The sequence below is a fragment of the Deefgea piscis genome (genome assembly GCF_019665785.1).
Classification (GTDB): domain Bacteria; phylum Pseudomonadota; class Gammaproteobacteria; order Burkholderiales; family Chitinibacteraceae; genus Deefgea.
Genome location: NZ_CP081149.1, coordinates 2,534,953 through 2,642,129, shown reverse-complemented (window position 1 = coordinate 2,642,129; position 107,177 = coordinate 2,534,953). Strand labels below are relative to the sequence as shown.

143 protein-coding genes (2 of these 143 only partly in view) are annotated in these 107,177 nt (G+C 49.7%); 78 read left to right on the top strand and 65 right to left on the bottom strand.

From position 1 onward, the window contains the following. Together dapB and K4H25_RS12320 are read right to left on the bottom strand one after the other, a co-directional pair. Window positions 1–787: the 5' portion of a 4-hydroxy-tetrahydrodipicolinate reductase gene (gene dapB / locus K4H25_RS12325; protein WP_221020789.1), read on the bottom strand. It extends 14 nt beyond the left edge of the window; the window shows 787 of its 801 coding nt (coding positions 1–787); its start codon is at window positions 785–787; its stop codon lies beyond the left edge, outside the window. Window positions 788–790: 3 nt separating this feature from the next. After that, the gene (locus K4H25_RS12320) at window positions 791–1,252 is read right to left on the bottom strand and encodes an outer membrane protein assembly factor BamE (RefSeq protein ID WP_221020788.1); all 462 of its coding nucleotides are present in this window, start codon (window positions 1,250–1,252) and stop codon (window positions 791–793) included. 107 nt (window positions 1,253–1,359) lie between these two features. Between K4H25_RS12320 and fur the strand changes: the two genes are divergently transcribed. The 8 genes from fur (at window position 1,360) to K4H25_RS12280 (ending at window position 10,638) form a co-directional block, all read left to right on the top strand. Further along, on the top strand, window positions 1,360–1,785 hold the full coding sequence (gene fur / locus K4H25_RS12315) for a ferric iron uptake transcriptional regulator (protein ID WP_221020787.1): 426 nt from the start codon (window positions 1,360–1,362) through the stop codon (window positions 1,783–1,785). Window positions 1,786–1,805: 20 nt separating this feature from the next. Then, on the top strand, window positions 1,806–2,498 hold the full coding sequence (gene aat, locus K4H25_RS12310) for a leucyl/phenylalanyl-tRNA--protein transferase (RefSeq protein ID WP_221020786.1): 693 nt from the start codon (window positions 1,806–1,808) through the stop codon (window positions 2,496–2,498). Window positions 2,499–2,516: 18 nt separating this feature from the next. Beyond that, a complete protein-coding gene (locus K4H25_RS12305; RefSeq protein WP_221020785.1) occupies window positions 2,517–3,245 on the top strand; it encodes an arginyltransferase in 729 nt (242 codons plus the stop codon). Between the two features lie 130 nt (window positions 3,246–3,375). Beyond that, window positions 3,376–3,876, top strand: coding sequence for a DUF697 domain-containing protein (locus tag K4H25_RS12300; RefSeq protein ID WP_221020784.1), 501 nt, complete (start codon window positions 3,376–3,378; stop codon window positions 3,874–3,876). Between the two features lie 48 nt (window positions 3,877–3,924). Continuing rightward, the gene (locus K4H25_RS12295) at window positions 3,925–4,926 is read left to right on the top strand and encodes a nucleoid-associated protein (protein WP_221020783.1); all 1,002 of its coding nucleotides are present in this window, start codon (window positions 3,925–3,927) and stop codon (window positions 4,924–4,926) included. A gap of 195 nt (window positions 4,927–5,121) precedes the next feature. Beyond that, window positions 5,122–5,496, top strand: coding sequence for a hypothetical protein (locus K4H25_RS12290; protein WP_221020782.1), 375 nt, complete (start codon window positions 5,122–5,124; stop codon window positions 5,494–5,496). 146 nt (window positions 5,497–5,642) lie between these two features. Beyond that, window positions 5,643–7,310: an energy-dependent translational throttle protein EttA gene (gene ettA / locus K4H25_RS12285; RefSeq protein WP_221020781.1), complete on the top strand. Its 1,668-nt coding sequence runs from the start codon at window positions 5,643–5,645 to the stop codon at window positions 7,308–7,310. Between the two features lie 271 nt (window positions 7,311–7,581). After that, window positions 7,582–10,638 (top strand): bifunctional diguanylate cyclase/phosphodiesterase, encoded by a 3,057-nt coding sequence (locus K4H25_RS12280; RefSeq protein ID WP_221020780.1) that lies wholly within the window; start codon window positions 7,582–7,584, stop codon window positions 10,636–10,638. On the opposite strand, the gene K4H25_RS16970 is transcribed toward K4H25_RS12280, so the two are convergent. Further along, complete coding sequence (locus tag K4H25_RS16970; RefSeq protein ID WP_255587602.1) at window positions 10,627–10,749, bottom strand: hypothetical protein; 123 nt, start codon at window positions 10,747–10,749, stop codon at window positions 10,627–10,629. The two genes, K4H25_RS12280 and K4H25_RS16970, sit on opposite strands and share 12 nt — an antisense overlap. Before the next feature lie 39 nt (window positions 10,750–10,788). Beyond that, window positions 10,789–11,055, bottom strand: a complete 267-nt coding sequence (locus K4H25_RS12275; protein ID WP_173531816.1) for an acyl-CoA-binding protein — start codon at window positions 11,053–11,055, stop codon at window positions 10,789–10,791. Between the two features lie 139 nt (window positions 11,056–11,194). Here K4H25_RS12275 and dat point away from each other — a divergent pair, with 139 nt between their 5' ends. From dat to K4H25_RS12250, 5 genes are all read left to right on the top strand, one after another. Continuing rightward, window positions 11,195–12,070: a D-amino-acid transaminase gene (dat, locus tag K4H25_RS12270; protein ID WP_221020779.1), complete on the top strand. Its 876-nt coding sequence runs from the start codon at window positions 11,195–11,197 to the stop codon at window positions 12,068–12,070. Window positions 12,071–12,075: 5 nt separating this feature from the next. Next, window positions 12,076–12,375: a YbeD family protein gene (locus K4H25_RS12265; protein WP_182076863.1), complete on the top strand. Its 300-nt coding sequence runs from the start codon at window positions 12,076–12,078 to the stop codon at window positions 12,373–12,375. Window positions 12,376–12,384: 9 nt separating this feature from the next. Continuing rightward, a complete protein-coding gene (gene lipB, locus K4H25_RS12260) occupies window positions 12,385–13,020 on the top strand; it encodes a lipoyl(octanoyl) transferase LipB (RefSeq protein ID WP_173534541.1) in 636 nt (211 codons plus the stop codon). A gap of 22 nt (window positions 13,021–13,042) precedes the next feature. Next, window positions 13,043–14,035: a lipoyl synthase gene (gene lipA, locus K4H25_RS12255; protein ID WP_221020778.1), complete on the top strand. Its 993-nt coding sequence runs from the start codon at window positions 13,043–13,045 to the stop codon at window positions 14,033–14,035. Window positions 14,036–14,252: 217 nt separating this feature from the next. Next, a complete protein-coding gene (locus K4H25_RS12250; RefSeq protein ID WP_221020777.1) occupies window positions 14,253–14,708 on the top strand; it encodes an acyl-CoA thioesterase in 456 nt (151 codons plus the stop codon). A gap of 321 nt (window positions 14,709–15,029) precedes the next feature. Here the strand turns inward: K4H25_RS12250 and K4H25_RS12245 are convergent, their stop codons facing one another. The 6 genes from K4H25_RS12245 to K4H25_RS12220 form a co-directional block, all read right to left on the bottom strand. Next, window positions 15,030–15,926 (bottom strand): ankyrin repeat domain-containing protein, encoded by an 897-nt coding sequence (locus tag K4H25_RS12245; RefSeq protein WP_221020776.1) that lies wholly within the window; start codon window positions 15,924–15,926, stop codon window positions 15,030–15,032. Between the two features lie 125 nt (window positions 15,927–16,051). Then, entirely contained in the window at window positions 16,052–17,665 is a 1,614-nt protein-coding gene (locus tag K4H25_RS12240) for a sensor domain-containing diguanylate cyclase (RefSeq protein ID WP_221020775.1), read from the bottom strand. Window positions 17,666–17,673: 8 nt separating this feature from the next. Beyond that, on the bottom strand, window positions 17,674–18,090 hold the full coding sequence (locus K4H25_RS12235) for a hypothetical protein (protein WP_221020774.1): 417 nt from the start codon (window positions 18,088–18,090) through the stop codon (window positions 17,674–17,676). Window positions 18,091–18,096: 6 nt separating this feature from the next. Then, a complete protein-coding gene (locus tag K4H25_RS12230) occupies window positions 18,097–19,374 on the bottom strand; it encodes a porin (RefSeq protein ID WP_221020773.1) in 1,278 nt (425 codons plus the stop codon). A gap of 166 nt (window positions 19,375–19,540) precedes the next feature. Further along, entirely contained in the window at window positions 19,541–21,181 is a 1,641-nt protein-coding gene (gene groL, locus K4H25_RS12225; RefSeq protein WP_221020772.1) for a chaperonin GroEL, read from the bottom strand. Between the two features lie 86 nt (window positions 21,182–21,267). After that, on the bottom strand, window positions 21,268–21,552 hold the full coding sequence (locus tag K4H25_RS12220) for a co-chaperone GroES (protein ID WP_173531806.1): 285 nt from the start codon (window positions 21,550–21,552) through the stop codon (window positions 21,268–21,270). A 307-nt stretch (window positions 21,553–21,859) separates the two neighbouring features. Here K4H25_RS12220 and K4H25_RS12215 point away from each other — a divergent pair, with 307 nt between their 5' ends. Then, window positions 21,860–22,360 (top strand): TlpA disulfide reductase family protein, encoded by a 501-nt coding sequence (locus K4H25_RS12215; protein ID WP_221020771.1) that lies wholly within the window; start codon window positions 21,860–21,862, stop codon window positions 22,358–22,360. A 194-nt stretch (window positions 22,361–22,554) separates the two neighbouring features. Here the strand turns inward: K4H25_RS12215 and ltaE are convergent, their stop codons facing one another. Then, window positions 22,555–23,583 carry a low-specificity L-threonine aldolase gene (ltaE, locus tag K4H25_RS12210; protein ID WP_221020770.1) on the bottom strand — a complete coding sequence of 343 codons (1,029 nt, stop codon included), beginning with the start codon at window positions 23,581–23,583 and terminating at the stop codon, window positions 22,555–22,557. A 218-nt stretch (window positions 23,584–23,801) separates the two neighbouring features. On the opposite strand from ltaE, the gene bioA reads away from it, so the two are divergent. After that, the gene (bioA, locus tag K4H25_RS12205) at window positions 23,802–25,133 is read left to right on the top strand and encodes an adenosylmethionine--8-amino-7-oxononanoate transaminase (RefSeq protein WP_221020769.1); all 1,332 of its coding nucleotides are present in this window, start codon (window positions 23,802–23,804) and stop codon (window positions 25,131–25,133) included. 18 nt (window positions 25,134–25,151) lie between these two features. Further along, entirely contained in the window at window positions 25,152–26,717 is a 1,566-nt protein-coding gene (locus tag K4H25_RS12200; RefSeq protein ID WP_221020768.1) for a hypothetical protein, read from the top strand. Window positions 26,718–26,846: 129 nt separating this feature from the next. Here the strand turns inward: K4H25_RS12200 and K4H25_RS12195 are convergent, their stop codons facing one another. From K4H25_RS12195 to dusA, 14 genes are all read right to left on the bottom strand, one after another. Then, window positions 26,847–27,818, bottom strand: a complete 972-nt coding sequence (locus K4H25_RS12195; protein WP_221020767.1) for a tyrosine recombinase XerC — start codon at window positions 27,816–27,818, stop codon at window positions 26,847–26,849. Beyond that, window positions 27,815–28,528, bottom strand: coding sequence for a DUF484 family protein (locus tag K4H25_RS12190; protein WP_221020766.1), 714 nt, complete (start codon window positions 28,526–28,528; stop codon window positions 27,815–27,817). Before K4H25_RS12190 ends, K4H25_RS12195 begins: the two co-directional genes overlap by 4 nt. Before the next feature lie 15 nt (window positions 28,529–28,543). Beyond that, a complete protein-coding gene (dapF, locus tag K4H25_RS12185) occupies window positions 28,544–29,374 on the bottom strand; it encodes a diaminopimelate epimerase (RefSeq protein WP_221020765.1) in 831 nt (276 codons plus the stop codon). Window positions 29,375–29,519: 145 nt separating this feature from the next. Further along, entirely contained in the window at window positions 29,520–29,951 is a 432-nt protein-coding gene (locus K4H25_RS12180) for a CoA-binding protein (protein ID WP_221020764.1), read from the bottom strand. Window positions 29,952–30,039: 88 nt separating this feature from the next. After that, window positions 30,040–30,399, bottom strand: a complete 360-nt coding sequence (locus K4H25_RS12175; protein WP_221020763.1) for a DUF3147 family protein — start codon at window positions 30,397–30,399, stop codon at window positions 30,040–30,042. Continuing rightward, complete coding sequence (locus tag K4H25_RS12170; RefSeq protein ID WP_221020762.1) at window positions 30,392–30,781, bottom strand: Rid family detoxifying hydrolase; 390 nt, start codon at window positions 30,779–30,781, stop codon at window positions 30,392–30,394. The genes K4H25_RS12175 and K4H25_RS12170 overlap by 8 nt, the downstream gene beginning before the upstream one ends. 490 nt (window positions 30,782–31,271) lie before the next feature. Beyond that, complete coding sequence (locus K4H25_RS12165) at window positions 31,272–32,483, bottom strand: ammonium transporter (protein WP_221020761.1); 1,212 nt, start codon at window positions 32,481–32,483, stop codon at window positions 31,272–31,274. A gap of 304 nt (window positions 32,484–32,787) precedes the next feature. Beyond that, the gene (locus K4H25_RS12160) at window positions 32,788–33,354 is read right to left on the bottom strand and encodes a flavin reductase family protein (protein WP_221020760.1); all 567 of its coding nucleotides are present in this window, start codon (window positions 33,352–33,354) and stop codon (window positions 32,788–32,790) included. Between the two features lie 390 nt (window positions 33,355–33,744). Further along, window positions 33,745–34,929, bottom strand: coding sequence for a radical SAM family heme chaperone HemW (hemW, locus tag K4H25_RS12155; protein WP_221020759.1), 1,185 nt, complete (start codon window positions 34,927–34,929; stop codon window positions 33,745–33,747). A gap of 122 nt (window positions 34,930–35,051) precedes the next feature. Next, window positions 35,052–35,576, bottom strand: coding sequence for a hypothetical protein (locus K4H25_RS12150; RefSeq protein ID WP_221020758.1), 525 nt, complete (start codon window positions 35,574–35,576; stop codon window positions 35,052–35,054). Window positions 35,577–35,658: 82 nt separating this feature from the next. Next, entirely contained in the window at window positions 35,659–35,880 is a 222-nt protein-coding gene (locus K4H25_RS12145; RefSeq protein WP_173531793.1) for a hypothetical protein, read from the bottom strand. Next, window positions 35,877–36,476: an RdgB/HAM1 family non-canonical purine NTP pyrophosphatase gene (gene rdgB, locus K4H25_RS12140; protein WP_221020757.1), complete on the bottom strand. Its 600-nt coding sequence runs from the start codon at window positions 36,474–36,476 to the stop codon at window positions 35,877–35,879. The genes K4H25_RS12145 and rdgB overlap by 4 nt, the downstream gene beginning before the upstream one ends. Beyond that, window positions 36,477–37,136, bottom strand: coding sequence for a retropepsin-like aspartic protease family protein (locus K4H25_RS12135; RefSeq protein ID WP_221020756.1), 660 nt, complete (start codon window positions 37,134–37,136; stop codon window positions 36,477–36,479). A 4-nt stretch (window positions 37,137–37,140) separates the two neighbouring features. Next, window positions 37,141–38,145 carry a tRNA dihydrouridine(20/20a) synthase DusA gene (gene dusA, locus K4H25_RS12130; protein ID WP_221020755.1) on the bottom strand — a complete coding sequence of 335 codons (1,005 nt, stop codon included), beginning with the start codon at window positions 38,143–38,145 and terminating at the stop codon, window positions 37,141–37,143. Window positions 38,146–38,312: 167 nt separating this feature from the next. On the opposite strand from dusA, the gene K4H25_RS12125 reads away from it, so the two are divergent. Beyond that, window positions 38,313–39,470 (top strand): integrase, encoded by a 1,158-nt coding sequence (locus K4H25_RS12125; RefSeq protein ID WP_221020754.1) that lies wholly within the window; start codon window positions 38,313–38,315, stop codon window positions 39,468–39,470. Here the strand turns inward: K4H25_RS12125 and K4H25_RS12120 are convergent. Beyond that, entirely contained in the window at window positions 39,438–39,689 is a 252-nt protein-coding gene (locus tag K4H25_RS12120) for an Arc family DNA-binding protein (protein ID WP_221020753.1), read from the bottom strand. The two genes, K4H25_RS12125 and K4H25_RS12120, sit on opposite strands and share 33 nt — an antisense overlap. 220 nt (window positions 39,690–39,909) lie before the next feature. Here K4H25_RS12120 and K4H25_RS12115 point away from each other — a divergent pair, with 220 nt between their 5' ends. Then, window positions 39,910–40,140, top strand: coding sequence for a hypothetical protein (locus K4H25_RS12115; RefSeq protein ID WP_221020752.1), 231 nt, complete (start codon window positions 39,910–39,912; stop codon window positions 40,138–40,140). A 66-nt stretch (window positions 40,141–40,206) separates the two neighbouring features. On the opposite strand, the gene K4H25_RS12110 is transcribed toward K4H25_RS12115, so the two are convergent. The 21 genes from K4H25_RS12110 to K4H25_RS12020 form a co-directional block, all read right to left on the bottom strand. Further along, the gene (locus K4H25_RS12110; RefSeq protein WP_221020751.1) at window positions 40,207–40,926 is read right to left on the bottom strand and encodes a Rha family transcriptional regulator; all 720 of its coding nucleotides are present in this window, start codon (window positions 40,924–40,926) and stop codon (window positions 40,207–40,209) included. A gap of 399 nt (window positions 40,927–41,325) precedes the next feature. Continuing rightward, window positions 41,326–41,949 (bottom strand): hypothetical protein, encoded by a 624-nt coding sequence (locus K4H25_RS12105; RefSeq protein ID WP_221020750.1) that lies wholly within the window; start codon window positions 41,947–41,949, stop codon window positions 41,326–41,328. 11 nt (window positions 41,950–41,960) lie between these two features. Further along, the gene (locus tag K4H25_RS12100) at window positions 41,961–42,416 is read right to left on the bottom strand and encodes a hypothetical protein (protein WP_221020749.1); all 456 of its coding nucleotides are present in this window, start codon (window positions 42,414–42,416) and stop codon (window positions 41,961–41,963) included. Between the two features lie 17 nt (window positions 42,417–42,433). Continuing rightward, window positions 42,434–42,670: a hypothetical protein gene (locus tag K4H25_RS12095; protein WP_221020748.1), complete on the bottom strand. Its 237-nt coding sequence runs from the start codon at window positions 42,668–42,670 to the stop codon at window positions 42,434–42,436. Next, window positions 42,660–42,851, bottom strand: a complete 192-nt coding sequence (locus K4H25_RS12090; protein ID WP_221020747.1) for a hypothetical protein — start codon at window positions 42,849–42,851, stop codon at window positions 42,660–42,662. Before K4H25_RS12090 ends, K4H25_RS12095 begins: the two co-directional genes overlap by 11 nt. A 265-nt stretch (window positions 42,852–43,116) precedes the next feature. Further along, a complete protein-coding gene (locus K4H25_RS12085; protein ID WP_221020746.1) occupies window positions 43,117–43,518 on the bottom strand; it encodes a hypothetical protein in 402 nt (133 codons plus the stop codon). Next, a complete protein-coding gene (locus tag K4H25_RS12080; protein ID WP_221020745.1) occupies window positions 43,515–44,081 on the bottom strand; it encodes a 3'-5' exonuclease in 567 nt (188 codons plus the stop codon). Before K4H25_RS12080 ends, K4H25_RS12085 begins: the two co-directional genes overlap by 4 nt. 163 nt (window positions 44,082–44,244) lie before the next feature. Beyond that, complete coding sequence (locus K4H25_RS12075; RefSeq protein WP_221020744.1) at window positions 44,245–44,850, bottom strand: hypothetical protein; 606 nt, start codon at window positions 44,848–44,850, stop codon at window positions 44,245–44,247. Further along, window positions 44,847–45,080 carry a hypothetical protein gene (locus tag K4H25_RS12070; protein WP_221020743.1) on the bottom strand — a complete coding sequence of 78 codons (234 nt, stop codon included), beginning with the start codon at window positions 45,078–45,080 and terminating at the stop codon, window positions 44,847–44,849. The genes K4H25_RS12075 and K4H25_RS12070 overlap by 4 nt, the downstream gene beginning before the upstream one ends. Beyond that, window positions 45,077–45,208 carry a hypothetical protein gene (locus K4H25_RS16965; protein ID WP_255587597.1) on the bottom strand — a complete coding sequence of 44 codons (132 nt, stop codon included), beginning with the start codon at window positions 45,206–45,208 and terminating at the stop codon, window positions 45,077–45,079. The genes K4H25_RS12070 and K4H25_RS16965 overlap by 4 nt, the downstream gene beginning before the upstream one ends. An 89-nt stretch (window positions 45,209–45,297) precedes the next feature. After that, entirely contained in the window at window positions 45,298–45,552 is a 255-nt protein-coding gene (locus K4H25_RS12065; RefSeq protein ID WP_221020742.1) for a pyocin activator PrtN family protein, read from the bottom strand. Further along, window positions 45,549–45,989, bottom strand: coding sequence for a hypothetical protein (locus K4H25_RS12060; protein WP_221020741.1), 441 nt, complete (start codon window positions 45,987–45,989; stop codon window positions 45,549–45,551). Before K4H25_RS12060 ends, K4H25_RS12065 begins: the two co-directional genes overlap by 4 nt. Continuing rightward, window positions 45,976–46,185, bottom strand: coding sequence for a hypothetical protein (locus K4H25_RS12055; RefSeq protein WP_173531774.1), 210 nt, complete (start codon window positions 46,183–46,185; stop codon window positions 45,976–45,978). Before K4H25_RS12055 ends, K4H25_RS12060 begins: the two co-directional genes overlap by 14 nt. Continuing rightward, the gene (locus K4H25_RS12050; RefSeq protein WP_221020740.1) at window positions 46,182–46,358 is read right to left on the bottom strand and encodes a hypothetical protein; all 177 of its coding nucleotides are present in this window, start codon (window positions 46,356–46,358) and stop codon (window positions 46,182–46,184) included. Before K4H25_RS12050 ends, K4H25_RS12055 begins: the two co-directional genes overlap by 4 nt. 110 nt (window positions 46,359–46,468) lie before the next feature. Continuing rightward, complete coding sequence (locus K4H25_RS12045; RefSeq protein ID WP_221020739.1) at window positions 46,469–47,350, bottom strand: DUF2303 family protein; 882 nt, start codon at window positions 47,348–47,350, stop codon at window positions 46,469–46,471. Between the two features lie 15 nt (window positions 47,351–47,365). Then, window positions 47,366–47,566 carry a hypothetical protein gene (locus K4H25_RS12040; protein WP_221020738.1) on the bottom strand — a complete coding sequence of 67 codons (201 nt, stop codon included), beginning with the start codon at window positions 47,564–47,566 and terminating at the stop codon, window positions 47,366–47,368. 14 nt (window positions 47,567–47,580) lie between these two features. Continuing rightward, window positions 47,581–47,955 (bottom strand): hypothetical protein, encoded by a 375-nt coding sequence (locus K4H25_RS12035; RefSeq protein ID WP_221020737.1) that lies wholly within the window; start codon window positions 47,953–47,955, stop codon window positions 47,581–47,583. A 17-nt stretch (window positions 47,956–47,972) separates the two neighbouring features. Next, window positions 47,973–48,095 carry a hypothetical protein gene (locus K4H25_RS16960; protein ID WP_255587593.1) on the bottom strand — a complete coding sequence of 41 codons (123 nt, stop codon included), beginning with the start codon at window positions 48,093–48,095 and terminating at the stop codon, window positions 47,973–47,975. A 9-nt stretch (window positions 48,096–48,104) separates the two neighbouring features. Continuing rightward, window positions 48,105–48,863, bottom strand: a complete 759-nt coding sequence (locus tag K4H25_RS12030; RefSeq protein WP_221020736.1) for a hypothetical protein — start codon at window positions 48,861–48,863, stop codon at window positions 48,105–48,107. Window positions 48,864–48,994: 131 nt separating this feature from the next. After that, on the bottom strand, window positions 48,995–49,276 hold the full coding sequence (locus tag K4H25_RS12025) for a CCDC90 family protein (RefSeq protein ID WP_221020735.1): 282 nt from the start codon (window positions 49,274–49,276) through the stop codon (window positions 48,995–48,997). 29 nt (window positions 49,277–49,305) lie between these two features. Beyond that, window positions 49,306–50,001, bottom strand: a complete 696-nt coding sequence (locus K4H25_RS12020; RefSeq protein ID WP_221020734.1) for a helix-turn-helix domain-containing protein — start codon at window positions 49,999–50,001, stop codon at window positions 49,306–49,308. Between the two features lie 95 nt (window positions 50,002–50,096). On the opposite strand from K4H25_RS12020, the gene K4H25_RS12015 reads away from it, so the two are divergent. From K4H25_RS12015 to K4H25_RS12000, 4 genes are all read left to right on the top strand, one after another. Continuing rightward, window positions 50,097–50,294, top strand: coding sequence for a Cro/CI family transcriptional regulator (locus K4H25_RS12015; RefSeq protein WP_221020733.1), 198 nt, complete (start codon window positions 50,097–50,099; stop codon window positions 50,292–50,294). 111 nt (window positions 50,295–50,405) lie between these two features. After that, entirely contained in the window at window positions 50,406–50,858 is a 453-nt protein-coding gene (locus K4H25_RS12010; RefSeq protein WP_221020732.1) for a phage regulatory CII family protein, read from the top strand. Between the two features lie 132 nt (window positions 50,859–50,990). Then, window positions 50,991–51,197, top strand: coding sequence for a hypothetical protein (locus tag K4H25_RS12005; RefSeq protein WP_221020731.1), 207 nt, complete (start codon window positions 50,991–50,993; stop codon window positions 51,195–51,197). Beyond that, complete coding sequence (locus tag K4H25_RS12000) at window positions 51,194–51,379, top strand: hypothetical protein (protein ID WP_221020730.1); 186 nt, start codon at window positions 51,194–51,196, stop codon at window positions 51,377–51,379. The genes K4H25_RS12005 and K4H25_RS12000 overlap by 4 nt, the downstream gene beginning before the upstream one ends. Here K4H25_RS12000 and K4H25_RS11995 read toward each other — a convergent pair. Then, a complete protein-coding gene (locus tag K4H25_RS11995) occupies window positions 51,365–51,706 on the bottom strand; it encodes a hypothetical protein (protein ID WP_221020729.1) in 342 nt (113 codons plus the stop codon). The genes K4H25_RS12000 and K4H25_RS11995 overlap by 15 nt on opposite strands. A gap of 45 nt (window positions 51,707–51,751) precedes the next feature. On the opposite strand from K4H25_RS11995, the gene K4H25_RS11990 reads away from it, so the two are divergent. From K4H25_RS11990 to K4H25_RS11820, 35 genes are all read left to right on the top strand, one after another. Beyond that, window positions 51,752–52,915, top strand: coding sequence for a primase/helicase family protein (locus K4H25_RS11990; RefSeq protein ID WP_221020728.1), 1,164 nt, complete (start codon window positions 51,752–51,754; stop codon window positions 52,913–52,915). Continuing rightward, on the top strand, window positions 52,897–54,336 hold the full coding sequence (locus K4H25_RS11985) for a primase-helicase family protein (RefSeq protein ID WP_221020727.1): 1,440 nt from the start codon (window positions 52,897–52,899) through the stop codon (window positions 54,334–54,336). The genes K4H25_RS11990 and K4H25_RS11985 overlap by 19 nt, the downstream gene beginning before the upstream one ends. Before the next feature lie 417 nt (window positions 54,337–54,753). Further along, window positions 54,754–55,230 carry a hypothetical protein gene (locus tag K4H25_RS11980; RefSeq protein WP_221020726.1) on the top strand — a complete coding sequence of 159 codons (477 nt, stop codon included), beginning with the start codon at window positions 54,754–54,756 and terminating at the stop codon, window positions 55,228–55,230. Between the two features lie 44 nt (window positions 55,231–55,274). After that, window positions 55,275–55,985, top strand: coding sequence for a hypothetical protein (locus K4H25_RS11975; protein ID WP_221020725.1), 711 nt, complete (start codon window positions 55,275–55,277; stop codon window positions 55,983–55,985). Between the two features lie 234 nt (window positions 55,986–56,219). Next, window positions 56,220–56,729 carry a DUF1441 family protein gene (locus tag K4H25_RS11970; RefSeq protein ID WP_221020724.1) on the top strand — a complete coding sequence of 170 codons (510 nt, stop codon included), beginning with the start codon at window positions 56,220–56,222 and terminating at the stop codon, window positions 56,727–56,729. A 49-nt stretch (window positions 56,730–56,778) separates the two neighbouring features. Next, window positions 56,779–58,668, top strand: a complete 1,890-nt coding sequence (locus tag K4H25_RS11965) for a phage terminase large subunit family protein (protein ID WP_255587589.1) — start codon at window positions 56,779–56,781, stop codon at window positions 58,666–58,668. Further along, a complete protein-coding gene (gene gpW / locus K4H25_RS11960; protein ID WP_221020722.1) occupies window positions 58,661–58,885 on the top strand; it encodes a gpW family head-tail joining protein in 225 nt (74 codons plus the stop codon). Before K4H25_RS11965 ends, gpW begins: the two co-directional genes overlap by 8 nt. Window positions 58,886–58,893: 8 nt before the next feature. Beyond that, window positions 58,894–60,462 carry a phage portal protein gene (locus K4H25_RS11955; RefSeq protein ID WP_221020721.1) on the top strand — a complete coding sequence of 523 codons (1,569 nt, stop codon included), beginning with the start codon at window positions 58,894–58,896 and terminating at the stop codon, window positions 60,460–60,462. After that, window positions 60,455–61,057, top strand: coding sequence for a phage baseplate assembly protein V (locus K4H25_RS11950; protein ID WP_221020720.1), 603 nt, complete (start codon window positions 60,455–60,457; stop codon window positions 61,055–61,057). Before K4H25_RS11955 ends, K4H25_RS11950 begins: the two co-directional genes overlap by 8 nt. Window positions 61,058–61,276: 219 nt before the next feature. After that, complete coding sequence (locus tag K4H25_RS11945; RefSeq protein WP_221020719.1) at window positions 61,277–62,539, top strand: S49 family peptidase; 1,263 nt, start codon at window positions 61,277–61,279, stop codon at window positions 62,537–62,539. Between the two features lie 3 nt (window positions 62,540–62,542). Then, the gene (locus K4H25_RS11940; RefSeq protein WP_221020718.1) at window positions 62,543–62,902 is read left to right on the top strand and encodes a head decoration protein; all 360 of its coding nucleotides are present in this window, start codon (window positions 62,543–62,545) and stop codon (window positions 62,900–62,902) included. Window positions 62,903–62,914: 12 nt separating this feature from the next. Then, window positions 62,915–63,934: a major capsid protein gene (locus K4H25_RS11935; protein ID WP_221020717.1), complete on the top strand. Its 1,020-nt coding sequence runs from the start codon at window positions 62,915–62,917 to the stop codon at window positions 63,932–63,934. Window positions 63,935–63,944: 10 nt separating this feature from the next. After that, window positions 63,945–64,151, top strand: coding sequence for a hypothetical protein (locus K4H25_RS11930; protein ID WP_221020716.1), 207 nt, complete (start codon window positions 63,945–63,947; stop codon window positions 64,149–64,151). Beyond that, window positions 64,148–64,519 (top strand): hypothetical protein, encoded by a 372-nt coding sequence (locus K4H25_RS11925; RefSeq protein ID WP_221020715.1) that lies wholly within the window; start codon window positions 64,148–64,150, stop codon window positions 64,517–64,519. Before K4H25_RS11930 ends, K4H25_RS11925 begins: the two co-directional genes overlap by 4 nt. Further along, window positions 64,476–65,015, top strand: coding sequence for a Gp37 family protein (locus tag K4H25_RS11920; RefSeq protein WP_221020714.1), 540 nt, complete (start codon window positions 64,476–64,478; stop codon window positions 65,013–65,015). The genes K4H25_RS11925 and K4H25_RS11920 overlap by 44 nt, the downstream gene beginning before the upstream one ends. After that, window positions 65,012–65,245, top strand: a complete 234-nt coding sequence (locus K4H25_RS11915) for a hypothetical protein (RefSeq protein ID WP_221020713.1) — start codon at window positions 65,012–65,014, stop codon at window positions 65,243–65,245. The genes K4H25_RS11920 and K4H25_RS11915 overlap by 4 nt, the downstream gene beginning before the upstream one ends. Beyond that, window positions 65,235–66,653, top strand: coding sequence for a phage tail sheath subtilisin-like domain-containing protein (locus tag K4H25_RS11910; protein ID WP_221020712.1), 1,419 nt, complete (start codon window positions 65,235–65,237; stop codon window positions 66,651–66,653). Before K4H25_RS11915 ends, K4H25_RS11910 begins: the two co-directional genes overlap by 11 nt. Window positions 66,654–66,665: 12 nt before the next feature. Beyond that, window positions 66,666–67,181, top strand: a complete 516-nt coding sequence (locus K4H25_RS11905) for a phage major tail tube protein (protein ID WP_221020711.1) — start codon at window positions 66,666–66,668, stop codon at window positions 67,179–67,181. Then, window positions 67,182–67,475, top strand: coding sequence for a hypothetical protein (locus tag K4H25_RS11900; protein ID WP_221020710.1), 294 nt, complete (start codon window positions 67,182–67,184; stop codon window positions 67,473–67,475). It begins immediately after the preceding gene. Window positions 67,476–67,645: 170 nt separating this feature from the next. Beyond that, on the top strand, window positions 67,646–69,985 hold the full coding sequence (locus K4H25_RS11895) for a phage tail tape measure protein (protein ID WP_221020709.1): 2,340 nt from the start codon (window positions 67,646–67,648) through the stop codon (window positions 69,983–69,985). Next, entirely contained in the window at window positions 69,985–70,530 is a 546-nt protein-coding gene (locus K4H25_RS11890; protein WP_221020708.1) for a phage tail protein, read from the top strand. Before K4H25_RS11895 ends, K4H25_RS11890 begins: the two co-directional genes overlap by 1 nt. Further along, window positions 70,530–70,751: a tail protein X gene (locus K4H25_RS11885; protein WP_221020707.1), complete on the top strand. Its 222-nt coding sequence runs from the start codon at window positions 70,530–70,532 to the stop codon at window positions 70,749–70,751. Before K4H25_RS11890 ends, K4H25_RS11885 begins: the two co-directional genes overlap by 1 nt. Next, a complete protein-coding gene (locus K4H25_RS11880) occupies window positions 70,739–71,785 on the top strand; it encodes a phage late control D family protein (protein ID WP_255587586.1) in 1,047 nt (348 codons plus the stop codon). The genes K4H25_RS11885 and K4H25_RS11880 overlap by 13 nt, the downstream gene beginning before the upstream one ends. A 3-nt stretch (window positions 71,786–71,788) precedes the next feature. Further along, the gene (locus K4H25_RS11875) at window positions 71,789–72,154 is read left to right on the top strand and encodes a GPW/gp25 family protein (RefSeq protein WP_221020706.1); all 366 of its coding nucleotides are present in this window, start codon (window positions 71,789–71,791) and stop codon (window positions 72,152–72,154) included. Continuing rightward, the gene (locus K4H25_RS11870) at window positions 72,147–73,271 is read left to right on the top strand and encodes a baseplate assembly protein (protein ID WP_221020705.1); all 1,125 of its coding nucleotides are present in this window, start codon (window positions 72,147–72,149) and stop codon (window positions 73,269–73,271) included. The genes K4H25_RS11875 and K4H25_RS11870 overlap by 8 nt, the downstream gene beginning before the upstream one ends. Beyond that, window positions 73,264–73,845, top strand: a complete 582-nt coding sequence (locus K4H25_RS11865; protein ID WP_221020704.1) for a phage tail protein I — start codon at window positions 73,264–73,266, stop codon at window positions 73,843–73,845. The genes K4H25_RS11870 and K4H25_RS11865 overlap by 8 nt, the downstream gene beginning before the upstream one ends. Continuing rightward, window positions 73,845–75,809 carry a hypothetical protein gene (locus tag K4H25_RS11860; RefSeq protein WP_221022985.1) on the top strand — a complete coding sequence of 655 codons (1,965 nt, stop codon included), beginning with the start codon at window positions 73,845–73,847 and terminating at the stop codon, window positions 75,807–75,809. The genes K4H25_RS11865 and K4H25_RS11860 overlap by 1 nt, the downstream gene beginning before the upstream one ends. An 11-nt stretch (window positions 75,810–75,820) precedes the next feature. Continuing rightward, window positions 75,821–76,315 carry a DUF4376 domain-containing protein gene (locus K4H25_RS11855; RefSeq protein ID WP_221020703.1) on the top strand — a complete coding sequence of 165 codons (495 nt, stop codon included), beginning with the start codon at window positions 75,821–75,823 and terminating at the stop codon, window positions 76,313–76,315. An 8-nt stretch (window positions 76,316–76,323) separates the two neighbouring features. Further along, window positions 76,324–76,893, top strand: coding sequence for a DUF7338 family protein (locus tag K4H25_RS11850; protein ID WP_221020702.1), 570 nt, complete (start codon window positions 76,324–76,326; stop codon window positions 76,891–76,893). Between the two features lie 6 nt (window positions 76,894–76,899). Next, window positions 76,900–77,181, top strand: a complete 282-nt coding sequence (locus K4H25_RS11845; protein ID WP_221020701.1) for a phage holin family protein — start codon at window positions 76,900–76,902, stop codon at window positions 77,179–77,181. A 63-nt stretch (window positions 77,182–77,244) separates the two neighbouring features. After that, on the top strand, window positions 77,245–77,679 hold the full coding sequence (locus K4H25_RS11840; protein WP_221020700.1) for a M15 family metallopeptidase: 435 nt from the start codon (window positions 77,245–77,247) through the stop codon (window positions 77,677–77,679). Next, entirely contained in the window at window positions 77,676–78,242 is a 567-nt protein-coding gene (locus K4H25_RS11835) for a hypothetical protein (RefSeq protein ID WP_221020699.1), read from the top strand. The genes K4H25_RS11840 and K4H25_RS11835 overlap by 4 nt, the downstream gene beginning before the upstream one ends. Window positions 78,243–78,423: 181 nt before the next feature. Next, entirely contained in the window at window positions 78,424–78,618 is a 195-nt protein-coding gene (locus tag K4H25_RS11830) for a Com family DNA-binding transcriptional regulator (protein WP_221020698.1), read from the top strand. Continuing rightward, window positions 78,581–79,381 carry a DNA adenine methylase gene (locus K4H25_RS11825; protein ID WP_221020697.1) on the top strand — a complete coding sequence of 267 codons (801 nt, stop codon included), beginning with the start codon at window positions 78,581–78,583 and terminating at the stop codon, window positions 79,379–79,381. The genes K4H25_RS11830 and K4H25_RS11825 overlap by 38 nt, the downstream gene beginning before the upstream one ends. A 400-nt stretch (window positions 79,382–79,781) precedes the next feature. Next, window positions 79,782–80,903: a tyrosine-type recombinase/integrase gene (locus tag K4H25_RS11820; protein ID WP_221020696.1), complete on the top strand. Its 1,122-nt coding sequence runs from the start codon at window positions 79,782–79,784 to the stop codon at window positions 80,901–80,903. A gap of 33 nt (window positions 80,904–80,936) precedes the next feature. Here the strand turns inward: K4H25_RS11820 and K4H25_RS11815 are convergent, their stop codons facing one another. From K4H25_RS11815 to K4H25_RS11735, 17 genes are all read right to left on the bottom strand, one after another. Further along, on the bottom strand, window positions 80,937–81,686 hold the full coding sequence (locus tag K4H25_RS11815; RefSeq protein WP_221020695.1) for a phosphoadenosine phosphosulfate reductase family protein: 750 nt from the start codon (window positions 81,684–81,686) through the stop codon (window positions 80,937–80,939). Window positions 81,687–81,696: 10 nt separating this feature from the next. Then, on the bottom strand, window positions 81,697–81,888 hold the full coding sequence (locus tag K4H25_RS11810) for a hypothetical protein (protein ID WP_221020694.1): 192 nt from the start codon (window positions 81,886–81,888) through the stop codon (window positions 81,697–81,699). Between the two features lie 16 nt (window positions 81,889–81,904). Further along, a complete protein-coding gene (locus K4H25_RS11805) occupies window positions 81,905–82,273 on the bottom strand; it encodes a DUF7673 family protein (protein WP_221020693.1) in 369 nt (122 codons plus the stop codon). A 153-nt stretch (window positions 82,274–82,426) separates the two neighbouring features. Beyond that, window positions 82,427–82,678 (bottom strand): pyocin activator PrtN family protein, encoded by a 252-nt coding sequence (locus tag K4H25_RS11800; protein ID WP_221020692.1) that lies wholly within the window; start codon window positions 82,676–82,678, stop codon window positions 82,427–82,429. 1 nt (window position 82,679) lies between these two features. Continuing rightward, window positions 82,680–83,288, bottom strand: coding sequence for a hypothetical protein (locus K4H25_RS11795; RefSeq protein ID WP_221020691.1), 609 nt, complete (start codon window positions 83,286–83,288; stop codon window positions 82,680–82,682). Continuing rightward, window positions 83,285–83,797, bottom strand: a complete 513-nt coding sequence (locus K4H25_RS11790; protein ID WP_221020690.1) for a hypothetical protein — start codon at window positions 83,795–83,797, stop codon at window positions 83,285–83,287. The genes K4H25_RS11795 and K4H25_RS11790 overlap by 4 nt, the downstream gene beginning before the upstream one ends. Next, window positions 83,794–84,438, bottom strand: coding sequence for a deoxynucleotide monophosphate kinase family protein (locus K4H25_RS11785; protein WP_221020689.1), 645 nt, complete (start codon window positions 84,436–84,438; stop codon window positions 83,794–83,796). The genes K4H25_RS11790 and K4H25_RS11785 overlap by 4 nt, the downstream gene beginning before the upstream one ends. After that, complete coding sequence (locus K4H25_RS11780) at window positions 84,435–84,575, bottom strand: hypothetical protein (protein WP_221020688.1); 141 nt, start codon at window positions 84,573–84,575, stop codon at window positions 84,435–84,437. The genes K4H25_RS11785 and K4H25_RS11780 overlap by 4 nt, the downstream gene beginning before the upstream one ends. Window positions 84,576–84,651: 76 nt before the next feature. After that, window positions 84,652–85,554, bottom strand: a complete 903-nt coding sequence (locus tag K4H25_RS11775) for a DUF2303 family protein (protein ID WP_221020687.1) — start codon at window positions 85,552–85,554, stop codon at window positions 84,652–84,654. A 14-nt stretch (window positions 85,555–85,568) separates the two neighbouring features. Then, window positions 85,569–85,943, bottom strand: a complete 375-nt coding sequence (locus K4H25_RS11770; RefSeq protein WP_221020686.1) for a hypothetical protein — start codon at window positions 85,941–85,943, stop codon at window positions 85,569–85,571. Between the two features lie 207 nt (window positions 85,944–86,150). Beyond that, window positions 86,151–87,938 (bottom strand): SNIPE associated domain-containing protein, encoded by a 1,788-nt coding sequence (locus K4H25_RS11765; protein WP_221020685.1) that lies wholly within the window; start codon window positions 87,936–87,938, stop codon window positions 86,151–86,153. Between the two features lie 117 nt (window positions 87,939–88,055). Next, window positions 88,056–88,472 carry a hypothetical protein gene (locus K4H25_RS11760; RefSeq protein WP_221020684.1) on the bottom strand — a complete coding sequence of 139 codons (417 nt, stop codon included), beginning with the start codon at window positions 88,470–88,472 and terminating at the stop codon, window positions 88,056–88,058. Beyond that, a complete protein-coding gene (locus tag K4H25_RS11755; RefSeq protein ID WP_221020683.1) occupies window positions 88,459–89,271 on the bottom strand; it encodes a hypothetical protein in 813 nt (270 codons plus the stop codon). Before K4H25_RS11755 ends, K4H25_RS11760 begins: the two co-directional genes overlap by 14 nt. 183 nt (window positions 89,272–89,454) lie before the next feature. Further along, the gene (locus tag K4H25_RS11750; protein WP_221020682.1) at window positions 89,455–90,270 is read right to left on the bottom strand and encodes a hypothetical protein; all 816 of its coding nucleotides are present in this window, start codon (window positions 90,268–90,270) and stop codon (window positions 89,455–89,457) included. After that, entirely contained in the window at window positions 90,257–91,012 is a 756-nt protein-coding gene (locus tag K4H25_RS11745) for a hypothetical protein (RefSeq protein ID WP_221020681.1), read from the bottom strand. Before K4H25_RS11745 ends, K4H25_RS11750 begins: the two co-directional genes overlap by 14 nt. A 19-nt stretch (window positions 91,013–91,031) precedes the next feature. Next, the gene (locus K4H25_RS11740) at window positions 91,032–91,439 is read right to left on the bottom strand and encodes a hypothetical protein (RefSeq protein ID WP_221020680.1); all 408 of its coding nucleotides are present in this window, start codon (window positions 91,437–91,439) and stop codon (window positions 91,032–91,034) included. 21 nt (window positions 91,440–91,460) lie between these two features. Further along, complete coding sequence (locus tag K4H25_RS11735; RefSeq protein ID WP_221020679.1) at window positions 91,461–91,973, bottom strand: helix-turn-helix domain-containing protein; 513 nt, start codon at window positions 91,971–91,973, stop codon at window positions 91,461–91,463. Between the two features lie 85 nt (window positions 91,974–92,058). Here K4H25_RS11735 and K4H25_RS11730 point away from each other — a divergent pair, with 85 nt between their 5' ends. The 21 genes from K4H25_RS11730 to K4H25_RS11630 all read left to right on the top strand — a co-directional run. Beyond that, a complete protein-coding gene (locus K4H25_RS11730; RefSeq protein WP_221020678.1) occupies window positions 92,059–92,295 on the top strand; it encodes a transcriptional regulator in 237 nt (78 codons plus the stop codon). 110 nt (window positions 92,296–92,405) lie between these two features. Beyond that, window positions 92,406–92,882: a phage regulatory CII family protein gene (locus K4H25_RS11725; protein ID WP_221020677.1), complete on the top strand. Its 477-nt coding sequence runs from the start codon at window positions 92,406–92,408 to the stop codon at window positions 92,880–92,882. After that, complete coding sequence (locus tag K4H25_RS11720) at window positions 92,879–93,043, top strand: hypothetical protein (RefSeq protein WP_221020676.1); 165 nt, start codon at window positions 92,879–92,881, stop codon at window positions 93,041–93,043. Before K4H25_RS11725 ends, K4H25_RS11720 begins: the two co-directional genes overlap by 4 nt. Next, window positions 93,040–93,210 carry a hypothetical protein gene (locus K4H25_RS11715; protein ID WP_221020675.1) on the top strand — a complete coding sequence of 57 codons (171 nt, stop codon included), beginning with the start codon at window positions 93,040–93,042 and terminating at the stop codon, window positions 93,208–93,210. Before K4H25_RS11720 ends, K4H25_RS11715 begins: the two co-directional genes overlap by 4 nt. Then, window positions 93,207–93,398 (top strand): hypothetical protein, encoded by a 192-nt coding sequence (locus K4H25_RS11710; RefSeq protein ID WP_221020674.1) that lies wholly within the window; start codon window positions 93,207–93,209, stop codon window positions 93,396–93,398. The genes K4H25_RS11715 and K4H25_RS11710 overlap by 4 nt, the downstream gene beginning before the upstream one ends. Beyond that, window positions 93,391–95,808, top strand: a complete 2,418-nt coding sequence (locus K4H25_RS11705) for a VapE domain-containing protein (protein WP_221020673.1) — start codon at window positions 93,391–93,393, stop codon at window positions 95,806–95,808. The genes K4H25_RS11710 and K4H25_RS11705 overlap by 8 nt, the downstream gene beginning before the upstream one ends. A gap of 366 nt (window positions 95,809–96,174) precedes the next feature. Beyond that, on the top strand, window positions 96,175–96,657 hold the full coding sequence (locus K4H25_RS11700) for a hypothetical protein (RefSeq protein ID WP_221020672.1): 483 nt from the start codon (window positions 96,175–96,177) through the stop codon (window positions 96,655–96,657). Window positions 96,658–97,198: 541 nt separating this feature from the next. Beyond that, entirely contained in the window at window positions 97,199–97,924 is a 726-nt protein-coding gene (locus K4H25_RS11695; protein ID WP_221020671.1) for a hypothetical protein, read from the top strand. Window positions 97,925–98,072: 148 nt separating this feature from the next. After that, on the top strand, window positions 98,073–98,648 hold the full coding sequence (locus tag K4H25_RS11690) for a hypothetical protein (protein ID WP_221020670.1): 576 nt from the start codon (window positions 98,073–98,075) through the stop codon (window positions 98,646–98,648). A 28-nt stretch (window positions 98,649–98,676) separates the two neighbouring features. Next, the gene (locus tag K4H25_RS11685) at window positions 98,677–98,961 is read left to right on the top strand and encodes a co-chaperone GroES (RefSeq protein WP_221020669.1); all 285 of its coding nucleotides are present in this window, start codon (window positions 98,677–98,679) and stop codon (window positions 98,959–98,961) included. A gap of 4 nt (window positions 98,962–98,965) precedes the next feature. Beyond that, complete coding sequence (locus K4H25_RS11680) at window positions 98,966–100,966, top strand: phage terminase large subunit family protein (RefSeq protein ID WP_221020668.1); 2,001 nt, start codon at window positions 98,966–98,968, stop codon at window positions 100,964–100,966. 4 nt (window positions 100,967–100,970) lie between these two features. Continuing rightward, window positions 100,971–101,177 carry a phage head-tail joining protein gene (locus tag K4H25_RS11675; protein WP_221020667.1) on the top strand — a complete coding sequence of 69 codons (207 nt, stop codon included), beginning with the start codon at window positions 100,971–100,973 and terminating at the stop codon, window positions 101,175–101,177. Between the two features lie 2 nt (window positions 101,178–101,179). Beyond that, entirely contained in the window at window positions 101,180–101,350 is a 171-nt protein-coding gene (locus tag K4H25_RS11670) for a hypothetical protein (protein WP_221020666.1), read from the top strand. Between the two features lies 1 nt (window position 101,351). Further along, window positions 101,352–102,821 carry a phage portal protein gene (locus tag K4H25_RS11665; RefSeq protein ID WP_221020665.1) on the top strand — a complete coding sequence of 490 codons (1,470 nt, stop codon included), beginning with the start codon at window positions 101,352–101,354 and terminating at the stop codon, window positions 102,819–102,821. A gap of 16 nt (window positions 102,822–102,837) precedes the next feature. Beyond that, complete coding sequence (locus tag K4H25_RS11660; protein ID WP_221020664.1) at window positions 102,838–104,811, top strand: prohead protease/major capsid protein fusion protein; 1,974 nt, start codon at window positions 102,838–102,840, stop codon at window positions 104,809–104,811. 83 nt (window positions 104,812–104,894) lie between these two features. Beyond that, complete coding sequence (locus K4H25_RS11655) at window positions 104,895–105,227, top strand: DUF2190 family protein (protein WP_221020663.1); 333 nt, start codon at window positions 104,895–104,897, stop codon at window positions 105,225–105,227. After that, the gene (locus tag K4H25_RS11650; RefSeq protein ID WP_221020662.1) at window positions 105,227–105,520 is read left to right on the top strand and encodes a hypothetical protein; all 294 of its coding nucleotides are present in this window, start codon (window positions 105,227–105,229) and stop codon (window positions 105,518–105,520) included. The genes K4H25_RS11655 and K4H25_RS11650 overlap by 1 nt, the downstream gene beginning before the upstream one ends. Further along, on the top strand, window positions 105,517–105,933 hold the full coding sequence (locus K4H25_RS11645; protein WP_221020661.1) for a hypothetical protein: 417 nt from the start codon (window positions 105,517–105,519) through the stop codon (window positions 105,931–105,933). Before K4H25_RS11650 ends, K4H25_RS11645 begins: the two co-directional genes overlap by 4 nt. A 43-nt stretch (window positions 105,934–105,976) precedes the next feature. Beyond that, window positions 105,977–106,621, top strand: coding sequence for a phage tail protein (locus K4H25_RS11640; protein ID WP_221020660.1), 645 nt, complete (start codon window positions 105,977–105,979; stop codon window positions 106,619–106,621). A gap of 89 nt (window positions 106,622–106,710) precedes the next feature. Next, window positions 106,711–107,022, top strand: coding sequence for a phage tail assembly chaperone (locus K4H25_RS11635; RefSeq protein ID WP_221020659.1), 312 nt, complete (start codon window positions 106,711–106,713; stop codon window positions 107,020–107,022). 62 nt (window positions 107,023–107,084) lie between these two features. Further along, window positions 107,085–107,177, top strand: the start of a protein-coding gene (locus tag K4H25_RS11630) for a DUF1799 domain-containing protein (RefSeq protein WP_221020658.1). 192 nt of this gene lie beyond the right edge of the window; only the first 93 of its 285 coding nucleotides appear in the window; its start codon is at window positions 107,085–107,087; its stop codon lies beyond the right edge, outside the window.

Below are 107,177 nucleotides of genomic sequence, written 5' to 3'. Positions count from 1 at the left end.
ATACTTCTTGCATATCGTAAAGGCCAGTTGCTTTATGCTGTAAAAACCGAGCAGCACGTAGGCTGCCTTGGGCATAAATAGTGCGGTTGCTGGCTTTGTGAGTGATCTCAATCCGCTCACCTTCTCCTGCAAAGACAACCGTATGATCACCAATCACATCGCCACCGCGTAGCGTTGCAAAACCAATTTTGCCATCTTCGCGTGGGCCAGTAATCCCTTCTCTAGACCACACCGCAATCTCGTTGAGTGACTGATCCCATGCTTTGGCAATCGCTTGTCCCATGGCAATCGCAGTGCCTGAAGGCGCATCAACTTTATGTTTGTGATGCATTTCAACAATTTCTGCATCATAACCATGGCTCAGTGCACCAGCAGCAATCTCAAGTAATTTAAACACCAGATTGACGCCAATGCTCATATTGTAAGCTGAAACAATCGCGATTTTCTGGCTGGCGGCTTCAAGCATGGCGCGACCTGCTTCATCAAAACCGGTGGTGCCAATAATCATTTTTACGCCGTATTGTTGGCAAACAATTAGGTGTTCAAGTGTGCCTTCTGGACGGGTAAAATCAATTAAAATATCCGCATTTTGCAATGCCGATAATTGATCGGTAATTAAAACCCCACAATTTTTTCCTGTATGCGCGCAAGCATCTTGGCCAATAGCGCCGCTACCGACGCGATCAAGGGCGACGCTCAGTTCAACGTCATCCGCAGCGTGTACTGCTTCAATGAGCATGCGGCCCATACGACCGCTACTACCAGCAATGGCGATTTTAATCGTCATGGTTTAAAACCCTTCATTTAATAGCGGTTTCACTTCGATGATTTTTGAGTCAGGATTGCTCGGGTCGACTGCCATCAATAAATTATCATTGGTAGGTGGCAATGGCCGAGTTTTCTCAGCTGGTGTTGCTGTTGGATCCGGCAAATAATCGCCATCCCAGCGTACTAGGCTGTTTTCATTAAAGAAAACCACAAAGTTTTTGGCCTCTTTAACCTTTCCACCTCGGGTGTCCCGATAAATATAATCCCAGCGATCTTTATGAAATGGATCGGTCAGCAAGGGTGTGCCAAGGGCAAAACGAACTTGCGAACGGGTCATTCCTACGCGCAGCAACGCAACTTGCTTGGCGGTGATTTCATTGCCCTGCGGAATATCTAATTTATAAGGGGTGATAAAATTGACCACGCTGCAGCCACTTAATAATAAGCTGCCGGTCACAAATGCGGTAAGTAGTCTGGCCTTCATCTTGGTTTGATTCGCTCGTGGATGCCGGTGCGCGTCACCGGGAAACGCTATATCATAACCGGATTGTGTAACTCCCGCACGATTGGGGAACAAAGAAGGGTAGAACAATGAGCAAAGCGTCTGAATTAAAAGGCATGGGTTTGAAGGCAACAGGGCCAAGATTAAAGATCTTGAATCTGTTTGAAACCAGTGGCGCTCGCCACCTGACTGCCGAAGATGTTTATCGCATGTTATTGGTTGAAGAAATTGACGTGGGTTTGGCAACCGTGTATCGAGTGCTCACTCAGTTTGAGCAAGCAGGGATTTTGGAGCGTCATCATTTTGAAACAGGCAAAGCCGTTTTTGAATTAAAACAAGAAGAGCATCACGATCATTTGGTTTGTGTGAAATGCGGTGCGGTTGAAGAGTTTTTTGATCCAGAAATCGAAGCCCGCCAAGACGCGATTGCACTTAAGCATGGGTTTGAAATTCAAGATCACGAAATGTATATCTATGGGATTTGTAATCCTTGCCAAATTAAAGCCAAGAAATAGTTTTTTGTGATCTCCCTACTATGATCCCGTGGTTAGATCATCATTCGCCTTTTCCGCCGTTAAGTTTGGCGCTCAAAGAACCCAGTGGTTTATTAGCGGCGGGGGGCGACTTGTCGTCAGAGCGCATTTTAATGGCGTATCGGCAGGGCATATTCCCGTGGTTTATGCCCAATGAACCGATTTTGTGGTGGAGTCCCGATCCACGCATGGTCTTGTTTAGCGCTGAACTGATTATTCCGAAATCGTTACGAAAAGTATTGCGTCATCGTCCGTATCGTGTGACTTTTGACACGGCATTTAGTGCGGTGATGCAAGGTTGTGCCGCCCCGCGGGGCGGTGTTGCGGCAACGTGGATTAGTGATGAGATGTTGGCTGCATATCGTGCTTTGCATCAACAAGGGCTGGCACATAGCTTTGAATGCTGGATGGATGATGAGCTCGTCGGCGGTTTATATGGCGTGGCCATTGGCAAAATGTTCTATGGCGAATCCATGTTTGCGCGTCGTTCAGACGCGTCAAAAATCGCCTTTGTGCACGCGGTGCAATGGCTCGCTGCGGCGGGTTTTGTCATGATTGATTGTCAAATGCATACTGAACATTTGGCGCGATTTGGGGCGAGAGAGATTGCTCGTGATGAATTTATTGCTAAGCTAGAAGTTCAGCTTGCCCAGCCTAGTCCACTCGGGCCGTGGTCATACTCCCATACCAATTAGCTTGTCTATAGGTGTCGCATGAACGATACATTTCGTAAGCATACAGTTCAATTGCAGTTTTATGCCACCGCCCCATATCCTTGTAGTTACTTAGAAGATCAGGCTGCCCGCTCACAAGTTGCGGTGCCTTCTGAGTTGATTTCCACTGGCGCTTATAGCCAATTAGTTCAGCAAGGTTTTCGTCGTAGTGGTTCGTTTGTGTATCGGCCGTGGTGTGATCATTGCCAAGCCTGCGTTGCAGTGCGTTTGCCGGTACTGGATTTTGTCGCTAGCCGAAGTCAGCGCCGTGCATTAAAGCGCAATGAATCGCTCAAGGTGCGGATTATGGAACTTGAGTTTCGCGAAGAGCATTTCTTGTTATACCAACGCTATCAGCAATCTCGGCATAGCGGTGGCGGTATGGATCAGGACGGGCATGAGCAATACCGTGGCTTTATTTTAAAAAGCCAAGTGGCGAGCTTTTTGGCCGAATTTACCGAAAACGGCGTGGTCGTGATGGTTAGTTTGATCGATCAACTCGATGATGGGCTGTCGTCGGTCTATACCTTTTTTGATCCCGATTTACCCGAGCGTAGTTTGGGGGTTTTTAATGTGTTATGGCAGCTTGGTTTGGCCAAGCAGCTGGGTTTGCAATATGTGTATTTGGGGTATTGGATTAAAGATTGCCGCAAAATGGAATACAAAACCCAGTATCGACCGATTGAAGGTTTGCTCAATGGTAAATGGCAGCTATTGAAGGGTATATAGTTCTGTACGAATATTGATATAGCCTAGAGATAAATACCTACTTAAGTCCTTTGAGTGGGTGTGGCTTTGTAGGAACTCTTGGCTGTGTGTTGAGTCTATCGGTCAGTGATTTTTGAAAAAAAGGCCCCCAATGCAAACGATGACTTTGTCTGAAATCGAACAACTTCGAGTTGAATGCCGCGCCTTGGTGGCCAAGCAGTCAATGGTGTCGGGCGCGATTGCCATTGTGCCGATTCCGGGGCTCGATGTCGGTGCCGACGTCGCGATTATGTCGCGGATGATCGATCAGATTAATCAAAAATTTGGCTTAACCCCTGCGCAAATTGAGCAACTTAATCCATTAATGAAACAGCGTGTTTTCGTCATTGTCAGCTCCTTAAGCTCGAGTTTAATTGGTAAATACCTCTCCAAAGAGCTGTTGCTGTTGGCGCTGAAGCGTGTTGGGGTGCGACTGGTGAGTAAACAAGCTGCTAAATTTGTACCATTTTTAGGTTCGGCCATTGCGGCCGGAATTAGCTATGGTGCGATGCGTATGCTGGGTAACGCCCATATTGATGACTGCTGCCAAGTGCTGATTCAGCTGCAAGGCAATACGACCTTTGAGCATGAAACGACAGCTCGCGATATCTAGTCACTGCATTCGGTGGGATAATAGGGAATCTGATTTAAGGATTCTTGCATGTCGACCTCACCCAATACCATCCAGCATTTAATCATTCATCAATTACATAAAGAGCCCAATGGCCCAGCGCGAGTGGCATTAAGCTCGACTGAAATGCCCATCAATAGTGCGGCGCAGCGTTTGGTCGACCATCTATGCCAGCTATACGGCAGTCGCAATGGCAAAGGCTTTGGCAAGTTTGAAGAAGATGAGCATGAATATCCGATGCCGGCCTTGGTTCGTCGCTACGTAGATGATGCCGATTTCCTTGGGTTTTCTCAGCAGGCGATCGCGCAGTTGCAAGTGCGCGCTGAGCAAGAGCCAGAGGCCAGCGGCGCTTATGTCTTGATGGCTCACGTTAGCAATAGCGCGATGGACTTTCTCTTTTTCGCCTTGGTCGGCGAAGTGATTGGTACTGCCGTCAATGCCGATATGCACCTTGAAGACAGCATTCACTTGGATATGGATCATTTGCGCGTTGCAGGGCGAATTGATTTGGGCGTATGGCAAGCCGGTGGTGAGCGTTATGTGAGCTTTTTGCGCGGGCGTGGCGATGTGGCGGCGTATTTCAAATTGTTTTTAGGCTGTAACGATATGGTGACGCCGCTTAAAGAAACTCAAAAGCTAGTTAAAGGGCTGGAACAGTTTGTCGAGCAGCAAGCCTTAAGTGCGCAAGATCGTGACGAAGTTTTTCAGCGTGCGCACAATTTACTCGATGAAATGGGTAATGAGCAGGGCGAAGTGAATTTAGCCGAGGTCGCCAGCCAAATTTATCCTGATGCGCCACAGGCATTACAGGACGCACTGCAGCATGACGATCTTGGGCTCGTCGATGGTTTTGTTCCGGATCGCCGAGCGATTAAACCGTTGATGCGCTTTAAAGCGGCAGCGCCAGAATGGAAGCTGGAGTTTGATCGTGCCAGCTTGCGCTCGGGTGCGGTGATTTACGACAAGCACAGCGATACGCTGGTGCTGTCAAATATTCCAGACAAACTCAAAAAAGCTTTATTAGAGCAATAATGCCATTTCCTGTGGGTATCTGCTGCTTGTTCTTATGTATAGAGGCTTGGCGGCAAATACCCTAATAAGGTGGTGTTTGATTCACCAATACCTCTTGGCGGCGGTGTTGTTTTGTAGAACAAACGTTCTTTTTTGGCTTGCGCTGACGGCGATGCTCTTGTATTGTGAACGTACGTTCTATATGGAGTCGCCGTCATGTCAATTCGCTTTCGCTTGTCCGACCATGCCTTTTTGCAACAACAAGCTTTACGTATCCCGTTAGCACTGCTTGAAGCATGGGTGCAACCGGCTTGGCGTGGCTCGGCGCAACTTTTATCAGCGAGGCATATTGCCCAATTGCCCGCAGCATTACGTCCGATGGCGCGGCGTTTTATCGGGCTGTACATCGTCAGTGATGGGCATGGCACGATCACGCACATTGCGCAAATGACGCATCGCCTCGCGAACCCAGCACAAGACCTTGATTTTATTTCTGCCTCACGCGCAATCAAGCTGGCTAATGCGTTCAATGGCACTCAAGTTATGGCTTGGGGGAGCACGCCATTCAATGGCTCAGGTATTGCTTGCTGAGCAATTTAAAGTAAAGGCCACCGAGCAATACAGCACTGGTACTTCCAAATAAGCCATGGCTGAGACCGATATGAAAGATAGCGCGGCATGGACTGGGACTGGTAAACTCTAGCCCTATTATATTTCCGACTTTTTATAGGTTACTCATGGCTCAATATGTGATGTCTATGCTCCGAGTGAGCAAGATTGTTCCGCCAAAACGTCAAATTATTAAAGATATTTCATTGTCTTTTTTCCCCGGCGCAAAAATTGGTTTGCTGGGTCTGAATGGCTCGGGTAAATCGACTGTTCTGAAAATTATGGCTGGGGTTGAAAAAGAATTTGAAGGTGAAGTTCAGCATTTACCCAACATCAAAATTGGCTACTTAGCTCAAGAACCCGAACTGAATGCTGAAAATACCGTGCGCCAAGAAGTTGAAAGTGGCTTAGGTGAAGTCTTTGAAGCGCAAGCTAAATTGGAAGCGGTTTATGTCGCTTACGCCGAAGAAGGCGCTGATTTTGATGCCTTAGCCGAAGAACAAGGTCGTTTAGAAGCGATTATTTCTGCTGGTGCTGGCGATAATTTAGAGTTGCAACTGGAAATCGCTGCTGATGCACTGCGTTTGCCAGAATGGGATGCGATCGTTGGCCAGTTGTCTGGTGGTGAAAAGCGCCGCGTTGCTTTGTGCAAATTGTTGTTGTCTAAGCCAGATATGTTGCTGCTCGACGAGCCAACCAATCACTTGGATGCTGAATCGGTTGAATGGTTAGAGCAATTTTTGGTGCGCTTCCCAGGTACCGTCGTTGCCGTAACGCATGATCGTTATTTCTTGGATAACGCTGCTGAGTGGATTTTGGAGCTGGACCGTGGTCATGGTATTCCTTGGGAAGGCAATTATTCAACTTGGTTGCAAAAGAAAGAAGAGCGCCTCAAGTTAGAAGAATCACAAGAGTCGGCACGGCAAAAAGCCTTAAACAAAGAATTGGAATGGGTTCGTCAAAATCCAAAAGGGCGTCAAGCGAAATCAAAAGCACGTATTGCGCGCTTTGAAGAACTCTCTAGCTTTGAACATCAAAAGCGCAATGAAACGCAAGAAATCTTTATCCCGGTTGCAGAGCGTTTGGGCGATAAAGTCATCGAATTTAAAGGTGTCAGCAAAGCCTTTGGTGAGCGTTTATTGATTGATGATTTAAGCTTTAATGTACCCGCTGGCGCGATTGTCGGCATTATCGGGCCTAACGGTGCTGGTAAATCAACCTTATTTAAGATGATCGCAGGCAAGGAAGCGCCCGATAGCGGCGAAGTTGATATCGGTCAAACCGTGCAAATGGCGTTCGTTGAACAAAGTCGTGAAGGCTTAGAAAACGACAAAACGGTGTTCCAAGACGTTGCCAATGGCAATGATGTGATCAGCGTCGGCAAATTTGAAATGAGCAGCCGTGCTTATTTAGGGCGCTTTAACTTTAAAGGCGGCGATCAAGCTAAATTAGTTGGCAATCTATCGGGTGGTGAGCGCGGTCGTTTGCATTTGGCTAAAACGCTACTCAAAGGCGGCAATGTATTGCTGCTCGATGAGCCATCGAATGATTTGGACGTTGAAACACTCCGTGCCTTAGAAGATGCCTTGCTGGAGTTTGCCGGTACTGTGTTTGTTATTTCGCATGATCGCTGGTTCCTTGATCGGATTGCAACGCATATCTTGGCTGCGGAAGGTAATTCACAATGGAATTTCTTTGACGGCAACTATCAAGAATATGAAGCGGATAAGAAAAAACGTTTAGGTGAAGAGGGTGCAAAACCAAAACGAATTCGCTATAAGCCAATTACACGTTAATCGTATTGGTTAAAACAAGGAAGGGTGATCCCTTCCTTGTTTTTTTTTGCCGATCAATCGCTAATCCAATGTAGAAAATGAAATCAGCATTGATTTTATTGCAATAATTCTAGTTTTTTTTGTAGCGTTTTTTATTTGCAAGAAGCAGTCGCGTTGCGATTCATTGCTAAAAAACCATGACTGATGGGTAATAGGTGTTTTTATATTCAGAATAAAGCACAATCTTGCTGCACTGAGGTTTCACTTTATTTATTTCATCGAGAAAGACTGCGTGGCCAATACCCTTTCTAATCCTGAGCAAGAAGAATCAAGAGATTCTTTAGGGCGAATTCGTCATGTTCTAGTTGCTGTGTTTATCTGTGTTTTTGTTACCACCTTGGCGATACAGGGCATTTCAATCTGGCGCAGCTATCAGGCGGCACTGGCTAAGGCTGAGCAAGAAATGCTGCTGCTAACGCGTGCGTTTGAAGAGCATGTCGGTCGCACGATGGAGTCGACGATGTTTGCCTTGTCGACGATTGAGCAAGATGAAGTATTTCAATCGTGTGTCACCGCTAAAGATGCTGCGTGTTTACATGCCTATTTGCAACGCGCGGTCATTCGTTATCCACAGCTCAGTAGCATGGCTTTTGCTCTAGATTCTGGCGAAATCGCCGCCTCAAATGCCAAATACCCCATTGAAAAAGTTAATGTATTCAATGCGCAGTTTTTTCGAGTGGCTCGCTCGAACCCCGCTACGCAATACTATATTGCCGAGCAACAGCGCGACCCGATTACGCAACAAAATGTTATTCCATTTGTCACCGCCGTCGTGGATAAAAAGTCGAATTTTTCAGGCGTGATCATTGCGGGTTTAAATCCGGATTATTTTCAAAAATTTTATAATTCGATGGCCAACAGTAAAAATATCGTGATTCGCTTGTTTCGTGATGATGGTATTTCTTTGGCGCGTTATCCATTTTTGGCCAGCGAAGTTGGACGAGATATTTCGCATCAAGATTTCTTTGAGCGTGTTTCTAGCGGCACCGAAAATGGCATTTTTTATGAGCCCGCTGCTTTGGATCAAGCGGCTCGAATTTATGGTTGGCATCGGGTTGTTGGCTGGCCAATGGGCGTCTCAATTGGTATTGATCGAGACGCGGTGCTGGCGACATGGTGGCGCGAAACGTATATCACGCTTGGGATTGCATTGACGCTGCTTTTGGCCGGATCGGCTTTACTCATTTATGTGTTGCGGCAATTAACCCGATTAGAAAGAACTGAAGCCGATTTATATTTAACCAAAGTGGCGATTGAAAACGGCGCAGATATGGCCATTTGGCTTGATCCCGCTGGGCATATTCGCTATGTGAATGCCACGACATGCCATCGTTTTGGTTATTCAGAGCAAGATTTATTGGCGATGCGTTTTCGCGATATTAATCCCAACTTTAAACCGGATAGCTGGCCTAAATTTTGGAATTTATTGCGGCAAGATCGACATTTATTTGATGAGGTTTGCTTGAAAACTCGCACAGGAGAAACATTTCCGTGTGAAGTGCATTCCAGTTATATTTTATTTAAAGGCCAAGAATACAATTGCGCCGTGGTGCGCGATATTTCGGAACGGCGAATGCAAGAAGAGGTCATTGTAAAGTCCGAACAGCAATTGCGTTTGGCTTTAGAGGCTTCGAGTACCGGTTTATTTGATATGCCATTAGATGGCCGCCGCACGGCAATTACCAGCCCGGAATATGATCGTTTATTGGGTTATGAACCGGGAGAATTGATCGAGACTTTTGATAAGTGGAAAGAACAATTACATCCCATCGATAAAGAGCAAGCCGTTGCCGCTTATCGTGATTACTATGCTGGGCATTCGGCGCAATTTGCGGTGGACTTTCGGCGCAAAATTAAGCGTGGTGAATTTCGTTGGTTTCAAACCCGAGGCAAATTTGTTGATTTTGATTCAAGAGGTAGGCCTAGTCGTTTAATTGGCACCATGACCGATATTACTGAGCGTAAAGAAGCGCAAAATCGAATTACTGAATTGGCCAATTTTGATAGTGTTACCGGTTTGGCCAATCGCAATTTATTGCGCGACGAGTTGCGTTTGGCCTTGGCCAGTGCGGAAAAATACAATCGAAAACTCGCTGTATTATTTTTAGATTTAGATCGCTTTAAAACCATTAATGATTCCTTAGGTCATTCTGCTGGCGATATGGTGTTATCACAGCTGGCTACGCGTTTAAGGCAGATTGTCGGCAAGCAAGATATCTTATCTCGCCTTGGTGGCGATGAGTTTGTTTTAGTCTTGGCTGACTTACCTAATCCCTTGATTGCTGGCGATGTGGCTGACCGGATTTTGTCGTCGTTTCAGCAATCATTTACTTTAGAAGCGGGTAATTTTGCAACGTCGACGTCGATTGGGATTAGCGTTTTCCCCGATGATGGTCATGATCCCGATGTTTTGATCAAAAATGCCGATGTGGCGATGTATCAAGCTAAAGCCAATGGCCGTAATAATTATCAATATTTTACTGCCGATATGAATGCCAGGGCTTCTGAACGTTTAATTTTAGAAACTAGCATGCGTCATGCCTTAGATAATAATGAATTTGAGTTGTTTTTTCAGCCGCAGGTATGTCTTGCGACCGGTGTGGTGATTGGCGCTGAGGCGTTAATTCGTTGGCATCATCCAGAGAAAGGTCTGGTTTCTCCAGTAAAATTCATCCCCATTGCCGAAGAGTCGCGAATGATTTTGCCAATTGGCAATTGGGTGATGTTCGAGGCATGTCGTTTGGCGGCAGAATGGCAACGCGCTGGCTTGCCAGCAATTACCATCGCGATCAATATGTCGCCGATGCAGTTGCATCAAGCTAATTTATTGCAACTGATTCAATCAGCGCTGGATCAATCCGGTCTAGAAGCGAGATACCTCGAAATTGAAGTGACTGAATCGGTCATGATGCAAGAGGTGGAGCAGGTGATGCTTACGTTGCAGGGGATTAAACGGCTTGGCGTTAAGCTTTCATTGGATGATTTTGGTACCGGCTATTCTAGCTTGGCGTATTTAAAGCGGTTTGCATTTGATAAGTTAAAAGTTGATCAAAGCTTTGTCAGTGATATTGGAACAGACCCCAATGATGCGGCGATTGTGATGGCCATTATTGGCTTGGGCAAAACGCTGGGAATGTCGGTGTTGGCCGAAGGGGTCGAAACTGAGGCGCAATTAGCATTTTTGCGTTCGGCAGGAACTGATTCAATTCAAGGCTATTTATTTAGCCAACCGATCACTGCCGCGCAATTTGAATTAATGCAAATACAAAAAAAGGCCTTAACGCTTTAAGGTTTGCTGGCTTTTGGCTTGATGCTGCATTGCAAAGCGCTGGCGTAAAATGACTACGCCAGCGCTTCGAGTTTTGCCTTCGGCCAAATGATGCATAAGCGCGGTTGGCAAAGCAAACGTCAACCGCCTTAGTTAATACCCTCTAGGGGTTTATTCGTCTTTGGCTTTTAAATCTTCAACTAGCGCAATATACGTCTCCATTGCGCTGTCAGTGCTGGTGCCAATTAATTTGGCCCAGGCATCGTATTTAGCTTGCGCAACAAATTGAATCGCAGAAGGGCGATCGCCACTCACGTCGCCTTCGCTACCTTGTTTGTACAGTGCATAAAGGCGTAGCTTGGTTTGAACGTCGGGTGCATCATTGAGATTCACTACTTCATCTTGTGCGGTTTTGAAACGGGCTGCTAAGTCGCTCATGGATCCACCTTATGAAACGTTTGTTTGAAAATACCGCTGAGTATAGACTGAGAATACAAATCTCTCCAAGCCCTTGCGAAGCAATTGCGCCACATTGCGACGCAGTGTCGTAAAGGCGCTTTATTTGATAGGATCTGCCATGCAAATACCTCATAAAATTGCGTTTTTAAATGGTCAGTTTTCGCCGCTGGCGGAGTTAAAAATCTCGGTCATGGATCGTGGATTTTTATTTGGTGATGGCGTTTATGAAATGATTCCGGTTTATCAGCGGATTGCATTTCGCTTGGATGAGCATTTGGCGCGGCTAGCCAATAATTTAGCCCAAGTTCGAATTGAAAATCCGTATTCGATGCAAACGTGGCGCGAGCATATTCAAGCCCTGATTCAAGCGCAAACCTTTGTCGATCAATCGATTTATTTGCAAGTTTCGCGTGGCCCAGCCTATCCGCGCCAGCATGCTTTTCCTGAGCACGCCACCCCCACGGTGTTGATGTTTGCCGATGAGCTTGAACCGCCACCGGCGCAGGCCGTTGAGTGTGGCGTGAGTGCCATCACTTGCAATGATGTTCGCTGGCTGCGCTGTAATATTAAGGCCATTTCTTTATTGGCCAATGTGCTTGTCAAGCAACAAGCAGTGGATGAGGGCGTTGCCGAGGCGATTTTATTACGTGATGGTGTACTCACTGAGGGGGCCGCGAGCAATATTTTTATCGTTAAAGACGGCGTGATTTATACGCCAGCCCCGTCCAATTTAATGCTCACAGGGATTACTTATGACGTGATTTTAGAGCTGGCTCAGCAGCATGATTTACCACTTAAGCTCGAGCCGGTCACGGAGCAGATGTTGCGCGATGCTGATGAGGTCTGGTTGACGTCTTCATCCAAAGAAATCCTCGCCATTGTGAACTTAGATGGACAAGCAGTAGGAAATGGCCAAGTCGGCCCCATATATAAAACAATGTATGGTTTGTATCAAAATTTTAAAATGACGGTAATGCACCGTGGACAGGAGTAAGCATAATGGTTGGTTTTACAGATATACCGAGTCAGAAGCTGGAAGATTTAGTTACGTTTCCAGTCTTAATTCCGGTAAAAGTGGTGAGTCATAAAAGCATTAGCCATGCTGAATTTGTGAAAGAAATTGTCCAAGTCACGCAAGGATTAATCGCCGATTTTGTTGAAGACAAAATCGAACACCGCGCTTCCACCAGTGGTAATTACCATGCTTTAACGTTGATGATTACCTTTGAAAATGTCGAGCAAGTGCACGCGCTTGACGCCGCTTTACGCGCGCATCATATGGTTCGTATGGTGCTTTAAGTGCCAGATTTGATTGTAAAACAGTTAGGGCAAGTCGATTATTTGCCCACCTTTGAGGCGATGCAAGCATTTACCAGTCAACGGGATGCCACCACGCCAGATGAGCTGTGGCTACTTGAGCATCCGCCGGTATTTACCCAAGGTTTGGCGGGTAAACCGGAGCATATTTTGAGCCAAAGCGCGATTCCGATTGTGCAGATCGATCGCGGTGGACAGGTGACTTATCATGGCCCCGGGCAGCTGATTGCGTATTTATTGCTCGATTTACGCCGGCATAAATTGGGCGTGCGCGACTTGGTGCGCTTGCTCGAAAACAGCGTGATTGCGGTTTTAGCTGATGAGGGCATTACCGCCTATGGCAAAGTGGATGCGCCGGGCGTGTATGTGATGCTGCATCGTGAGGGCTTTGATTTTGAAGCTAAAATTGCCAGTTTGGGCTTACGGATTAAAAATGGCTGTTGTTATCATGGCTTGGCATTGAATGTCAGCATGGATTTGGCACCATTTCAGCAAATTAATCCATGTGGTTATCAAGGCCTGCAAGTCACGCGCATGCTCGATATGGGGATAAACAAGACACCCGCAGATTTGTTCGGTAAAATGGCCGACAAAATTCTTCAACAAATCAAGCAATTACCCACATAAAAAGTATGGTAATTCGGACGATATGACAGATCAAACCAAAGAAGGGGCCAGCGCGCCCATCAGCAAACCGGCAAGTAAAGAAATCGGTGTTAAGTTAAAAGGCGAAGCAAAAACCGCCCGTATTCCGATTAAAATCGTTCAGCTTGAAACCAAAATCAAAAAGCCCGAATGGATTCGTGTGCAAGCGGCTAGCCATAACAGCCGCTTTTATGAGATCAAACAGATTTTGCGTGAGCAAAAACTGCATACCGTTTGTGAAGAAGCGACGTGCCCGAATATTGGTGAATGTTTTGGTAAGGGTACCGCTACCTTTATGATTATGGGCGACATCTGTACGCGGCGCTGCCCGTTCTGTGATGTGGGCCATGGTCGGCCGAATCCGCTCGATGAGAACGAACCGCGCCATTTGGGCGAAACGATTGCCGCGCTAAAGCTCAAATACGTGGTCATTACCTCGGTCGATCGGGATGATTTACGCGACGGTGGCGCAGCGCATTTTGCTGAGTGCATTCAAACCACCCGTCAATTGAGCCCAGAAACGCAAATCGAAGTGCTGGTTCCAGATTTTCGTGGTCGTGTCGAATTGGCGCTAGAAACATTCAAAGACGCTTTACCGGATGTGATGAATCATAATTTAGAAACTGCACCGCGCCTGTATAAGCAAGCGCGCCCGGGTTCGGATTACCAGCACTCATTAGATTTGCTCAAAGAATTTAAACGTCTGTATCCAGCCGTTAGTACCAAATCAGGCATTATGGTCGGCTTAGGTGAGACCGATGAAGAAGTATTCCAAGTGATGGCCGATATGCGCGCGCATGATATTGATATGATCACCATCGGTCAGTATCTGCAACCATCGAACGGCCATTTGCCGGTGCTGCGTTATGTGCATCCAGATCAATTCAAAGTCTTTGAAAAACACGCTTATGAACTGGGCTTTAAGCATGCGGCAGTAGGCGCAATGGTTCGTTCTAGCTACCACGCCGATCAGCAAGCGCATGGTGCAGGGGTTTAACAACCTTTAAACGGTCTTGAAATATGATTGAGTTTAAAAACGGCGCTGCTTTTGCATAGACAAAAGCGCGCCGTTTTTTATGTATATCGCAATATACGTGCATGAATACCAATGCATGTTGCTTTTTGTTCATGATTTAATCCCTCGGTTTTATGGGGTATAACGCTCGTTAGTTTTTCGATGTTAAGCTGGCGGTATATACCTTGAGGTTTTGATTATGCATGACGGTCCAAAGCATCAAATCAGCATGACGGTGTTAATGACGCCTGATATGGCTAATTTTTCGGGCAAGGTGCACGGTGGTGCTTTATTAAAGCAGCTCGATCAAGTCGCTTATGTGTGTGCCAGTCGCTACGCTGGTGCGTATGCGGTGACTTTGTCGGTGGATCAGGTGATTTTTAAACAGCCGATTTATGTCGGTGAGTTAGTGCATTTTTTAGCCAGTGTGAACTACACCGGTCGAACTTCGATGGAAATTGGCATTCGGGTGGTGGCAGAAAACATTTGCGAGCAGACCGAGCGCCATACCAATAGTTGCTATTTTACGATGGTGGCAATGAATGCCGAGGGGCAATCGCTGGCGATCGAGCCTTTAACTCCGGCCGATGATGAAGCGATGACGCGCTGGGAACAAGCCAAAGCACGTCGCGAAGTGCGCTTATTGAAAAAATAAGGCGTGTTTTAGGCATTTAACATTGTTTTTGCCATCAAATCGGTGCGATTTTTTGCTTGAAACAAGGCATGAAACGCGCCACATCGTCATGCGATGGCTGCGCTGCGTAAAGCAGACGCGGGCTAAACGTAAAGAGTCTAAGCCGTAATGCCGTTCACTTAAGTCAAGTGAGCGGCATTTTTTTCCTCTACTTCATTGCTGGTGTCGCTTTTGACGCAAAGGTACAGAGAAAATCAATCGAAAAACCCTGAATTTCCTCCGCGCCTCTTCGCCGCTGCGTTAGGTTTTCAGGGCTTGCCGTTAAGTGAACTGTATTTGAGTTTAAGCCGAGATCGGCTGTTGTTTAAGCAATTGCCGGATGGCCTGATTGGGGTGGCGCGTGGCTAAATCAAAAGCACTGCATTGTTCTCGATTTAATAGGTGGGTATCTGCATGATGGTGAATTAATGCCTGAGATACGTGCACATACCCTTGCTCAATGGCCTTGTGCAGCGCTGTGTTTCCTTCGGCATCTTGGGTGTTGAGCGCAACGCCAGCGTCCATCAATTGCATTAAAGCATCGCGCTGCCCGCGGGCTGCCGCTTGAATGAGTGGGGTTTTTCCAGCGTGGCTAGCAAGGTTGGCGTTGGCGCCATGCTCGAGTAAGAGGCGAATCACTTCGGCGTGACCATTGGCTGCGGCCCAATGGATTGCGGTATAGCCGCCGCTATCGGCCAGATCGGTTTGGGCTTGATTGGCCAGTAGTAGGCCAACACAAGCAAGATGGCCAAACGATGACGCCCAAATGAGTGGCGTTTTTCGGTAGTGATCGCGCGCGTCGATTTTCATGCCGGCTTTTAAAAACAGCACTAGCTTTAACGTTTCACCGCGCTCAGCTGCAGCAAAGAAGCTCTCTAAATTAAAAGCAATGCCGCAGGCGTTTAAGTGATTGCGGGCTTGTTTGACATGCTCCCACACGTCTGGTGCTGCTGAGTCGCTAAACCCTTGTTTTTTTTGCTCACAAGCTTGAATTAGCCGAAAGATTTCCGAAATCACAACAGCAGAAAATCCTTGGCGATTGCCGCGTTGATCAATGAGCAAAGAGCGCAAATAGTCTTCAAATTCTTCGCTACCCGATGCCGCAGCAATCAAGTCGTGTAAATGCGGGTGTAGTTGTGCCAAATGATGCGGGTAGTCTGATTCTTGACCATTGAGCAAATCAAGCAATTGCGGGTTCACAGCGTATTTCCATTAAGCGAGCATGCCATGCATTCATGGCGAAACAAACCCTGTATTTTAACGGTTTAAGCGGCGATCGTCACAAAATACATTGGCCTAGCTACTGCCTTGGGATTGAATGGGGACTAAGACTCATGGTCTAAAGAAGGGTTGATATGCTGTGAGGGAAGTTGTGGGGTTAAGCAATGTGGGTTGCCGTAAATACAATAGCCATTACGGCCTGAGCGCTTAACTTGATACATGGCTTGATCGGCTTTGTTGATTAGCATATTGCTGCTAGTGCCATGCTGAGGCGCTAATGCGATGCCAATGCTGGCGCCAACCCGATCAAAGCACTTGTTGCTGATTTCAATTGGCCGATTAATGCTGTCAATCAGCGCCTGCACCATGATCGTGAGTTGAGCTGCATCTTCAAAATAAGCCACAATCATAAATTCATCGCCACCTAAACGGGCAATTAAATCTTCTTCACGGGTAAAGTGCTGTTTCATACGGCTGGCGCTTTCTTGCAGCACTTTATCGCCGGCTTCATGCCCATACGTGTCATTGATGTATTTGAATCGGTCTAAGTCAATCATAAAAATTGCTAGCTGATTTTTACTGGCAATGGTGTTGCTGAGTAAATGCGCTAAGATTTTTTCGCTGGAATGGCGATTATGCAAACCAGTGAGGTGGTCATAGTCGGCGCTACGCCGCATTTGTTCTTCGCGTTTTTTTCGATCGCTGATGTCATAAATTAAGCATTGGTAATAAGGGATCTGTTCGTCGTTATAGCTGGCCGAAATAATCACGTGTAGCCAATCATTGCAGGTTTGCAAATCGTTAGTTGTCGCTTGATTGCGCTCGAGGCTGGCGTAGATTTGCCCCCAAAGTCGATACGGCTGGGCAAATAATCGATCAATCCATTGGCCACTTTGTTGTGCTTGGGCATAAATGGTTTCGCCAAGTAGTTTGGCAAACGCTGGGTTGGCTAAGATGAGCCGACCTGATTCGTCCAGTAGACCAATGCCGACATTGGCACTTTCAAAAATGCCCCTAAATTGCTGCTCAAGCTTGGTAATTTGCAAGCGCAGTTCACGTTCGGCATGAATCACCTCGCTCACCATATTGAGCAGATAGTTAATGTGTTGCGTTAATTGAGTAAGTTCATCATAGGCTTTGTCGTTTAATTTGGGTAATCGATCATCGGTAGCGGGTTGGATGGTTTGTAATCGACTCGATAGCTGGGTAAGAGGCCGGCTGAGCTTAAAAAAAACGACAATATAAACCACTAAGCCAATTAATAAAGACAGGATAAATAAGGAAATTGCTGTATCGATTGACCGTGTTTTGGCACGGAGATTCATTTCAGAAGTGTTGATTTCTATGGTGATATATCCGGCAATACTGCGCTCATCTAACGGCTCGTACAGCGGTAGTTTTAATTCGACATCGTTAGATTTTTTTCCGGCGCTAATGAGTAAGTGATTGTGACCATTGATTGTGGCGTGCCGAATTAATGGGTTGAGAATCAAGCTATTAACGACATCATTGGCGATTTGTTGATTGCCGCTAAAAGCAGCAACGGCGGCGGTTTTTTCAACCGCCGCCATTAGGTTTTTGATGTCTGAATAACTGTGTTTGATTTCGCTGGCGTAATTGAGTTGATACACAATAAAAGAAGAAATTGAGGCCACTAAAATCGCACACAGCGCAATAGTCACTGAAAGTTTGTAATGGATGGTTTGTCGAAAAGCCATATTTATTCTTATTCCAGTTTAAGAACGACTTTTACCCCACTATTGCTGGGTAAGCTATTGGCCTCGATAAATCCGATTTGATTTTGATTGAGGCTAATGCTTTTTATGACTGAAGTTTGATCAGCCAGCCGCCGTGGCGGTTTTTGTTGACCGGCAAATTGCAGTCTAGCCCAATATGCATCAATTTTAACTAAAGGTTTGCCAGTGAGCGCAAAGTAAAAACGGCGTCGCAATTCATCTGAATTAATTTCAATGGGCTGTAATGGCGTGTTGTTGCCCAGTAGTCGGCCTAAATAGACGTCACTGACTTGTTGAGGGGTTAAGGTTGAAACGTTACTTTGCTGATGGGTAATCACCCAAAGTTCTGCGTTGGCTGAATTTATACACAGGGCCATCAGTGTGATGAGTAGGCTATTTTTCATCATGTCGGCCTAAAATAAACCGTCAAATGAAAGGCTAAAGACATTGGCTTTTAATCGCCCTGGCTGAGCATTGCCATTATCCCATAAGCCTTTACCACCATCGGCCGCGTGAATTCGGTCGTATTGAAATTTGAGTGCCATTCTGGGGTGAAAATCCCAGCGAATACCAATCGAGTAAGTCTGTTGATCGGTGTATAAACTATTCAGAAATTGGTTGGTACCCGCAGCTAAATTTTGACTTGCCATTGCTAACTGCGGGGGTAATGGCCCTTGAGGTAATGGTGCACGATAAGGCGCATTTTTCGATTTGGCTTGGCTAAGTGTGATATAGGGTTGAAAAGCATCAATGCGATAAGCTGCGCTCAGATAAGCACCCTCCATATGCCCATAAATTGCTGCTTCCGATTGCATACGGCCCCATTCGCCTTGGAACCACCAAGGGCCATTGTCATAACTGGCCCCCAGTAATAAAAACTTAAGCCGCCCTTTAATTTTTAAATCGTGCTGAATTTGCGCGGCACTGGGCCAAAATGGGCTAAGTTGGCCTAGGCCACTAGACAGTAAATCACTGCCTGGCACTTTGCCCTGCAAATTCATTTGTCCGACCGAGGCACGTAGATGAAAGCGCTCATCGCTCCATTCGAATGAAGCACTGGCTAAGTCATCACCATGAACTCGAAAATCACCCACACCACTGCGTAGTGTTGAACTAATTCGACCTAGATTTCCTTTGAGTTTGAGCTCGCCATCGCCTAATTGTTGACGAAATTGCAGGTCGGCACCGTTGTATTGAAAAAATGGGATTAAGCCATAAAAATCTTGCACTGGCCGCACCCAAGGATAGGTGTAGCCCACGTTGCGAAAATCAGACAGCATAAACATGTCTACGCTGAGTCGGCCGACACGCAGGCTCCAGTTTTCATTGGGACGATAGCGCAAAAAAGCCCAATCGACGGCATCTCCATTGGCATAGTCAACGCCTTCACGTGCTGTAACTTGCAGAGCCGCGCTCCATTGTGGTGTGAAATCGGCAAGTAGTTGTACACCGACTCGGCTATCGGTTCGGGCCGATGTCTGGCTGTGATTGGTTCTTGACTGCGAAAGGTCGCGAATATATTGACTTTGGCTGTCATTGTGATTGATACCCAAGGTATAAAAGCCACTTACACTGAATATATCGGCAGAGCTGAGGTCTTTCTCGTCAAGATTAAGGTCGGGTTGATTTTCTTCTGCACTCGCGGTGGCGGCACAGAATATTAAAAAACTGAGGTAAATGAGAGTTTTCACAACTCAGCCTTGTTATTGAGTTTTACGCTGCTCTCAATTTGGCTGATGAATAACCTATTTTCAAGGTAAGTTTTTGTTTGCTTTGGCGACAGCAATTATTGGCCGTAAAAAAACCGGCACGTTAAAGTGCCGGTTTTTGCATGCGCTTGCCAAGGCAAGACGGGTATTACATGCCCATGCCGCCCATACCACCCATGCCGCCCATATCTGGCATGCTAGGAGCGTCGTCTTTTGGCAATTCAGCAATCATGCAGTCAGTGGTTAACAACAAGCCAGCTACAGAAGCTGCGTGTTGCAAGGCAGAACGCGTTACTTTAGCTGGATCGAGTACACCCATTTCAACCATGTCACCGTATTCGCCAGTCGCAGCGTTGTAACCAAAGTTGCCTTTGCCTTCTAATACTTTAGCCACTACAACGCTAGGCTCGTCGCCAGCGTTTTGTACGATTTGACGCAATGGCGCTTCGATCGCACGTAGAACGATTTTGATACCTGCGTCTTGATCAGCGTTTGAGCCTTTCAATTCGGTGATGGTAGAGCGAGCGCGCAGCAATGCAACGCCACCGCCAGCAACAATGCCTTCTTCAACCGCAGCGCGAGTTGCATGCAATGCGTCTTCTACGCGGGCTTTCTTCTCTTTCATTTCCATTTCAGTGGCTGCGCCAACCTTGATGACTGCAACGCCGCCAGCCAATTTGGCTACGCGCTCTTGCAGCTTTTCACGATCGTAGTCGCTAGTTGAAGCTTCAACTTGTTGACGAATCGTCGCCACACGCGCTTTGATCGCTGCCTCGTCACCTGCGCCGTCGATGATAGTGGTGTTTTCTTTACCCACTTCGATGCGTTTAGCTTGGCCGAGCATCGACAATTCAGCTTTTTCTAGCGTCAAGCCCACTTCTTCAGCAATTACAGTACCGCCAGTCAAGACTGCGATATCTTCGAGCATGGCTTTACGACGGTCACCAAAGCCAGGGGCTTTAACAGCAACAGTTTTCAAGATGCCACGGATGTTGTTCACAACCAAAGTTGCGAGTGCTTCGCCATCAACGTCTTCAGCAACGATCAACAATGGACGGCCAGCTTTAGCTACGCCTTCCAAGATCGGTAGCAAGTCACGGATGTTGCTGATTTTTTTGTCAAACAACAACACGAATGGGTTGTCGAGCAAAGCGATTTGTTTTTCTGGATTGTTGATGAAGTACGGGCTTAAATAGCCACGGTCGAACTGCATACCTTCAACTACGTCCAGTTCATCTTCCAAGCCTGAGCCGTCTTCAACGGTGATCACGCCTTCTTTACCGACTTTTTCCATTGCAGCAGCGATTTTTTCGCCGATGATTTCGTCAGAGTTAGCCGAGATTGAGCCAACTTGAGCGATTTCTTTGCTCGTAGTGCATGGTTTAGAGATGTTTTTAAGTTCAGCCACCAAAGTGATCACGGCTTTGTCGATACCGCGCTTCAAATCCATTGGGTTCATGCCGGCAGCAACGTATTTCATGCCTTCTTGCACGATGGCTTGTGCCAATACAGTGGCAGTGGTCGTGCCGTCACCAGCGATGTCCGAAGTTTTAGAAGCCACTTCTTTAACCATTTGCGCGCCCATGTTTTCGAATTTGTCTTTCAATTCGATTTCTTTGGCAACTGATACACCGTCTTTAGTGATCGTTGGTGCGCCGTATGAACGCTCAAGCACCACGTTACGGCCTTTAGGGCCCAAAGTCACTTTAACGGCATTGGCCAATACATTGACACCAGCAACCATTTTTGCGCGGGCGCTATCGCCAAACATTACTTCTTTTGCAGCCATTTTTTATTCTCCAATCATTATGTAGGGTGGATTAGCGCTAGCTTTGCCTGCGCGTAATCCGCCGAATTTTCGGAATTACTTAAGTCTTATTCAACAATCGCGAAGATTTCTTCTTCGCGAACAACGATGAGTTCTTCGCCGTCGATTTTTACGCTTTGTGCGTATTTGCCGAGCAATACTTTGTCGCCAACTTTAACCGTCAGCGCTTGAACGCTACCGTTTTCCAATACTTTGCCAGCACCTACAGCAACCACTTCACCCATGTCTGGTTTTTCAGCGGCGCTACCAGCGAGCAAAATGCCAGATGCAGTTTTAGCTTCAGCTTCAACACGTTTGATGACCACACGGTCGTGCAATGGACGAATTTTCATGGGTTTAAAACTCCTGAGTATTGAACAGTCGTTAGAGGTATAAATTTGTTTGTACAAGCAGATGTTTAGCACTCTACTTGCCTGAGTGCTAAATGGTAGGGGCGAGGCGGTTCTTTTTCAAGAGCTGGCGCGGTTTTTTTTATTGCACCACGCCGGGCAGCACGCTATTGGGGGTATGGGGCTGAGCCGTAAAAAAATCAATGCAAACCATGCTATACGTTAAGTCGTTTTCCATTCAAAATGGCGCATTGTTTTTCAGTTGAAATGCCAAATACTCAGTACTTTGGTCAAATTAAGGATGCTGTGAATGAAACTCGGTTTCAAAATTGCACTCTCTGCAGCACTGATCGGTGCGGCAGCGCTAGTGTTTAATGCCTTTAGCGCCGCAGAAAAAATGCCGCTCAAGCAAACGATGACCACGATGGCGGGTAAGCCGATTCAAATTGCCGATTATCAAGGCAAGGTGGTGCTGGTTAATTTTTGGGCCACCAGCTGCACCGGTTGTATCGCCGAGATGCCAGGGTTGGTGAATGCGCAAAATAAACTGGGTAAAGACAAGTTAGTCACCATCGCCGTGGCGATGAGTTATGACAACCCGACGTATATTCAAAACTATTTGGCCAAAACGCCGCTGCCTTTTGAAATGGTGTACGACCAAAGTGGCGAAGTTGCGCGCGCCTTTGGTGAAGTGCAATTAACGCCAACTTCGTTTTTACTCGACCCAAAAGGGCGCTTGATTAAAAAAATCGTCGGCGAGCTCAGCGAGCAGCAATTGATTGATATCGTGAATCAGGCGCATGGCGCCTAGCTGATTGAGTGGTGCGAGATGTAAAAAATGGCGCGAAATTCGCGCCATTTTTATTGCTATCAAATGTCAACAGACGAGGCTATGTGCAGATTTGGTGATGATGCTGTGCCGCAGGCACTTACAACCGTCAGCACCAAGTCTGAATATCGCCCCGGACCATTGGGTATTTTAATCTAAACTATTATCAATATAGCTTAGCGAGCAATACCTTGCTCAATTGCTTGGCTGACGCGGGCGAGGTCGGTCTCTTCAATTTGCCAGTGCGTCACCAAACGCATTGCGCCGTGTTCCGGTGGATTGGCTTTAATATTGGCATTGGCCAAGCTTTGCATCAGCTTATCGACATCAATCTCGCGGCTAAAGTTAAACCACACCATATTGATTTGCACCGAATCCAGATCGATGACAATGCCGTCAATTTTTGCCAATTGCGCGGCTAATAATTTAGCGTGGCGATGATCGTCCGCTAGGCGCTCAGTCATTGCATTGAGTGCCAATAAACCGGGCGCGGCCAATACGCCAACTTGGCGCATACCGCCGCCGAGCAATTTACGTTTTTTGCGCGCTTTGGCAATCAGCGCATGGCTGCCGGCCAAGATCGAGCCGACCGGTGCGGCTAAGCCTTTGCTTAGGCAACACATCACGCTATCGCAATATTGGGTGATGGCTTTGACATCGACTTGTAAAGCGCTGGCGGCATTAAATACCCGCGCGCCATCTAAATGCACTGGCACGCTTTCGGCCTGCGCCACTTGCCAAATTTGCTGCATGGTTTCTAGCGCAATTACCCGGCCATTGGAATGGGCATTTTCGACGCAAATTAACGCGGTTTTTGGCTCGTGAATATCTACGCCATGGCGAATTTTTTTGCGGATTTTTTCGGCATTCATCGTCCCTAAGTCGCTATCGATGGTTCTAAGCTGTACGCCACTAATCAAGGCGGCGCCGCCAACTTCATGCCAAACGATATGGCTATCATCGCCAACAATGACTTCGTCGCCCGGTTGGCAGTAGCTCAAAATCGCCAATTGATTGCCAAAAGTGCCGGTTGGCACGAATAAGGCGGCTTCTTTGCCTAAGCGCTCAGCCGCAGCCGTTTCGAGGGCGATGACCGTTGGATCGTCGCCATACACATCGTCACCCACAATGGCCTCGGCCATGGCGGTGCGCATGGCGGCAGTAGGGTGGGTGACGGTATCGCTGCGTAAGTCGAGAATTTTCATTAGAAAGGCCAGAGTGAAACAGAGGAGAGCCTCAGTCTAAAGTTCGCTGCGCGCTGGCGTCAATCATTCTGACGCCGCTTTGCGGGATGAATAATTACACTTGCGGGGGATGTTGGTGTTGGGCTTGCTCGCAGCGCAAACGCAGTTGGCAAGCCAAACGCCAACAGACCCGAGGTTGATGCTGTTAAAATGCGGGAATTGAAATTTTAGGTTTTGTTATGACAGAGCAAACGCTTCCCCAGCACGCCAATCAAGCCTTGTTAGATCGCAGTTTGGCGGCGGTTTGGCATCCGTGCACGCAAATGAAGCGCCACGAAACTTTGCCGTTGATTCCAATCTCCCGTGGCGATGGCGTTTGGTTGTATGACGCCGATGGCACGCGTTATCTGGATGCGGTATCGAGCTGGTGGGTGAATTTATTTGGTCATAATCAGCCACAAATTAAAGCGGCGATTACGCAGCAAATGGATCAACTCGAGCATGTGATGCTGGCGGGCTTTACCCATGAGCCGGTGGTGGCGTTGTCCGAGCAATTGGCCGAGTTGACGGGCTTGGGCCATGTTTTTTACGGCTCGGATGGCGCGTCGGCAACCGAAATCTCACTCAAAATGGCGGCGCACTATTGGCGTAATCTAGGGTTGCCCGCCAAAAACCGCTTTGTGTATTTGCAAGACAGTTACCACGGCGAAACGATTGGTGCTTTATCGGTGACCGATGTGCCGATTTTCCGTCAAGCCTACTCGCCCTTGGTGCGCGAGAATTTTGCCGTACAAAGCCCAGATGCGCGGCAAGCCCAGCCCGGCCAAACTGCGCGTGACGTGGCCTTGTGGGCGATTGAAGACTTGGCCCGCGTGTTGGCCGCGCATCATCATGAGATTGCTGCCTTGATTGTTGAGCCTTTGATTCAAGGCGCAGCGGGCATGGCGATGTACGATCCGATCTATTTACAACAAGCTCGCGTGCTGTGTGATCAGTATCAAGTGTTATTGATTGCCGATGAAATTGCCGTTGGCTTTGGCCGCACCGGCACGATGTTTGCCTGTGAGCAGGCGCAGATCAAGCCCGATTTAATGTGTCTTTCCAAAGGCATTACTGGGGGGTATTTGCCGCTAGCGGCTGTGCTATGTACTGATGCGGTCTATACTGCCTTTTATGCTGATGAATCAGCCAAAGCTTTTTTGCACTCGCATTCGTATACTGGCAATCCATTGGCCTGCGCTGCTGCGTTGGCGACGTTGGCGATTTTTCGCGATCAAGACGTGATTGCGCAAAATCAGCGCAAGGTGGCCGAGTTTAATCGCATTTTTGCGCCACTGGCCGCGCATCCCCGTGTTCGGCATTGGCGAAATTGTGGCATGATTTGGGCTTTCGAAATTGCTGACGCTCCGGCGCAATTTGCCACGCTTTGCTTTACTGAAGCCTTAAAAGAAGGCTTGTTATTGCGACCGATTGGTCATACGGTTTATTTTATGCCGCCATATATTATGACGGCAGAAGACGCTCAATTTCTGCTAGCTGGCACGCTCAAAGCCTTGGCGCGCTGCTGCTAATCACCGAGCTTATTGTTTATGCCGTTATTTCTGACTTTACCTGATTTTGACCCTAAATTAGCGCGCTCTGTGGAAACCAATCCACAGCAGCTGCGGCAATGGCTGATTGCTTTGCCAGTTGGCAATGTGCAAGAAGCCGGACGGATGCTGCTCGATGCCTTGTCGACGTTAAATCGCATTAAGTTAGAGCCCGAAGAGCGGGTTAAATTACTGCAAGAATATCAAAATTCTTTGGAAATGCTGACTGGCGCTTTTGAGTCTGCCTATGCCTCACCCGGCTTGCCAATGAAAGATTCGGCGCGGCAAGCGGCCCAGCTGGCACTGAATTTATGGTGCGAAATTGCTTTGGGTTGGAAGCTGGCGTTAATGGACAAAGTAGAGAAAAAATTCACTTTTTTCACTTCATCCAAAATGCTGCCGGTGCTATTGCAGGCGGTGATGTATAGCTTTTGGCGCATGTACCAAGTGTGTAGCCGTTTGTTTCAACCGATGCCCAGCGGCATGTGGGGCGAGATTCATCAGGTATTTCGCTACGCGGCGGAAAATCGCTTTTTAGATGAGCGCAAAACCGATAATCCCAAAGAAAAATCCGCCCGACCGCTTGCCACTTTGTATAAGCAAATCCTGTTGCTGGCCTTGGCCGATCCGCAGCGATTTTCTGGCGCTGAGTTGGATAAAATTATCGAAATTATTGAAAGCTATGCGATGTATGCACACTTTCAACCGGTGAGTAAATTAAGCTCCAGCGCGGGATTTTTCTTGGTCGAGTTAGAGCTGGATCAACCGCCGCATTTTGTGGGTAATCGCTCGCTCGAGCAATTGCCCGGCCAGTCGATTTTGATTGATACCATTGAGCTGGCCAAAAAACTGCATAAAGCCGAATTGAATGTCGAAGCCAAAGTACCGCTGGCCAATGATAGGCAAAAAGTACAAATGTGGTTAGAAATCTTGCGGCGGGTGATTCGGCAATGGAGTATTTCGCCGCAGCGGCTGTATCAACGGATTCCAGCGCAAAGCCTGGTCGAAGTGGCGCTGGGTTTTCAGGCCACCGTGCAGCAATTGAACGATGGCTTGCCGCTCAGCGCGGATAACACCGCCGACGTTGCCGAGCAATTGGCGGTGATCGGTGATTTAGAGCGCCGCGTCATGCCGTGGCAAGTGGTGAATGAAAGTCCTGGCGGTTATGCCATCTTGGCGCGCGATTTGCCGACCGAGCTGGCTAAACCCGGTGAAGTGGTGGCGATTCGGGCCAGTGGTGGCCAGAGCTGGATGGTGGCGTCGATTCGTTGGTTGCAACAACGCCATGACGGGGCGACTGAAATGGGCTTGCAAGTAATGAGCGCCAAGGCGCAGCCGGTTTTGATGCGGCCATTGCAAAGTGGCGTGGCCAATCAAGTGGCGATATTGCTACCCGCGATTGCGGTGCTACAGCAAGCGCAGCGCATTATTGCGATTAAGGGCAGCTATACCCCGCTGCGTGAATTTATGCTGCTCACCGCCGATGGCGTTAGCATTAAAATCCGTAGTGCAAAGTTGATTGAGCAGCAGATGGGGTATGACTTGTTTGAATATACCAGTGCTTGAGTCGCACGCCAGCGTCTCAACCTCACCCTAACCCTCTCCCATCAAGAGAGAGGGGATGCCGCGAACCTTTAATCACGATCAACACCCAATCTGAACAAGGCAAAAATAATCGATGTATATCGATGTAGGCTATGATTCTTTTAGCTCAGAGTCAGATACGTCGGTATTTTCGTCCGCTATCTTGGCTCTAGGGTGGGCTTTGTCGTAGCTTTCAGATAAATGCTGGAAGTCTAAATGCGTGTAAACCTGCGTGGTGGCGATGCTGGCGTGGCCGAGTAATTCTTGCACGGCGCGCAAATCACTCGACGATTGCAATAAATGGCTGGCGCAGCTGTGGCGTAGTTTGTGCGGGTAGAGCGGCTCGGTTAGGCCGAGTTTTTCTTGCCACTGCCGTAGTCGCAATTGCACCGCGCGCGGCGTGAGCGGCGTGCCTTTATTGCTGACAAAAACGGTCTGCGCATTGGGGTGCGCCAATTGCGTGCGAATCAATAGCCAGCGGCGAATCGCTTCGAGCGCCATTTTGCCGATTGGCACCAGCCGCGTTTTATTGCCTTTACCGGTCACCGTGGCCATGCCATGCAATAGATCGAGATCAATCAGTTTGAGTGACACCAGTTCACTGACCCGCAGTCCCGATGAATATGCGAGTTCAAAAATAGCTTTGTCGCGTGAAGCCAGCTGGTCTTCGTCGGGCATATGCTCTAAAAAACCCACCACATCATCGACATTCATCGCCGATGGCAAGGCTGGGCGATGCTTGGGCGCTTTGACGCCTTCAACTGGATTGCTCGACCAATGAAAGTCGCGGCACATCAGCCGATAAAACGCCCGCCATGCCGATAAAGTGCGGGCAATGGATCGTCCCGATAAACCGCGACTGGCCAATTGCCGCACAAAGCCGCGCACGTCTAGCGGGCTGAGCGACGCTAAATCGCGCGCGCCAACACTATCGGCCAATAGCTGTAAATCATGCTGGTAGGCTTGATGCGTATGGGCGCTGGCGGCTTTTTCGCCGTGTAAATAGCGAAAAAAATGCGCGAAATGCGATGCTGTTTCGGGGTGTTGCTGCGCGGCGCTCGTCGGACGGCGAATCGGTTTCAAGTCAGTTCGGCCTCGACTTCGGCGTCGAGCACGGTGTCGCTCTGGCTCAGTACGGCTTGTGCCGGAACCACGCGGCGAATCACGGCTGAAACCAATTCGGCTAAACGTTGCAAGTACAGCGTGCCCATTTCCGGATAAAAGCGCTCTGCATCAGGGCTGGCCAACACCAAAATCCCAAACGGCAATTCGCCAGTACGCAGCGCGCATTGGGCAAAGGATTTTAGATCGCCCGTTTCCAGTGCAAACCAATTTAATACATCATCAGTCACGTACGGCCCACAATACGGGCTGCTTAGGTTGTCGACCAGCTTGTGAATGCTGTCCTCGACTGGGGTAAATTCCAGTAGATTGGATTCAATATTCGGTAGCCATAAGCGCAGCGCCAAATGCGGTACCGCAAAGCGCGCTTTGAGGTGGTACTCCAAAGTACCGATGATGCTTGGCAAGTCTTCGGCTTTCATTAAATCGACGGTGAGTTGGTGCAGCATGTCTGAGATATGATCGTTTTCGATGCCAAATTGCAGCAATTCACCCAGACGTGCTTCGAGTAAGCGATTTTTATCGCGCAATGTGAGTAATTGTCGCTCAGCCAAAGAAACGGCCTGACCGCGATGATGGTGCGGCACATAGATTTCGGCTAAAGCGTCGGCAAACTCATCAAAAAAAGCGGGGTTTTGTTGTAACCACTGTACGACTTCATTGGCTTGCATCTCAATATCCTTAGGTTAAAGCTCAATCGTGCCGGCAAAGACGGTCACAGCGGGACCGGTCATCATCACGGGGTGTGAATCGCCCGCCCAGCTAATGGTTAAATCACCACCTCGGGTATGCACAATCACCGTGGCGTCGAGTAAGCCACGGCGTATCCCCGCGACGACGGCAGCGCAGGCGCCAGTGCCGCAAGCGAGGGTTTCGCCTGCTGCACGCTCATACACCCGTAGGCGAATTTCATTGCGGCTTAAAATTTGCATAAAGCCAGCATTCACTTTTTGTGGAAAGCGTGGGTGGTTTTCAATCAAAGCGCCATGCAGCGCCACTGGCGCGGTATCGACTGATTCAACTACTTGCACCGCATGTGGGTTGCCCATTGATACCACCGAAATATCATAAACTTGGCCATCCACAATCAAGGGATCAATCATTGCCTCATTGGGCGCAATAAACGGGATGTCTTCGGGGGCAAAGCGCGGCGTGCCCATATTGACCGTGACATTCCCATCGAGCTCGAGGCGCGGGTAGATTACGCCTTTGGCGGTTTCCACGGCGATTTCGGTTTTGTCGGTTAAGCCTTGCTCAACGACAAAGCGCGCAAAGCAGCGTGAACCATTGCCGCATTGCTCAACTTCGGAGCCATCGCAATTAAAAATGCGATAGCGAAAATCGATGCCGGGCGTAGCGCTGCTTTCGACCAGCAGCAGTTGATCAAAACCAATGCCAAATTGCCGGTGGCCGAGCTGTGCAATTTGCTGGTGACTGAGGGCGACGGTTTGGCGCACGCCGTCGATCACCATAAAGTCGTTCCCGAGGCCGTGCATTTTGCTGAAGTTGAGTTTCATGATTTTTGCGATGTTTTAAGGTGTGCTAAGGCTACGCTGAGCCTGCCTGTCAGTGCAAGCTTGTTGAAATAGAATAATGAAAAATGCGGCCAAATTAGCGATTGAGCGTGTTGGCATCGCTTTTAAAGGCGCTGCGCCGCTTATTTTAAAGCATTCTTTCAGGGAATAAACGCTGATATTCGGTCATTAAACAACGATCCATCACGATGCACAGCCCGGCAGCTTGAGCGCGTAAGGCAGCCGCTTCGTCGCCAATCCCTTTTTGCAACCAGATCAGTTTGATGCCCAAAGCAATCGCTTGATCAACAACATCGCCGACGATTTCGCTGCGCACAAACACATCCACGCAATCGATTGGCTTGGTGACGTCGCTTAATTGCCGATGCACCGCTGCGCCTAAAATCTGCGCCTGTGGTTTGGCGGTGATCGGAATGATGGCAAAGCCCCAAGTTTGCATCCGCTGGCTAACGATATAGCTGGCCCGCTGCGGTTTGTCTGACAGCCCAACGACGGCAATTGATCGTGTTGATTGCAGTAGGGCTTTAATTTGGGCGTCGGGTGGGTTTTGGAATGGCATCGTGATTCCTTGGGTATGTGCTGCTAGGTTTTATTAAATAAGCACTTGCAGTAGATACTCATAGGCCTTAGTTTATTGAGCTGCAGTTTTACAATAAATGAATTTGAAAATAGCGGCTGAGTAAAAAACTGTAAGGCAAAAACAACAGCATCGTAGCGATGGCTGCGATACCGAGTGCGGGCCAAAAGCCAAAGCGCGTTAGCAACAATGGAAACGCCAGAAACATCGGTAATGTCGGCAGCACATACCAAAACGTATACCAAGCATGAGCACCAATTTTATCGGCGGGATTTTTTTCAATATATAACCAAATCAGCGTTAAACAGCTAACTAAGGGCAGGGCCGCCAGCAAGCCGCCGATGCGCTCAAAACGGCTGGCTACTTCAGAAATACCGACCACGACCGCCGCCGTGATCAGGTATTTGGCGATCAGGTAGCCGCTACTCATTACGCAGCAAAACCATGACGGCATCGGCTTCAACCAATGCGCCTTTAGGCAGTGCCGCAGCTTGGACTGCCGCGCGCGCTGGAAACGGTGCGCTAAAGTATTCGCTCATAATGGTATTGAGTTGGGCAAAGTTGGCCAAATCGACGACAAAAACGCCCAATTTTACGATGTCGGATAAATCGCCACCGGCTGCTTGGCAAACGGCGCGTAGATTTTGAAATACACGGTGCGCTTGCGCGTCAAAACCTTCGAGCAAGATGCCAGACGCAGGATCAAGCCCAATTTGGCCAGATAAATACACCGTGTCGCCTACTTTAATCGCTTGCGAATACGTGCCGACGGCGGCGGGGGCTTGCTCGGAATGAATAATCGATTTGCTCATTTGGAGCGCTCCTAGAGAGGGAAAAAGTCGCCAGCGGCAGCGGCGGCGATGATTTTAAGCGGGTTTTGTTTGCAGAGTTTACTGTAATTTGACTTGATTTTGACAGTGTTCTACGTAGTAAAAGCCTTTCGCCGACATAGAAGTCGGCTCAAGGCTTTGCGGGCAGCGCCGGTTCAATGGCAATGTTTAGATTGGGTTTGATGCTGTGCCGCGCTCGTCGAGTAGGGGCTTAAAACCCCGTCTAAGCGCACCGAGTGCGGAAGGGAGACAAACAGTTTTATCGTTTGGCTCACGACAATCGAGGGCATCGGGGACCGATGCGCGCTCGGGGCGCCTTTCTTTCCCCCTCTTTCTTTGGCGAGTCAAAGAAAGAGGGTCCCCGTCGCGGACTGCGACTGTAAAACAATGTGCCGCAGGCACTTAAAATCATCAACACGTAATCTAAACACCGCAGCTTCGATCACCCAGCCAGTGAGCCAATCTTATCGCCTTAGTTGTCTTTATCAAAAAAATACGCCCGCTCGCCGTGTAGTGCTTCGTCGAGCCCTTCTTCTTCTGCGGCAACGCTCACGCGTGGTTTGTGGATTAACTTCATAATCACCCAAGTAATGGCAAAGGAATACACCGCCACTAACACCACGGCAATCAATTGAATAATGAATTGATGTAAGCCGCCGTTGATGTCGTCAATCGCACGGTTGGCTAAAATCCCCACTAACAGTGACCCCGTCACACCGCCAACGCCGTGCGCGCGAAAGACTTCGAGCGCGTCGTCGTATTTAAAGCGCGATTGTAAGGTTTTAGCAAAGTAGCATGCCGTGGCGCCAATCGCGCCAATCAGTACCGCTGCCCAAGGCTCGACATAACCTGCCGTTGGCGTAATGGTGGCTAAACCGGCTATGCCACCGACTAAAACGCCAGAAAAACTCGGTTTGTCTTCAAAGCGCCAAGCGAGCATGAGCCAAACCACCATCGCCACTGCACCGGCGACTGCTGTGTTGACAAAGGCATATGCAGCCAAGGCATTGGCGGCATATGCGCCACCAGCATTAAAGCCAAACCAGCCAAACCACAGTAAACCGGCACCCACCGCTACCAACGGTAAGTTGCTGGCTTCTGGCGGGTCATTGGGCGCAATATCGCGGTGTCCCAAAAACATCACCGTGGCCAAGGCAGCAAACCCAGCGGTGGTGTGCACCACTATCCCACCAGCAAAGTCGATAACCCCGAGTTTGGCCAAAAAGCCACCACCCCAAATCCAGTGTGCTACGGGCACATACACGAGTAGCATCCACAGCACGATGAATTTGAGATACGCCTTAAAATCAAAGCGCTCGGCAAACGCGCCAGTAATCAGCGCTGGCGTGATGATGGCAAACATCATTTGGTAGGCAAAAAACATAATAAACGGTATCGATGGCGCGTAATGTGGATGGGGCATGGCGCCAATGCCGCTAAAGCCAAAGTAAGTTAAATCGCCAATCACGCCGCCGATATCGGGACCAAAGGCCAAACTAAAACCACCAAAAATCCACACAATCGAAATCACCCCCATGGAGATGAAATTTTGCATCATGATCGACAGCATGCTGCGGCTGCGCGTGAGCCCGCCATAAAACATCGCCAGCCCTGGCGTCATTAAACACACCATCGCCGTACATAAAATGATAAAGGCGGTATCGCCGGTATTAATAAGGTACATGCTGCTCTCCTATTTACGATTGATCGCTGGGCAACAACGGAGCCGCGCTTAACCACGGCTTTGTGGTGTCGGCTGATGAAGGCTGCTTAGATTATGGTACAGCGCGCATGAAACTGCTGGTTTGGGCAGATTGTAATCTTGAGGCTTTGTAGGCGAAATAAATTATGCGTGTGATTATTGCAATTAATTGTTTAAAGCTTTTTAGGTTTGTAATTAAACAACGCAATGCGCGGGACGAAAAAAAACCGCAACGGCGTAATCGCAGTTGCGGTTTTTTGAATGTTGCTATGAATGAGGCGCGGGATTAGGGCCGCTTATTGGCGTTGATGGCATACGGCTCGGGGTGAACGCGGCCATTGTGTAGCAGATCATCGGCGGTATAAATATGCACGATTTCAATCAGCAATAAATCGGCGGCAATCGGTTGGCCAACTTCGATATGCTGCATTAAACGCCCTTCGAGGGCGACGGCGCAGTTTTCGATGCGCGGGGTTTTTACCGCTTGTGAGGCGGCAAACATTAAACCGAGTGCATCAATCTGCGCTTGGCTCGGCGGGATGCTCGAACCCGTGGCATGCACTGCCGGCGCATGATCATGCGATGGAATATGAATCACGCAATCTCCACCATTGAGTAGGTTTTGCGCCGTGTCTTTTTGCTCGTTCAGTCCGCTTTGATCTTGGCGACGATTGACACTGAGCGACACAATCAATGGCTCGCTACTGACAATATTAAAATAAGAAAATGGCGCGATATTGATGCTGCCGTTGGCATTGGTGCTCGTCACCCAAGCAATCGGCCGCGGCACCACGCAGTCGGTAATCAGATTGTATTTTTCACTTGGCGAGAGCGCCGTAACAGGCCATTCCATTATGTAATCCAGAGGTATATGGCGCTAGCCATTAATGATTAATTGTTAGGTAAATATACCCAGATGTTTAGCCTCAGGCAATTGGCTTAAGCCGCAAATCAAGCCGAGCGCATGGTGGTGTTCACTTAAAAAATCTTTTGACGCAGAGGCGCAGAGACGCGGAGCAAAACCAGAGCAAAACCAAAGTAAAACCAGAGTAAAACCAAAACAAGTCCCAGCTTCACGCTCCGTGCCTACTCGTGGTTTGAATGTAAAATTGGTTTTTCTCTGCGCCTCTGCGTCTCTGCGTCGGCTTTTCGATGTTGACAGCTTGCGTTCTGCTGGCACTCACCACTTGAACCGCAACGATGATGGCATCGCTATGCGGTGCATTGTACTGCGCCTTGCCGCTTAATCTGGTAAAAATCGTTCCATCAGCACATTTAAAAAGCGCTGCCCTTTGAGCGTTGGGCGTACATGGTGCAAATCGCGCTCGAGTAAGCCTTCAGTGCAGGCGCGCTCAATTTCGTAAACAATTTTACTCATTGGCAATCCGGTGCGCTCGCTAAACAGCGCAATCGGAAAACCACCGGTTAAGCGCAGCGTGTTGAGCATAAATTCAAACGGCAGCGCCGATTTTTCGATAATTTCTTCGCTTTGAATCGCCGAGCCCATCGCCATTTTGGCTAAATATTCGGTGGGCTGTTTAAAGCGCGCTTGGCGAATGATTTTATCGTGAAAACTGATTTTGCCGTGCGCACCAGCGCCAATGCCTAGGTAATCACCAAATTGCCAGTAATTTAAATTATGTTGGCTGCGGTGATCTTTGCTTGGGTGTTGCTTATAAAAAGCACTGGTTTCATAGTGGCCAAACCCTGCGGCGGCGAGTTTGGCCTCAATCATTTCTTGCATATCGGCAGCCAAATCGTCATCAGGCAGCGCCGGTGGATAGCGGTGAAACAGCGTATTGGGTTCGAGCGTTAAATGGTAGGCGCTCAAATGCGTTGAGCCGCAGGCAATCGCTTGGTCGATATCGGCCTCGGCCTCGGCCAGCGTTTGCTTGGGCAGGGCATACATTAAATCGAGATTAAAATTATCAAAGTGCAGGGCAGCAATCTCAATGGCGCGCAAGGCTTCGTCGCGATTATGGATGCGGCCTAAAGCACTTAAATGCGTAGCATTAAAGCTTTGAATGCCGATCGATAAGCGATTAATCCCCGCAGCGCGGTAGCCAGCAAATTTTTCGATTTCAAACGTACCCGGATTGGCTTCTAGGGTAATCTCGGCATCGGGGTTGAGCTTGATGCGCGCACGAATCGCCTCTAGCAAGCGGTCCATACTGGCGGCCGAAAACAAACTCGGCGTGCCGCCGCCCATAAAAATACTCGATACCGATCGGCCCCATACTTGCGGCAGATTGCTTTCTAAATCGGCAATCAGCGCATCGATATAGCGCTGCTCTGGAATGCCGTCTTTAACCGCGTGCGAATTAAAATCGCAATACGGGCATTTGCGTACGCACCAAGGAAAGTGAATATAAAGTGCCAACGGGGGCAGGGCGGTTAGGCCCGATTGCGAGAAAGAAACGGTTTGCATAGGGCCTAACAAATTAGGGCTGAGCAAGGCCAGCCCTAAGGTAAGAAATAAAACGAGGTTTAGACGTCAATCAACCGTTGCGTGGTGGCCGTATTGCAGCCCCCAAAAACGGTTATATGGGCTTATTTTGCTTTTTGGCTATTGGCAAAATTGAGCATGTCATTGAGGGTTTTAAAGTCTGGTGAGCCTTTTTTGATGTCCATCTCGCCCGCCGCTAAATAGGTAAAGTAGCGTTGGCAAGCTTGGGTTGGGCCATCTTTTTTGGTCATGTCTTCAATGATTTTATTCGATTGGTCGTTATTGGCTTTGAGTAATTCGCCGCTCACTTTTTTAGCTTCGTCGGCACCGGCGGATTCTTTTACGTAATCGAGAAAGGCAGTGACATAACCATAATGCATACCAAGATAGGCTTTATTGCGTTCGATATAGCCTTTGGTGGCCGAATTGATCAGGCCTTCGGTTTGTTCGATTTTGCAGTTTTTGGCCATTTTTTGCATCACAACCAAAGACGTGCTTAAGTTACCCGCGGCTTTATTACGCTCGGCGGTGAATGGCGATGCGACCTCGGCTTTAGAGGTGTCGCTTGCTTTGGCGGCAAAGCAAGACAGTGGCAACATCAGGGCAAGGGCAAGTAATGTTTTTTGCAATTTAAACTACCTTATTAAAAATGTAACCATCAAGACAGCAACTGGCTAATCCTGCTTAAAGCCGGATCTTAGCTGGCATCACTTATTTTTGATAGGGATTATGCACACTCTGCACGAGGCGCTGTAGTACGTCACGCATTTGGGCTTCGGACACTTCCATCAATACGCCATCTTCAAATAAGTCTTGCGCCATTTGGAGTAGCTCATCGAGGTTTTCGTTCATTACTTTTACTTTTTCGGTGCACGATACCACGCTGCCATCGTCTCTTACCCAGCGGGCCCAACGACTTTCATCCTGACTCACAGCCCAGTTTCCTTCAGTTGTTCAATTAATTTATTAAGCGCTTTGGCGCGATGCGAAATCAGTGCTTTCTCGTTGGCCGTCATTTGCGCCACGGTTTTCGCAAAGTCAGCCCGCCAAAACAGCGGATCATAACCAAAACCGCCGTCACCCAATGGGGTATTTAAGATTTCGCCAATGCAAATACCATCGGCAATCAATGGCTGAGGATCGTGGCTGCTACGCACTAGCACCAAGGCAGCATAATACCAAGCGCGGCGATCAGAGTGCGACACCATTTGCTCGATCAATTTACTATTATTGCGCGCGTCTGATTTGGGCTCGCCTGCATAGCGTGCCGAATACACGCCCGGCGCGCCACCCAGCGCATGCACACACAAACCAGAATCGTCCGCCAGCGCCGGTAAACCCGTCTCTCGCGCCGCATGCCGCGCTTTGGCCAGCGCATTTTCAACAAAAGTATCAAAGGGCTCGGGGCATTCACTCACGCCAAGCTCACCTTGCGGGATGACTTCGAGATCAAAGTCAGCCAGTAAGTGATTGAATTCTTTGACTTTACCAGTGTTATTGCTGGCTAACACAATGCGTTGCTTTGCCATTTAATAGGCCTTTTTACTTAAAATCATCAGTTCTTGTTCGCGCTTCATTTGAAAGCGGTTGAGCGTGCTCATGCCGATTAAAATTGGGCTGTTGTCGTTACTATCACGCACCACCAAATCGAGATTATACAGCGTTACATTACCGATTCTGGCTTTGGGCAACACAATCAGCCACGAGCGAATCACGCCATTGGCGGTGTGGGAGCGCATCGGCTGGCCGTTTTGATAGTTCAGCTTCAGCTGGTTGGCCACATTGGCCGACATCGATAAATGCGTAGCGCCGGTATCAATCACCCCAGTCTGGCTTTGGCCATTAATCGCCACCTCGGCGAGGTAATGCCCGCCTTGGCTGGGCGAGAGCACCACGCTACTGTCGCCATCGCTTGGCGTGGCCGCCGAAATCACATAGCCCTCGCCTAAGCCCAAACGCCGTTGCCGGCCATTACTGGCCTCAATCACCGCCGAATCGGCAGCAATCGAAATCACCTTAATGCCGCCCACCGTTTGGCCGACTTGCAAGGTTTTCTTTTGCCCATTCAACTGAAAAATCGCCTTGCTGCCCATGGTGGCCAAGAGTGTCATTTCATCGGCCATGGCCAACGGTGGTAATGCCAATAACAAGCCAGCACAGAGTGCAGTGAGGGAGCGAATGGGCAGCATGAGTTTAATCCTGACGAGATTCGACAATATTAAGCGCTTCTTCAATTAAGCGCCAATCGGCGTTTTTAAGCAAAGCTGCATCCGACAACATCCGCCGCCAATGCCGCGCACCGGGCCGGCCTTGGTACAAACCTAAAATATGCCGCGCCACATAGCGTAGCGGTGTGCCTGCCGCGAGCTCCGCATCGACAAAGCCGCGTAAATCTTCCATTACCGCGCGGCGCGTGGTTTCAACGTGCGGCGCACCATAAATCGCGGCATCTACTTCGCTTAAAATCCACGGATTATGATAAGCCTCGCGCCCGAGCATTACGCCATCCACATGCTGCAAATGCGTTAGGCTATCGGCAATGGTGGTAATGCCACCATTAATAATAATCTCTAGCGCCGGGAAGTCTTGCTTGAGCTGATAGGCATAAGCATATTTAAGCGGCGGAATATCGCGGTTTTCTTTCGGGCTAAGGCCTTTTAAAATCGCATTTCTGGCGTGCACAATAAACGTGCTGCAACCGGCATCGGCCACATGGCCAACAAAATCGCGAACAAAGCTGTAATCCTCAATCTGATCAATGCCGATCCGGTGCTTCACCGTAACGTCGATACTGCACGCATCGCGCATGGCTTTAACCGCATCGCTGACTAAATCAGGTTCCAGCATCAAGCAAGCGCCAAACGAGCCCGACTGCACTCGCTCGCTAGGGCAACCCACATTCAAATTGACCTCGTTATAACCCCATTGCTCGGCCACCTTGGCGCAATGCGCCAAATCAGCCGCATTTGAGCCGCCCAATTGCAGGGCAATCGGGTTTTCTGACGGATCAAACCGCAAATGCCGCATCGGATCGCCATGAATAATCGCCCCGGTATTCACCATCTCGGTATACAGCCAAGTGTGCTGGCTCAATTCGCGGGCGAATCGACGGTAAAAACGGTCTGTCCAATCGAGCATAGGCGCTATGCAGAATCTTCTACTTGCTGCTATGTTTGTATGTTCTTGATTTTGTTGCATTTTGTTGCCTTGTTGCGTTATTTTGTGATTTTATTTTATGCTTATTTTGAATGATTTTTAATCATTTTTAATCATTTTTAATCGTTTTTGTTCGCTTGGTGCTACAATTTTGCTACACGGTGTGCTGTGTAGCACCGGATTATAAAGTTGTGTAGCACTGAGGGTATATGGCAACAATTACAAAGCGTACCGGGCGCGATGGTACATTATCTTTTAGGGCGCAGGTAAGGGTTAAGCGCGACGGTAAAGTGATCTATTCCGAAGTTAAGACTTTTGAGAAAGAAAAGCTAGCTAAAGACTGGGCCGCGAAGGTTGAGGCGTCATTAAAGGCTGATGGTGCGATTGATCGCCGCAAGATTGCTAGGCTGACGGTAGGGCAATTATTGCGACGTTATATTGATGAGATTGGCGAGACGCAAAAGTTCGGTCGCACTAAACGCTATACGATGGAAAATTTGATCAATAAGCCCATTGCGAAAATCTTGGTTTCGGATTTAACGCCGGCTGATATTGTAGAGCATTGCAAATTGCGCCACGTTGAAGGCGCAGGCCCAGCGACAACGTCGCAAGATGTGATTTATCTGGGCTCGGCATTGGGTGTGGCACGGCCATTGTGGGGTTTGGCGATAGATAAGAGGCCAGTCGAAGACGCTTATCCAATGCTGCATAAATTGAAATTGATTGGTCGCTCAGATGTCCGCGATCGGCGAATTACGGCCGCAGAGTTGAAGGCATTGCTGGAATACGAACCTAAAGCATTTCAACATGGGCGAACACCGCCGATGTTCGAAATTATTCAATTCGCGATTTGGTCTTGTATGCGGCAAGAAGAGATCCATAGATTGCTGTGGATGGACGTGGATGAGAGCAAGCGCACTGTGATGATCCGCCAGCGCAAAGATCCGGGTAAAAAAGAGATCAACGATCAGATTGTGCCGTTGCTGGGCGATGCATGGACGATTTTGCAGCGTCAGCCAAAAACAGACGCGCGGATTTTTCCGTATAACTCTCGGAGTACCGGTGCGGCATTTCGGCGAATGTGCAAGGCACTAAAGATTGAAACGCTGACTTTTCATGATCTACGCCATGAAGGCATTAGCCGCTTATTTGAGGCAGGGTATCAAATTCAAGAAGTGGCGATGGTGTCGGGGCATAAGACCTGGGGTAGCTTGCGCCGATATACTAATTTAAGGCCAGAAGATTTACATGATAAGCATGAGCTGCAAATGATTGCAGCACGACCCAGTGATGCTGTGGTGCCTGAGCCAGCGTTGTTGCTAGAGCCGCCTAAGTTAGCTGATGTTCTTAGAAGTGACCGCCGCTAACTGTTGGTTTAGTTGGCTAATTAGCTCGAGGAGTTCTTGGTTTTGCGCTTCGATGCGGGCCAATCTGGGGGCGAGTTGCGTTTCGTCATTGAGCGATGCGTGAATGCGCCGCACCATTTCGTTGTTCAGCGAGGTTTTATTTTTTTCGGTGGCCGCGATGAGTTGTTCATGCACATCATTGGGTAGCCGAATTTGGGAGCGGACATAATCTTGGGTCATCGTGCGATGGTCGGGTTTTTATTAAGGCTTTGTCTAGTGTCATTGTGCCCCTATTTTCTCTGGTTTTATGGACTTGCGGCACGAATTGCATGTTATGATTTGTAGTGAAATTGCAACAAACTACAGGGCTACGTCAGCATATTGACTGGCCAATAAAAATGCCCATGCTGCGCTAACAGCATGGGCATACATAACAGACCCCTCGCGAAAAGGAATCATTTTGAATCATAGTGATACTACTGATGTTGCACAAGATAAAACATTGCCATGCTGTAATGATGGCGTTGATTTTGTGTTAGAAATCACCATTGAGTATTTGCCAGGTCGGTACGTTAAAGTACCAATTAGCCCATATTTATCGCAAGCTGAAGTGCGAGAATCACAACGATATTTAGCCAGCCAGTGCTTGGATTTTTCTGAGATAAAAGTGAAAAAACTTGCTGCGATTTAAATTAAAGCCGCTGAAAAGCGGCTTTTTGTTAGCTTATAAATACGGCAGTACGTTTAACCAATAATATTAATCTATTTTACGTAGTACATTCAGCGGCACTTTTGGCATGGCTTGGTTGAAGCGTTCGCGCATTTGTTCGCGCTCGTTGCGATACATGCTCAATAACCGTTCAGTGGCGGCAAAGAAGGCTGCGCCAACGGGTTCGTTTACCGCAAACAGCCCAGTGGCCACTTTTTTAAGCGTGTCGTGAATAGCTTGTTCGTCGATGTCACGGCTGCCTTTGGGCGCGCAAGCGGCGGTGGCGGCGCAGATGGCATTTTCAGCGTTAATCTGTTGCGTTAAACGCGACACCACCAGCAAATCAATCTGCCGCTCGGTGAGTTGATACAGTGGGCCAGCGTTGGCGGGCACGTCGTCGAACTCGGGTGGCACAATCGACAAGGGTCGCAAGCTGTCTTCCATCGCGTTAAAGGTTTTGATGTATTGGACTTTCCATGCCAAAGCCTCTTTACCTGTAAATCCCATTGCCAGCAAGGTGAAGCCATCGCGGGTGATTTGATAAGCGGGGTCTTTGCGTGTGCGACCAAGCCCTAGATTGGCGTCAATTTGTATGGGCTCAAAATTGAGCTGATAGAAATCGGCAGGCAAATCCGCCTTGAGTGCCTCAATGTCGCGCAGCACATTCTTATGAAGTTTGTGGAAAAATGCCGCAATGGCTTTGCTGGTGGTAACGGGTTTGCCGTTAATGATAGAAACGTCAGGCGAAGTGAGGGTATTGAGTGACATAGTCAGACTCCTATTCATGGAATTAAATCCGCGCCTCTAACGCCAATTAGAGGTGGGCGGAACTGTGCAGATTGGCGTATCGGGAATAGGAACCGACGCATCCGAAGATGCTCCACACAGTCCACCCATAGGGGTATGACCATGCAACGGGCGTAAAAAAACCGCTATATGCGGATACCCGCTATTCATCCGAGACGCCAATCTCGTGTTGCAGCATTGACTGCAACACCCGCACTGTAAACCACCAGTATCGTTTTTGGCAAGATTTGCGTTACAGGCAGAAGGTTAACGGGGCGCTTTGTACGCTGCCACATCGAATTCGGCCTGTTTTTGATGACGTCTCGAATTTTTTTAGATTTCAATTGATGGACTGCCATTTTTCAGATTTTCTTGATTGAATTAGTACGGTGATAATGTTTTGCGCCACTCAATAAAGGCTGGCCATACTTTTTGCTGCCACGAATCCTGCCTGTATGTCTCTGCCAATAGCTTGAGCGCTAGGTCTACATTACCTTGCTTAAGCGCCCGGTGAAATTGGAATTCATCACGCCAGAAATCAAAGCACCAATCATTAAAATCGGACTGCCTAGCGATTTCCCAGCGGTGCGTTTTAAATGCCAGGAGATCATTGCAAATTTGAATCATGGCGGCGGCGTCAGTCGCCAGCGGCGTCAATACCTCCCGAATGATTTTCCCTTCGGTCGCCTTTTCTTCAGCCACACGCTTGGCCGTGTGTTCCTTTTTTATTTTTTCGCCCTTACGCTGCGCGACTTCAAATTCATTGCCCAGTCTGGCCAGCAGCGCGGAGGCATCGAGCAAGGTTTTTACGTCACCCGCCCATAGTTTGGCATCCATTTCGTTATGATTGAGCACGGCGGCAATCTGCGCTAATACAGTACTCGCTGTGCGCGCTTTGCCGCGATACGTCTTAGCGACCTTGCCGCCGTCCCACTTAGACCAAGTTGCCCAGCGTTCGGTCATGTTGAGAATTCTGGCCTCGCTTTTATCGATTGGTTTAGCCATTCTTAGCTTTCCTATACAGTTTGAGTGGATTTCAACGAAGTAAGTTGAATCTCAAGTTCAACAACTCGTTGTTTATTTTCTAAGTTTTCGTAGTAAAACTCATCAGCTATAGCCTCCATTTTGTCGAGCAATCGTAAGTGATCGCCATCGGCGAAAAACATCGCTAGCAGCTTGTCCTTATTCCAACGGTATGAGTATTCGCCGTCATAGCCTTGCCCTAATGATTCGACGCAGTCTTCTAGCGGGGCTTCGTCGGCAGGCAAGGCCATAATGATGGAAACGGCCTCTGCACGGCCTGCTGCGGTAGCAGTCGTAACTGATGCTTTCAGTTCGATATTGATCTCAGCTTGCTTTTTCAGCTCATCAATCAACTGGCAGATCATTGATCGCGCATCATAAATTGACGCGGTGCCTTGCCCACTGGATAAATCAGTGGCAAGGGCTTCGGCTCGCTTGATGATTTCCATCGTTAGCTTTCCTTGGGTTAAGCAGTCAGTACGGCAAGATGCTTTTTTGCAGCATCTTGAAAAGCTGTAGCGGCTGAAAGCGCTTCTGCTTCGGTTTTAAAATGGTTTTGATTCGTTTCGGGATGGCTGACAGTTACGCTGTCAATTTTCGCTACCCATCCATCCACAAAATCCCCATCAACGTAAACTTCTTGCGCTATAGCGTGGGTTTTGCCTGTTGCGCATGCATCTAGTCTTTTAATATCAAATGCCATGATTCGAGTTTCCTTGGTTGTTAATGACCAGCAATGCCGCATTGACGCCGCAGGCGATGCCGCAAAATAGCGTTAAGCCAATAAAGATGCCGCGCCAGATGATGCTGGGTTCGAGGAGGGTGATGGGCAATAAAGTCAGCCCAACAACTAGCCATGCCGCTGCGTAAAAAAGTGATCTCATGGTGCGGTGTCCATTGGATGGAGTGGGATTTTGTTGCGGTGCAGATTTTGGCTGCGCTCGCTTTTTACCTCCCCAAGCTCGTACATATATGGGTGGCATTCTATTTTTGCGTGCGGTAGTCCACATTTTTGGCAAACTGCGTCCCAGAATAGATCGCCATTTTCTTTGGCTGCGTAGCGTGCCTTTGATGCAGATAACCGTGCGTAGTGCCACATTGTGGCTCTCACGTCGGGAGGTAAATATCTTGGCGTTGTAGTGGTTTGGCTCATGGTGCGGTGTCCATTGGGTGACGTGGAATGTCCATCCAGTGTGTTGGGATTTCGGTGCATGGATCGCCGCTGGCGTAAAACCATTGCTGGCCAATGCGATAGCCCGGCCAAACTTCATGGTCTTTGAGTGCCATGAGGACGGTGGTTTCGTCATCGATGCCGCCGTCACTGGTTAAAGTCCAGTTGATCGCAGTCCTAATGCTCATCAATTCCTGCTCATGTTCTTCACTCATATCGTCTTGAATGCGGCGTTGTTCTGCCACTTCATAATTAAGTGTGCCAATTTGTATTTGTTGCTCAGCCCATTCGGCGGCAAGCTGTTCAAAGGCGTTGTATGAAGAAAATAAATCGAGTGGGAATTTTTCTTGAAACGCGGTTAGTTGGGCTTGGTCGCTCATATTTCACCACCATCGCTTTCTACATCGGATGAATAGCGCGATGAAATGGCTTTTTGCATGCCTTCCCACACGGTTTTAGTGGCGTAGCAATCGGCCAGTGCGCGATGGGCTTGGCTTTCCCAGATGTGTCCAAAGCGCTCAGCGGCGACGGTGAGCTTTTGCCATTTGTAGTTGCCGCGTTTTGCATCCCAAACGCCATTGAAATGGGCGAAATGTTGCATTGCGCAATTTAATAAAATGCAGCGATCTATCAACATGTGGCGCACTACACTCGGCAAAAAGGTCAAGTCATATTCGATGTTGTAAATTACCAGTTCGTCGCACTCGATTAGCGCGGCGATGAGGCGCGGGGTGATTTGCTTTAGCGTGGGCGCGGTGGCGACCATCACTGGGGTAATGCCGTGGATCGCTTCGGCCTCGGGCCATACAGTGTGGGCGGTCGGGCGCAGTAGGCTGTGCAGGATAATTTCGCCGTCTTGGTCGATGATGCCGATTTCAAGTATTTCATCTTCGCCGTTGCGGTTGAGGCCGGTGGTTTCGGTGTCGAGGTAGAAGGTTTTCATTGTTTTGTTATTCCGTATTTTGATTGACCGCACGGACATTGATAAAAACCATTCCAAGATATTTTCATTCTTGTACCTTGGTGATTAATGGTCGCGCTGCGACGTTCAACATTTCTTACGAATGCCCATTTATGTTTTTCACTGATGGTGCAGGGTTTGATTTTCATGGCATAACCCCCATCGCTTCGGCTTGGTTAATAATTGAATTGAAATCAAACTGGATGAAATGCGTCCAATACTCTTCTTCAAAATTACTTTCTTGAGAATTGCCAATAAAAGTTTCAGGGCATTCTTCAAAGCTGTGGAAGTGAAACCAAATTACATCGTGATAATCTTCGTGGTATTCACTGGCTGGGCGTAGTTGCGGGGGCCGCTGCTCTTGGTGATCGTCTTCGTGAGAGAAAAATACGTTTTCACCAGAATCGGGGTCAATGCAGGCTCGCTTACCTTGATTGGCTGCGGTAATGAGGCTTTTTAATAGCGCTAGCGTGGGTTTGCTCGATTGCTGTTTCGAGCGGATCTCTACAATCTCCGCATCCGAGAATTTGACGATGTTGGTGTGGCCAGCGTCTTCGCGGGATTTATAGCCGTCGCTCCATGCGCCAAAAAACGGGACTAATTGGCCGACTTTGTCGGCGTACCACATTGCCGCGTCGGTGCATTGGTTGATGCGTAGCATGCGCTGCACGATGGTAAAGCGCCGATCTTCAGTGCAAAGTTTGATGGGCTGGGCTTCGCCAGATAAAAAAATAATGTCCATTTTGGTCATGCTTGATCGCCTCCGGTGATGTATTGATCGGCAGAAACGTAGTGATATTCGCCTCGAAGACAGTTCATGCCATTAGGCATGGTGTCGTAAGTGTCGCATTCACTAGCAGGCATGGCGCATCGGCTGCAGCTCAAGTACTGGCCGTTAGGGAGTGAGATATCGGCTTCTAACTTGAGCCGCCCCAGTTGGGGCAGGGCGTGAAAACGAATGATGATGGGGCTGAGGCTCATGCTGCACCGCCAAAGAGTTTAAAAAAGCGATAGGCGCCGATGGCCATGACAGCCAGTAGCGCGATGTTGGCGGTGGCGATGGTGTAGGCGCTGTAATACAAGATGTTTTCCAAGGTTTTATCGCGCATGGCGATGCTCCAAAAAATAAGCCAGTCGGCGCGCGCGGCGTTGGGCTTGGTTTAAATGGCGGGTGAGGTTGTGACGACGCATGGTTTTCCTAAACTTGGCTCTTTTCCCACGCCCTTTTTGCTGTGGCGCGTACTTTATCGATGTGCTCGGCTAGATCATCGATGTGCACGAGGAGCGGGGATTTATTGCTTTCACGGAGCCGAAACGTTGGGATCGGCAGGTTATTCATCAGGGCTTCGCGCTGGGCGACGGGTACAGTCATGCCCAGGTATTGCTCGGCGATTTCAGATAGCGGTACGGTGGCGCGCTCGTATTGCGCCATCAGCAAAAACGCGGTTTTCATGCGGCTTGCTCCAGTTGAATGGCGATTTGCTCGGTAACGGCGTAGCTACGAATGCGGTAGACGTCGAGTTGGCGATAAATGGCCCGTTGCTGCATGACGCACAGCTGCACGCTGGCAACCTCGCTTAGGCGCAAGATTTCATTGCTGCTGAGCTTGTTGATTAAGGTGGTGAGCGCGGTTTGGTCCAGTTCAAAGCCAAAGCCATCGGCAAAGCGTTGCCAGACGGCGATCCAGCCTTCGAGTGGCGGAATCATTGGCTCGGCACCGGATTTTGTACGAAATACCGGCACATCGACGCCGTTATCGCTGGCGTATTCCAACTCACCGGCGATGAGCTGGTCGACCATTTGGTCGATGAGATCAAATGCTTGGTTAACTTCAAAAATGGTAGGGCGAACGATGCGGCCGCGTAGTGCGTTGGGTTTACGCGAAGTCATAATTGGCCTCTACCGTTTTGTTGACTTGATTGAGCTGCGCTTGTAATTCCCGCAGGCCCTTGGCCGTTTTGACCCATTTTTGATGCAACACTTCGGCTTCAGGGTTGTTGATCCAGCGACCTTCAAAAGTGTTGGCGGCTTTGATGATCTTGGCTTCGTTTTCCAGCATGTCGGCCGCGCTGATGAGTAAGCTCATTGCCATACCTCTTTGTTGCGTTGTTCAAATTCATGCCGCTCTTGCAAGGCATTGCGTGCAGCGCGGCGCTGAGCGAATTTCTCGGCGTGGGCTTGGGTAATCGCAATCTCGTGCTGGCGCTCGCTGGCTTCCAAATCACGTTGCTGCTTGAGGGTTTTGTAATTGGTTCGCATGTATTTACCTATAGGTATATTGCTGCAGGCTTTTTATTATTTGGCTTGGTGGTTTATACCTAGCTCACTATTGCCCACCGCGTGATGGGCAAAGGTCAGTTAGTTAGGGCTTAGACGAACGGATTACCTGCGATCAGCGGGAATCCGCTGTCGTTTTTAATCTGCGCGACGATGTCTTTGGCGGCGGCCTCTAGCACTTTGTCTTCGCGCACCAACTCAAACCACAACCCCAATTTGCCATCGCGGATGCGGTATTTCAGGCGGCAATCGATTCGGTAAGCAACGATGCTGTCTGTGGCGGCAAGGGGTTGCACGAACGCTGGAATGGCGATGGCGAATCGCTCGAATACTTGCATTTTTTGGCGAGTAGCATCGTCTTCTTGGTCGATAAATTCGAAGTTCAGACCGCCCGATTGCAGACGAGATACCGATTTAAAGCGTTTCTCGTTGGTGGCTTCGAAGTTCAACACCATGCCCATGATTTCAGTGGCGTTAGGCAGGCCTTCGATGGTGAGAATGTTTGCTAGATTGTCTTCAAGGAAGTTGCCAAATTCGGTTTGGCTCATTTGCTTACGGTTATTGCTAGTCCAGGTATTCCATTCCACCGACTTGGCAGGGGTAAACAGTGCTTTGTGATCGCGCCAGTTTTGCTCGTTGTATACGCCTTGATGGTCATTGAGCAGCGCGGTAAAGCTAACTTTGCCTGCGGCATAGTCGGCGTGTAGATAAGTGCGGGTGCGGTCGGATTGGCCGTGTTCTTTCAGGTACCAGACAAATGATTCGGCATCATCTAAGCGCACTGTTGCGATCTTGCGTAGTGGGGTGTCGAGGTGCATTTCGAAGTCGGGGTATTCTGCTGTGTAGCCTTTGGGAACAAAGACGACAGGGCGATGCCCTTCGCGGTAGGTTTTTAATTCAATGTTTTCTTGAAACGGTTTAGGCGCGGCGGCGAGAATCGTTTCGGCAATATTGTTTAAATCTTTGGCTTCCATGATGTTTCCTTAGGGTTAAATTTTACGAACGCACTCAAACTCAGGGCGAATTCCGTCGTATTCATCTAGTTCGGACGGTCTCTGCACCACTAGGGTAATTACAGCGCCATCAATCTCACCGATATTGATTTCCGTGGAGACGCAAAAGGAATTAATGTCTGGAACCATTTGTTCAATTTGCGCTTTGAGATTTTCGGAATTCACTTCTATAGCCATGATGCATCCTTGGTTTAAGCGACTTGTTTAACGGTGGTTTGGGTTGTGGCACTAAGATCCCGAACCGTAGTTGGGCTAGTGGCATTGATGTCGCGTAGATCAAGCTGACGCTGCGTTGGGTCTGTCGCTAGCATGTCGCCTTCAGGGGTGCCGAACATGATCGATTCACGGCGCGGCAGGCTAGGCTTGCTGGTCTTGATGTCATAACTGACGTTTAGCGCGCCAGATTGCCGCCCTGCAGGTTTGACGGTGACTTTAAGTGTCACGCTGCCGCCTTTTTTGCTGTCTACTAATGAAATGGCGTTATTGAGTTCGCGTAGTGCTTCGCCGAGGTCTTCGACGAGTTCACCGCCGGCGATATCGCGCAGGGTATCTGTTGCTGGACGCATGGTGCTGCTCCTTGGGTTTACTGGGGTTTGGTGGCGATAAAGACTTCGCCGTTGGTGGTGACGCGCCAGCCGGCTGCGACTAAAGCAGCGATTTCGGCGTAGTCGTCAGCGACGTTGTCGTAAGGGATGGTTTGGCTCATTACATGCTCCTAGATTTCGGCTTCGTTGGTTTTGAGTAGGGCGATGACGTTTTCCGCCCATTTGATTTGCTGAATCATTGCGCCATCGCCGTGGCGCTTGCCGGTGTCGAGTACGCGGCAAAACCCTTCTGCGGCGGGGAGCGTGCTCCAGTCTTCGCCCTTTTTGGCTTGCAATCCGGCTTCTGCTAGCAACAGATTGAATTGGCGGCCTGATACATTAATGCGCTTGCCTAATTCGGTGGGTGTGAAGAATTGCGTGTTATTGGGGGATTCGAATTGCTCGTGCCCCAGCTCGGCAAGCAAGTTGACGCCCGTCTTTTTCAGCGTGGCTTGATTGGCGCTGATGGCGGCTGCGGGTTTATCGAGGCCAATTAGGCGAGCGATGCCAAATAATTCGCGGAATTCTTTACTTGGCGATAGCAGCAAAGGCTTGCTGCTCGGTGCTGGGCTGGCGAGCGTGACTTTTGCTTCTAACTCAGTCATGCGGTCGAAGACTTTGGCTTGCAAATCGTAGCTGTACGACATGGCCATCAAGCAGGCTTCGCGCTTGGGGAAGTGATAGCAAGGGCGTTCGGTTTTGTCTTTGCCCTGATAGCTGCCCCGAAAATTTGGGGCAGCTTCTTCGCCCAAAACTTTGGGTACTTTCGCCATGAAGTGATCGTGGCGTAGTTCGGCTTCGCTTTCTTTGCGGCTGGCGTTGATAAAGTCCACCATTTCCAAGCTAGACATGGTGAGTTCGGGGTTGATGCTGAGCTTGAGTTGGGTCATTTGGCGTAGTAATTAATTTAAGATGCTATAAATTTAGCTTGATTAACTTAATTGCGCAAGATAAATTTATTTAAATTAATTTTAGGCCGAAAAAAAACCGCCAAATGGCGGTTAGAGGGGTGTTGTTGCTTTTACAGCAGTTTGACTAAGGCGGCAATGATGCCAGTTTGTGCTAGCAATAATCCGACTATCCATTTGAGTAGGTCAAATTTTGCCGATTCAATCTTGGCTTCTAGTTTTAGCTCCAGCTCTTTCAGGTCGTATTTGCTGGCTTGTGTGCCCTGTAGGCTAGATTGAATTTCACCTAGTGCATCTTGCAGCGCTTCGGCCTCTGCGGCGGCTTGCTCACGTGGCATGCCTGCTTTTTCAAGGCGGTTGGCAAATTTCAGCGTATCAAAAGTAATGCTGCTCATTTCAGGCCCTCCGTATTGTTTAGTTTAACTTAAATCCCGCCACTCACCGCAATGACGCGACCAATGATCTGTACTAGGTGGACTTGATCCGCCGCGACCTCTTTGTCGGGATAGCTCTTTTTGTCGCTGCTATCGGCGCGGATGCTCAGGGATTTATTCAATTCCACATGAATACGGCGCACAGCAAGCTCACCATTGGTGGCTAACACATAGACCTTGTTCGATTGCGGTTGGGTGTCATGGTAATCCACGACCATGCAGTCGCCTTCTTGAATGCGGGGCTCCATGGCGCGGTCTGGGCTGCTGAGCCAAGCGCAATGCGTTGGATTCAAGTGTATTTTCATCGCCCATTCAGCGTCAAACGCCTGTTGGTGGGCGGGGTTCGTGTCCCAAATGGCGGTGCCTTGCACTGGGGCGACTTTCAGCTCTGGAATGAATACGTGCGAATTGGCTATGTTTTCGTTCTCAATATCTAAAGCGCTGGTTTGAATTACGGTCAGTGCATGTTTCTCGCTGCTCATCTCACCTTTCCCCGTTGCTAACCATTCTGGGTTGATACCTAGCTCGCGCGCGATATTCAGCAAATTGCTGGCTTCGAGCTGCTTGATATTGCCCGTTTTCCATTGCGTGATTGCGCTGGGCGTGACGCCGATGCGTTTCGCCAAATCTTTTTGTTTCAGGCTGGAAGCGGACAAGGCTTGTTTGAGTCGGGTGCTTAAGTTCATTTAAGTATCCTAAAGCATAATTAATTTATTGTGCTTGTTTTAATAAATTAAGCGTGATAAATTAAGGCCAGTAAAATTAAGTGAGCTGAAGTTTGATGAAAAAACAATACGCGCTTGAATTATTCGGGGGCACGGTCAAAGCCTTGGCTGAAGCCTTGCACGTGACGCCATGTGCGGTGTCGCAATGGGGCGAAAATTTGCCGCCGCTGCGTGCTTATCAAGTAGATGAGCTGATTCGCAATGGGAAAGCGGTGCCACCAAAAGTTTCCTCCTCTGGCGTTGCATCCGCTTGAACGCTGGTTTTGCCAGTGCTTTTGCCTGGCTTTTTTATTGATGCTGCAGGGTGGACTTTAGACCGTGTGGCTAGTTTTAAAAACGTTTGTTGATCAATGGAAAAAAACGTGATGCAGATCACCAGTGTTGAAGATGCAGCCTATCACGCTGCGCACAATTACCCGGGTGGCGTTGAATCCTTAGCGCCACGAATGCGGGTTGGGGCGCAGGTATTGCGCAATAAATTGAATCCTTCCACCCGCACCCACCATTTGACGCTGGCTGAGGCGGATAGCTTGATCGGCTTGACTGGCGATAAATCAATCTTGCATGCGCTGGCGATCAATCACGGCATGGTGTGTGTGCCGATGCTCAATGATGGCGAGTTTGCTTGCGATGTGACGGTGTTGGAAACCGTGACGCGCTTGTGGCGCTTGGGTGGTCATGTTGGGCAGGCCGTCGACGAAACACTGGCTGATAACAAGGTGGAAAAAATTGAAGTGCAGCAAGTGCGTGAGCATGTTTATCGCAATATTGCTGCGCTGCATGAGTTGGTGGCGTTGCTTGATGGGATGGCTGAGTAATGCCACCGCGCCCGTTTCAGCAGCAAAAGTTGGTGAGGCAGGCGTGGGGCATTCGACGAACGCCCAGTAAAGAGAAGAAGGCCGCTGTGGCGGCGCTGGTTTCTGGTTTGAAACATTTGTTGGAACAGGCTAATGGCCAATATGTACAAAGACCCGACGTTTGACATTGTGGCTGGCCGTGAAGCAGCAGCGCAACGGCGGCAGCGATTAGAGTCTGAATGGCAAGAGCGCCAAGCGGTACGGCGCGCTGATCCTGCCTATCGGGCGATGAAAGCCAGACGGATTCAACGGTTAGTGCGTTTGGCACTGGCTGGTCAGTTAAAAAGGACGGAACGATGAGTTTATTAGCCCAACTGGTTGTTGCCCAATTTGGCCCTGCCGCTGAATTAAGCGCTGAGTTTAAACGCGTCGAGCAGCAACGTTTGCGTTTGAATCAGCAGCAAGATCGTCGAATCAAAATTGCGCGGCGGCGTGCAGGGGTGGCTAAATTTTTGTTGGCGCGGCGTTCAGATTGGCGCTGACGGTTGGGTGTTGATTTCAGTGACGGCGTTTTCGATAAACGTTTGGTATTGATTCAGCGTGTTTTGCGGCAGTGTGGATTCAGCAAGCAAGGTCGCAATGGTGTCTTCAGTTTCGAGTTTGAGCGTTGCAATAAATAGTTGTTGATCCGGTAGGCAACGCACCAGCGCGACGGTCATCGATTGCAGGCCAATGAAGTTGCCGATTTGTTGTGCGTATTGTTGCTGCTGTTGTTCGAGCATTTGCTGTTGCAGGTTAAATGATTTTTCTAGCAATTGGTGGCGTTGTTGTAGCTGCGTGAATTGCTCTGTCAGTTGTTCGAGTGTCATGGTGTGCTCCTTGAGCTGCCAGTTTAAAGCATAAGCGGGGAAGTAATGGGTGCATTAATCGATGGTGTGTTGAATCAATTTCGTGATCGGGGCATGCCAGATATTGGCAGCACTGATTTAAAAGCTGATGGGCATAAAAATGTCTATGGCCCCAAGAAAAAAGCCTGGTACCGCTTAAATGAATATGTATCGCCAAAATCAGGCAAGGTGTGGGTGTCTGGCTATTTTGGCTATAAAGACGAATTTTGGAAAGTTGAGCATGAGGGCTTTGAGGCAATATCGCCCGAGGAGCGCCAAGCGGCTCAAGCTGAGTGGGCCAAGAAAGAGCAAGACTATCAAGCCAAGCAAAAGAAGCTGCGTACTGATGCCGCAAATCGTGCTAAAGCGCAATTGCATGCCGCCAGTCGCAGTGGTGAGTCGGCGTATTTGGCGCGCAAGCTGGTTAAAAAGCCTGAGTCGGTGCGATTTATGCAGGGCTCAAATGCGGGTTGGATTATTTTGCCGCTGATTCATTATGGCCGTGGTGAGATTGTGGGTTCGCAAAAAATATCCCCGACGCCGTTGGCCGATGGCAATGACAAGATTTTTAATAAAGGCATGGATGTGGTTGGCGCGGCATGCCGCTTGGGTGATGAGCCGCTGGATGGTGATCTGATTTTGATTGCTGAGGGCTATGCAACAGCGGCAACGGGGCGTGAGGCCGTGGATTATCTGCATCCGGTGTTTGTGGCGCTCAATAGTGGCAATTTGCCGCATGTGGCGCGCATTTTACGCGCCAAGTATCCAGCGAGCCCGATGCTGTTTTTGGCTGATGATGACTATCTGCCTACCAAGAAAGGTGATGATAACTATACCGGCATGAAGAAAGCGACTGCGGCTGCGCTTGAAGTCAATAATGCAGGGTATGTGCTGCCAAACTTTGCTGTGCAACGCCGTGCTATTGATACCGATGAATCATTGCCTAAACTGACTGATTTTAATGATTTGCATGTGGCTGAAGGAATTGCGCTGGTAACGCAGCAGATTGATGCCGCGATCGTGAGTTTGCAAGCGCCTGTTGTACCGCCTGCTGTTGTGGCTGTTGATGATGTGGTGCCTGCCATCTCCGCACCTCTGCCTGATACCGCTTTCGCCGCGCCTGCTGCGGCCAACGGGGGGCGGGGGAGGACGGATTTACGCTGGCTGGTTTATTGGCGCGATTTTCATTGATTATTGGTGAGCGACGGGTTTGGGATTCGGTCGAGCAAATGGTCATGAAGTGGCCTGCGTATGCGGCCTTGGTCGGTCGGGGTTTGGCGTCTGAATGGGAGGCGCGAGTTGATAAGCGCACGATGCGCCAAAGTGATTTGCCAAAGATTAAACGCGGTAAGGCCGTTGATGAGGCGACGATGAGTACCAGCGCGATGTTGCTGGCGCGTTATACCTTGCTGTATGGCACTGAGACTGTGTGGGATGCTGAAAATCGAATGGTGCTGAGTTTGTCAGCGTTGCGTGCCGCTTACGGTGGTGATTCGGTTAAGTTTTGGCAAGAGAATTTATGTCGAAAAATGATTAATGCCGAAAATTTGGTGTTTGATCCTAAGCAGCTGGTTGATTTAGATACGCATGTTAATTTATTTGCAGGTGTACCGCTAAAGCCTGTTTTTGATGAAGATTTGGCTGATCCGATTATTGGCTTGGTGATGCACTTGTGTAACTTTGATCAGAAAGTGTTTCATTGGCTAATGCAATGGCTGGCTTTGCCCTTGCAGCAGCTGGGTAGCAAAATGGATACATCGGTGCTGATGTTTGGTGAAAAGCAAGGGACTGGTAAGTCACTGTTTTTTGAGGGGGTGATTAAGAAAATTTACGGTGAGTACGGTACGACGATTGGTCAGCATCAATTAGATAGTCAGTTTACTGCTTGGCAATCACGGCGTTTATTTGTTTTGGCTGAAGAGGTGGTGGGTCGGGCTGAGAAGTACAGTCATATTGGTACGATTAAGCATTTAGTCACGGGCCGCACCGTGCGTATCAATGAAAAAAACATGCCTGAGCGCGAAGAGGCTAATTATGCCAACTTGGTTTTTTTAAGTAATGAGGTGCAGCCGCTGCATTTAGAGTTGGATGATCGGCGCTTTATGGTGATTGAGCCAAAAACATTGCTGACGTTACAGAATCAAGAGGTAATTAAATCGGCGATTGAGCGTGGCGCTGTTGCTGCATTTTATGGTTTTTTGCTGCGTTATAAAATTGATGAAGGCTTTAATGAGCGTTCTAAGCCGGTGATGACCGATGCCAAAGAGCGATTGATTGGCTTTGGTTTGCCGCAATGGCAGGTGTTTTATCGCCAGTGGGTGAATGATGAATTATGGGTGCCGTATTGCTCTTGCCGCACTAAGGATTTATTTGTGGCGTATAAGAAGTGGTTGGTGGATGAGTCTGGATCGTGTAAGCTGACGCTGACTAAGTTTTCGATGCTAATGTCGTCTCGATTGAATAAATCACGCGAGCATTTGCATGGTGGGTATGATCGCAAAAAGGCAATGGTCTTTATTGTGGGCGCGCCTCCGGAGGGGGTGAGTTTGTCGAGCTGGTTGACCGCTGAGTGTGAACGATTTGAAGATAGAATCAAGGGTGATTTCATTTAATGTGGGGCAGAGTGGACAGGGTTTGTGGCATAGTTTTTAACTAACCCTGACCCACGACAAACCAAGGAACGGCGCGGCTTCGCGCCGTTTTTGCGTTTTTGGCAGGGTTGGCGCTGTGGTTTCCGTGTGCGCGTATAGTTGCTTTTACTCCTTACCTTTATTTAGTTTTATTGGCGGTAAAAAATATATACACGGTAACTTCTATTTAAACCCTGTCAATCTGACCAAATAAAGGTTAAAGCTAGTAAACGTAAGGCTTTGGCATGGGTCAGGGTTGATTTGAAACTATGCCCCAAGGCCTGTTAACCCTGCCCCAAATGAATTGGCGGTGCTTTTTTAGTTTAAAATCGAGATATATATAAAGCTGGGCATTGATCTGGCTAAGGAGTCCTCCAAGCGGGTATCACGGAGGCGAACGTGGTTGAATTAAAATCTTTGGATGAAGCGGGCTCAGCATTGGAAAATTGGGCTCGGTATTTTATGGGGTTTGATGGTCGGGCTAAGTCTTCGGGCTATGCTCAATATATGAGCCCAGAGGAACGGGCGATTTTAGGGCCTGCTGATCGACCGAGTAATCGAGTTGATGAGCAAGCGGCAATGCGGGTCGATGCGGTTTTATCGGTGATGTTGAGACGGCCTGAGCTGGCGATGTTTTCTCGTTTGCTGAACGCGCATTATTTACAGAAGCTGAATCCAGCGGTAGTGTGCCGTAAAGAGCGTTTGCCGTTGCGAGATTATGCTGAGCATGTTCGACAGGCTGTTAAGGCGTTTCAGAATTATTTTAATTACTGGGGCTTGACGCCAAGTAAAGAAATCAGGAAGATGTCGCTTAACAATCTACTACCGCTTCGGCGTGAATGCACCCCATTACGGGTGCTTTGTTGCGCCCAGTGAAACCAAACCCGCTCATGTAGCGGGTTTTTTGTTGGGCGCTCGCTATGCAAAAGTCGTTTCAATCAGATTTACAGCGGATTATGCGTACGCTGAATGCTTTGGAAACAAAGCAGGTGCCGTTTGCAGCAAGCCAAGCGTTGAATAGAACGGCTAAGCAAGTGCAAAAGCGAATGCTGAAGCAGTTAGGGGCGGATATTCAAAGCCCAACGCCATTCACTCAGCGTGGTATTGCGGTAAACCCATCGCGTAAACGTAATTTGATTGCGACTGTGGGCTGGCTGCCAAAGCAGGCTGAGTACATGCGCTATCAGATTCAAGGTGGCGCACGCGGCCCACGTAAGACGGCGTTGCTGATGCCTGGTAAAAGCACTCGGCGTAATCAGTACGGCAATGCAACGAATAATTTCATTAAGCGAATTCGGGCTGAGTTGGCATCGCAGGCTGGCTTTACTGGTCCGCGTCGTAATCAGTTACAGCAGTTCAGAAGTAAGAATGGCAAGGTGAAGCAGTTCGCGGCGGCCGAGGCAGATCGTTTGTTTGTGGGTAAGCCAGTTGGTTACGATGGTGGTGCAGGTATCTGGCGGCGTATTAACAAAGGCAATCGGCCTCGAATCGTGCAGGTGTTCTCGTTTCGCGATGAGGCGAAGTACACACCACGCTATAGCATGCCGCAAGGGATTGACCGCGATGCTCAGGAAATTTTCATTGATGAGTTCAAGAAAGCGCTCGCTGCTGCCGTCGCCTCGGCGCGGTGAGCGCGAACTCTTGGTCGTTATCAGGAAAATGTGTGGAAATCTGGGGTTTTCTGGCTTTCGATCAGAAAACAGCGGGTCCTTCCCAGCCTTCCGCCAGCATGGGTCATTGGCAACCCCGCGCGTTCTCTAGCTGCGGGTTGTCTATAGCCTTCCTTCCTATTTGATGCAAAAAAAGTCTTATTAAACATGCACTTATAAACCATAAAAATGGCCGGTATGGCCTACCGGCAGATCATGGGAAAAATCGTAAATAAAAATGAACTGGCGCAAATCGTCGGGGTGTCTGAAAGGACGCTAACAGAGTGGCAGCGTGCTGGCATGCCGATGGTGCTTTCAAAAGGCCGTGGCACGTCCAACCAATATGACACCGCCCAAGTTTTGAGCTGGCGAATCGCTAAAGCGCTGACTGGCTCATCGGAATCAGCAAAAGATCGTCTTGATCGCTTGCGCGGTGACCAGATTGAGCGACAAATGGAAATCGAAGCCAGGCAACTGGTGACGGTGGCGGATATTGAGCCAGCACTGTCGCAATTCTTTTCTGACGCGGTGGCCTTATTGACGGGCCTACCAGATAAATATGCACAAATCTTTGAAACTGCGGAGAGTTTGGATGCTAAACATGCCGCACTTGAAGACATGATCGCCGAGATTCGGCAGGCATTAGGTGACTATGAATACTGTACCCACGTTGCCCAAGAATACGGCGAAGGCTTTAATCTCCACATTATTGAAGAAGATCGTTAGACCGCCACCTCGAATCAGCCCAGCAGAATGGGGCAAGCAATATCGACGCATGAGCGCAAAAGAATCGGCCATTGTTGGCCGTTTTTCGTTTTATGTGAATCCGTATCTGGAATGGCTGCTTGAGCAAATGATGCGGCGCGATGTGAATCGAATCGTTTGCGTTAAATCAGCCCAGGTCGGCTGGACGCAAGCGGCCATCTTGAATGTGTTGGGCTGGTTGATTCATATCCGCAAAGGCACTGCGATTGTGATGTTTCCCAAAGAGGGTGCAGCACAATCGTTTAACGCTGAAAAATTCGAGCCGATGATCGAGGGTACGCCTGAATTATCGGAGATTATTCCCACCAAGAGCCGCACTAAAGACAATAAGCAGCTGTTTAAAAACTTTGTCGGTGGCTTTGTAAAGTTTGTTGGTAGTAATTCGATCGCGGACGTGAAATCAACCTCAGCGCGTTATTTATTTGTCGAAGAGCCAGACGATTGCAATTTGAATCTGCGTGGCCAAGGCGATGCAATCAAATTGCTCGAGGAGCGCGGCAAATCGTTTCGCGATATGAAAATGCTCATCGGTGGCACGCCATCGATTAAAGGCATCAGCAGTATTGAAGATGAATATGCTCACAGCAATCAGTGTTATTGGTATGTGCCTTGCCCAGATTGCGATGAATTTCAGCCGCTAGTGTGGGAGCAAATCCAATGGCGCAAAGACCCTGAGCTCAATGACGAACATCTAGGCCAGCATAAACCAGCAACGGCACATTATGTTTGCCAGCATTGCGGCTCACACTGGAATGACGTACAGAAAAACGCCGCGATTCGGGCTGGTAAACCCGTCGAAACGGCACCATTTCGGGGGACGGTGGGTTTGGCGCTGAATGAGTTGTACAGCCAAATGCACAATAGCCGCTTTGAAGTACTGGTTGAGAAATTCATCAAAGCCAATAAAAAGCTCAAAGCCGGTGACGCCTCAGAAATGATCGTGTTTTTTAACGCGACCTTGGGGCTCTCTTGGGAATTCAAAGACGGTAGTGAAAAGCCCGATACCCTCAAAGAGCGCGGCTTGGATTATCCGCCGATGACGGTGGCACGCGGTGGTTTGGTACTGACTGCCGGGGTCGATGTGCAGCATGATCGATTGGCTGTCGTGATTCGGGCATGGGGTCGTGGAGAAGAAAGCTGGCTAGTGCAGTGGACTGAAATTCAAGGCAATCCGCTCGATGTTCGCCCCACCGATGATGATGGCAACCCTCGGGTTACGGTGTGGCAAAAATTAGAAGCCATGCTGTTTGCGCCGATTCGGCATATTGATGACTTTTATCTGAATATTTCCGCTGTGGGCATTGATAGCTCGGACGGTAATACATCCGATGTGGTGTATGACTGGGTACGAACCAATAAACGCCGCCCTGATGTGCTGGTGATGGCGGTCAAAGGCGGGGTCTCGGCTGGGTTAGAAATATTTAGCAAACCCAGAATCAGCATCGATACCGATTACCGAAATACCAAAGCATCAAAATATGGTTTGCGGGTATTTATCGTCGGTACCAGCAAGGCCAAAGACATACTGATTGGCTCGCACGGTCGGCTGTCACTCGAAGGCCATGGACCAGGGCGCTTTCATTTCACCAAACACGTTCGCGAAGACTACTGCGAACAATTACTTTCTGAACGAAAAATCCCTAAACGAAAAAACGGCGGGCATTACTCCGCTGAATTGGTGTGGCAAAAGCAAGCAGGCAAACGCAATGAAGCGCTCGATTGCGAGGTCTACTGCTTGCACGGCGCACGTGCGCTCAAACTGCATTTAAAGTCTGAAGCAGATTGGGCCAAGCTCGAAAATCAATTGCGCCAAACGCCGCTTTTTGAAACAAAAACCAAACCCGTTGCTGAGTTTATACCCTTGCAATCGGTTTCCATGATGGATGACTTTGATGACTGATATAAGCACCTTGCGGCAACGCTTAGTCGAAGCAGAAAACGCGCGGCATAAATTAATCACGGGTTCGCTGCGTGAGCGAATTAACCGCGCAGGTACGGAAATCACCTATTCCCGCGCCGATATCGACAAACTTGATCGCTATATCAGCACGTTGAAAGGCGAAATTGCCGTTGCCAGTGGTGGCACAGGTCGACGCGTGATGCAGCAATACTTTTAGGATAAGCCATGCAAACCGGTAGCAAACACAGCTCGCTGTCACAACAATTGCGAATGAATGCCAGCAGCCATACCGGTGCCTCGATGACGACACCGCAAATGGCGTCATGGATGCCAATGGCTGGCAGCGCCGATGCCGATTTGTTACCTGAACTAGGTACTTTGGTCGCCCGCTCTCGCGATATTAGCCGCAACAACGGCATTGCCGCCTCTGGCGTACAAACCTTAGTTGATAACGTGGTGGGGATTGGCCTGCGTTTGTCGGCTTTGCCCGATTGGAAAACGCTGGGTAAAGACGCTGCTTGGGCGTTGGCTTGGCAACGCAATGTTGAAACTCTATGGCGCGAATGGACAAAATCGACGTTTTGCGATGCGGGTTTATCGCTGAATTTTGCCGGACTCACCGAGTTGATGTTTCGCTCGCAATTACTCAATGGTGATGCCATTGCATTGCCGCTGTGGTTAAAGCGCCCCGGTACCCGATTTACCACCACTTTCCAATTGATTGAAGCCGATCGATTGTGCAATCCAAACGGTCAGCCTGATTCGGCCACATTGCGTGGCGGTATTGAGTTTGATACCTACGGTGCACCGCAAGCCTATTGGATCCGTAAAACGCATCCCGGTGATTATGTCGGGATCGCCGGTTCGGTAGCCGGTGAATGGGAGCGTATTCCGGCCAGAACCAACTGGGGGCGACCTCGAGTCATTCATTTATTTGATAAAGATCGCGCTGGCCAAGCGCGTGGCAAGCCGCTAATTTCTTCGGTATTGCAACAGTTTCGCCAGCTGGATAAATACAACGGTGCGGAGCTTGATGCAGCGGTCATCAACGCCATGATGGCCGCTTTCATTGAAACGCCGATGGATTCCGAAGGCCTGCTAGAAATGTTTGGCGGTAGTGATGGCGTCAATGATGTGATGGCCAAGCGCAATCAAAGCCGCGCCAAACTCAAAAGCGGCAGCATTATCCCGTTGTATCCGGGCGAAAAGATGGCGCCATTTATGCCAGCGCGGCCGGCGGCACAATTTGAAGCCTTCACCGTAGCGGTGATGCGGCAAATCGCCGCCAGTATGGGTTTGCCGTATGAGCTGCTGCTGAAAGACTTCTCCAAAACCAATTATTCGTCAGCGCGTGCGGCCTTGCTTGAGGCGTGGCGATATTTCCGCTCGCGGCGTGAAAAACTGGCCGATTATTGGGCGCAAGTGGTTTATGAATTGTGGCTTGAAGAGGCCATTAATACTGGCAAGGTCGATGGTGCTGATTTTTATCAGCAACGTGCCGCATATACCCGCAGCAAATGGATTGGACCTGGGCGTGGTTGGGTGGATCCGCTGAAAGAAATTCAAGCCGCTGATGTCCGATTGAAATCGGGCATTTCCACCTTAGAAGCCGAATGCGCCGAACAAGGTAGCGATTGGGAAGAAGTACTCGAGCAGCAAGCCCGAGAAAAAGCCAAACGCGCTGAGCTGGGCTTGCCAGATCCAATGCACCCAGAAATTCCAATTGCCCTCGATAGCACGGCGACCGAAAAAGAAGCAGTGCCTGGCGCGATTGAGGAGGCCGCCGATGTCTGAACAAGCAGGGCAATTGAAGTTTGGCAGTGTCAGTGCTGTTGAATCGCCGCGTGTTAGGGTGTTGTTTGCTGATTTGGACGGTATGGTTAGTGCGCCGCTGCAGGTGATTTTTGCTCGCAGCATCGGTGATCGGCACTTTGACTTGCCCAAATTGGGCGAGCCAGTCGCCTGCTTGATGGATGTGAATATGGAATTTGGCGTGGTAATCGGTTGCGTTTATACCGATGCCAATGCGCCACCGACCAGTGACGTGAATAAGGTAGTGCGCGAGTTTGAAGACGGCGGCAAGATTGAATACGACCGCAGCAATGGCAAATACACCTTAAAAGCCATTGGCGACGTCAGCATTGATGCCGGTGGCAAAGTAGAAATTATTGCCGCTGAGTCGATTACCTTAAAAGCGCCAGCAATTACGCTGGATGCGCCAATGACGACAATCACCGGTGCATTGAGTTCTGGTGGTGCAGGTGGTAATGCCACATTCGGTGGTTCAGTTCAGGCCAGCGGTGATGTGAAAGCCGGTTCGATTAGTTTACAGCAGCATACCCATGGGGGTGTATTGACCGGAGGCAGTAGCACTGGAGTGCCCAAGTAAATACCCCTTCATTTTTAACCCGCCTAGATGGCGGGTTTTTTTATGGGAGTTTGATATGTCTTTTTTGTTATCCACCCTATTTGTAAATTTCTTTGATTTTTTTAGTGCGGCTCGGGCTCGATCAAAACCACGGCGGCACTGGGCCCCGTCGGGTTGTGGCTTTCGTGAAATGACGCGGCGTGTTCGCCAAATGCAGCGAAATTTAGCGCGGTATGCCGTATGAAAACGCTGCCGCATTTAATCGGCCAGCTTTATAACACGCCGCTGATGCTGACTTTGGATAAAGCCGAAGAGCTGCACATGGCAATGAATATGGCCTTGTCGGGTGGTTTGCCCAGCAAAGCGATGGCCGACAGTTTTACCCCCAGTGCGGGGCCAACGAGCGAGCGTAAACCCTATGTGATCGCAGGGAATGGCGTTGCCATTATTCCTGTCATGGGGCCATTGCTACAACGCGGTGGTTGGATGGATGCGCTCTGTGGCATGACCAGCTATGACCGAGTCGCCGCCTTGGTCGATTCGGCGATGCGCGATCGCGATGTCAAAGCCGTGTTGCTCGAGGTCGATAGCCCCGGTGGCAGTGTCGCTGGCATGTTCACTTTAACGACTCGGCTTAAAGCCATGGGTGAGCAAAAGCCCATTTGGACTTACGCCAATGAAGGGGCTTTTTCCGCCGCCTATGCCATTGCCAGCGCGACGCAAAAAATCTACATGCCGAGTACGGCGATGGTCGGCTCAGTCGGTGTAATTGCGATGCACGTTGATCAAAGTCAGCGCGATAAAGCGCAAGGCCTTAGCTATACGCCGATTTTTGCTGGCGATAAAAAAGCCGCTGGCAATAGTCATTCACCGCTGGATGATGCTACGCGCTCAGATATTCAGCGCGAAGTCACACGGCTGTACGGCATGTTTGTTGATCACGTGGCACAAGGTCGCTCGCTTGATCGACACGCCGTGATCGACACGCAAGCAGGTTTGCTCAATGCAGATGATGCAGTGGCAGGCCGTTTTGCAGACGGCATCGCGTCGATTGAAGACACGGTGCAAATGCTCTCCGATGCGGCCAAACCGCAATCTGTTGTTTTTAACCTGAAGGGAAACTCGATGTCACAAGCAGAAAACACCATTACAGCGGCGCAATTGGCGAGCGCTGAGCAAGCCGCTGCGGCCAGCGCCAAATCGGCAGAACGTACCCGCATTTCGGCCATTTTAGATTTGCCGCAAGCCCAAGGGCGCGAAGCATTGGCGCGTAAGTTAGCCATGACCACCGATATGCCTGCCGATGCCGTAGCGGGTTTACTTGAAGTGGCTCCAGCAGCTGCCGTTACGCCAGCGACCCCTGCGGCCAATTCGGGCAAGCCTGATTTTGCTGCGGCTATGGCTGAGCTGGGTAATCCAGCCGTCGGGGCCGATGGTGGTGATGCGTCTGCCGCAACGACGGCTGAAGCGATGGCCAAACAAATTTTAACTGCGGGGGTGTAAGCGATGTTTGCACAAAACAAAACTGAAGGCGTTTTTACGCCAGACAATCTGATGGCGGGATCAGAAGACGATGTCGTGGTGGTGAAGCGCACCATTGCATCGGGGCAAAACTTAAAGCGTGGTGCCGTGATCGGCAAGATCACCGCCAGCGGCAAATTTATGCTGTCGGCCAGCGCCTCTTCGGATGGCTCACAAGTGCCGGATGCCATCTTGCAGCAAGACGTTGATGCCAGCGGTGGTGATAAAGAAGCGCTGATTTATTTGCGCGGTGATTTCAATGCCAGCGCGTTGACGTTGGGTGTCGGGCATAGCGTGGCATCGATTTTCGATGGTCTGCGCGCTAAAAGCATTTTCATTCTTTAAGGGGTTGGGTTCATGGATATTTTTAACACCGCCGTCCTCGGCCACGTTGTTGCTGCATTGCCGCTACCAAGTAATTTTTTGTTGAGCACGTTTTTCCCGTTCGAGCAGCGTGAAACGACTGAAGAAATTCATTTTGAAGTTGAAGGTGGTCGCCGCCGTATGGCGCCGTTTGTGTCGCCATTGGTGGCCGGTAAAGTCGTTGGGGATAATGGCCGCGTCGTGAACAGCTTAAAACCGGCCTACATCAAAGATAAACGCCGCTTTGATCCGTCGGCACCGCTACGTCGCGCACTAGGCGAAACCATTGGCGGCAATTACACGCCAGAACAGCGCATTCAAATCAATTTGCGCACGTCTTTGGCCGATCAAATCAAGATGGTGAATCGCCGTCTGGAATGGATGGCAAAAGAAGTACTGCTGTACGGCAAGGTCACCATTGTTGGCGATAACTATCCAGCCGCACTGGTGGATTTCCAGCGCGACCCCGCGCTGCGCGTCGTGAAAGGTGCTGGCACTAAATGGACGGATGGCGGGGTGAATCCGCTCGATGATTTGCAAGCCTGGGCTTTATTGGTGCTGCAAAAATCAGGCGCATACCCAGATAAGGTCGTGCTCGATCCTGATGCATGGAAAGTATTCCGCAACAATGCGGCAGTAAAAGAGCGCTGGAATAGCCTCAATAGCAATATTGCGACGCTCACGCCAGCCGCAGCGGGTGAAGGCGGTAAATATATGGGCGCAATCGACGGCTTTGAGATTTATACCTACGCCGAATGGTTTGTGGATCCGATGGATGATACTGAAAAAGCGATGTTCCCAACCGGTTCGGTGGTGATGAGCTCATCAGCGGGCCTTGAAGGCTATCGGGCTTTTGGCGCAATTCGTGATGAAGAATCTGGCTATCAAGCTTTGCCGTATTTCTCTAAATCGTGGCTAGAAAAAGACCCGTCGGTGCGCTGGTTACTGATGCAATCAGCACCGCTGATTGTGCCATATCGTGTTAACGCCAGTTTGTCGGCCTCGGTACTGTAAGGGGAAAGCCATGTGGATCAAATTGAATTGCAGCTTTACCGATAAAAACGGTGCGTATGCGCCGGGCGATATCGTTGATGCCGCCGCCGCTGATGCCAAGCAATTGCTTGAGCTTCAGTTGGCAGAAAAAGCCAGCAAGCCGTCTGAAAAGCCGGTTGAAAATCAGGGCGAAGATCAAAGCCTAGACAAAACCGGCGGTGGCGGTAACGAGCAATGAGCTGGGCGGCAGAGCAAGCTGCCGCACTGGATGAATTAGCCGAAGCTTTTGGTGCTGAAGCTGAGTGGCTACCGTTTTCGGGCGGTAGCCCACTCAATCACGCGGTGTTGTTTGAATCGGCAACGCGTGATTTTCATCTCGATGCGCATGGCGATGGCTTTGATTTATCGATTCCGGATGCCGATTTTGTTGTGACCTATCCAAATGATGCCTTTGCTGGCTTAAAAGCCGGCGTGGATGCGGGGCATTACGAAGAGCTCTCGATCTCTGTCGATGGCAAACCGCATGGCCTGTATGCCGTTCGGCAAGTTAAAGCGGTCGGTGATGGCTCAATTTATCAAGCCAAGTTATCCGCCGCGCAAGATTGAGGCCGCCATGCTCTATGAAATCGAAAAAGCATTAATCGAGCGATTGAAAGCGCAGCTGGGGTCTAGCGTTGACGTGGTCAGTAGTCAAGATGCCGTTTTGTCGCCGACGCGGCCATTAAAACGCCCCGAGGTGTTGGTCGCTTATGCTGGCGGGGCATCTAGTAAGCATGGCATGGCGCTGGATTTGATTCGGCAAGAGCAACAAACCACTTGGGTGTTATTGCTACGCTGGCGGCCTCAATCGGGTGTGTCATTGGCGTTAATTGATATGGTCAAGCAAGCCATTGTTGGCTTTAAACCGCGTTTTGCGATTAAGCCATTTACGCATGTCGATGACAGTCCGCCCGATTTTGAAGATGCTTTATTTATTTACTCCCTGACTTTTTCGGTACCGATTTATTTAACCGAAACCCCCGTTCCCGATACCGCTCCTGCGCTGAAAAAAATGACGTTTGCGCGGGATGATGGGCATCAAATTACCGTGGAGAAACCATGAAAACAGCGAACTATCGCTACCAAGGGCCAATTACCGGCTTGCATTTGGCAGAAGGCCAAGAGCTGGTCTTGATCAATGGCATGACGGTGCAATTGCCGGTTGAGCATGAGCGAGTGCAAATGCTCGCAGGCTTAGGGCATTTAACCATCGTCGAAGAGCCTGAAAATAGTGCCGATGAGGCAAGCAAAGCACCGGTTAAAACCGGCAAAGGGGTAAATCATGGCGGCTAATTATTTGCACGGGGTTGAAACCCAGCGCGTTGATCGTAGTCCGCGCGCGGTGAATATTGTGAAATCGGCAGTGATTGGCTTGATTTGTACCGCGCCGATGGGGCCGGTGAATACGCCAACTTTATTGTTAAGTGATAAAGATTTAGCCGCATTTGGCCCTGATTTAGCTGGCTTTAGTTGTGCTGATGCGCTGGATGCCATTTACGATCAAGGCGATGCCACCGTAGTGGTAGTGAATGTGCTGGATCCGGCGATTCATAAAACCACCATTGCGACTGAAAATTCGACCGTTAATGCTAGCGGGCAATTTAAAACGGTATTTCCTGTGGTCAGCAGCTTGGTGGTGACGGGCTCGGGTGGCACGCCAACGTATGCCGTAGGTACCGATTACACCGTTGACTTGTTAACTGGGCGTTGCCAGCGCACGCCAGCGTCAACGATGCCTGCTAATGCCAGTTTAAAACTGGCTTACACCTATGCCGATCCAAGCAAAATCACCGCTGCCGAAATCAATGGCACGATCGATGCGCAAGGCCGCCGCTTAGGTTTAAAAGCACTGGCCGATTGTTATCAGCTGTTTGGTTTTGCGCCGAAGATTTTAATTGCCACCGGCTATTCCACATTGGCCACTGTGGCGACCGAGCTGATCGCTGCGGCGGATAAATTGGGTGGCAAAGCCTTGATTGATGCGCCGCTGGGTTTAACTGTCGCGCAGGTCATTAGTAGCCGTGGCCCTGTTGCCAATAGTAATTTTAATACCTCCAATGATGCGGCCATGCTGTGCTATCCGCATGTGAAGGTTTATGACAGCGTTACCGATACGGTGGTATTGCAGCCGCTATCAGCACGCGCTGCTGGTGTGATGGCGGCAAAAGACGTTGAAAAAGGCTATTGGTGGAGCCCGAGCAATACCGAGATTAACGGCATTGTCGGCCTTGAGCGCAATCTCACTGCAAAAATCGACGATCCACAATCCGAAGTCAACGCACTGAATGAAGTTGGCATCGTGACGGTGTTTAATTCATTCGGTACCGGTTATCGCTTGTGGGGCAATCGCAACGCGAATTTCCCGAGTGAATCCGGTTTGAGTACGTTTATTAGTGTGACGCGGACCCAAGACATTATTGATGAATCGATTCGCTACTTCACTTTGCAATATATCGATCGCTTGCAAAATCAGGCGTTGGTCGATGCCGTGGTGAATTCGATCAATCAACTCATCAATAAGCTGATCGGTGATGGGGCGTTGTTGGGGGGAAAGTGCTGGTATGACGTGGCGCGCAATCCAGAGACTGAATTTGCCAATGGGCATTTGACGTTTAACTACAAATTGATGCCGCCACCGCCGTTTGAGCGCGGTACGTTTGAATCTGAGCTGACCAGCGAATACGCTGCCAGCGTGAAATAGGAGTAGCGCATCGTGCAAGTGAAACAAGTAACCAATGCCAACGTCTACGTCGGTGGTAATAACTGCGTCGGTCAAGCGTCGGAATGCAAACTGCCAGAAATTGCCATGAAGATGAATGAGCGCAAAGGCCTCGGCATGATTGGCACGCTGGAATTGCCCGGTGGTATCGATAAGCTGTCTGCCGAAATCAAGTGGAATGCTTTTTACCGCGATACGTTTTTGCAATATGCCAATCCGTATAAAGCGGTGGCGTTGCAAGTGCGTTCCAGCGTTGAAAGCTGGAATGCCGTTGAAGGGGTATTTGAAGAGCAATCCTTGGTGACGTTCCTAACCGGCACTTGCAAAAAATTCCCCTTGGGCGAACATAAACCGCAAGACGCCAGTGAATACCCAACTGAATTTTCAGTGATGTATTTAAAGCAAGTGTGCGCAGGGGTTGATGTGATCGAAATCGATCTGATCAACAATATTTTTAAAATCGCCGGCAAGGACGTTAAGCCGGAGTTTCGTAACAATCTGGGGCTTTAAATGACTGAAAAAACCGAGCAAGCAACCGATCAAGTGACCGAGCAAGTGAATCAGAAAACCGCCGATGATGGCGGTTTTTTATTGCCATCCGGTAAGCGTGCCAAGCAAATTGAACCCATGGGCAAACACATTAAATTGGCTCGTCGAGCGCAAGCTGGCGGCGCGGATTATTTGTTTGCCATGATTGCGCAAATTACTAAAATCGACGGCAAAGGCATTGTTGCTGAAGAGCTGGACGAATTCACTGCTGTTGACGTCAATTTATTGATTGAAGTGACCTTGGGAAAGCTCTGATCAGTGATCACCCTTCGCTGCTGACCATATCGCACTTGTATGCCACGTACGGCTGGTCAGAAGCTGCGGTTGATGCGATGCCCGCTGATGAATTGGCTGCTTGTTGTGCTGAGGCCGTGGCTTATCACAACCATTTGCATCGCCAGCCAGATTAATAAAAGGGGGTTCTCATGGATATGTTACAGCTCGGCATTCAGCTCAAAGCGTTTGATCACATGTCATCGGTGATCAGTGGCGCCGCAAATAAATCGATTGGCAGTTTAGATCGATTAGAAAAAAAGTTTGATGCGGTGTCGCAAAAGCTGTCAGGCAAAGGCATGAGCATGATGGCCGACGGCGCGATTTTAACGGGCTTGATGACGAAGCCAATTGCTGCTTTTGCTGATGCAGAAGACGCAGCGACGGGTTTAAAAGTCGCCATGATGGGCGCTGGCGGTGTTGTTGATAAAAAATTCGATGAAATTAATGCCAAAGCTTTAAAGCTGGGAACGACCTTACCGGGTACGACCGCCGACTTTCAAAACATGATGTCCACCTTGGTCAAACAAGGGATGAGCTACGACGCAATCTTGGGTGGTGTCGGTGAATCAGCCGCTTACATGGGCGTTTTGCTTAAAAAATCGCCTGAGCAAGCGGCGGAATTTGCCGCCAAGATGCAAGATGCCACGGGGACGACCGAAAAAGACATGATGTCGCTGATGGACACCATTCAGCGCTCGGTTAATTTGGGGGTGAAAGACGACAATATGCTGGCGTTTTACGCCAAGATGGCCCCCGCCATGGATACCATGAAGCGCAAGGGCGCGGATGCCGCCAAAGAAATGGCCCCGTTCGCGGTGATGTTCGATCAGATGGGCATGCAGGGCGAAGCAGCAGGTAATGCCTTACGCAAAACCATTCAGTTGGGCTTAGACACCAAGAAAGTCGCTAAAGCCAATGCTGCGCTGGCATCGCAAGGCATCAAGCTTGATTTTACTGACGGCAAGGGTGAATTTGGCGGTATGGGCAATTTAATGGCCCAGCTCGACAAAATGAAAAACCTTGATACGGTCACACGTTTGGCCGCGTTAAAAGAAATCTTTGGCGATGATGCCGAAACCATGCAGGTACTTGGCAAGGTGATTGAGAAAGGCGCAGGCGGTTACAACGAAGTCGTTGATAAATTGTCGCGGCAAGCCACATTGCAGCAACGGGTGAATGCGCAGCTCGGTACGTTAAAAAACCTTTGGGATGCCGCGTCAGGTACGTTTACCAATGCGCTGGCTAGTTTTGGTGAAGCGATGGCGCCTGAATTGAAATCAGCCGCCGAACTCTTTGGCACCTTATCGCAAAAGTTAGATACCTTCATCAAGCAAAACCCAATGCTCGCCAAATCGATTGGCATTGGTACTTTGGCGCTGGGCGGCTTATTGCTGGCCGGTGGTGCAGTGGCGATGACTTTGGGTTTGATCACCAAAATGGCCGGCGGCGTGATGAAGCCCATCGCGGCGCTGGGTGGTTTGTTTGGTAAGAAAAAAGGCGCTGGCGTTGCCGATGCTGCGTCGGCTTTAGCCGGTGCGGCGGTTCAACGCGTGTTTGTCGTCAATATGCCCGGTGGCGGAGTCGGTGTGCCTGATCTTGGTCGTAACGCCGGTGCAGTCGGTACGGCAGGACCTGCAGGCGCGGCTAAGCCCAGCCGCTGGGGGAAAATGGCCGGCGGCGTGAGCAAATGGGCTGGACGCGCTGGCGCGGCGGCTGCTGTTGCAGGTTTGGCGTATGGTGCTTATGAATTATCGACCGATAAAAAAATGAGCGCCGCGCAAAAAGTAGAAAAAGCCGGTGGCATTGTGGGTGGCGCGGGTGGCGCTTGGGGTGGTGCGGTCTTGGGTGCAAAAGGCGGTGCGATGATTGGCACGCTGATTGCGCCTGGAGTTGGCACCGCGATTGGCGGGGCTTTGGGTGGTTTAATTGGTGGCTTTGTCGGCAGTAGTTTGGGGCAAAAGCTCGGTGAGATGAGTGCTAAAACATTTAATCAAGCTGAAAAACCGCGCGCTTTGAGTGCCGCAGCGCCAAGTTATGCGGCGGCCACTGCCGCGCCTGTCGTACAAAGCGTTATACCCGCTTATGCCGCAGCATCCAGCGTAAAAGCTAATGCTGATCCGGTGATGGTGGCTAAGGCTGCCCCTGCATTAGCACCGGCGCAAAATGTAGCGCAAAACCCAAAGCCTTTACCTCATGCGCCAGTGAGTCTGCCAGCGAAAGCCGCACCTGTTGCGCCAACTTATGCTGCGGCAGCCAATATTGCGCCAAAGAGTCCGCCATTAAATCCAGTGGCAAACGGTAGCGGTAGCAAGCCATCACAAATCATGCAAATGACGTACAGCCCGCAGCTGACCATTCAAGGCGACCCTTTGCCAGGCACGAAAGAGAAATTTGCCAAAATGCTGCGTGAGCATCAAACCGAGATTCAGACCATGATTGCTCGGGCTATGCAACAACAGCAACGTGTGAGCTATGCAGGGGGTGCTTAATGTATGCCGTATTGGGTGATGTTGAGTTTCAGTTAATTACTTACTTTGACGGTTTAAAAGCCACGTCAGCGACCAATTTTGCGCAGCATGATGTGATTGAAGGTAAGCCCCGTTTGCAGTTGATGGGGGATGCGCTGGATGAGGTGACGATTGAATTGTCATTTCATCACTTTTTTTGTGAGCCCGAAGTTGAGCTCAAAAAATTGCAAGAAGCCCGCTTAAAGCATGAGGCCCTGCCGTTTGTTTACGGCAGTGGTGTGATTGTTGGGCGCTTTGTGATTGAGAAGATTGAGGTCACACATCAAAAAACCGATCAGTTGGGGACGTTGCAGTCGATTTCTGCAAGTTTATCGCTTAAAGAATTTGTTGAAGATGACCCACTGACCGCCAAAAAAAGTAAGCAAAAAGAAAATGCGCCAGCACGTAAAAGCAAAAATAAGCCCGGTAAAAAGCAGCCCGTTACGGCTAAAAAGTCCAGTACCACGCGGACCGAGACCAATCGTGATGGGGTGTCGTTTACTAAGATTGATGAGGTGCGAAATTAATGGAATTTATTGAGCATCGAAGCGCGGAAGGCGAGCGCTGGGATCATCTGGCTTGGCGCTATTACGGAGATGCATGTTTATATCAACCGATATTAGATGCCAATCCGCAATTGCGCATTTTGCCGGCACTGTCGGGTGGTTTACGTGTACGCATCCCGATTTTAGAAGCGGGTGATAGCGATCAAGCTGCTTTTGAGGATTTGCCGCCGTGGAAGAGATAGAAAAAACCGCCGCTGAAAACAAGTATGCCGGGCCGCGTCGCCCGGTTTTTTTTGTTGAGTACGATAAAAAAGACATTACTGCGTATTTGACGCCGTATCTGTTGTCGGTGACGTATGTCGACAAATTAACGGGCGAGGCTGATGAGCTTGAATTGCGTTTAGAAGATCGTGCTGGCCTATGGCGTGGGGCATGGTATCCGCAAAAAGGGGATCAATTGCGCTTAACCATGGGCTATCAGGGCGAAACCATGCTCGACTGCGGGGTGTTTGAAGTCGATGAAATCGAGCTAGAAGGCCCGCCAGATACAGTGGTACTAAAAGGTTTGGCAGCGGCGGTGTCTAAGGCCGTTCGGACCAAAATCAGTAAAGCATACGATGGCATGGATTTGGACACACTGGCCAAGCAAGTCGCTGATAAGCATGGCTTGAAAAAAGTGGGCGATGTGGAGTTGATTTATTTGGGGCGTGTCACGCAAAACCAAGAAACTGATTTGGCGTTTTTAAGCCGCATTGCCAGCCAATACGGTTATCTAGTGGCGGTACGTGATAAACAGCTGTTTTTTAGTCAGCGCGAATCAACGATGGATAGACAAAGCGTGCTGCAAGTACATCGTAAACAAATGAAACGCTATCGGTTTACTGACAAAACCAGTGCAATTTATCGTGCGGCCACGGTGAGTTATCTCGACCCTAAAAGTAATAAATTGCTTGAATTTACCGCGCATGACAAAGCGCTGGCCAAGCAAAAACACGCTGATGTGCTCAAGCTGAATGCGCGAGCTGAAAATAAACAGCAAGCCGAAGTGATGGCACGAGCGGCGTTGAAAGAGAAAAACTTAAAGGCCACTGAGGGTGAAGTGACTTTAATCGGTGATGTGCGCGCCATTGCTGGCAATTCACTCGATGTGCTCGATATGGGCGTACTCGATGGGCAGTATCAGATTACGCTCAGTCGGCACACGATACAGCGCAGCGCTGGCTACGAAACGGCGGTGACTTTACAACGGCTGGGGGCGATTCAAGAAAAAGGATAAAGCATGGACGTGACCGAGATTCAAAGCAGCGAGTGGAGTATGGCGCTAGGGCAGTTTGATCAGGTCGTTGAAGCCTTTGCCGATGTCGATCAATGCCTGCGGATTATTATCCGCACCCCTAAAGGCAGTGATCCACATCGGCCTTTATTTGGCTGCGATATTTGGCAGCATTTAGATAAGCCAATCAATCAAGTGCGGCCGTTAGTGATTCGCGAGTTGATTGATGCATTGTCGATGTGGGAGCCGCGCATTGTGTTATTGCGGATTGAAGTCGAGGCGGCTGATTTGCACTGGCTGAATTTTAAAATTGTTTGGCAACCCGCAGCAGGGGGCGAGCCACGACAAACCGAGGTGTTTTATCGTGAGTGATTTGATGGTGAATGCACCCATTCCGCAATTAATTGATCGTGATCCTGAAAAAATCACCCTCGAAATGATTGCTGAGTTTGAGCGGTTAACGGGAAAAACACTGTACCCAGCGCAGCCGGAAATGCTGTTTATTAACTTTATGGCGTATCGAGAAGTATTGCTGCGCGAAGCGGTACAAGATGCTGGCCTGCAAAATTTAGTGCGCTTTGCGCGCGGGGAAATGCTCGATGAAATCGCTAAAAATTATGATGAAGTTGCACGTTTACCGGCGCAATCGGCACGCTGCGATTTGGAATTCAGTCTTGGCGCGCCACTGGCTGTGCCGCTCGTCATTCCAGCTGGTACTCGTGTTGGCAGTCAAAATGGCCGCGTCACGATGGCGACCTTACACAATGCCACATTGCTTGCAGGCAGTTTAACCATTGTCGTTGCGAGCGCGTCGATGGATGCCGGTGTTGCTGGTAATGGTTATATCGCAGGGCAAATTACTGAGTTATTGACGGGGATTGCAGGCGCTACGCCAGCGGTGCGCAATGTGACCGAAACCCGTGATGGTAGCGAAGCTGAAGATGATGCGCGCTTTCGTGATCGGCTGCTGGATGCACCAGAGGCGTATAGCGTTGCTGGTCCTGTGGGGGCTTATCGATTTTTTGCTAAATCGGCGCATCCCGACATTATCGACGTTCACGTTGCTACACCGCAGCCAGGCTCGATTGCTTTATATCCGCTGATGCGCAGTGGTTTGCCATCGCAAAGCATTTTGGATGCCGTGCTGTTGAAGTGTTCAAGTGAAGATCGCCGGCCATTGTGCGACAGCGTCAGTGCGATTAAACCAACCGAGATCGCGTTTAGTGTGGGCGCTAATTTGACTTTATATAGCAGCGCGAATGTGCCGCAAACGCTGAGCGCAGCGAGAGCCAGTTTAGATGCCTTATTGCTGCAAATGCGTAGTCAGCTTGGCAGCGATATTGTCCCCAGTCAGATCACAGCTGCATTGCAAGTGCCTGGCGTGAAGCGCGTTGAATTGCCAGGGTTGATTTATAAGGCGGTCGCTCAAACGCAATGGTCGCGCTGTACTGCGGTGGCCATTAACTTAACGGGGGTCGAGGATGGCTGATTTTCCTGATCTGGTCCCACCACTGGCTAGCGATCCACGGTTTAACGCGCTGGCCCAGATGCAACAAAGCCGCCTCAGTTTAGATCTGACGCGGCTTTTTCTTATCCGCTCGCAAACAGTAAAAAGCGATGTTTTACCGTGGTTGGCTGATCAATTTAGTTTAATTAGCGATGGTTGGGAGCTGGCTGAATCAGATACCGCGCAACGTGAATTAATCGTCGGTGCTATTGCATTGCATAAGCGCAAAGGTACGCCAAGTGCAATTCGCGACATTGTTCGCCGATTGGGTTTTGGCGAGGTGGACATTATCGAAAGCATTTCTCGCTGCCTGCACGATGGCAAGAGAAAAAGAAACGGCATGATGGTGCGAGGCAATGTGGTTGACTGGGCCTCGTACCGAGTGTTGATGCTCGATCGGGTGTTGACGATTGATCAGGCCGATCGACTTGAAAAATTATTACGCAACTTCGCGCCGGCACGTTGCCATTTAGCCAGCATCGAATATCGCGCCGTACCAGTGCGGCGCAATGGCGTCGCACGGTATGACCGAACGTATAAACACGGGAGCAATTAATGGCCGATTTACAAGAAACAGGACAATGGGAAAGCGGAATTTATCAATGGGAAACCAGCGACCCCGTAGAAGGTGGCCCGTCTGGCATTGATAATGTACCAACACGGCAGCTCGCCAATCGAACTGCATACCTAAAAAAGCACGTCGACGAGCTCGAAAACGGCATGGTTGCCGCTGGGAAAGCCAACAAATTAAGCATCGCACGCAGCATTGCAATGATTGGTGATGCGTCGTTTTCGGTCAACTTTGACGGGTCAGCGAATGTCTCTGCCACATTAACACTGGCCAATACTGGCGTTGCCGCTGGCACGTATCCAAAAGTAACGGTTGACGCCAAAGGCCGCGTGACTGGTGGTGCCTCGCTCGCGGCGACGGATATTCCGGCGCTTGATTGGGCAAAAATCACCACGGGTAAGCCAACAACAGTAGCGGGCTATGGCATTACTGACATCGCGGCGACAGTCCCCAATGCCAGCGAAACCGTACAAGGCAAAGTCGAGCTGGCGACGAACGCCGAAACTGTCGCCGGTGCCAGCACTTCGCTCGCGGTGCATCCTGCTGGTGTCGCTGCGGCAATTGCTGCGCTGGTGGCATCATCACCCGCTGCGCTCGATACGCTGAATGAGTTAGCAGCAGCGCTGGGCAATGACCCTAATTTTGCAACGACAATGACCAACGCTTTGGCGCAAAAAGCCGGGCTGGCCAGTCCTGCGTTAACCGGTTCACCAACAACGCCAACCCCAGCATTGGGCGATAACGACGGCTCAATCGCCAACACTCAGTTTGTGCAATCGACCGTGAATGGCAAGGTCGTTAAATCGGTAGCAGGCGGGGCAACCGTCACGCTCACCGCCGCCGAGGCCGGTGTTGCGATTTTGGAATTCACAGGCGCTTTGACCGCCAATATCGCGGTAGTGGTGCCGACTGGTTCGGGCAAATGGACCATTGCCAACAAAACCACCGGCGCGTTCACTCTGACAGTCAAAACTGCAGCGGGTAGCGGTGTGGTCGTCACGCAGGATCGGACGTGGTCGTTGTATTGCGATGGCACGAATGTGGTTGATGCATTGACCGATTTTCAGGACGTCAACTTAACCGGCGTACCACGTGCGCCGAATGCGGCACGTTCTATAAACAGCACTCAAATCGCGAATATGGCCGCAATCGCAACTGCAGTCGGCACGGACGGCGGGTTTAGTTTTCGCAATTTGTTGATCAACGCCGCTGGCACGATCAATCAACGCTTTTATGTTTCTGGTTCCCCGACGACGACAGCAAATCAGTACACACTTGACCGCTGGCGCGTAGTGGTCGCGGGGCAGTCGCTGAGTTGGGCCGCGAGTGGTGCAGTCAATGTGATGACGGCGCCAGCGGGTGGCGTTGAGCAAGTGATTGAGGGTGCCAATATTATCGGCGGTACGTATGTGCTCAATTGGACCGGAACAGCAACCGCGACAGTCGCAGGTACTGCTATCGCAAAAGGTGCATCTTTCACTCTGTCAGCAAACTCAAATGCCGTTGTCCGTTTCACCGGCGGCACATTCAGCATGCCGCAGATTGAGCAAGGTGCAGTGGCGACGGCATTTGAGATGCGGCCTGCAGATGTTGAACTTGCTCGGTGTCAGCGATATTTTGAAACGAGTTTTGTGTTTGGGCCGATACAGTCAAATAAAGGGGCGTCAACTTGCGTTGGGACTTTCTCGCAAAGCGCTGCGCCAAACGGCGTGCAGGGAGGGATCAGAATTATTTTTAAAGCAATAAAAAGAACAATTCCTGGCGTTGTTTTATATAGCCCCGGCGCTGCGGGTGCTCAGGTATGGAATCAGGCGGCGGCACAGAGCTGTACAAATACCTCTGTCCAATCGCAACAAATTGACGGTTTGAGTTTGCTTTCGACGATGACAGCTTCGAGCTTAGTTGGGAATACTTTGCAGATCGAGTGGACTGCGGACGCAGAATTGTAAGAGGAGCTGATATGTATCAATTAACGAAAAATCCCGACATAGTTATTTTAATCGAGAATGGTGCGTCAATCCCTCGCGGGCACCGGTGGTTTAATGACTATGAAACGTGGCTCGCAGCAGGCGGCGTGCCGCTCACTGTCGAGACTGACGAAGAATTGCGTCAAGGAATGGTGACTAAAATAAACACTTGGCGCGATCAGCAAGAAGCAGCAGGCTTTGTCTTTGGCCACGCAGAACACACATGGGACGGCGGCGTGGCGGTTGCGACGCGATTACAAAACAGCGTCAAAATGCCGTGGTTGCCAGCTGGGTTTTATTGGACTGACGCTAATAACGTCGATGTGCCGATGACGCTAGAGCAGCTGCAACAACTCATCGCAGCGCATGACCAAGCGATTTTTAATCAAGGTTTTCGGATCCACGATCGCCAGCGCACCATGAAAGCTGAAGTCGAAAAGTTGAGCGGTGAAGCGCTGGCGGGCTTTGTTGTGGGGTGGCCAGCATGAGGCTGATCATGATGTGGCCATTTTTGGCCGTGATGGATGTGCTGTTTACAGTGCTGGCGATGCTGCTGGCGCCGGTGATTGCGCTTTTTGTTCGACGCGATGGTTATTTGCCGCGCTGGTTATGGTGGTTTCAAACGCCCGATTCGCGCATGGATGGCTGCAATGGCGATGCCGGTTTTTGTGCGTCGCACACCGCCAGTTGGTGGACGTATGTGCTGTGGCAGTGGCGCAATCCTGCTGCGGGCTTTTCTTTTTGGCTCGGGCAAACGTTTGATCGGCCGACTTTGCGGCATTGGGGCAATCTGCAGGCGCGGCGCGTGCCGACGTATATCCCCGGCGCGTATTTAACGCTGGTGACTGATCAAAAAGGTCGCTGCGCGTTTGAGTTTTCGGCAACATGGCCGTCGCTGTTTGGGCGCTGCATCAATATTCGCGTCGGGTGGAAGCTGGGTAATTTGCTACGCGATCCGACTGAGCGAATCCCGATTTGTCATCGGTTTAGTCCGCTAATGCAGCGGGGCAAAACAGAAAATCAACCTCCCGCAAAAGCGGGTTTTTTTACGTCTCAAGATCGGTGAAGCGATATGCAAGAACATGAAAAAACATTAATCAGCGTGTTAGTGGCGGGCGCTTTGATCGGGCTGGGTAAGTTGCTGGTTTCAAAAGAAGAATTGACAGTTCGCCTGTGTTTTGGGCGTTCAATTTTAGGCGCGGCAACGTCGTCGATTGCCGGTTTGGCGTTGATTCAGATCCCCAATTTGCACCCGATTGCTTTACTGGGCATTGGTTCGGCATTGGGGATTGTTGGCGCGCAATTTGTCGAGCTCTGGTTTAAGAAGCAAGCCAACAAAATCAACGGCGGTTAATACGTCATCGCTCAACGACCCGCCTGTCTGTATGGATTGGCGGGTTTTTTTATGGAAAAACTCATGTCTAGTCGTGAACTCAAAGATTTACACGCCAGCATCCGTGGGCTTGCTGAGCAATTTATTGCCGAAGCCAATGCCACGTTACAACAGCAAAATCCAGCACTTGAAGTGCGTTTAACCTGCACTTGGCGGCCGCAGTCTGAGCAAAATGCTTTGTATGCGCAAGGGCGAACTAAGCCCGGCCCCAAAGTGACATGGACCCAAAGCAGCGCCCATAACACCGATTTGCCCGAAACGCCGCATGGCGACGCTGAGGCGCTCGATGTCGGGGTGTTTGAAAACGGCAAATATTTGCAAGGCAATAACGCCAGAGAATTGGGTTTTTATTTAAGCCTAGGCCCGATTGGCGAGCGCTTTGGTTTGGTGTGGGGCGGGCGCTGGAAAACGCCGGACTATCCGCATTATGAGCGTAAAGAATGGCGGACTGCGCGATGAAACAACTGACTATTAAAAATGTCGTCGTACTGCTTGCGTTGCTGTTTGTGGCTTGGCTGGGGTATTTGCTCGGTGATTATCGCCACCCTGTTACCGAAGTGGTGACGACATTACCCGCTGTGCAACAAAGCGACGGTAGTGTGATTGCTGCGCGAAGCCCAGTGGCCAAACCGTCGTCAGCACCGCATGTTTTGCCAGCGGGTAGCCGCGAAGAGCGGCGGATTGCGGTAACTGTGAAGCCAAAACCAGCTGCAAATAAAGCCTCGGGGCTAGATTGTCCGCCGGTATCGGTTGATTTGAGCTTAGTGCAATCGGGCGATGGTCGGCGCATCGTCGCGAGCTCGCAAGATGGCGAAGTGGTCAGTGCCATTGATATGCCACTCGAGGCCAGCTATATCCCACCGCCGGCTAAAGTTTGGGCCGTGGGTGTGAGTTATAGCAGTGATCGTGAAAAAGGCATTTGGCTCGAGCGCGATTTGTCACGTGTACGTTTGGGCTTAGATCTGGCGCAAAGTCCAGCCGGTCAAAACGTCGCTCGCGTTCGAGCGGGATGGGTATTTTAAATCCACAAGATCTGAGGTTAATGTTGTGGATAAGTAGTAGATAAGCGGATCAAACCGAATGCCAGCGCGGCTTGAACGTCGTGACTAAAAAATAATCAGCCCACCCTTGCTTACATGGCAAGGGTGGGCTTTTTTTTTGCATTTTACAAACATAAAAAGAACGTTTGTTCTATAATATGCTATGCAAAATATACGTTGTTCTCAATGCAATAAAAAGCTCGCAGAAGGGCGGTTTATTGAGCTGTCTATCAAGTGTCCCCGGTGTGGAACACTGAATCATCTGAAGGCCTCGAGCCTCCAATTCGATCCCGATCATGGATCTGACTCTGGAGTTGCTAATGTCTACATCCCCCATCATTCCTTGGCTCGGCGGTAAGCGCCGACTGGCTGACCGCCTGTTGCCATTATTCCCACCGCACGATTGTTATGTTGAAGTCTTTTGCGGTGGTGGCGCTTTGTATTTTTTACGCCCTGTTCCTGCCCCAGTTGAAGTCATTAACGATATCAATGGCGATTTGGTTAATCTGTACCGTGTCGTGCAGCATCATTTAGAAGAATTCGTTCGTCAATTCAAATGGGCGTTGTCGTCACGGCAAGTATTTAAGTGGCTGCAGGCCACCCAAACCGAAACACTCACCGATATTCAGCGCGCTGCGCGGTTTTTTTATTTGCAGCAGCATGCCTTTGGCGGCAAGGTCGATGGGCAAAGCTTCGGTACTGCGACGACTGCACCGATTATTAATCTGTGTCGAATTGAAGAGAATCTTTCGTCCGCCCATTTACGCCTGGCCGGTACCACCGTTGAAAATTTGAATTGGCTCGATTGCATGCGTCGTTATGATCGTAAGCACAGCTTCTTTTATTGCGACCCGCCGTATTGGCAAACCGAAGGGTACGGCGTGCCATTTGAATTTGATCAATATCTGGCCATGGCTGAGTTTATGAAAAGCTGCGAAGGCAAGGTGATGGTCAGCATCAACGATCATCCCGACATCCGTGAAGCATTTGCCGGGCTAACGATTCAAGAGCTCAAGATTAAATACAGCAATGGCAACAATGCAAAGCAAGCCCAAGTGAAAAGCAGCAAAGAGCTGGTGATCACCAATTGGGATGCTGGGGCATTGTGTGGTTTGTTTTGAGCTGAAAAGATAAAAACGTTCAGTTCTACGTATCGTAGGCGCTATGCAGAACGGATAAAAAAAAGCCCATCTGGGCTGTGTAGCACTTGTTTTTGATAATGTGCAGCGATTTTTAAAAAAATTGGTGCATTCGGTAGTGCTACATTTATTTTTAACTGTGCTTAGATTGTTGATAAATATAGTGTTTATTTTTTAATCGTCCAATCGAGCATCGGCGCGATGCAGAACCTTCTACCCCTTGCAGGCATTGGGTTTGCTGGGTTTTGGCTTGATTTTGCTAGGGTTTCGTTATTTAACATTTTTTCAGTTTTATTGGGTTTGCTGCGTATTGGTTTGCAAAATTTGCACCTTGACTGTAACTTAGAGGGCTAAAATTTCTCAAGGTGCAAATGGCGCGGCTATGGCTACTATTTTACGCAAAGAAAACAAAGACGGCTCGATTAGTTTTAAAGCCTCGGTGCGCTTATTTCGTAATGGTAAGACGGTATTGAGTGAGTCGCGTAGTTTTTTGGTGATGGGTAAGGGGCCAAGGGCTGAGGCTGCGACGAAGCGCGAGGCTGAGGATTGGGCGGCACGGCTTACCGAGGCGATGAAAGATGATGAATCTATTCGCGTGCGTAGTTTACGGGGTCTGACTGTTGCTGATTTGATTGCTAAGTACATTGCGTTTTTAGAAAAAGATAAGCCGCTAGGGGATACCAAGCGCAGTTCACTGGGGATTGTGGCTCGCTCACGAATTGGCGCTTTGCCATTGGTCGATATAACGCCCGCTGCAGTGATTACATATTGCCGTGATCGGCGTGCTGAGGGCGCTAAGCCGCAAACTGTGAATCAGGATATTGTGTATTTAGGTGGTGCACTGCGTCGCGCCAAGGCTTTTTTTGGCTTAGATGTGCCGGTGGCCGAGTTTGAATTGGGTCGTGATGAGTGCTGGTCTTTGGGTTTATTGGCTAAATCGGTAGAGCGTGATCGACGTTTATTGCCTGGGGAGTTGGCGGCATTTTTAGTGCAGGCCGAAAAATGGAAACACAAAGGCTTTATCCCCATCGCCGATATCGTGCGCTTTGCGATTGAGACGGGGATGCGACAAGGTGAGATTGTCGGTCTGCTCTGGTCTGATTTGGATGAGGCCAAAAAAGCGATTGTGATTCGAGATCGAAAAGACCCCAAAGAAAAGATTGGTAATAATCAGCGCGTGCCGTTATTGGGTGAGTCTTTGGCAATCATCCAAGCCCAGCCGCGTACTGATGCGCGCATTTTTCCGTATACCGCTGATGGCGTTAGAGCGCGGTTTGAGCGGCTGTGTCGCTTGGCACAGATTGACGGCCTGACGTTCCACGACTTGCGGCATGAGGCGATTAGCCGTTTGTTTGAGCAAGGTTATCAGATTCAAGAGGTGGCGCTGGTGTCGGGGCATAAGAGCTGGAAAAACTTGGCGCGCTATACGCAATTGAAGGCAGAGGATTTACATCGGGAAGTAAAAACGCCCATCGTGATGGATGGGCGTAGTGATCGGCGGTGATATGTAGCTTTCCTTAGTTATTTATTCCTACAATTACGACTGGCAAATCATGCACATCTGATCGGGATTGTTGCGCTGGCTGCCGCCTTGACTGGTCCAGATGCTTTTACCAATTTCGCGCTCAAGTTGTAGGGCGATCACCTTTTGCTGCTTGCCAAACTTGTCGAATCCAAATGCGCGCTCTTTGTGAACATCACCCGATGCAAAGCAAGGGAAGCAGCCTACGCGGTCAAATCCTGCGGCATACAGCGGATTGGCTCGATCTTGCAACTGGTGCAGCACCTGATGCTTGCTCCAGTCGAGAATTGGCAATCGAACCATTACGCCCATTCTTGCTAGATATTTCGGGTATTTTCCGGCCATATATTCGTGAGGTGTATAGAGTTCGTCACTCACGCGGTCTTTATATCTCGCGGCACGGTCAGTGCTTTCATCTGAGCGCATTCCATACCAAATTTCAAAGCCACCCTGTGCCGTAGCAAGCGCTTTGGCATAAATCACCGTCGGCTTTATCTTTAGCTCGTCAGTGCAGAACCGTGCGCCACCACCTGGGAATCGCCCATACTTACGGACTTTATCGGGTACATTACCCGCATTGACCACATCAATCTGAACGCGATAGTGGTCACGAATAAAGTCGATGTGTTCATACGTCAGTGGATGCTCAAACTTTGTGTCGCAAAATAATCCTTGCACATGCCCAACGCCGACCAGCTCGATTGCTAGCTCCAAGCAGGTTTGACTGTCTTTGCCGCCCGAGATCGGGACTGGAATTTTTACCATCGACTTTCCTTTAATTTGCGAACGCATACGGTGCGGTGATTTCTACTTTTTCACCCAACAGTTTTCGAGCAACGTCCGTTGTGGTTTCGCCGATCACTAGCCCACTTTGCAGCATGTTCTGCCGCGCTTGTTTATCAGTTGCTAGTGCGACTTCTTCACAAATTCGTGTATCTGGATTGATGCCAATAATTGCATTTTCCATGATTCGACTTTCCTTGTTATTTGTTTAAGTTCCAGTCATCGGCCAATTTCTCGAAGCGTTGACCGCCATTCTCAAAGTAGCAATGAATCTCTTGTGTGCAGTAAGAGTCCATCGATAAAACAAGCATGCAGTCATTAAACAAGGCGTGGTCGAGAACGCGAAAGTCCGTCAAGTCGAAGGGGAAGCGGTTGCCGTTGTAGCAGCCCAGCAAGAACTTGGCGATGACGCGGCTTTGCCCCGTGTCACGCTCGGCCACTGCCATCAGACGTATCAAAGCAGGTTGGGCCGCGACAGTGGCGGCTTTACGCTCAGCTTGATGCGCTCGCATCTGATCGATGATTTTTTGGTTTTCTTCTTTTGATAATTCTACGTTTGCGCTTTCCATGATCTTTCCTTTATCTAAACAGTTCGGACTCTTCGAACAGTTGCGTTGTTAATCTGTGGTTACTTTCCGTTTACGTCCAGTTGCGTGCTTATTCAGTAGCAACGCTAGACCAAAAACAGCAAATGGCGCTGCGACTAACTACATAGGAAATGCTTATAGCTGATTCCGCTTCCAAACCGTCTTGGCTTTCTCTGCCTGCTGGTCGATATGGCTCGCTAGGTCTTCGATGCGTACAAAGCGCGGGGCTTTTTGTGAATCGCTGAGCTTAATCACTGGGAACGGCAACTGATGCTTGCTGGCTTGCACGTTGATCTGGTGTTCGCTCATCCCAAGGAATTCGCCGACTTTGGCAATCGGGATTAGTGGCGTTTCAAATTGCGCCATTAATAAAAAAGCGGTATTCATCTTAATATCTCCCCTTGCTAAACACGCGGCCTGTGGTGGCTGGCTGGTGCACGTGGTGTTGGTAGCCGCCTTTGTCTTCGATTTCGTTCATGATGCCTAGGCGGCTGGGCTGGTAGCGATCGTATAAATCGTAATTTTTTGGCTCGTTGGCTGGGCTGATTGAGTGGTTGAATTTGGGTTTTAGTACCGAGCCGTTGCCTTGTTTGGCGCTGCTTTTTGCCGCGTTAGCGCGCTGTTTGGCGCTGGAATACGTTGCGACTTGCTGATTGTCTGCGGCGGGTTTAGTGCGTTTTGCACCACGGCCACGGCCTTGGTTTTCGAGCTGAAGGCGTTTACTTTCGCTGATTTCGGGAGCGATAAACTCGGGGAATTCACCTGTTTTGCGCCAAACCTGACGCTTTTGAGTGCCTTCGCCCTCAACTTTAACGAGCATGCCGTACTTGGCTGCGTAGGAAAAAAAGATATTTGCAACGGTGTATTCACTCGTCATGATGGTGTTGTGATCGGTGGTGATGACCAAGTCGCCCTCGATGCGGTCAAGTACCGATTTCACGCGCTTGGCGCTGGCGATAGCGGCGGCTGGATTATTGATTTTTAGCTTGACTTTCATATCTCACCACCGTCGCTTTCTACGTCGGATGAGTAGCGTGTTTTCGTTTTGGCGATGGCGATATACGCTGCTCGTTCGGCGTCGCAGGGTTGATTTGCGCCAAACCCGACGAATGCGGCTAATTCGACTCGATAGTGTGATGTTGCGACGGCTAGTTTTTTTAGCGTGGCCAGTAGCTCGTCGCGCTGTTGTTCTGCGTTCCAGATTCGCTGTTGTGATGCGGAAATACCAAATAAATCGATTGCTGGATTTTCGATGTCTTCTGTAGTGAATGCGGTAAGGCGATTTACGCAGGCCACGATGCGGCGAGCGTTGTCGTAACTAGCAGGCCCACAGCCCAAGAGAGCGATGACTTTGTCTTCTGCTGGGTTTTGCACCTCAAAAAGACGGTAGTGCGCAAACGTTTTTGTTTGTTCTACAATTTCACAAAAACGAGCCTTTACGCCGTTTGCGCTTAAGTAATCGGTATCTGAAAATGCCCAAAGCGTGGGTGTGTGTTTTTTACTCATGCTGCTTTCTCCCCAAAAATCGCCAGTGTCAATTTATCTGCGGTGTTTTCGATTAGGTCGTCGATGGTGCCGTGGTTGTTGATGTCGCAGTCAATCCAGTCTGATTTGATGCCTTGTTCGCTGGCGTGTTGGGTTACGGCGGTGAGGTTGGGGCGTTGGATTTGCCATAGCCATGCACCTAATTGATTCAGCTGTTGGGCTTCGTTATCAAAGCGCACGTCAGAGACCACGATGTGGCCGTCGATTTCGGCGATTCTGTTGGCGAGCTCGATCAAGAAATAGTCGGCACCAAATAGGGCGCGGCGGTAGTCGCCCCAACGCTGCATAATCCAACGCGGTGCTCGCGGCATGCGGGCTTCGATTTCCCATTGCGAGCGATCATCACCGGCTAGCACGATCAAAATGTGTTGCAAGAAGCGGCTGTCTTGACAGCCCGATATCGCGAGCGCGGTTTGGGGTATTTCTTTGGTGCTGCGCTCGGTGAGTAGCTCGGGCGCGATGCCCCAGGCAAAGCACACGTCGTCACGGAGACGATCAGCGTAAGCGATTTTGGTGAATTTTTGCGTCACGAGGTAATCGGCAACAGTGTCTTTGCCTGCGCCTGCTTTGCCCGTAAGGCCAATGATGATTTGAGGTTTCATGCTGCCACCTTGATGGTTTGGGTGGCTTGATAGCGATCACCCGTTTTGTGGGTAATGCGCCATCCGCGTAGCCGCCAAGTGCGCAAAACAAAAAAGTCTTCAGTGCTGTCGATTAATTCAACTGTGAGCGTATGCATGATGCTGTCCTTGTTTTGATTCACATCGCCAAGCCGTCTGTAGGTGCTGATTCAAACGGCTGGACGCTGGGAATGCTTAGGCGAATGGGTTACCGGCAATCAGTGGGAAACCGCTGTCGTTTTGGATTTGCGCGACGATGTCTTTGGCGGCGGCCTCTAACACTTTGTCTTCGCGTACCAGTTCAAACCACAACAGCAATGCACCGCTCTTAATCCGGTATTTCAGGCGGCAATCGATGCGGTAGCCGACGATGGCGTCTGTGGCGGCAATCGGCTGGACAAATACCGGTATCGCAATCGCGAAGCGCTCGAACACTTTCATCTTGCTACTGGTGACGGAGTCTTCTTGGTCGATGTATTCAAAGTTGATGCCGCCAGATTGCAGGCGCGCGGCGGATTTGAAGCGTTTTTCGTTGGTGGCTTCAAAGTTGAGCACCATTTCCATCATGTCGGTGGCGGTCGGTAAACCTTCGATGACGCAAATATTCGCGAGGTTGTCTTCGAGGAAGGTGGCGAACTCGGTTTGCATCATTGGTTCGCGATTGTTCTTTGTCCACGTATTCCACTCCACGGAATTAGCCGGGGTAAATAGGGCTTTATGGTCGCGCCAGTTTTGCTCGGTGTAGCCGCCTTGGTGGTCGTTGAGTAGCGCGGTGAAGCTGACTTTGCCTGCGGCGTAATCGGCTTGTAGATAGGTGCGGGTGCGGTTGGCTTGGCCGTGTTCTTTCAAGTACCAAACGAATGATTCGGCATCATCTAAGCGCACGGTGCCTGTTTTGCGTAGCGGGGTGTCTAGGTGCTTTTCAAAGTCGGGGTATTCGGCTTTGTAGCCATTAGGGATAAAGACTACAGGGCGATACCCTTCACGATAAGCCTCTAATTCAACGTTTTCTTGAAACGGCTTTTGGGCGGCTTTTAAGATTTGTGCAACAGCGCTGGGTTGGCTGACGAGTTCGGCTTCGATTTGTTCTGCTGGCATGGTTTTTCCTCGGATTAGGCGGTGACTTGTTTAAGGGTGATTGGGGTGGTGTTCACATCGCGCACCGTGGTCGGGCTGGTGGCGTTGATGTCGCGTAGGTCGAGCTGGCGTTGGGTTGGATCGGTGGCGAGTAGGTCGCCTTCTGGCGTACCAAACATGATCGATTCGCGGCGTGGTTGGTTTGGTTTGCTGAGCTTGATGTCATAACCCACACGCATCGCGCCAGATTGACGGCCTGCGGGTTTGATATTGATTTTTACGGTGATGCTGCCGCCTTTGCCGTTGTCGACGAGGGAGATAGCTGTGTTTAGCTCGCGGATGACTTCGCCGAGATCCTCGACCAGCTCGCCGCCGGCAATGTCGCGTAGGGTGTCTGTTGCTGAACGCATAGTGGGCATCCAAAAAAGCGCAGCGGGGGAATTTGGTACTGGCTGAACACCCACATCAGCACCGCTGCGCTGGGGTGATGTGTTAAAGATAAACAATTGTTGATTGTTAGTCAACATAAGTTGATTAAAAATCAACAATATTTGGCATTGTTGATTTTGGGACGAAAAAAAACCGCCCTAAGGCGGTTCAAATTGGTTGTTTCTTTACTATTCAATTTCTTCGCTGAGTTCTTCAAGTGGCGTAAGCGCCTCTAAGTTTAGAAGCCGTGCTAGATGTTGATTACGCTCTTCTTGGTTCATGTGCTTGATCGCCTGAGTTTCGTGGTATTCATGCGCGGCAGCGGTTAGGGTGAAGTGAGGCGCTTCTTTGAGTAAATCACCTCCGGTAAGTTCAGTAATGCTGTTTTTGATCTGTTGTAAATCGACACAGAAAAACTCCTTACGGAAATTAACCATATTCATACGCTGTAGGTTGAAGCGGCGATGTAGCTCACGCTCAAGACCTGGGGCGTCGTCGCTATACATCATGGCATGAACATCAAAAGTAAAAGGTACGGAGGCGTCGCCTAATTCTTTGACGCGGTCCATCGGCTCTAGTCGACGCGTCATGCCGATTTTGAATACGGTTTCGCCAAATGAACCAATATTTGAAATGACATAAACGTGTCCAGCACGGGTTTGTTGTGCCATTGAGAGTGCGCGTTGATTTTTAGCTTCTGCCTCGGTGAGTTTTTCTTGTAACTCTGCCAATTTAAGTTCGAATTCAGTGCGTTGTTCATCGGTGGCCTTGGCAATTTGTGTTGCTGTTTTTTCCATGGCCTTGCGAATATTTTCTTCTTCTTTGGCTGCATCTTTAATTGCGCGCTCATATTCGCGACGGGCTTTTTCTTCTTCGCGGATTTGTTCTTTGATTTGGCGTTGTTCTTCACGCTCTTGATCGCGCAATGCTACTACTGTGGCGGCTAATTTAAGTTCTTGTAATCGAGACTCTAGATAGGCGGGTGTAATTCGGGCGTCTCTGAATGCTTTGCCTAGATGATTCACTAGACTATATGCGTCATGAATTTGCTGCTCTAGTTTTCCGATGTTTTCTGCTTTGATGGTGGCTAAAATTGAATCTACTTTGCCGTTAAATGCATCGGTTACGAATGCAATTGCCGTTTGGCTTCGATTGACTTCGACATAGTCACACACGGCAGCCTTGCCCGTCTCGGTGAGTAATTTGCTGTTTTTTCTGGCTGCGGTTAGCTGCAATCCTGCGTCAGTATGGCTAAATCCATCAGCTAAATCATCAAGTAGGCTTTGTGTGGGTTTGAGGTATTTGATGCCGTAGCCTTTTATTACATTTTCCATAGCGGTGACAGTGGCTTGGATTTCTTTGCTTCGCTCTAGTGCTGTATAAGCGTCGCCAGCGATGCTTGTCGCGTTGTTTTGCGCTCTTTGTGTGATTTCTGCTGCTTGGCTATTGGCAGCGTTAAGCGCTTGGTCTGCTTTGTTGCGAAGTTCGGCTGCGTTGGTTCTAGCGGTTTTTAGTATTTGTTCTGCGTTTGCTTTTGCCGAATTGGCTATGGTTTCTGATTCGGTACGCGCACTGATAAGTAGTGAGTTTGCTTTGTTTCTAAGTTCTGCAGCGTTGATGTTTGCATTTTGAATGGTGCTTTCTGCTGCTGATTTAGCGCTATTTACAATGTCTTGTGCATGCGTTTTGTTTCTGTCGATGATTGTTTGCGATTCAGTTATTTTCTTTTTTATTTCTTCGTCGATGTCAGCGATGGATTGGTATTTACTAAGTTTCTCGATATTTGACTTAAGACCATCATTCTCTGCGTTTAGTATTTTATTTTTTGATTCAGCTTCTTTGATAGCCAGTTCTTGTAGCGACTTTAATTCATCCTCTCTTAATTTGGCGAGTTTTATGTTTGTTTGGTGGGATTTTTTTTCTTTAATGTATAGAAAAAGTAAAACAATAAGTGGGATTAGTAATAAGGGTTCCATAAGTGTTTTCTCTTTGTTTTTTGGTTTAGGTAAATTAATTGGTAAGTGTCTTGAAATTTACAGGAATGGCATGCAAAAGAAAACCCGCCGAGGCGGGTTGGGTATTGCTTTTGGTATTTAGGTAATCTTGTCAGCTTCTGCAATCATTGTTTTTGCTTCATTTAGGATGTCGCTAGCTTGTGCTAATGTAAATTCGTCAGTGAAATTATAGTCAGCGTGGACTCTTGTCATTTTTTGATCGCCCCGTGCACGATAAGCCAATTTTCTTATTGTTACGTGAGACGTATGCCGAGTGCTGGTGCACTCAATCATGCGTTGATAGAGCTTTTCATGTGAGCCTTTGATTGAATCATCTTTTGCAGATGGTGGTAACAATAGTCGATTGCATAGGCTTTGACTTGCATGGAATATTGCATAATAAGCGCGACTACCCACTGCTCTGTATGTTGACTCTGCTAAATCACCTTGAACGGGGTTATTTACTATATTTTGAAGAGCTGTCTCTGCCCACGCAATGAGGTTATTGTGGTCCATGTTTGTCTTCCGTTACGAATGAAACATGAAAGTTTTCTATTGGAGCATCTGGCATCGTTTCGAAAAGCGAATCAATGAATTGATTGTTTAATTTTCTGGTTGCTGCTGGTGATGCTTGCACCGGTATGTGGTACCAAAGTAGGTCTTGATTTTTATCTAGCTGCAGCGCTGGCGTAGTATTGAGCAGTTTATTGTCTTGCTTAGCAATGCTAAAAGCCAATGCGACCATTTGCTGCATTTGTTCAGGATTTAAATTCCAATCTTCAATTGTGCGCGTAATTTTTCCTAGCAACTCCGCAAATTCTTTTGGCATGTCCGGGCTCCCTAATTTTCTATTCATCTCCACTACCTTTTGGGCTGTGTTTGTTAGGAGCAGTACGTGGCTAAGTTGTGCTTGCCAAGATAAGTATTCTGGATCAGCTGTATGCAAGTACTCGTTGGTTATATCTAGTGCGTCTTCAAACATAGCAGCTTTACAAAAAAATTGCGCCAACTGGATTGCAATTGTTTTTGAATGGAAAGATGCTGTTAGCGCTTTATGCGCTAGTTCTTTAGCTAGGACGTCGTTGCCGATTAACAAATTCAACCCTGTTTCAAGCATGTAGCCATCTGCTCGCAGCCTCATATCGGATGACTGAGTTAGTTTTTTGATTTCGGCCCTTGCTCTGGGCACGCGAATGTCGCTAGATGAGAGGCGTTGTCCATTGGAAAATAAAGCGTCAATTTGATCCAAAAGTGAATTTGTGACGGGCTGCTTGTTTGGCTTCATATATTTTTTTACTGGTGTGGGTGGTGCCAAATAATAGGCATCTTCTTGCGATTACGGCTTGCGTTTATTGTATGTATTGAGCACGTTGCTTGATGTATACATACATAAAGTAATTTTGTAAATCAGATCACGGGTTTTCGCCAGTTTTGCCACTATGGATTTATTGTTTGTTTTTTTGATTTGAGCATCTGTTGATGTGTAATGCTTGCGAGCTTACAGCATTAAGTCGGCGGGATTGTCGGATGCTTCTAATTCAACAGCCATTATCTTTAGCTGCTCGATGAATCGGTCTGCGGCTTTAATGGTTTCGGCATCATCGCATACCACACAGATCGTTTTGTTATCGTCGGGGGCAATTTGGCAAAGTATGCCTGCGGCGTTGCTGATTTGTTCTTTGCTGCACTCATGCGGGTTTACGTGCAAAAGCGCAACAGAGCGGCCATTGCCGCGCCACAAGTGCCAGTGCTCATTATTTTCGATCAACTCCATGCCGCTGAGCCGTTTGCGCAAAACTTGGATTAACTGCGAGGTCGGTAGCGCTGGGTTGTTGCCGTCGCCGCCCTTGGCTTTGGTTTTGCTGGCTAGCAAGTGAAATCCGCAACGAGTATTGAACCAGCTTTCTAGCATCTGGCTGGGTTTAAATCCCTTTGCTTGGCCTAGCCAATGGAATTGAATGAGATCGGGCGTTGGCGAGCAGGGCAATCCGTCATTCATACTCATCTGTGAATTGTCGTAGCGTAGATGCAGTTCATTTAAAGCACGCGACCACAGAACTAATGTTTGCTCGCTAAAATTGGGTGCCAAATTGGCAATAATGCGCTCGGTGGGCACAAGCATCATTTGTGTTTTGCGATGGTGCGAATCATCGAATTGTAAAATTGCGCCGATGGCGCCCATTTCTGATCCAACGCCAGCACCGCATAAATTGACGACGGCCTGCATCGCTGTGATTTGCTGCGGCAACTGCGGTACCGTGCGATATGACTCGGCTAGCAGTCTGTTGATCGCATCGTCATTAATTGAAGGCATACGCAGTGCCTCTTAAGTTGATTCGGCTTTGCAATGTATCGTAGATGTCATGTCCTACATCTTCATTAACAACTAGCGTCACCCACTTGATAATCTCTGGACTGGCCGACGAGAGGGCGAGACGATGGCGTTTAGCTGCGCGCTGGACGCGAGCTCGAGTGATGTCATCAGTGACGATTAGCTCTGCGAGTGACTGATGCTTACAGAGTAGCGAATGATAGTCCGTGCAATATTCACCACCAAGCCAATCGCTACCGTCGAAGTGCAGGTATTGGCCTCGGCTTAATTCCCACCAGTTGGCATACTGTGATGCGCTGCGTGCACCCCATAGATCGAGGGCAATTAGATCGTAAATCGCTGGCCAGCGTTTTATATCGTCAAGCTGTGAGATTGGAATGTCATCGTAGCGAACGGGCGGGGCTTCACCGCCGCTTGGCGCACTAAATGCTATGGCGACATAAAGTTTGCCAGTAATCCATGTTTTGTCTGGATGTAACGTGGCGGCGTCATCGGCGTCGATGACCATGAACCATGCTTCACCGGGCTGGGGAATACCTAATCCGCCAGCCAGTAGCCAACGCAGCCAACAGTGGATATGGGCGCGACTACTGACCGGTGCAACTTTAATATGCACTTCGTGTTCAATGTCGTGGCAAAACGGGTCGATTATTTTAGCAACGGCAAAGCCGTTGCTTAGTGGGCCGATACAACCGGCAAAGTGCTCTGGGCGTAAAACAAACACGGAAAAACCTTGATCATATTCATCGGCTTCCTAATCGAAACTGCGCGACTAATTGGGTAAGCAAAACCGCGGCTTCGTCAGGAGGCGGTGAATGTATCAAAGTTGTGACAAGCTTACCTTGTGCGGCTGTAAGCTTTGCAACGTCAGAGGGGGATATTTGACGCTCAACGTCAAAAAGAGCGAAAAAATCAGACAAACGGCCAGATGGTAATTTTAACGCCGCTTCAATTCTGTCGCAGATGTCGTCGCTAATGGGGCGAGACGGTGTTTTTCCGATGCAGCGTGAGAGGGTTTCTTGCGGGATCCCAACTGCAATACTGAACTCGCCTGCTGTCTCATAGCGTGCAATTAATCGGCGAATGTGTAGCAATCGGATGTCGTTTCCTGTCATGCCGGCATGATGTACGACACGAGCTGGCGATGTCATTGATCTAATCGGTCAAAAAAATCAGGCTTTTTTCTTGTGCTCTGACGCTGCGGCCTCGGCTTTGGCGCGCTTTGGCGAGTTATCTATATACAGTTTGTCCGATTCCGTCTTTTGATCTGTGGCCGTTGCGATTTGCATCAGGGTGGCGGCGCTGATGTCGTTGCTGGTTGTGCTGACCTTGCGTGACGTGCTTGAAGAGACGAGCGCTCGAAATAATCCAGCATGAGCCTCTGCCATTTCGGTTGATAGTGCGCCTGAATTGTAGGCATGCATGGCAGCAGAGACGATCACTTCAATTTCACGCGGGTAATTGTTGGTCGTTTGCCCTGTTGTTTCTTTTTTCCCTTCACCAGTCATTAGCCAATTCAGGTCTACGCCCATCGCTTGGGCAATACCTGCTGCAAATTTACTGCGGCCGCTATCTCGCTTTATCACGGCAGATAAGGCTTGCGGTTCTAAACCTTCGACGCGATTACATAGCTCAACTTGATCCCAGTTGAGTTCAGTAAGGCGTAAGGCGATACGTTTTCCCATGTTCATAGTGCTATTAGTCAACAAATGTTGACCCTTTGCAACAACTCTTGTTGACTTTAAATCAACGATTGTTGATAATTGCCGCATGGACAAAATAACTGCACTAGATAAAGCCATTGAGTTGCTGGGTGGCGTCAATGAATTAGCGAGGCGCATCGGTGCTTCTCCTGCTCGTGTATCTGCGTGGCGAAAGCGCGGCAATGTGCCTGCTGAATTCTGCCCTGAAATTGAAAAACAAACTGATAAGCGCGTCCGCTGTGAATTTTTACGCCCTGATGCAAATTGGGCTTACTTGCGCGGCACTAAGATTTCCACCGAGTAGCGCTCCCACACGCCGCTCTTCACCTGTCTGACCACAGGTGTTTTTTACAAAGCAAATCTTAGTTGGGTTTTTTAGTTCGCAACTAGAGATTAATTAACGGAGTTCTAGTCATGGATAACACCACGCTTTCTGATCGATATCGGTCGCAAGTTTTGGCGATTCAAAAGCTAGCGAAATGCTTTGGTTTTCGTACAGCGAGTGAGGTTTTTGATCGCTCGGAAAGCATGATGATGAATGCGGCTAATCCTAATTTGCCAACCTATCAATTTACTGCGTTGCAGTTGATTCACATGATTGCCGAACGAAAAGACGTGGCCTTGGTGCAGTCGTTGGCGGATTTGTGCGGTTGCGTGGTGTTGCCAGGTAAAAATTTAGTGGTGTCGTTTTCAGGTTCACCAGCTGAGTTGGCGATGAATGTTTTACGCGGCCATATGGGGTCGGCGGCGGTGACCGGATCGTTGTTGGCAGAAACGTTTGCTGATTTGAAAGTAGAAAAGCATGAGGCTGTCGCGGTCGGTGCTGGGATTGATGAGCAAATCAAGATGCTGCAGGGGATTAAGGCTGCGGTGTTGGGCGCGGCAAAATGAAAGCCCGATCAGTCTGCGTGAATCGTCGGGTTGATCCAAATTTGAGTTTTGGTTTGCTGTATTTACGGAAAAAAGCTTGGGCGGTGCGCAAAGCGAGGCCGGCAGAAAAGAAGCAGGCCGCACATCAAGTGGTGTTGTTGCTGATGGAATTGTTGAAATGAGCGCTTATCGCGACCCTACGTTTGAGCAGGCTCATATCAATTTAGAGCGCGCTAAGCGGCAAGCGGCGATTGATGCGGTTAAGCCTGAGATCGATGTGGCGCTGATGCTTCGATTGCGCCGCAAGCGTAAACGCTCGTTGGCCAAAGTGATGCAGGGTAAGAAGTGAAGTTTGAGCAGAAAGGCCTGTTTTACGCAGAGAGCCTTGAGGGGTATCGACTGGTAAAGCATATCGATGATGGTGTGCCGATGTATGCGGCGTGGCATCCACGGGGTGAGTGGCTGGCGTTTAATCAAACGACGGCCAAGGCGGCGGCAGCAATTTGCCGTGAGCATTGGGAGAAAGGCTGTGGGTAATCGTGAATTTGAAAAGGTTGATTTTAAGGCTGTATCCAGAGCTACTTTGGATGCGGCTGAGCGATTACTTGCGGAATGGTTGCCGCTTGGCCGCCGCGTGAATGGTGAATGGGTTTGCCCGAATCCGATGCGTAAAGATTCAAATGCAGGCTCATTTTCGATTTCGATTAACAAGGGCGTTTGGAAAGATTTTGCGACCAATGATGGTGGTGCTGATTTGATTAGCTTGTATTGCTATTTGAATGGTTGCTCGCCATTAGATGGTGCGCGTGAACTTCATTCTCGTTTGGGTGTGCCTTTTGCGCAGGATGGGATTAGCCCCGCGCCAAGCGCTAGCCCAGTCAAGGGGGAAAACGATGATCCGTGGGTGAATGTTTTTCCTGTGCCTGATGATGCACCTGAGCCGCATGTGGCGCATATCAAGCGCGGGCGGCCTGATGCGGTGCGTTGTTATAAAGATGCTCAGAATAATGTACTGGGGTACATCTATCGATTTCGCACTAGCGATGGCGGTAAGGAGGATATACCACATACGTTGTGGCGCCATAAAACATCAGGGGCGTTGGAGTGGAAGTGGAAGCAATGGCCAGAGCCGCGCCCTTTGTATGGTCTGAATGATTTGGCGGCTAAGCCTGATGCACCCGTATTGGTGGTGGAAGGGGAAAAATGCCGTGATGTGGCTGCGCTGCATTTGTCTGAATTTGCTGTGGTGTCGTGGCCTGGTGGATGTAACGGAGTTGGTAAGGTTGATTTCTCTCCTTTGGCGGGTCGTGAGTTGATCCAGTGGCCTGATGCCGATGCGCAGCGCGTGAAATTGTCTGCTGAAGAGAAAAAGGCTGATGTCGATCCTGAGAGTAAGCCTTTGCTTGAGCTGGCTTTGCAGCCTGGTAGTGTCGCTATGGCGAAAGTGGCAGCGGCGGTTTGTGCGATTGAACCGAATACAAAAGTTATGGTTGCGCAGCTTCCTGTACCTGGTACTTATGTGGGTGGATGGGATATTGCTGATGCGATTGAGTTGGATGGTTGGTCTGCTGATCAGTGTCGTGCATTTATCGCAAATGGCATTTCTACCCCTAAATCGGCTGGCGCAGGGCAAAAGATTAATCCTGAGCCAGCGCAAGCGCAGTCTAAGGGGGGGGTGGCTTCTGATGATTGGAGTGAATCACTGCTTTGGTCTGAAACGGGTTTGCGGCCTGTTTTTTCTAATGCGTATGAAATATTGAAAAACGATCCGGCTTGGGTTGGTGTGCTGGCGTTTAATGAATTTAGTGGTGCGGTGCATAAATTGAAGCCGCCGCCATGGCAGGGTGCTGAGGCAGGATTGTGGGCGGATAGTGATAGTAGTAAGGCTCTAATTTGGCTGCAGCAGCAGCACCGTTTGTTTTTGAAGGCGAGTTCGATCGTTGACGAGGCCGCGCAAACTGTGGCTTATGACAATCGGTTTCATCCGGTTCGTTCTTATTTATCTGATTTGGTGTGGGATGGGGTTGAGCGCTTACCATTTTGGTTGGCTGATGTGTTTGCTGCTGAGCAAAGTGATTTTAATGCGTATGTGGGGTGTGGTTGGTTAGTTTCAGCGGTGGCGCGTATTTTTGAGCCGGGCTGTAAAGTAGACGAAATGGTGGTGCTTGAAGGTGGGCAAGGGGCGGGTAAATCCACTGCGGTGAATTTATTGTGCGGTTCTGAGTGGTATTTGGAGTCGAGTGAAAACCCAAGCGGTAAAGATTTTTATATCACTCTGCAGGGACGTTGGATTGTGGAAATCGGTGAAATGAATTCTTTTAGTAAGGCCGATTTGAATCAAGTAAAAATGGCGGTGACGCGTCGTGATGATACATTTCGTGCGCCGTATGATAAACGTGCAAGTAGTCATCCACGGCAATGTGTTTTTGTCGGCACAACAAATGCTGGGCAGTATTTAAGTGATCCAACTGGCGGCCGTCGATTTTTGCCGGTTCGCTGTGGTGATGTTGTGAATTTGGAGTGCATCATGCACAACCGTTCGCAAATGTGGGCTGAGGCGGTTGCGAAGTATCGTGCAGGGTTTAAGTGGTGGGATTTCCCTAAAGATGCTGCGCGTGATTTGCAGGATGCGCGGTACATTGAGGATAACTGGATTGAATATATTCTTGATTACATCGATGGGCGTGCTCCGTCTAATAACTATCCAGACGGGCATACTGGTGTGGTTTATGAAATTACTAATGGTGATTTGATGCGTAGGGCGTTGAATATTCCGGTTGAAAAACACACTCGGCAGGATCAAATGCGCGTGGCTGGTATTTTAAAACGGCTAGGGTGGGCTGACCCTAAGCAGAAGTCAGACGGCAAGCGGTATTACCGCAGGCCTGTAACTGACCTGCCGCCAGCGCAAGCCATACCCAGCGTGGATGTGCCGAATGACTTCTAACAACCTAATCACAACCTATGAAAAACGGTTGTTGTGATGCTCTAGGCCGCGTGGTTGTTGGCTTTAACAACCATAACAACCTTTTCGCGCACCCGCGTATATACGCGGGTTTTTTTACGTCTACCTATTTATATCTTGTCTCTCTGTATGTTTAAAATAGGTTGTTATGGTTGTTATGGTTGTTAGATTAAGTATTTGTGCGGCTTGTGGCGTAACAACCTAATAACAACCATAACTACCAAGGGATTAAACAGCTTTATATTGTTGATTTGGCTTTTTGACGTGCTAAAATCATCTGTAAATACAAAGCGTTGCGGCTATGACTGCACCGCGTGGTGGCTTCCGGTGGGTATGACGGGAGGCATAATGATGTTGTTGATGAAATTTGATGCGCAGTTAAAGGCTTTGGCTCGGTTGAAAGAGCTTGAGATGGATCGCTCAGCGGGATATGCCCAGGCGAAGTATGGTGAAGTGTCGGGTGGTGGTGCTTGTGCTGATATGTTGCCCAGTGGCTTGGTCTATCAAGTGCGGGTAACGGGGGCGGATGATCGGCCTTATGTGTTTACGCGTGAGGAGTTGGATGCGGCTTGGGGCTTGTTGGCGCGGTTGGCTAACCCTAAACATCGTGAGATGTTGAAGCTGGTGTATTTGACGTATGGTGATTTGCGCGACAAGGCGCGGATGGTGGGTGCGCCGTGGTCAACGTTTAAATCGCGACGTGATGCGGCGGTGATTCATTTCAGTAGGTCGTGGATTGAAATGATGCAGGGTTATAAATTGCCTGCTGGTTGTGGGGTGTTGGGTCGGGTTTCTTTGCAGCGTGAATTTATTTGTGCCAATGATGCTTGACAGAATGTCGCCCACTTGTTTAAGATTCAGCTATCGTGAACAAAGTTGCGTTCAGATGGATTTAAAAAAAGCCCCTCGCAGAGATGCAGGGGCTTTTTTGCGGCTGCGCGATTGGCTAATTTTAGCGGGTTAACTTTTAGGGGTTGATGATGGGTAAATAGCTGATAGGTAGTTTCGGTGTCTACGGCCGTGCGCGGTAGGGTTGCTAGCTGGGTGAGAGGCAAAAGTGGCGCTGAGGCGCATCGTACCATTTGGTGTGGCGGCCAATTAACAGAATCGACTTGCCTAAAAATATATGGTTTCAAGAGAGCCCTGCATTGAGTGATCAGTGTGGGGCTTTTGCGTTTGCAGTGGTGAGCGTCGCCGTGTGACTCCTGACCGAGTTGTTCGCTTCCTCTTCCTCCCGATTGTGCGATACCGCACGCGGGGCGCTTACCAGTGCGGATGCTGTTGTCTGTTGTCTGCTGTCGTTTTGCCGTGGCCGGCCTTGTGCCGATAATCGCTTGATTGCGCAGCCATGGCTCCTTATTGGGGGGGGGGTGTGGTGCGGATTACTGTTGAGATTGATCGATCACAGGTTCAATCGGTGATTGATAAGCAGGTCAAGAAGGTGAATCGCTGTGCAGCGATTGCGCTGACTAAGACAGCTGCTCAACATAAGAAAGATTTTGCTTCGGTTATTGATGGCGTGTTTGATCGGCCGACTCGGTTCACAGGGTCGGCAGTGCGGGTTAAGTCTGCGACGGTGCGGGATTTCACTGCTGAGTTGTCGATGCCTAAGCGGCAGAGTAGTTATGTGGGTAAAGAGATTGATGGTGGCCAGCGTAAAGCTAAGGCTTATGAGCGTGCATTGACTGCGGCAGGGTTGTTGCCGAATGGGTATGTGACTGTGCCGGGTGAGAAAGCGCCGATGGATGCAAACGGGAATATTTCTCGTACATTCTTGGTGGCGATGATGCGGCAGCTTTCAAATGGTGGTTATGGCGGCTCGACTAAAGGTGACGATAAGAAGCAGGCTCGTGCTTATAAAAAGCATGGCGGTTTCTTGGTGGTGCCAGTGGGTAATCGTCAGGGTTTTGATCGTGCCAAGATCAAACAGCCTGGTATCTATCGTGTGACTCAACAGCAAACGACATGGGATCTCGATCCAGTGCTGATCTTCGTGCGCAAGGCGAACTACAAACCGAAGTTAAACTGGCGAAACGAGGTGCAAAAGACGGTTGACGCTAAGTTCAAGGGTTACTTCATCGCTGCGCTTGAGTCGTGAGGCAAACGGAAAAGGTACTGTCCAGCCCTTAAGCCTCGAGGGTAATTCGCACCCCGCTGTTCCGCTAGGCGTAGGTTTTCAAAGTTAGTTGACACGGTTTACAGTGGTTTACTGGTCTTGTTTTTCGGTTTACATATAGGTTTAAGCTATGGCGCTGCTCAGCAAATCGGACTACGCCAAGCTTCGTGGATGGTCGCGTCAATATGTGGGAAAGCTAGGCAAAGAGAATCGCTTGGTGATGTCGGGAGGTAAGGTCGATGTGGATGCAACTGATGCTCTGCTTGATAAAACCGCCGACCCCAGCAAGCAAGGTGTGAAAGATCGTTGGGCAGAGCAGCGTGGTGATGATTATTCACCGCCTGCGGCCACGCATCAATCCTGCCATTCGATTGTGCCGCCTGAAATTACCCTTGAATATGATTTTCAAGTTGCCCGCGCCAAGCGTGAAACGCACATGGCCAAGATTGCTGAGATGGACGAGCAGCAACGCATGGGTAATCTGGTCGATGTGAACATGGTTCGCCAAGCGATGACCGATAACGGTGCCGCCATGCGTGCGGCCTTGGAGCGAATGCCTGACCGAATCGCCCCAGTGCTGGCGGCTGAGACTGATCCTACCGTCGTGTATCAATTGCTTGATGAAGAAATCGGGCGAATTCTGGATGAATTAGTGCGCACCGCTGAGCAATTGCCAACGATGTTTGCCGCGAGCAATAAACAATAATCTTAAACTCAACATCAAGGATATAAAAATGTCGATTCGCCCTCTAGCTGACCGTGTTGTGATTCAACGCATTCAGGCAGAAGAAAAAACCGCCTCTGGCATTGTTTTAGCATCCAGCGCCATTGAGAAACCAGATTTGGGTGTGGTGATCTCAGTCGGTAAAGGCAAGCGTGAAAACGGCGAGTTGCAGCCGATGTCGGTGGCGGTTGGCGATAAGGTCCTGATGGGCAGGTACAGTGGTCAATTGGTCAAGGTTGATGGTGTTGAACTCTTGGTGATGCGTGAAGACGATATTTTTGCAGTTTTAGAATGAGCCTATGAACCCAAACGACCTCCCCGACGCCTACTGCATTACCTGCGACGCTTGGGCGGCGGGGTTGCGTCGTCCGCCACGGATTACCGTCAGCGAATGGGCAGATCAACAGCGGGTTTTGACTGAATCCGAAACCAGTGAACCAGGGCAATGGCGGACTGATCGCTTACCCTTCCTGCGCGAAATCATGGATAACCTCTCGCCATGGTCTGATGTGCAGCGCGTGGTGTTTATCAAATCCACCCAAGTTGGCGGTACTGAATGCCTGATTAACTGGATTGGCGCGGTGATGGGGCAGTATGGCGGCCCCATGTTGGTCGTTGAGCCAACGATTGAAGTATCCGAATTATTCAGTCAGCAACGCTTGAGCAATATGCTCGCCGCTTCGCCCAGTTTGTCTAAACGCTTTGGGCAGCAAAGTCGCGACAAAAAGAACAAAGCCTTACTCAAAGAATTCCCTGGCGGTATTTTGCGCTTGGCCGGTGGCAATTCCGCCGCCAGTTTGCGCTCGATGCCCGTTAAGTTTTTGGGCTTGGATGAGGTCGATGCTTATCCAGGCGATTTGGACGGTGAGGGCGATCCGGTTGGCCTCGCAGAAGAGCGGACCAACAACTTCCCACGCCGCAAGATTTTCTTAATCAGTACGCCAACGATCAAAGATGCCTCGCGCATCGAAACCGAGTACGAACGCAGCGACCAACGCCGCTACCATGTGCCTTGCCCGCACTGCGGTGAATACCAAACTTTGGTTTGGGGGAATTTAAAGTGGGAACTCAACGAAGCAGGCGAGGTTGGCAGCGCGTGGTATGTCTGCCGTGAATGTGGCAGCCATATCGAAGAACACAAAAAACCGCAAATGCTTGCTGCAGGCCGCTGGGTACCAAAATACCCTGATCGCCGCGTTCGCGGGTACCACATTAATTCGCTGTATTCGCCGCTGGGCTTAGGGCGATCTTGGAAAGAACGGGCGCAAGGCTTTTTGAACGCCCAAGGCAACACGATTGAGCTCAAACGCTTCGTCAATACCTGCCTTGGTGAGACTTGGGAAGACCGCAGCAGCCAAGTCAAAGCCAATGCGCTGCAAGCGCGTGCGGTACCGTTCAAATTGCGCACCATTCCACTGGGCTGCTTACTGCTCACACTGGGCGTCGATACCCAAGACGACCGCTTAGAGTGCCAGCTGCTCGGTTGGGGTCGGGGCGAAACGTGCTGGGTGCTCGATTACCACGTTATTTGGGGCAATCCATCGCTCGATGAAACATGGGAAAAGCTCACGCACTATCGCCAGCAAGCGGTACTCAATCAATTTGGCATCCCGATGAAGGTCATGGCCACAGCGATTGACTCCGGTGGTCATCATACGCACGACGTTTATAACTATGTGCGCTGGTGGCAGCATGAGCGCGTGATTGCGGTCAAAGGCGTGAGCACACCGAATAAAGCGGTGCTCGGCAAGCCCACCCTGCAAGACGTGGACCACAAAGGCCAACTGACCAAAAACGGCGTTCAGCTCTGGCCAGTCGGTACCGATACAGCCAAGTCAACGCTGATGGGTCGTTTGATTTCAGACGGTGAAGCCGAAATCACCGCGCATAAAGTGCGGTTTTCTAGTGATCTCACGCTGGAATATTACGACATGCTCACCGCTGAAGTGTTTGATCCCGAGCGAAACAAGTGGGTCAAGCGCAAAGGCAAACGCAACGAAGCCCTCGATACATGGGTGTATGGCTACGCCGCCGCGCTGCATCCTGATCTGCGCATTCATGCCTGCCGTGAATGGGATTGGCAGCAGCTTGAAAACATGCTGCAACCAAGGGTTGATGACCTATTTGGCGCAGCCATGGAGCCAAGCAGTATTGCCTCGCAGCCATTGACGGATAAACCGCCCGAAGTAATACCCGAAACACAGCACCCGCCCGATGGCGGGTTTTTTAATGCCCTCGAATCAGACAGCAAATCGAATGATGATTGGCTAGCTGGGAGAGCGGATAACTGGTTGGAGTAAAGCCATGGCAGTAACTCAAGCCCAGCTCGATGCGCTAGATGGCGCGATTGCCACTGGCGAGCTTGAAGTTGAGTACGACGGTAAACGGATTAAGTACCGATCTATCGACGAGCTTATGAAAGCGCGAAATTTTGTCTTTGGGCAAATCGCACAGCAAAGCCCATCCACCATTACACCCACCTCGGCGGTGGCTGAATTTTCGAGGGATTAACGATGTCATTTTTAAGAATGTTATCTGCTTGCGTGATGCTGGCTTCGCAAGCCTCGCCTTGGTTTATGCCGCTGACGGTTCACTCTCGCCCCGTTCATGGTGGTGGTCGTAGTAGCGGCGTAGCAGCTGCCAAGCGCAGCGCACAAAAGCGGCGTAACCGCAAAGGCCGCTGATATGGCTGATATTTGGCTTGATAAATTAATTGGCTACTTCGCGCCCGAATCCGGTTTGCGGCGATCTTATGCGCGGCAAACGCTCGATCAAGTTCGTGCTTACGATGGGGCCAAACAAGGCCGCCGCACTTCGGGTTGGCAAGCGTCGGGTAGTAGCGCCAACGCTGAAATCAGCGCAGCACTGCCCAAGTTGCGGGATCGTTCCCGCGATCTGGCACGCAATAATCCGCATGCGGTCAGTATTTTTAATAAATTTGTTGGTCATGCCATCGGCACCGGTATCACGGCGCGTTGGAGTGACCCAGACGTCACCGCTTTATGGAATCAGTGGTGCGAAGTCGCCAGCGCCGAAGACGATCTTGATTTTAACGGCCTGCAAGCCTTGGCCGCTCGCACGATGGAAGAGTCGGGCGAGGTGATTGTGCGAATGCGCACCCGCCGCCCCGAAGATGGTTTGCCGGTGCCGATGCAAATTCAGCTGCTTGAGCCGGATTTTCTCGATCACAGCAAAACCGAAGACCTCAAAAACGGCGGCTACATCATCAACGGCGTGGAATTTGACGCCATCGGCAAAGTGGTCGCGTACTGGTTGTTTAATCGACACCCAGGTGAAGCAGGGATCTTGTTTAAGCCGCTAAGCCCATCGCGGGTCGATGCTGCTGATGTGTTATTGGTGTTTAAGAAAACCCGCCCTGGGCAAGTGCGTGGCGTGCCGCGTTTGGCGCCCGTACTGATGAAATTGCGCGATTTAGACGATTACGACGACGCCGAAATGGTGCGCAAGAAAATCGAGGCCTGCTTTACCGCCTTTGTCACTTCAAACGATCAAGGCCGATCACTTGGCGCGCAAACCGATGATGGCAAAGGTGTCGGCCCTCGCAAATCTCGCGTTGCACCGGGGCAAATTGAATACCTCAAGCCCGGTGAATCAGTTGATTTTGGCAGCCCATCCGCCAGTAGCGACGGTGAATTTCCCCGCCGCCAATTGCGCACGATCTCTGCGGGCACCGATTCAACGTATGAGCAAGTCACTGGCGATTTAAGCCAAGTCAATTACAGCTCGGCTCGCGTCGGTTTGATTGATTACCGCGCTGTGACCGAGCAATGGCGCTGGCTGACGTTTATTCCGCTGTTTTTACGCCCCATCGCACGGCGCTGGCTGCAGCTGGCCAAGCTCTCGCGCAAGGTAAAAGGCGATCCAACGGTGGAATGGTTTGTACCGCGTTGGGAATACGTTGACCCGATTAAAGACGCGAAAGGCGAGCTGATGTTAGCCGCTGCCGGTGTTTTGGATTTGACCGACTTGCAAATTGGGCGCGGTCTTGACCCAGATATTCAATGGGAAAAGGTCGTCAAAACGCACAAGAAAGCGCAAGAGGCCGGTGTCACTCTGAGTTATGCCGGTGTGACGATTTCTGAGGCGGAAACCGCCACCGACCAACCAAACAGCCCAGCCAAAAGCGGGGCTTAATTTTTGAGGGTAAGCAATGCCAAAAACCACCTTACCGCTCGCCACCCGTGCAGCGCCAGTATCGAGTGTGAATGCGGAAACTCGCACTATCACCTTGGTTTGGACTACGGGCGCGGGTGTGCGGCGCTATGACTGGTGCCATGATCGCTATTACCAAGAATTGCTCGATGTCACACCTGAGGCGATTGATTTAACGCGACTGAATAACGGCGCGCCCTTGCTCAATACGCATTCAAGCTGGGATTTAAGCGACATCGTTGGTGTAGTCGAACGTGCATGGATTGAAAACGGTGAAGGTTTGGCCGAAGTGCGTTTCTCTGAACGCCCCGAACTCGAAGGCTTATGGAAAGACGTGCAATCCGGCGTGATTCGCAATGTCTCGGTCGGCTATTCAGTAGATCGCTTGCAAATGACGCAAGACGATGCAGGCAATTGGATTTATCGCGCTGTGGGCTGGACGCCGCACGAGATTAGCTTGGTACCGATTCCAGCGGATGCCGGTTGCGGTACTCGCAGCGAAAAAACCGAGGGTATTCGTGAATATCCCGTCGAAATCATCGAGCGCACGGCGGATGTCGGGCGTGATGAAGGCCAGCAAATCACCGCTGACCCAGTAGCAGTAAACACGGCATCCGCCGATTTTAATCAACGTAGTGAGGAAAATATGACTCCAGAACAAATCGCCGCTGCAGCAGCCGAAAAACGTGCGGCTGATGAGGCCTTAGTCAAACAAGAACGCGCTCGCGCTGCCGAAATCAATACCCAAGTGCGCAGCGTCGGCCTAGATCAAGCCATCGCCGATGATCTGATTGAGCGTGGTGTTTCTGCTGACGCAGCAGCGAAAGAAGTGCTCGCTAAATTGGCTGAACGCAGCAACGCCAATCCAATCCGCACACCGCGCGTGGAAACCTTGGCGGATGAAACCGATATTCGCCGTGAAGCGATTGCGGCTTCAGTGATGCACCGTGCAGGCCAGCTAAAAGACTTGCCCGATACAGCGCGTGAATTCCGTGGTTTTACTTTGCCAGAATTGGCCCGTTACAGCTTGGAAAAACAAGGTATCGATGTGCGTGGCTTGAGCCGTCCTGAAATCGTACAGCGTTCCTTGATGGGTACCACCGATTTCTCGATTGCCTTGGGTAATGCGGTCGGTCGTGTCTTGCGTGGTGCCTATGAGGCAGCGCCAAAATCATTCGAGCGTTGGGCGCGTAAAGGGAATCTGACCGATTTCCGCCCATCCACTCGCGTCACAATTTCATCAGCAGCGCAATTAGAGCGTGTTGGTGAACATGGTGAAATCAAACAGGGCTTCTTAAATGATGCAGGCGAACAAATCCAGCTCGCTAGCTACGCTAAGAAAATCGGCATTACCCGTCAAGTTATTATCAATGATGACTTAGATGTGTTTGGCCGTATTCCTTTAGCGTTCGCCAATGGCGCGCTGCAAATGGAAAGCCAAATGGTGTACGGCATCCTGACAGGTAATCCTGTGATGGCCGATGGTGTGGCCTTATTCCATGCCTCTCGCGGTAATTTGGCGGGTGCGGGTTCGGCAATTTCGGTGGCCGCTTTGGCAGCAGGCCGCGCGGCAATGCGCTTGCAAAAAGACCCGACGAGCAAAGAACCGCTCAACCTGCTGCCTTCGTTCTTGATTGTGCCGGCGGGTAAAGAAACCGAAGCTGAGCAATTCTTGGCGCAAATCACCGCCAATACCTCAGGCGGCGTAAATCCATTCGCTAAATCGCTGGAATTGATTGTCGAACCGCGCCTCGATGCAACATCGGCAGTGTCGTGGTACTTGGCAGCGAATCCTGGCTTAGTCGATACCGTTGAATACGCTTACCTCGAAGGCGCTGAAGGTTTGCAAATCTTCACCCGCGATGCGTTCAGCTCGGGCAACGATTTTGAAGGCGTTGAAGTGATGGCGCGTGAAGACTTCGCCACCAAAGCGATTGACTTCCGTGGTCTGTATCGCAATCCAGGCGCTTAAGTTTTTTGGATGTGGGGTCATAAGACCTCACGCAGGTTTATTGGCTCACTGCGGTGGGCCATTTTTAATTTTAGGAAAACAACATGAAAAACTATGTTCAGCAGGGCGAAGTCGTTTCCGTATTGGCGCCGTATGCCGTGGCTTCTGGCGATGGTGTTTTACTCGGTAGCTTATTTGGTATCGCTACAAATGCCGCAGCGATTAATGCCCCCGTCGAAATTCGCCGTTATGGCGTTTACGACTTAACCGCAGTGAATACCGATGTCGCTACTGTTGGTGCAAAAGCGTATTGGGATAACGCTGCTCGCCGCGTGACCACTACGGTGGCATCCAATGCCCTGATCGGCGTATTCACCGCCGCCAAGGCCAATGGTGATTTAACTGCCCGTGTCGTACTTGACGCATCGATCCGCTGATGTTTGATCCAGCACGCTTTATGGCGACATTTGCGCGGCATGGCTTGCTGGAATCGGCGGTGATCCATGCGCAAGGTGGTGATGTGACCGTGGATGTGGGGGTGAGTGAAAACGATGTGCCGACTTTTGAATTTATGTCGGCCGAATCACTCACGCTTGAATTTGCCAAATCGGCATTGCTACTTGATGTCGATGTTCAGCTGACATTTCGTGGCGAGCGCTGGCGGATTCATCGCGCCCCGATGGACAACGGCGCATTCATCAAAGCGCAAATCCAAAAGGTAAACCCATGACCGCCCTCCAACGGATTCGCGACGCGCTCGCGGGGTTGACCATCACCACGCTCCCTGGTGTGCCGGTGGTCACGACTGAAGAAGCCGCTTTTGCCAATTCAGTCACGCGCGCGGTGGTGATTTCGCCACTCGATGCCCAGCCCGTTAACGGCTACCCGATGAGCAAACACGCAGTCGAGCAGCCGTTCTCCATCGCACTGATTGCGCGCGGTAGCGATCCGGTCGCAATGATTGAGCTGATGGACAGTGCTTTGTTTGCTGTCATTAGTGACTCGCCGCAGTTGGGCGATGCCGTGCGCTGGCAATGGCTAGGTGATCGTTGGGAGCATTCGCAAATGTCAGACGCCAACTACGCAATCAAACGCGTGGTCTGGCAGGCGACGTATCTGACCGAACGCGGTCGCCGTATTTAATTGTTTTACCTTATTTTTAAATCACCATTTTTAGGAGCTTCACATGGCTATTTATGTTCCTGCCGGATCGAAAATCTTTATTCAATCCGCCATCGGCGCCGCACAAAACGTCACCGGCTTAACACTGGCTAAGCCGCCAGTGGCTACAGCACAAACCACCGCACCAGCCAATGGTGATTACGTTGCGTTTTTAAACATGGTTGGCCCAAGCCAGTTGAACGATGGCCTAGTTAAAGCAGCCAACGTCAACGGCCCAGCTAAGACGTTTGAACTCAAAGACCAAGACACCACTGGCTATTCCGCGCTGATTTCAGGCCAGATGCAAGTCGTCACACTGGGCACTGAATTAACCACTGCCAGCGAATTTAGTTTCAGCGGTGGTGGTCAGCAGTTTGCCGAATACAAGGTGCTGTCTGAAACCACCAAACGCAAAATTCCGACTGAAACAGACGGCATCGAAACCCAAGTGAAAGTCTTGTGGGACCCAATGGATGCGGTGCAAGTGCGCTTGCGCCAAGCGTCGGACACCCGCCAAAAGTTGGCAATGAAAATTCAATACCCTAACGGCCTTGAAATGCTGTTCTTCGGTTACATCGGTTTTTCGGGTACGCCCGAAGGCGGTGGTAATGAAGTCCACACCGCTACGGTGAGCATTACGCAAGCCTCCGCACCACGCTACACCTTGTAATCACGCCACATTAAAGCCCAGACCCGCCCATTGCGGCGGGTTTTTAATCAGACTCGTTCGCGAGTCTTTTTCATTTTAAGGAATTCCCGATGTTTAAATTGCAGCCAAAACCGACTTTCAAAGCCAAAATCGCGCTCTCGATTCCGGGGCAAGACAAGCAAGTCGAAGTCACTATTGAATTCAAGCATCTGCCGCGCCCGCAAGTGAAAGAATTTTTTGACCAGCTCGAAGGCAAAAAAGACCACGAAGCATTAAGCGAAATCGTCGTCGGTTGGGACGGGATTGATGCGCCATTCGATCACGCAGCGCTCGAAACTCTCTGCGTCAACTACCCAACTGCGGGTTCTGAATTGTTTGCCGGTTTTCGCAAATCGTTCTTGGAATCACGCACAAAAAACTAAAACAGATCGCGCTGGCGTTTGCTCGGCCTGCGCGATCCACCGCCCCGACGCTGCCACCGGGCTTGCCGCCTGAATTGGCCGCTGAGTATCTAGCCCAAATGCCAGCCGCCACGCCCGATGAAGTCGACGTCTACCCCGAAAACTGGCTGGCGTAT

What these genes read in the sequence shown, in the direction of transcription:
- K4H25_RS11875 (WP_221020706.1), top strand. Translation starts at nt 71,789, where the DNA reads ATGGACGTGACCGAGATTCAAAGCAGCGAGTGGAGTATGGCGCTAGGG.
- K4H25_RS11975 (WP_221020725.1), top strand. Translation starts at nt 55,275, where the DNA reads ATGCAAAAGTCGTTTCAATCAGATTTACAGCGGATTATGCGTACGCTG.
- K4H25_RS12320 (WP_221020788.1), bottom strand. Translation starts at nt 1,252, where the DNA reads ATGAAGGCCAGACTACTTACCGCATTTGTGACCGGCAGCTTATTATTA.
- K4H25_RS11700 (WP_221020672.1), top strand. Translation starts at nt 96,175, where the DNA reads ATGATGTTGTTGATGAAATTTGATGCGCAGTTAAAGGCTTTGGCTCGG.
- K4H25_RS11650 (WP_221020662.1), top strand. Translation starts at nt 105,227, where the DNA reads ATGTTTGATCCAGCACGCTTTATGGCGACATTTGCGCGGCATGGCTTG.
- K4H25_RS11940 (WP_221020718.1), top strand. Translation starts at nt 62,543, where the DNA reads ATGTTTGCACAAAACAAAACTGAAGGCGTTTTTACGCCAGACAATCTG.
- dapF (WP_221020765.1), bottom strand. Translation starts at nt 29,374, where the DNA reads ATGAAACTCAACTTCAGCAAAATGCACGGCCTCGGGAACGACTTTATG.
- K4H25_RS11715 (WP_221020675.1), top strand. Translation starts at nt 93,040, where the DNA reads ATGAGCGCTTATCGCGACCCTACGTTTGAGCAGGCTCATATCAATTTA.
- K4H25_RS11895 (WP_221020709.1), top strand. Translation starts at nt 67,646, where the DNA reads ATGGATATGTTACAGCTCGGCATTCAGCTCAAAGCGTTTGATCACATG.
- bioA (WP_221020769.1), top strand. Translation starts at nt 23,802, where the DNA reads ATGACAGAGCAAACGCTTCCCCAGCACGCCAATCAAGCCTTGTTAGAT.
- K4H25_RS11655 (WP_221020663.1), top strand. Translation starts at nt 104,895, where the DNA reads ATGAAAAACTATGTTCAGCAGGGCGAAGTCGTTTCCGTATTGGCGCCG.
- K4H25_RS12295 (WP_221020783.1), top strand. Translation starts at nt 3,925, where the DNA reads ATGTCGACCTCACCCAATACCATCCAGCATTTAATCATTCATCAATTA.
- K4H25_RS12125 (WP_221020754.1), top strand. Translation starts at nt 38,313, where the DNA reads ATGGCAACAATTACAAAGCGTACCGGGCGCGATGGTACATTATCTTTT.
- K4H25_RS12120 (WP_221020753.1), bottom strand. Translation starts at nt 39,689, where the DNA reads ATGACCCAAGATTATGTCCGCTCCCAAATTCGGCTACCCAATGATGTG.
- K4H25_RS11645 (WP_221020661.1), top strand. Translation starts at nt 105,517, where the DNA reads ATGACCGCCCTCCAACGGATTCGCGACGCGCTCGCGGGGTTGACCATC.
- K4H25_RS11950 (WP_221020720.1), top strand. Translation starts at nt 60,455, where the DNA reads ATGTCTGAACAAGCAGGGCAATTGAAGTTTGGCAGTGTCAGTGCTGTT.
- K4H25_RS11685 (WP_221020669.1), top strand. Translation starts at nt 98,677, where the DNA reads ATGTCGATTCGCCCTCTAGCTGACCGTGTTGTGATTCAACGCATTCAG.
- K4H25_RS11990 (WP_221020728.1), top strand. Translation starts at nt 51,752, where the DNA reads ATGGGTGCATTAATCGATGGTGTGTTGAATCAATTTCGTGATCGGGGC.
- K4H25_RS12060 (WP_221020741.1), bottom strand. Translation starts at nt 45,989, where the DNA reads ATGACTTCGCGTAAACCCAACGCACTACGCGGCCGCATCGTTCGCCCT.
- K4H25_RS11635 (WP_221020659.1), top strand. Translation starts at nt 106,711, where the DNA reads ATGTTTAAATTGCAGCCAAAACCGACTTTCAAAGCCAAAATCGCGCTC.
- K4H25_RS12030 (WP_221020736.1), bottom strand. Translation starts at nt 48,863, where the DNA reads ATGACCCAACTCAAGCTCAGCATCAACCCCGAACTCACCATGTCTAGC.
- K4H25_RS12035 (WP_221020737.1), bottom strand. Translation starts at nt 47,955, where the DNA reads ATGCGTCCAGCAACAGATACCCTGCGCGATATCGCCGGCGGTGAACTC.
- ltaE (WP_221020770.1), bottom strand. Translation starts at nt 23,583, where the DNA reads ATGAAAATTCTCGACTTACGCAGCGATACCGTCACCCACCCTACTGCC.
- K4H25_RS11955 (WP_221020721.1), top strand. Translation starts at nt 58,894, where the DNA reads ATGCAAACCGGTAGCAAACACAGCTCGCTGTCACAACAATTGCGAATG.
- K4H25_RS12100 (WP_221020749.1), bottom strand. Translation starts at nt 42,416, where the DNA reads ATGGAAATCATCAAGCGAGCCGAAGCCCTTGCCACTGATTTATCCAGT.
- K4H25_RS12220 (WP_173531806.1), bottom strand. Translation starts at nt 21,552, where the DNA reads ATGAAAATTCGTCCATTGCACGACCGTGTGGTCATCAAACGTGTTGAA.
- K4H25_RS12190 (WP_221020766.1), bottom strand. Translation starts at nt 28,528, where the DNA reads ATGCAAGCCAATGAAGTCGTACAGTGGTTACAACAAAACCCCGCTTTT.
- K4H25_RS12095 (WP_221020748.1), bottom strand. Translation starts at nt 42,670, where the DNA reads ATGGCATTTGATATTAAAAGACTAGATGCATGCGCAACAGGCAAAACC.
- K4H25_RS12015 (WP_221020733.1), top strand. Translation starts at nt 50,097, where the DNA reads ATGAAAAAACAATACGCGCTTGAATTATTCGGGGGCACGGTCAAAGCC.
- K4H25_RS16960 (WP_255587593.1), bottom strand. Translation starts at nt 48,095, where the DNA reads ATGAGCCAAACCATCCCTTACGACAACGTCGCTGACGACTACGCCGAA.
- K4H25_RS11770 (WP_221020686.1), bottom strand. Translation starts at nt 85,943, where the DNA reads ATGCGTTCAGCAACAGACACCCTACGCGACATTGCCGGCGGCGAGCTG.
- K4H25_RS12200 (WP_221020768.1), top strand. Translation starts at nt 25,152, where the DNA reads ATGCCGTTATTTCTGACTTTACCTGATTTTGACCCTAAATTAGCGCGC.
- K4H25_RS11665 (WP_221020665.1), top strand. Translation starts at nt 101,352, where the DNA reads ATGGCTGATATTTGGCTTGATAAATTAATTGGCTACTTCGCGCCCGAA.
- K4H25_RS12065 (WP_221020742.1), bottom strand. Translation starts at nt 45,552, where the DNA reads ATGAAAACCGCGTTTTTGCTGATGGCGCAATACGAGCGCGCCACCGTA.
- K4H25_RS11805 (WP_221020693.1), bottom strand. Translation starts at nt 82,273, where the DNA reads ATGGAAAGCGCAAACGTAGAATTATCAAAAGAAGAAAACCAAAAAATC.
- K4H25_RS11675 (WP_221020667.1), top strand. Translation starts at nt 100,971, where the DNA reads ATGGCAGTAACTCAAGCCCAGCTCGATGCGCTAGATGGCGCGATTGCC.
- K4H25_RS12045 (WP_221020739.1), bottom strand. Translation starts at nt 47,350, where the DNA reads ATGGAAGCCAAAGATTTAAACAATATTGCCGAAACGATTCTCGCCGCC.
- K4H25_RS11910 (WP_221020712.1), top strand. Translation starts at nt 65,235, where the DNA reads ATGGCGGCTAATTATTTGCACGGGGTTGAAACCCAGCGCGTTGATCGT.
- K4H25_RS11855 (WP_221020703.1), top strand. Translation starts at nt 75,821, where the DNA reads ATGTATCAATTAACGAAAAATCCCGACATAGTTATTTTAATCGAGAAT.
- K4H25_RS11835 (WP_221020699.1), top strand. Translation starts at nt 77,676, where the DNA reads ATGAAACAACTGACTATTAAAAATGTCGTCGTACTGCTTGCGTTGCTG.
- K4H25_RS11925 (WP_221020715.1), top strand. Translation starts at nt 64,148, where the DNA reads ATGAGCTGGGCGGCAGAGCAAGCTGCCGCACTGGATGAATTAGCCGAA.
- K4H25_RS12025 (WP_221020735.1), bottom strand. Translation starts at nt 49,276, where the DNA reads ATGAGCAGCATTACTTTTGATACGCTGAAATTTGCCAACCGCCTTGAA.
- K4H25_RS11970 (WP_221020724.1), top strand. Translation starts at nt 56,220, where the DNA reads ATGGGAAAAATCGTAAATAAAAATGAACTGGCGCAAATCGTCGGGGTG.
- K4H25_RS11865 (WP_221020704.1), top strand. Translation starts at nt 73,264, where the DNA reads ATGGCTGATTTTCCTGATCTGGTCCCACCACTGGCTAGCGATCCACGG.
- K4H25_RS12135 (WP_221020756.1), bottom strand. Translation starts at nt 37,136, where the DNA reads ATGCTGCCCATTCGCTCCCTCACTGCACTCTGTGCTGGCTTGTTATTG.
- K4H25_RS11900 (WP_221020710.1), top strand. Translation starts at nt 67,182, where the DNA reads ATGACTGAAAAAACCGAGCAAGCAACCGATCAAGTGACCGAGCAAGTG.
- K4H25_RS11760 (WP_221020684.1), bottom strand. Translation starts at nt 88,472, where the DNA reads ATGGACCACAATAACCTCATTGCGTGGGCAGAGACAGCTCTTCAAAAT.
- K4H25_RS11775 (WP_221020687.1), bottom strand. Translation starts at nt 85,554, where the DNA reads ATGCCAGCAGAACAAATCGAAGCCGAACTCGTCAGCCAACCCAGCGCT.
- K4H25_RS11730 (WP_221020678.1), top strand. Translation starts at nt 92,059, where the DNA reads ATGGACAAAATAACTGCACTAGATAAAGCCATTGAGTTGCTGGGTGGC.
- K4H25_RS12300 (WP_221020784.1), top strand. Translation starts at nt 3,376, where the DNA reads ATGCAAACGATGACTTTGTCTGAAATCGAACAACTTCGAGTTGAATGC.
- K4H25_RS11935 (WP_221020717.1), top strand. Translation starts at nt 62,915, where the DNA reads ATGGATATTTTTAACACCGCCGTCCTCGGCCACGTTGTTGCTGCATTG.
- K4H25_RS12275 (WP_173531816.1), bottom strand. Translation starts at nt 11,055, where the DNA reads ATGAGCGACTTAGCAGCCCGTTTCAAAACCGCACAAGATGAAGTAGTG.
- K4H25_RS11850 (WP_221020702.1), top strand. Translation starts at nt 76,324, where the DNA reads ATGATGTGGCCATTTTTGGCCGTGATGGATGTGCTGTTTACAGTGCTG.
- K4H25_RS11995 (WP_221020729.1), bottom strand. Translation starts at nt 51,706, where the DNA reads ATGACACTCGAACAACTGACAGAGCAATTCACGCAGCTACAACAACGC.
- K4H25_RS11965 (WP_255587589.1), top strand. Translation starts at nt 56,779, where the DNA reads ATGAGCGCAAAAGAATCGGCCATTGTTGGCCGTTTTTCGTTTTATGTG.
- K4H25_RS12215 (WP_221020771.1), top strand. Translation starts at nt 21,860, where the DNA reads ATGAAACTCGGTTTCAAAATTGCACTCTCTGCAGCACTGATCGGTGCG.
- K4H25_RS11780 (WP_221020688.1), bottom strand. Translation starts at nt 84,575, where the DNA reads ATGCATACGCTCACAGTTGAATTAATCGACAGCACTGAAGACTTTTTT.
- hemW (WP_221020759.1), bottom strand. Translation starts at nt 34,929, where the DNA reads ATGCAAACCGTTTCTTTCTCGCAATCGGGCCTAACCGCCCTGCCCCCG.
- K4H25_RS12075 (WP_221020744.1), bottom strand. Translation starts at nt 44,850, where the DNA reads ATGACCAAAATGGACATTATTTTTTTATCTGGCGAAGCCCAGCCCATC.
- K4H25_RS11690 (WP_221020670.1), top strand. Translation starts at nt 98,073, where the DNA reads ATGGCGCTGCTCAGCAAATCGGACTACGCCAAGCTTCGTGGATGGTCG.
- K4H25_RS11735 (WP_221020679.1), bottom strand. Translation starts at nt 91,973, where the DNA reads ATGGGAAAACGTATCGCCTTACGCCTTACTGAACTCAACTGGGATCAA.
- K4H25_RS11825 (WP_221020697.1), top strand. Translation starts at nt 78,581, where the DNA reads ATGTCTACATCCCCCATCATTCCTTGGCTCGGCGGTAAGCGCCGACTG.
- K4H25_RS11810 (WP_221020694.1), bottom strand. Translation starts at nt 81,888, where the DNA reads ATGGAAAATGCAATTATTGGCATCAATCCAGATACACGAATTTGTGAA.
- dusA (WP_221020755.1), bottom strand. Translation starts at nt 38,145, where the DNA reads ATGCAACAAAATCAAGAACATACAAACATAGCAGCAAGTAGAAGATTC.
- K4H25_RS12040 (WP_221020738.1), bottom strand. Translation starts at nt 47,566, where the DNA reads ATGGCTATAGAAGTGAATTCCGAAAATCTCAAAGCGCAAATTGAACAA.
- K4H25_RS12080 (WP_221020745.1), bottom strand. Translation starts at nt 44,081, where the DNA reads ATGAAAACCTTCTACCTCGACACCGAAACCACCGGCCTCAACCGCAAC.
- K4H25_RS11680 (WP_221020668.1), top strand. Translation starts at nt 98,966, where the DNA reads ATGAACCCAAACGACCTCCCCGACGCCTACTGCATTACCTGCGACGCT.
- rdgB (WP_221020757.1), bottom strand. Translation starts at nt 36,476, where the DNA reads ATGGCAAAGCAACGCATTGTGTTAGCCAGCAATAACACTGGTAAAGTC.
- K4H25_RS12265 (WP_182076863.1), top strand. Translation starts at nt 12,076, where the DNA reads ATGGTTGGTTTTACAGATATACCGAGTCAGAAGCTGGAAGATTTAGTT.
- K4H25_RS11660 (WP_221020664.1), top strand. Translation starts at nt 102,838, where the DNA reads ATGCCAAAAACCACCTTACCGCTCGCCACCCGTGCAGCGCCAGTATCG.
- K4H25_RS11800 (WP_221020692.1), bottom strand. Translation starts at nt 82,678, where the DNA reads ATGAATACCGCTTTTTTATTAATGGCGCAATTTGAAACGCCACTAATC.
- K4H25_RS12055 (WP_173531774.1), bottom strand. Translation starts at nt 46,185, where the DNA reads ATGAGCTTACTCATCAGCGCGGCCGACATGCTGGAAAACGAAGCCAAG.
- K4H25_RS12000 (WP_221020730.1), top strand. Translation starts at nt 51,194, where the DNA reads ATGAGTTTATTAGCCCAACTGGTTGTTGCCCAATTTGGCCCTGCCGCT.
- K4H25_RS11740 (WP_221020680.1), bottom strand. Translation starts at nt 91,439, where the DNA reads ATGACATCGCCAGCTCGTGTCGTACATCATGCCGGCATGACAGGAAAC.
- K4H25_RS12290 (WP_221020782.1), top strand. Translation starts at nt 5,122, where the DNA reads ATGTCAATTCGCTTTCGCTTGTCCGACCATGCCTTTTTGCAACAACAA.
- K4H25_RS16965 (WP_255587597.1), bottom strand. Translation starts at nt 45,208, where the DNA reads ATGCGCGATAAAACCTTGGAAAACATCTTGTATTACAGCGCCTACACC.
- K4H25_RS11795 (WP_221020691.1), bottom strand. Translation starts at nt 83,288, where the DNA reads ATGAAAGTCAAGCTAAAAATCAATAATCCAGCCGCCGCTATCGCCAGC.
- K4H25_RS11750 (WP_221020682.1), bottom strand. Translation starts at nt 90,270, where the DNA reads ATGCCTTCAATTAATGACGATGCGATCAACAGACTGCTAGCCGAGTCA.
- K4H25_RS11920 (WP_221020714.1), top strand. Translation starts at nt 64,476, where the DNA reads ATGGCTCAATTTATCAAGCCAAGTTATCCGCCGCGCAAGATTGAGGCC.
- K4H25_RS12020 (WP_221020734.1), bottom strand. Translation starts at nt 50,001, where the DNA reads ATGAACTTAAGCACCCGACTCAAACAAGCCTTGTCCGCTTCCAGCCTG.
- K4H25_RS11720 (WP_221020676.1), top strand. Translation starts at nt 92,879, where the DNA reads ATGAAAGCCCGATCAGTCTGCGTGAATCGTCGGGTTGATCCAAATTTG.
- fur (WP_221020787.1), top strand. Translation starts at nt 1,360, where the DNA reads ATGAGCAAAGCGTCTGAATTAAAAGGCATGGGTTTGAAGGCAACAGGG.
- K4H25_RS11790 (WP_221020690.1), bottom strand. Translation starts at nt 83,797, where the DNA reads ATGAGTAAAAAACACACACCCACGCTTTGGGCATTTTCAGATACCGAT.
- K4H25_RS12180 (WP_221020764.1), bottom strand. Translation starts at nt 29,951, where the DNA reads ATGCCATTCCAAAACCCACCCGACGCCCAAATTAAAGCCCTACTGCAA.
- K4H25_RS11830 (WP_221020698.1), top strand. Translation starts at nt 78,424, where the DNA reads ATGCAAAATATACGTTGTTCTCAATGCAATAAAAAGCTCGCAGAAGGG.
- K4H25_RS12175 (WP_221020763.1), bottom strand. Translation starts at nt 30,399, where the DNA reads ATGAGTAGCGGCTACCTGATCGCCAAATACCTGATCACGGCGGCGGTC.
- K4H25_RS12070 (WP_221020743.1), bottom strand. Translation starts at nt 45,080, where the DNA reads ATGAGCCTCAGCCCCATCATCATTCGTTTTCACGCCCTGCCCCAACTG.
- K4H25_RS11765 (WP_221020685.1), bottom strand. Translation starts at nt 87,938, where the DNA reads ATGGAACCCTTATTACTAATCCCACTTATTGTTTTACTTTTTCTATAC.
- K4H25_RS12005 (WP_221020731.1), top strand. Translation starts at nt 50,991, where the DNA reads ATGGCCAATATGTACAAAGACCCGACGTTTGACATTGTGGCTGGCCGT.
- K4H25_RS11840 (WP_221020700.1), top strand. Translation starts at nt 77,245, where the DNA reads ATGTCTAGTCGTGAACTCAAAGATTTACACGCCAGCATCCGTGGGCTT.
- K4H25_RS12305 (WP_221020785.1), top strand. Translation starts at nt 2,517, where the DNA reads ATGAACGATACATTTCGTAAGCATACAGTTCAATTGCAGTTTTATGCC.
- K4H25_RS12170 (WP_221020762.1), bottom strand. Translation starts at nt 30,781, where the DNA reads ATGAGCAAATCGATTATTCATTCCGAGCAAGCCCCCGCCGCCGTCGGC.
- K4H25_RS12010 (WP_221020732.1), top strand. Translation starts at nt 50,406, where the DNA reads ATGCAGATCACCAGTGTTGAAGATGCAGCCTATCACGCTGCGCACAAT.
- K4H25_RS12250 (WP_221020777.1), top strand. Translation starts at nt 14,253, where the DNA reads ATGCATGACGGTCCAAAGCATCAAATCAGCATGACGGTGTTAATGACG.
- K4H25_RS11890 (WP_221020708.1), top strand. Translation starts at nt 69,985, where the DNA reads ATGTATGCCGTATTGGGTGATGTTGAGTTTCAGTTAATTACTTACTTT.
- K4H25_RS12160 (WP_221020760.1), bottom strand. Translation starts at nt 33,354, where the DNA reads ATGGAATGGCCTGTTACGGCGCTCTCGCCAAGTGAAAAATACAATCTG.
- K4H25_RS12165 (WP_221020761.1), bottom strand. Translation starts at nt 32,483, where the DNA reads ATGTACCTTATTAATACCGGCGATACCGCCTTTATCATTTTATGTACG.
- ettA (WP_221020781.1), top strand. Translation starts at nt 5,643, where the DNA reads ATGGCTCAATATGTGATGTCTATGCTCCGAGTGAGCAAGATTGTTCCG.
- K4H25_RS12105 (WP_221020750.1), bottom strand. Translation starts at nt 41,949, where the DNA reads ATGGCTAAACCAATCGATAAAAGCGAGGCCAGAATTCTCAACATGACC.
- K4H25_RS11670 (WP_221020666.1), top strand. Translation starts at nt 101,180, where the DNA reads ATGTCATTTTTAAGAATGTTATCTGCTTGCGTGATGCTGGCTTCGCAA.
- K4H25_RS11885 (WP_221020707.1), top strand. Translation starts at nt 70,530, where the DNA reads ATGGAATTTATTGAGCATCGAAGCGCGGAAGGCGAGCGCTGGGATCAT.
- K4H25_RS12085 (WP_221020746.1), bottom strand. Translation starts at nt 43,518, where the DNA reads ATGAGCGACCAAGCCCAACTAACCGCGTTTCAAGAAAAATTCCCACTC.
- K4H25_RS12110 (WP_221020751.1), bottom strand. Translation starts at nt 40,926, where the DNA reads ATGTCACTCAATACCCTCACTTCGCCTGACGTTTCTATCATTAACGGC.
- gpW (WP_221020722.1), top strand. Translation starts at nt 58,661, where the DNA reads ATGACTGATATAAGCACCTTGCGGCAACGCTTAGTCGAAGCAGAAAAC.
- aat (WP_221020786.1), top strand. Translation starts at nt 1,806, where the DNA reads ATGATCCCGTGGTTAGATCATCATTCGCCTTTTCCGCCGTTAAGTTTG.
- K4H25_RS12050 (WP_221020740.1), bottom strand. Translation starts at nt 46,358, where the DNA reads ATGCGAACCAATTACAAAACCCTCAAGCAGCAACGTGATTTGGAAGCC.
- K4H25_RS11815 (WP_221020695.1), bottom strand. Translation starts at nt 81,686, where the DNA reads ATGGTAAAAATTCCAGTCCCGATCTCGGGCGGCAAAGACAGTCAAACC.
- K4H25_RS11860 (WP_221022985.1), top strand. Translation starts at nt 73,845, where the DNA reads ATGGCCGATTTACAAGAAACAGGACAATGGGAAAGCGGAATTTATCAA.
- K4H25_RS12090 (WP_221020747.1), bottom strand. Translation starts at nt 42,851, where the DNA reads ATGAGATCACTTTTTTACGCAGCGGCATGGCTAGTTGTTGGGCTGACT.
- K4H25_RS12240 (WP_221020775.1), bottom strand. Translation starts at nt 17,665, where the DNA reads ATGGCTTTTCGACAAACCATCCATTACAAACTTTCAGTGACTATTGCG.
- K4H25_RS12235 (WP_221020774.1), bottom strand. Translation starts at nt 18,090, where the DNA reads ATGATGAAAAATAGCCTACTCATCACACTGATGGCCCTGTGTATAAAT.
- dat (WP_221020779.1), top strand. Translation starts at nt 11,195, where the DNA reads ATGCAAATACCTCATAAAATTGCGTTTTTAAATGGTCAGTTTTCGCCG.
- K4H25_RS11640 (WP_221020660.1), top strand. Translation starts at nt 105,977, where the DNA reads ATGGCTATTTATGTTCCTGCCGGATCGAAAATCTTTATTCAATCCGCC.
- groL (WP_221020772.1), bottom strand. Translation starts at nt 21,181, where the DNA reads ATGGCTGCAAAAGAAGTAATGTTTGGCGATAGCGCCCGCGCAAAAATG.
- lipA (WP_221020778.1), top strand. Translation starts at nt 13,043, where the DNA reads ATGACAGATCAAACCAAAGAAGGGGCCAGCGCGCCCATCAGCAAACCG.
- K4H25_RS11945 (WP_221020719.1), top strand. Translation starts at nt 61,277, where the DNA reads ATGAAAACGCTGCCGCATTTAATCGGCCAGCTTTATAACACGCCGCTG.
- K4H25_RS11845 (WP_221020701.1), top strand. Translation starts at nt 76,900, where the DNA reads ATGCAAGAACATGAAAAAACATTAATCAGCGTGTTAGTGGCGGGCGCT.
- K4H25_RS11785 (WP_221020689.1), bottom strand. Translation starts at nt 84,438, where the DNA reads ATGAAACCTCAAATCATCATTGGCCTTACGGGCAAAGCAGGCGCAGGC.
- K4H25_RS11725 (WP_221020677.1), top strand. Translation starts at nt 92,406, where the DNA reads ATGGATAACACCACGCTTTCTGATCGATATCGGTCGCAAGTTTTGGCG.
- K4H25_RS11820 (WP_221020696.1), top strand. Translation starts at nt 79,782, where the DNA reads ATGGCTACTATTTTACGCAAAGAAAACAAAGACGGCTCGATTAGTTTT.
- K4H25_RS11930 (WP_221020716.1), top strand. Translation starts at nt 63,945, where the DNA reads ATGTGGATCAAATTGAATTGCAGCTTTACCGATAAAAACGGTGCGTAT.
- K4H25_RS11915 (WP_221020713.1), top strand. Translation starts at nt 65,012, where the DNA reads ATGAAAACAGCGAACTATCGCTACCAAGGGCCAATTACCGGCTTGCAT.